Annotated in this window: 110 protein-coding genes, 7 tRNA genes and 1 pseudogene (2 of these 118 cut by a window edge); 78 read left to right on the forward strand and 40 right to left on the reverse strand. The window is 70.4% G+C overall.

Features of this window, described 5'->3' with window-relative positions; all coding sequences use genetic code 11:
* Positions 1-47, reverse strand: the 5' end (the start) of a protein-coding gene (locus tag AB0M63_RS32785) for a DUF1844 domain-containing protein (protein WP_355906649.1). The gene continues 325 nt to the left of window position 1, outside the view; only the first 47 of its 372 coding nucleotides appear in the window; it begins with the start codon at positions 45-47; its stop codon lies off the left edge, out of view.
* Between the two features lie 364 nt (positions 48-411).
* Here AB0M63_RS32785 and infC point away from each other — a divergent pair, with 364 nt between their 5' ends.
* From infC to AB0M63_RS32835, 10 genes are all read left to right on the forward strand, one after another.
* Complete coding sequence (gene infC / locus AB0M63_RS32790) at positions 412-1,101, forward strand: translation initiation factor IF-3 (protein WP_355906756.1); 690 nt, start codon at positions 412-414, stop codon at positions 1,099-1,101.
* Between the two features lie 108 nt (positions 1,102-1,209).
* Positions 1,210-1,404 (forward strand): 50S ribosomal protein L35, encoded by a 195-nt coding sequence (gene rpmI / locus AB0M63_RS32795; RefSeq protein ID WP_019065473.1) that lies wholly within the window; start codon positions 1,210-1,212, stop codon positions 1,402-1,404.
* Positions 1,405-1,506: 102 nt separating this feature from the next.
* A complete protein-coding gene (rplT, locus tag AB0M63_RS32800) occupies positions 1,507-1,890 on the forward strand; it encodes a 50S ribosomal protein L20 (RefSeq protein ID WP_019066261.1) in 384 nt (127 codons plus the stop codon).
* Positions 1,891-1,993: 103 nt separating this feature from the next.
* Positions 1,994-2,842: an RNA methyltransferase gene (locus tag AB0M63_RS32805; RefSeq protein ID WP_366021921.1), complete on the forward strand. Its 849-nt coding sequence runs from the start codon at positions 1,994-1,996 to the stop codon at positions 2,840-2,842.
* A gap of 56 nt (positions 2,843-2,898) precedes the next feature.
* On the forward strand, positions 2,899-4,035 hold the full coding sequence (locus AB0M63_RS32810; RefSeq protein WP_355906656.1) for an ATP-binding protein: 1,137 nt from the start codon (positions 2,899-2,901) through the stop codon (positions 4,033-4,035).
* A gap of 155 nt (positions 4,036-4,190) precedes the next feature.
* Positions 4,191-5,318: a phenylalanine--tRNA ligase subunit alpha gene (gene pheS / locus AB0M63_RS32815; protein WP_355906659.1), complete on the forward strand. Its 1,128-nt coding sequence runs from the start codon at positions 4,191-4,193 to the stop codon at positions 5,316-5,318.
* The gene (gene pheT, locus AB0M63_RS32820; protein ID WP_366021922.1) at positions 5,318-7,822 is read left to right on the forward strand and encodes a phenylalanine--tRNA ligase subunit beta; all 2,505 of its coding nucleotides are present in this window, start codon (positions 5,318-5,320) and stop codon (positions 7,820-7,822) included. The genes pheS and pheT overlap by 1 nt, the downstream gene beginning before the upstream one ends.
* A 184-nt stretch (positions 7,823-8,006) precedes the next feature.
* Positions 8,007-9,122 carry a PP2C family protein-serine/threonine phosphatase gene (locus AB0M63_RS32825; protein WP_366021923.1) on the forward strand — a complete coding sequence of 372 codons (1,116 nt, stop codon included), beginning with the start codon at positions 8,007-8,009 and terminating at the stop codon, positions 9,120-9,122.
* Positions 9,123-9,356: 234 nt separating this feature from the next.
* The gene (locus AB0M63_RS32830; protein WP_355906668.1) at positions 9,357-10,697 is read left to right on the forward strand and encodes a transcriptional regulator; all 1,341 of its coding nucleotides are present in this window, start codon (positions 9,357-9,359) and stop codon (positions 10,695-10,697) included.
* A gap of 76 nt (positions 10,698-10,773) precedes the next feature.
* Positions 10,774-11,346 (forward strand): NUDIX hydrolase, encoded by a 573-nt coding sequence (locus AB0M63_RS32835; protein ID WP_355906671.1) that lies wholly within the window; start codon positions 10,774-10,776, stop codon positions 11,344-11,346.
* Here the strand turns inward: AB0M63_RS32835 and AB0M63_RS32840 are convergent.
* Together AB0M63_RS32840 and AB0M63_RS32845 are read right to left on the reverse strand one after the other, a co-directional pair.
* On the reverse strand, positions 11,343-11,600 hold the full coding sequence (locus AB0M63_RS32840; protein ID WP_355906674.1) for a hypothetical protein: 258 nt from the start codon (positions 11,598-11,600) through the stop codon (positions 11,343-11,345). The genes AB0M63_RS32835 and AB0M63_RS32840 overlap by 4 nt on opposite strands.
* Positions 11,601-11,804: 204 nt before the next feature.
* Entirely contained in the window at positions 11,805-12,665 is an 861-nt protein-coding gene (locus AB0M63_RS32845) for a 3-hydroxybutyryl-CoA dehydrogenase (RefSeq protein ID WP_355906677.1), read from the reverse strand.
* A 197-nt stretch (positions 12,666-12,862) separates the two neighbouring features.
* Between AB0M63_RS32845 and AB0M63_RS32850 the strand changes: the two genes are divergently transcribed.
* Entirely contained in the window at positions 12,863-14,056 is a 1,194-nt protein-coding gene (locus tag AB0M63_RS32850) for a family 10 glycosylhydrolase (protein ID WP_366021924.1), read from the forward strand.
* Between the two features lies 1 nt (position 14,057).
* On the opposite strand, the gene AB0M63_RS32855 is transcribed toward AB0M63_RS32850, so the two are convergent.
* Positions 14,058-14,252, reverse strand: coding sequence for a DUF1918 domain-containing protein (locus tag AB0M63_RS32855; protein WP_355906683.1), 195 nt, complete (start codon positions 14,250-14,252; stop codon positions 14,058-14,060).
* Positions 14,253-14,346: 94 nt separating this feature from the next.
* On the reverse strand, positions 14,347-15,276 hold the full coding sequence (locus tag AB0M63_RS32860; RefSeq protein ID WP_366021925.1) for a DMT family transporter: 930 nt from the start codon (positions 15,274-15,276) through the stop codon (positions 14,347-14,349).
* Here AB0M63_RS32860 and AB0M63_RS32865 point away from each other — a divergent pair.
* Positions 15,275-16,708, forward strand: coding sequence for a PLP-dependent aminotransferase family protein (locus AB0M63_RS32865; RefSeq protein ID WP_366021926.1), 1,434 nt, complete (start codon positions 15,275-15,277; stop codon positions 16,706-16,708). The two genes, AB0M63_RS32860 and AB0M63_RS32865, sit on opposite strands and share 2 nt — an antisense overlap.
* On the opposite strand, the gene AB0M63_RS32870 is transcribed toward AB0M63_RS32865, so the two are convergent.
* The gene (locus AB0M63_RS32870; RefSeq protein ID WP_355906692.1) at positions 16,705-17,325 is read right to left on the reverse strand and encodes a DUF6461 domain-containing protein; all 621 of its coding nucleotides are present in this window, start codon (positions 17,323-17,325) and stop codon (positions 16,705-16,707) included. The genes AB0M63_RS32865 and AB0M63_RS32870 overlap by 4 nt on opposite strands.
* A gap of 91 nt (positions 17,326-17,416) precedes the next feature.
* On the opposite strand from AB0M63_RS32870, the gene AB0M63_RS32875 reads away from it, so the two are divergent.
* Both AB0M63_RS32875 and AB0M63_RS32880 read left to right on the forward strand, forming a co-directional pair.
* On the forward strand, positions 17,417-17,854 hold the full coding sequence (locus tag AB0M63_RS32875) for a GNAT family N-acetyltransferase (protein WP_355906695.1): 438 nt from the start codon (positions 17,417-17,419) through the stop codon (positions 17,852-17,854).
* Positions 17,855-17,958: 104 nt separating this feature from the next.
* Complete coding sequence (locus tag AB0M63_RS32880) at positions 17,959-18,552, forward strand: histidine phosphatase family protein (RefSeq protein ID WP_355906698.1); 594 nt, start codon at positions 17,959-17,961, stop codon at positions 18,550-18,552.
* Positions 18,553-18,582: 30 nt separating this feature from the next.
* Here the strand turns inward: AB0M63_RS32880 and AB0M63_RS32885 are convergent, their stop codons facing one another.
* On the reverse strand, positions 18,583-19,026 hold the full coding sequence (locus tag AB0M63_RS32885; protein ID WP_366021927.1) for a DUF6314 family protein: 444 nt from the start codon (positions 19,024-19,026) through the stop codon (positions 18,583-18,585).
* Positions 19,027-19,028: 2 nt separating this feature from the next.
* Complete coding sequence (locus AB0M63_RS32890; RefSeq protein ID WP_366021928.1) at positions 19,029-19,280, reverse strand: hypothetical protein; 252 nt, start codon at positions 19,278-19,280, stop codon at positions 19,029-19,031.
* Positions 19,281-19,444: 164 nt separating this feature from the next.
* Between AB0M63_RS32890 and AB0M63_RS32895 the strand changes: the two genes are divergently transcribed.
* Entirely contained in the window at positions 19,445-21,931 is a 2,487-nt protein-coding gene (locus AB0M63_RS32895; protein WP_366021929.1) for an alpha-L-arabinofuranosidase C-terminal domain-containing protein, read from the forward strand.
* Here the strand turns inward: AB0M63_RS32895 and AB0M63_RS32900 are convergent.
* Positions 21,918-22,361: a carboxymuconolactone decarboxylase family protein gene (locus tag AB0M63_RS32900; protein WP_355906710.1), complete on the reverse strand. Its 444-nt coding sequence runs from the start codon at positions 22,359-22,361 to the stop codon at positions 21,918-21,920. The two genes, AB0M63_RS32895 and AB0M63_RS32900, sit on opposite strands and share 14 nt — an antisense overlap.
* A complete protein-coding gene (locus AB0M63_RS32905) occupies positions 22,358-22,792 on the reverse strand; it encodes a MerR family transcriptional regulator (protein ID WP_355906713.1) in 435 nt (144 codons plus the stop codon). The genes AB0M63_RS32900 and AB0M63_RS32905 overlap by 4 nt, the downstream gene beginning before the upstream one ends.
* Before the next feature lie 152 nt (positions 22,793-22,944).
* Here AB0M63_RS32905 and AB0M63_RS32910 point away from each other — a divergent pair, with 152 nt between their 5' ends.
* Complete coding sequence (locus AB0M63_RS32910; RefSeq protein WP_366021930.1) at positions 22,945-23,763, forward strand: hypothetical protein; 819 nt, start codon at positions 22,945-22,947, stop codon at positions 23,761-23,763.
* 102 nt (positions 23,764-23,865) lie between these two features.
* Here AB0M63_RS32910 and AB0M63_RS32915 read toward each other — a convergent pair whose 3' ends face one another.
* Positions 23,866-24,606, reverse strand: coding sequence for a VOC family protein (locus tag AB0M63_RS32915; RefSeq protein WP_366021931.1), 741 nt, complete (start codon positions 24,604-24,606; stop codon positions 23,866-23,868).
* Between the two features lie 90 nt (positions 24,607-24,696).
* Positions 24,697-25,215 carry a hypothetical protein gene (locus tag AB0M63_RS32920; RefSeq protein WP_366021932.1) on the reverse strand — a complete coding sequence of 173 codons (519 nt, stop codon included), beginning with the start codon at positions 25,213-25,215 and terminating at the stop codon, positions 24,697-24,699.
* Positions 25,216-25,360: 145 nt separating this feature from the next.
* Here AB0M63_RS32920 and argC point away from each other — a divergent pair, with 145 nt between their 5' ends.
* From argC to AB0M63_RS32945, 5 genes are read left to right on the forward strand one after another with little or no spacing between them, the layout of a single operon-like run.
* On the forward strand, positions 25,361-26,389 hold the full coding sequence (argC, locus tag AB0M63_RS32925) for an N-acetyl-gamma-glutamyl-phosphate reductase (protein ID WP_355906725.1): 1,029 nt from the start codon (positions 25,361-25,363) through the stop codon (positions 26,387-26,389).
* A complete protein-coding gene (gene argJ / locus AB0M63_RS32930; RefSeq protein WP_366021933.1) occupies positions 26,386-27,537 on the forward strand; it encodes a bifunctional glutamate N-acetyltransferase/amino-acid acetyltransferase ArgJ in 1,152 nt (383 codons plus the stop codon). The genes argC and argJ overlap by 4 nt, the downstream gene beginning before the upstream one ends.
* A 23-nt stretch (positions 27,538-27,560) precedes the next feature.
* Complete coding sequence (gene argB, locus AB0M63_RS32935; protein WP_366021993.1) at positions 27,561-28,523, forward strand: acetylglutamate kinase; 963 nt, start codon at positions 27,561-27,563, stop codon at positions 28,521-28,523.
* Positions 28,520-29,707 carry an acetylornithine transaminase gene (locus tag AB0M63_RS32940; RefSeq protein ID WP_355906731.1) on the forward strand — a complete coding sequence of 396 codons (1,188 nt, stop codon included), beginning with the start codon at positions 28,520-28,522 and terminating at the stop codon, positions 29,705-29,707. The genes argB and AB0M63_RS32940 overlap by 4 nt, the downstream gene beginning before the upstream one ends.
* Positions 29,708-29,726: 19 nt before the next feature.
* Positions 29,727-30,266, forward strand: coding sequence for an arginine repressor (locus AB0M63_RS32945; RefSeq protein ID WP_355906734.1), 540 nt, complete (start codon positions 29,727-29,729; stop codon positions 30,264-30,266).
* Positions 30,267-30,341: 75 nt separating this feature from the next.
* Here the strand turns inward: AB0M63_RS32945 and AB0M63_RS32950 are convergent, their stop codons facing one another.
* From AB0M63_RS32950 to AB0M63_RS32970, 5 genes are all read right to left on the reverse strand, one after another.
* Entirely contained in the window at positions 30,342-31,145 is an 804-nt protein-coding gene (locus AB0M63_RS32950) for an FAD:protein FMN transferase (RefSeq protein ID WP_355919244.1), read from the reverse strand.
* Positions 31,138-31,917 (reverse strand): FMN-binding protein, encoded by a 780-nt coding sequence (locus tag AB0M63_RS32955; RefSeq protein WP_366021934.1) that lies wholly within the window; start codon positions 31,915-31,917, stop codon positions 31,138-31,140. Before AB0M63_RS32955 ends, AB0M63_RS32950 begins: the two co-directional genes overlap by 8 nt.
* Positions 31,918-31,936: 19 nt before the next feature.
* On the reverse strand, positions 31,937-33,319 hold the full coding sequence (locus tag AB0M63_RS32960; protein ID WP_355919237.1) for a ferredoxin reductase family protein: 1,383 nt from the start codon (positions 33,317-33,319) through the stop codon (positions 31,937-31,939).
* A gap of 77 nt (positions 33,320-33,396) precedes the next feature.
* The gene (locus AB0M63_RS32965) at positions 33,397-33,885 is read right to left on the reverse strand and encodes an FMN-binding protein (protein ID WP_355919234.1); all 489 of its coding nucleotides are present in this window, start codon (positions 33,883-33,885) and stop codon (positions 33,397-33,399) included.
* A gap of 7 nt (positions 33,886-33,892) precedes the next feature.
* Positions 33,893-35,245, reverse strand: coding sequence for a ferric reductase-like transmembrane domain-containing protein (locus AB0M63_RS32970; protein ID WP_366021935.1), 1,353 nt, complete (start codon positions 35,243-35,245; stop codon positions 33,893-33,895).
* 150 nt (positions 35,246-35,395) lie between these two features.
* Here AB0M63_RS32970 and AB0M63_RS32975 point away from each other — a divergent pair, with 150 nt between their 5' ends.
* Together AB0M63_RS32975 and AB0M63_RS32980 are read left to right on the forward strand one after the other, a co-directional pair.
* Entirely contained in the window at positions 35,396-36,136 is a 741-nt protein-coding gene (locus tag AB0M63_RS32975) for a response regulator transcription factor (protein WP_355919228.1), read from the forward strand.
* 13 nt (positions 36,137-36,149) lie between these two features.
* A complete protein-coding gene (locus AB0M63_RS32980; RefSeq protein WP_366021936.1) occupies positions 36,150-37,718 on the forward strand; it encodes a HAMP domain-containing sensor histidine kinase in 1,569 nt (522 codons plus the stop codon).
* Here AB0M63_RS32980 and AB0M63_RS32985 read toward each other — a convergent pair.
* Together AB0M63_RS32985 and AB0M63_RS32990 are read right to left on the reverse strand one after the other, a co-directional pair.
* Positions 37,705-38,409 (reverse strand): L,D-transpeptidase family protein, encoded by a 705-nt coding sequence (locus AB0M63_RS32985; protein ID WP_366021937.1) that lies wholly within the window; start codon positions 38,407-38,409, stop codon positions 37,705-37,707. The two genes, AB0M63_RS32980 and AB0M63_RS32985, sit on opposite strands and share 14 nt — an antisense overlap.
* 158 nt (positions 38,410-38,567) lie before the next feature.
* Positions 38,568-39,425, reverse strand: coding sequence for a hypothetical protein (locus AB0M63_RS32990; protein WP_366021938.1), 858 nt, complete (start codon positions 39,423-39,425; stop codon positions 38,568-38,570).
* A gap of 252 nt (positions 39,426-39,677) precedes the next feature.
* On the opposite strand from AB0M63_RS32990, the gene argH reads away from it, so the two are divergent.
* From argH to AB0M63_RS33015, 5 genes are all read left to right on the forward strand, one after another.
* Positions 39,678-41,105 (forward strand): argininosuccinate lyase, encoded by a 1,428-nt coding sequence (gene argH / locus AB0M63_RS32995; protein ID WP_366021939.1) that lies wholly within the window; start codon positions 39,678-39,680, stop codon positions 41,103-41,105.
* Between the two features lie 37 nt (positions 41,106-41,142).
* Positions 41,143-42,117: a pyridoxal-phosphate dependent enzyme gene (locus tag AB0M63_RS33000; RefSeq protein WP_366021940.1), complete on the forward strand. Its 975-nt coding sequence runs from the start codon at positions 41,143-41,145 to the stop codon at positions 42,115-42,117.
* Positions 42,118-42,195: 78 nt separating this feature from the next.
* Complete coding sequence (locus AB0M63_RS33005) at positions 42,196-43,167, forward strand: aldo/keto reductase (protein ID WP_355919211.1); 972 nt, start codon at positions 42,196-42,198, stop codon at positions 43,165-43,167.
* A gap of 83 nt (positions 43,168-43,250) precedes the next feature.
* Positions 43,251-43,817 (forward strand): helix-turn-helix domain-containing protein, encoded by a 567-nt coding sequence (locus AB0M63_RS33010; RefSeq protein ID WP_355919208.1) that lies wholly within the window; start codon positions 43,251-43,253, stop codon positions 43,815-43,817.
* A complete protein-coding gene (locus tag AB0M63_RS33015; RefSeq protein ID WP_366021941.1) occupies positions 43,814-45,337 on the forward strand; it encodes an MFS transporter in 1,524 nt (507 codons plus the stop codon). The genes AB0M63_RS33010 and AB0M63_RS33015 overlap by 4 nt, the downstream gene beginning before the upstream one ends.
* Positions 45,338-45,346: 9 nt before the next feature.
* On the opposite strand, the gene AB0M63_RS33020 is transcribed toward AB0M63_RS33015, so the two are convergent.
* Positions 45,347-46,036 (reverse strand): lysophospholipid acyltransferase family protein, encoded by a 690-nt coding sequence (locus AB0M63_RS33020; RefSeq protein WP_355919201.1) that lies wholly within the window; start codon positions 46,034-46,036, stop codon positions 45,347-45,349.
* A gap of 302 nt (positions 46,037-46,338) precedes the next feature.
* On the opposite strand from AB0M63_RS33020, the gene AB0M63_RS33025 reads away from it, so the two are divergent.
* From AB0M63_RS33025 to AB0M63_RS33035, 3 genes are all read left to right on the forward strand, one after another.
* The gene (locus tag AB0M63_RS33025; RefSeq protein ID WP_366021942.1) at positions 46,339-47,523 is read left to right on the forward strand and encodes a glycerophosphodiester phosphodiesterase; all 1,185 of its coding nucleotides are present in this window, start codon (positions 46,339-46,341) and stop codon (positions 47,521-47,523) included.
* Positions 47,524-47,596: 73 nt separating this feature from the next.
* Complete coding sequence (locus AB0M63_RS33030; RefSeq protein WP_355919195.1) at positions 47,597-48,103, forward strand: sigma-70 family RNA polymerase sigma factor; 507 nt, start codon at positions 47,597-47,599, stop codon at positions 48,101-48,103.
* A gap of 46 nt (positions 48,104-48,149) precedes the next feature.
* Entirely contained in the window at positions 48,150-48,647 is a 498-nt protein-coding gene (locus AB0M63_RS33035; protein ID WP_356057671.1) for a GNAT family N-acetyltransferase, read from the forward strand.
* On the opposite strand, the gene AB0M63_RS33040 is transcribed toward AB0M63_RS33035, so the two are convergent.
* Positions 48,637-49,071, reverse strand: a complete 435-nt coding sequence (locus tag AB0M63_RS33040) for a hypothetical protein (RefSeq protein WP_355919189.1) — start codon at positions 49,069-49,071, stop codon at positions 48,637-48,639. The genes AB0M63_RS33035 and AB0M63_RS33040 overlap by 11 nt on opposite strands.
* 1 nt (position 49,072) lies before the next feature.
* Positions 49,073-49,432 carry a hypothetical protein gene (locus AB0M63_RS33045; protein WP_355919186.1) on the reverse strand — a complete coding sequence of 120 codons (360 nt, stop codon included), beginning with the start codon at positions 49,430-49,432 and terminating at the stop codon, positions 49,073-49,075.
* A 50-nt stretch (positions 49,433-49,482) separates the two neighbouring features.
* On the opposite strand from AB0M63_RS33045, the gene AB0M63_RS33050 reads away from it, so the two are divergent.
* The 10 genes from AB0M63_RS33050 (at position 49,483) to AB0M63_RS33095 (ending at position 62,530) form a co-directional block, all read left to right on the forward strand.
* Positions 49,483-50,133: an HAD family hydrolase gene (locus AB0M63_RS33050; RefSeq protein ID WP_366021943.1), complete on the forward strand. Its 651-nt coding sequence runs from the start codon at positions 49,483-49,485 to the stop codon at positions 50,131-50,133.
* 313 nt (positions 50,134-50,446) lie between these two features.
* Positions 50,447-51,481 (forward strand): ATP-binding cassette domain-containing protein, encoded by a 1,035-nt coding sequence (locus AB0M63_RS33055; RefSeq protein WP_366021944.1) that lies wholly within the window; start codon positions 50,447-50,449, stop codon positions 51,479-51,481.
* Positions 51,478-52,182: a methionine ABC transporter permease gene (locus tag AB0M63_RS33060; protein ID WP_366021945.1), complete on the forward strand. Its 705-nt coding sequence runs from the start codon at positions 51,478-51,480 to the stop codon at positions 52,180-52,182. Before AB0M63_RS33055 ends, AB0M63_RS33060 begins: the two co-directional genes overlap by 4 nt.
* Before the next feature lie 83 nt (positions 52,183-52,265).
* Positions 52,266-53,099, forward strand: coding sequence for a MetQ/NlpA family ABC transporter substrate-binding protein (locus tag AB0M63_RS33065; protein WP_355919172.1), 834 nt, complete (start codon positions 52,266-52,268; stop codon positions 53,097-53,099).
* A 90-nt stretch (positions 53,100-53,189) separates the two neighbouring features.
* Positions 53,190-53,828, forward strand: a complete 639-nt coding sequence (locus tag AB0M63_RS33070) for a GNAT family N-acetyltransferase (RefSeq protein ID WP_355919169.1) — start codon at positions 53,190-53,192, stop codon at positions 53,826-53,828.
* A gap of 115 nt (positions 53,829-53,943) precedes the next feature.
* Positions 53,944-55,167 (forward strand): precorrin-6y C5,15-methyltransferase (decarboxylating) subunit CbiE, encoded by a 1,224-nt coding sequence (gene cbiE / locus AB0M63_RS33075; RefSeq protein ID WP_355919166.1) that lies wholly within the window; start codon positions 53,944-53,946, stop codon positions 55,165-55,167.
* Between the two features lie 383 nt (positions 55,168-55,550).
* Positions 55,551-58,778: a nicotinate-nucleotide--dimethylbenzimidazole phosphoribosyltransferase gene (cobT, locus tag AB0M63_RS33080; protein WP_366021946.1), complete on the forward strand. Its 3,228-nt coding sequence runs from the start codon at positions 55,551-55,553 to the stop codon at positions 58,776-58,778.
* A gap of 118 nt (positions 58,779-58,896) precedes the next feature.
* The gene (gene cobA / locus AB0M63_RS33085) at positions 58,897-60,129 is read left to right on the forward strand and encodes a uroporphyrinogen-III C-methyltransferase (RefSeq protein WP_366021947.1); all 1,233 of its coding nucleotides are present in this window, start codon (positions 58,897-58,899) and stop codon (positions 60,127-60,129) included.
* 64 nt (positions 60,130-60,193) lie between these two features.
* A complete protein-coding gene (locus AB0M63_RS33090) occupies positions 60,194-61,090 on the forward strand; it encodes an RNA methyltransferase (protein WP_355919157.1) in 897 nt (298 codons plus the stop codon).
* Between the two features lie 624 nt (positions 61,091-61,714).
* Positions 61,715-62,530 (forward strand): BTAD domain-containing putative transcriptional regulator, encoded by an 816-nt coding sequence (locus AB0M63_RS33095; protein WP_355919154.1) that lies wholly within the window; start codon positions 61,715-61,717, stop codon positions 62,528-62,530.
* A 103-nt stretch (positions 62,531-62,633) separates the two neighbouring features.
* Here the strand turns inward: AB0M63_RS33095 and AB0M63_RS33100 are convergent, their stop codons facing one another.
* From AB0M63_RS33100 to AB0M63_RS33115, 4 genes are all read right to left on the reverse strand, one after another.
* Positions 62,634-63,707, reverse strand: a complete 1,074-nt coding sequence (locus AB0M63_RS33100; protein WP_366021948.1) for an MsnO8 family LLM class oxidoreductase — start codon at positions 63,705-63,707, stop codon at positions 62,634-62,636.
* Positions 63,704-65,005: an MFS transporter gene (locus AB0M63_RS33105; RefSeq protein WP_366021949.1), complete on the reverse strand. Its 1,302-nt coding sequence runs from the start codon at positions 65,003-65,005 to the stop codon at positions 63,704-63,706. Before AB0M63_RS33105 ends, AB0M63_RS33100 begins: the two co-directional genes overlap by 4 nt.
* Complete coding sequence (gene lanKC / locus AB0M63_RS33110; protein WP_366021950.1) at positions 65,002-67,737, reverse strand: class III lanthionine synthetase LanKC; 2,736 nt, start codon at positions 67,735-67,737, stop codon at positions 65,002-65,004. Before lanKC ends, AB0M63_RS33105 begins: the two co-directional genes overlap by 4 nt.
* A 169-nt stretch (positions 67,738-67,906) precedes the next feature.
* Positions 67,907-68,035, reverse strand: a complete 129-nt coding sequence (locus tag AB0M63_RS33115) for a hypothetical protein (RefSeq protein ID WP_355919142.1) — start codon at positions 68,033-68,035, stop codon at positions 67,907-67,909.
* Positions 68,036-68,275: 240 nt separating this feature from the next.
* On the opposite strand from AB0M63_RS33115, the pseudogene AB0M63_RS33120 reads away from it, so the two are divergent.
* Together AB0M63_RS33120 and AB0M63_RS33125 are read left to right on the forward strand one after the other, a co-directional pair.
* Positions 68,276-68,695 (forward strand): annotated as a pseudogene (locus AB0M63_RS33120) (RNA methyltransferase); the annotation flags it as partial.
* A gap of 8 nt (positions 68,696-68,703) precedes the next feature.
* Positions 68,704-69,099: an NUDIX domain-containing protein gene (locus AB0M63_RS33125; RefSeq protein ID WP_355919139.1), complete on the forward strand. Its 396-nt coding sequence runs from the start codon at positions 68,704-68,706 to the stop codon at positions 69,097-69,099.
* Between the two features lie 151 nt (positions 69,100-69,250).
* On the opposite strand, the gene AB0M63_RS33130 is transcribed toward AB0M63_RS33125, so the two are convergent.
* Positions 69,251-70,609, reverse strand: coding sequence for a protein kinase (locus tag AB0M63_RS33130; protein ID WP_366021951.1), 1,359 nt, complete (start codon positions 70,607-70,609; stop codon positions 69,251-69,253).
* 196 nt (positions 70,610-70,805) lie between these two features.
* Between AB0M63_RS33130 and AB0M63_RS33135 the strand changes: the two genes are divergently transcribed.
* The 4 genes from AB0M63_RS33135 (at position 70,806) to AB0M63_RS33150 (ending at position 73,033) form a co-directional block, all read left to right on the forward strand.
* On the forward strand, positions 70,806-71,081 hold the full coding sequence (locus tag AB0M63_RS33135) for a hypothetical protein (protein ID WP_026150855.1): 276 nt from the start codon (positions 70,806-70,808) through the stop codon (positions 71,079-71,081).
* 212 nt (positions 71,082-71,293) lie between these two features.
* On the forward strand, positions 71,294-71,503 hold the full coding sequence (locus AB0M63_RS33140; RefSeq protein WP_355919133.1) for a hypothetical protein: 210 nt from the start codon (positions 71,294-71,296) through the stop codon (positions 71,501-71,503).
* A gap of 220 nt (positions 71,504-71,723) precedes the next feature.
* Complete coding sequence (locus AB0M63_RS33145; protein ID WP_366021952.1) at positions 71,724-72,665, forward strand: aminoglycoside phosphotransferase family protein; 942 nt, start codon at positions 71,724-71,726, stop codon at positions 72,663-72,665.
* Between the two features lie 80 nt (positions 72,666-72,745).
* Positions 72,746-73,033: a zf-TFIIB domain-containing protein gene (locus AB0M63_RS33150; RefSeq protein ID WP_366021953.1), complete on the forward strand. Its 288-nt coding sequence runs from the start codon at positions 72,746-72,748 to the stop codon at positions 73,031-73,033.
* Positions 73,034-73,086: 53 nt separating this feature from the next.
* On the opposite strand, the gene AB0M63_RS33155 is transcribed toward AB0M63_RS33150, so the two are convergent.
* From AB0M63_RS33155 to AB0M63_RS33175, 5 genes are all read right to left on the reverse strand, one after another.
* Positions 73,087-73,158: transfer RNA gene (locus AB0M63_RS33155), tRNA-Val, on the reverse strand.
* A gap of 34 nt (positions 73,159-73,192) precedes the next feature.
* Positions 73,193-73,264, reverse strand: a tRNA-Val gene (locus AB0M63_RS33160).
* A 19-nt stretch (positions 73,265-73,283) separates the two neighbouring features.
* A tRNA-Val gene (locus AB0M63_RS33165) sits at positions 73,284-73,355 on the reverse strand.
* A 1-nt stretch (position 73,356) separates the two neighbouring features.
* A tRNA-Cys gene (locus AB0M63_RS33170) sits at positions 73,357-73,430 on the reverse strand.
* A 39-nt stretch (positions 73,431-73,469) separates the two neighbouring features.
* Positions 73,470-73,542 (reverse strand) — tRNA-Gly (locus AB0M63_RS33175).
* Between the two features lie 179 nt (positions 73,543-73,721).
* On the opposite strand from AB0M63_RS33175, the gene AB0M63_RS33180 reads away from it, so the two are divergent.
* Genes AB0M63_RS33180 through AB0M63_RS33190 form a run of 3 tightly spaced genes read left to right on the forward strand, consistent with a single transcriptional unit; the run spans position 73,722 to position 76,461 of the window.
* Positions 73,722-74,765: a chorismate-binding protein gene (locus AB0M63_RS33180; RefSeq protein ID WP_366021954.1), complete on the forward strand. Its 1,044-nt coding sequence runs from the start codon at positions 73,722-73,724 to the stop codon at positions 74,763-74,765.
* Positions 74,762-75,583, forward strand: coding sequence for an aminodeoxychorismate lyase (locus tag AB0M63_RS33185; RefSeq protein WP_355919124.1), 822 nt, complete (start codon positions 74,762-74,764; stop codon positions 75,581-75,583). The genes AB0M63_RS33180 and AB0M63_RS33185 overlap by 4 nt, the downstream gene beginning before the upstream one ends.
* A 53-nt stretch (positions 75,584-75,636) precedes the next feature.
* Positions 75,637-76,461: a GNAT family N-acetyltransferase gene (locus AB0M63_RS33190; protein WP_366021955.1), complete on the forward strand. Its 825-nt coding sequence runs from the start codon at positions 75,637-75,639 to the stop codon at positions 76,459-76,461.
* A gap of 15 nt (positions 76,462-76,476) precedes the next feature.
* On the opposite strand, the gene AB0M63_RS33195 is transcribed toward AB0M63_RS33190, so the two are convergent.
* Positions 76,477-76,992: a DsbA family protein gene (locus tag AB0M63_RS33195; protein WP_366021956.1), complete on the reverse strand. Its 516-nt coding sequence runs from the start codon at positions 76,990-76,992 to the stop codon at positions 76,477-76,479.
* A gap of 256 nt (positions 76,993-77,248) precedes the next feature.
* Here AB0M63_RS33195 and AB0M63_RS33200 point away from each other — a divergent pair, with 256 nt between their 5' ends.
* Positions 77,249-77,692: a hypothetical protein gene (locus AB0M63_RS33200; RefSeq protein WP_366021957.1), complete on the forward strand. Its 444-nt coding sequence runs from the start codon at positions 77,249-77,251 to the stop codon at positions 77,690-77,692.
* A gap of 169 nt (positions 77,693-77,861) precedes the next feature.
* The gene (locus AB0M63_RS33205; protein WP_019059824.1) at positions 77,862-78,014 is read left to right on the forward strand and encodes a hypothetical protein; all 153 of its coding nucleotides are present in this window, start codon (positions 77,862-77,864) and stop codon (positions 78,012-78,014) included.
* 84 nt (positions 78,015-78,098) lie between these two features.
* Here the strand turns inward: AB0M63_RS33205 and AB0M63_RS33210 are convergent, their stop codons facing one another.
* Together AB0M63_RS33210 and AB0M63_RS33215 are read right to left on the reverse strand one after the other, a co-directional pair.
* Positions 78,099-78,659 (reverse strand): CGNR zinc finger domain-containing protein, encoded by a 561-nt coding sequence (locus tag AB0M63_RS33210; protein ID WP_355919111.1) that lies wholly within the window; start codon positions 78,657-78,659, stop codon positions 78,099-78,101.
* Between the two features lie 303 nt (positions 78,660-78,962).
* Entirely contained in the window at positions 78,963-79,376 is a 414-nt protein-coding gene (locus AB0M63_RS33215; RefSeq protein ID WP_004002642.1) for an SsgA family sporulation/cell division regulator, read from the reverse strand.
* 191 nt (positions 79,377-79,567) lie between these two features.
* On the opposite strand from AB0M63_RS33215, the gene AB0M63_RS33220 reads away from it, so the two are divergent.
* The 7 genes from AB0M63_RS33220 (at position 79,568) to AB0M63_RS33250 (ending at position 87,159) form a co-directional block, all read left to right on the forward strand.
* The gene (locus AB0M63_RS33220) at positions 79,568-80,044 is read left to right on the forward strand and encodes a TIGR02611 family protein (RefSeq protein WP_366021958.1); all 477 of its coding nucleotides are present in this window, start codon (positions 79,568-79,570) and stop codon (positions 80,042-80,044) included.
* A 93-nt stretch (positions 80,045-80,137) separates the two neighbouring features.
* A tRNA-Val gene (locus AB0M63_RS33225) sits at positions 80,138-80,209 on the forward strand.
* A 345-nt stretch (positions 80,210-80,554) separates the two neighbouring features.
* On the forward strand, positions 80,555-81,841 hold the full coding sequence (locus AB0M63_RS33230; protein WP_355919105.1) for an extracellular solute-binding protein: 1,287 nt from the start codon (positions 80,555-80,557) through the stop codon (positions 81,839-81,841).
* The gene (locus tag AB0M63_RS33235) at positions 81,841-82,809 is read left to right on the forward strand and encodes a sugar ABC transporter permease (protein ID WP_355919102.1); all 969 of its coding nucleotides are present in this window, start codon (positions 81,841-81,843) and stop codon (positions 82,807-82,809) included. Before AB0M63_RS33230 ends, AB0M63_RS33235 begins: the two co-directional genes overlap by 1 nt.
* A gap of 8 nt (positions 82,810-82,817) precedes the next feature.
* A complete protein-coding gene (locus AB0M63_RS33240; protein WP_366021994.1) occupies positions 82,818-83,693 on the forward strand; it encodes a carbohydrate ABC transporter permease in 876 nt (291 codons plus the stop codon).
* Between the two features lie 4 nt (positions 83,694-83,697).
* Positions 83,698-84,288, forward strand: coding sequence for a hypothetical protein (locus tag AB0M63_RS33245; RefSeq protein ID WP_366021959.1), 591 nt, complete (start codon positions 83,698-83,700; stop codon positions 84,286-84,288).
* Between the two features lie 135 nt (positions 84,289-84,423).
* Positions 84,424-87,159, forward strand: a complete 2,736-nt coding sequence (locus tag AB0M63_RS33250) for a Tat pathway signal sequence domain protein (protein ID WP_366021960.1) — start codon at positions 84,424-84,426, stop codon at positions 87,157-87,159.
* Positions 87,160-87,166: 7 nt separating this feature from the next.
* Here the strand turns inward: AB0M63_RS33250 and AB0M63_RS33255 are convergent, their stop codons facing one another.
* Positions 87,167-89,578 carry a hypothetical protein gene (locus AB0M63_RS33255; protein ID WP_366021961.1) on the reverse strand — a complete coding sequence of 804 codons (2,412 nt, stop codon included), beginning with the start codon at positions 89,576-89,578 and terminating at the stop codon, positions 87,167-87,169.
* Positions 89,579-89,643: 65 nt separating this feature from the next.
* Between AB0M63_RS33255 and AB0M63_RS33260 the strand changes: the two genes are divergently transcribed.
* Positions 89,644-90,090: an SRPBCC family protein gene (locus tag AB0M63_RS33260; protein WP_366021962.1), complete on the forward strand. Its 447-nt coding sequence runs from the start codon at positions 89,644-89,646 to the stop codon at positions 90,088-90,090.
* A 39-nt stretch (positions 90,091-90,129) separates the two neighbouring features.
* Positions 90,130-90,201 (forward strand) — tRNA-Val (locus tag AB0M63_RS33265).
* Between the two features lie 59 nt (positions 90,202-90,260).
* On the opposite strand, the gene AB0M63_RS33270 is transcribed toward AB0M63_RS33265, so the two are convergent.
* A complete protein-coding gene (locus AB0M63_RS33270) occupies positions 90,261-90,989 on the reverse strand; it encodes a 3'-5' exonuclease (protein ID WP_366021963.1) in 729 nt (242 codons plus the stop codon).
* 169 nt (positions 90,990-91,158) lie between these two features.
* Between AB0M63_RS33270 and AB0M63_RS33275 the strand changes: the two genes are divergently transcribed.
* From AB0M63_RS33275 to thrS, 3 genes are all read left to right on the forward strand, one after another.
* A complete protein-coding gene (locus AB0M63_RS33275; protein WP_355919084.1) occupies positions 91,159-91,725 on the forward strand; it encodes a DUF4365 domain-containing protein in 567 nt (188 codons plus the stop codon).
* Entirely contained in the window at positions 91,722-92,945 is a 1,224-nt protein-coding gene (locus tag AB0M63_RS33280) for a hypothetical protein (RefSeq protein WP_366021964.1), read from the forward strand. Before AB0M63_RS33275 ends, AB0M63_RS33280 begins: the two co-directional genes overlap by 4 nt.
* Before the next feature lie 115 nt (positions 92,946-93,060).
* The gene (gene thrS / locus AB0M63_RS33285) at positions 93,061-95,037 is read left to right on the forward strand and encodes a threonine--tRNA ligase (RefSeq protein WP_366021965.1); all 1,977 of its coding nucleotides are present in this window, start codon (positions 93,061-93,063) and stop codon (positions 95,035-95,037) included.
* Positions 95,038-95,068: 31 nt separating this feature from the next.
* On the opposite strand, the gene AB0M63_RS33290 is transcribed toward thrS, so the two are convergent.
* The gene (locus AB0M63_RS33290) at positions 95,069-95,725 is read right to left on the reverse strand and encodes a potassium channel family protein (protein ID WP_355919076.1); all 657 of its coding nucleotides are present in this window, start codon (positions 95,723-95,725) and stop codon (positions 95,069-95,071) included.
* A gap of 67 nt (positions 95,726-95,792) precedes the next feature.
* Between AB0M63_RS33290 and AB0M63_RS33295 the strand changes: the two genes are divergently transcribed.
* Entirely contained in the window at positions 95,793-96,353 is a 561-nt protein-coding gene (locus AB0M63_RS33295) for an HIT domain-containing protein (protein ID WP_355919073.1), read from the forward strand.
* A gap of 19 nt (positions 96,354-96,372) precedes the next feature.
* Here AB0M63_RS33295 and AB0M63_RS33300 read toward each other — a convergent pair whose 3' ends face one another.
* Positions 96,373-98,040 carry a hypothetical protein gene (locus AB0M63_RS33300; RefSeq protein ID WP_355919070.1) on the reverse strand — a complete coding sequence of 556 codons (1,668 nt, stop codon included), beginning with the start codon at positions 98,038-98,040 and terminating at the stop codon, positions 96,373-96,375.
* Positions 98,041-98,203: 163 nt separating this feature from the next.
* Positions 98,204-100,402 carry an elongation factor G-like protein EF-G2 gene (locus AB0M63_RS33305; protein WP_366021966.1) on the reverse strand — a complete coding sequence of 733 codons (2,199 nt, stop codon included), beginning with the start codon at positions 100,400-100,402 and terminating at the stop codon, positions 98,204-98,206.
* Positions 100,403-100,635: 233 nt separating this feature from the next.
* On the opposite strand from AB0M63_RS33305, the gene pgsA reads away from it, so the two are divergent.
* The 13 genes from pgsA to secD all read left to right on the forward strand — a co-directional run.
* Positions 100,636-101,370: a phosphatidylinositol phosphate synthase gene (gene pgsA / locus AB0M63_RS33310; RefSeq protein WP_355919253.1), complete on the forward strand. Its 735-nt coding sequence runs from the start codon at positions 100,636-100,638 to the stop codon at positions 101,368-101,370.
* A complete protein-coding gene (locus AB0M63_RS33315; RefSeq protein WP_355919064.1) occupies positions 101,367-102,278 on the forward strand; it encodes a phosphatidylinositol mannoside acyltransferase in 912 nt (303 codons plus the stop codon). Before pgsA ends, AB0M63_RS33315 begins: the two co-directional genes overlap by 4 nt.
* On the forward strand, positions 102,275-103,435 hold the full coding sequence (locus AB0M63_RS33320) for a glycosyltransferase family 4 protein (RefSeq protein WP_355919061.1): 1,161 nt from the start codon (positions 102,275-102,277) through the stop codon (positions 103,433-103,435). Before AB0M63_RS33315 ends, AB0M63_RS33320 begins: the two co-directional genes overlap by 4 nt.
* A gap of 11 nt (positions 103,436-103,446) precedes the next feature.
* Positions 103,447-104,355 (forward strand): formylglycine-generating enzyme family protein, encoded by a 909-nt coding sequence (locus tag AB0M63_RS33325; RefSeq protein ID WP_366021967.1) that lies wholly within the window; start codon positions 103,447-103,449, stop codon positions 104,353-104,355.
* Positions 104,356-104,371: 16 nt separating this feature from the next.
* On the forward strand, positions 104,372-104,923 hold the full coding sequence (locus tag AB0M63_RS33330; RefSeq protein ID WP_355919055.1) for a hypothetical protein: 552 nt from the start codon (positions 104,372-104,374) through the stop codon (positions 104,921-104,923).
* 1,103 nt (positions 104,924-106,026) lie between these two features.
* Complete coding sequence (gene pdxS, locus AB0M63_RS33335) at positions 106,027-106,938, forward strand: pyridoxal 5'-phosphate synthase lyase subunit PdxS (RefSeq protein ID WP_200686525.1); 912 nt, start codon at positions 106,027-106,029, stop codon at positions 106,936-106,938.
* Positions 106,939-106,944: 6 nt separating this feature from the next.
* The gene (gene pdxT / locus AB0M63_RS33340; protein ID WP_366021968.1) at positions 106,945-107,547 is read left to right on the forward strand and encodes a pyridoxal 5'-phosphate synthase glutaminase subunit PdxT; all 603 of its coding nucleotides are present in this window, start codon (positions 106,945-106,947) and stop codon (positions 107,545-107,547) included.
* A 51-nt stretch (positions 107,548-107,598) separates the two neighbouring features.
* Entirely contained in the window at positions 107,599-108,351 is a 753-nt protein-coding gene (locus AB0M63_RS33345; RefSeq protein ID WP_352180401.1) for a YebC/PmpR family DNA-binding transcriptional regulator, read from the forward strand.
* Positions 108,352-108,471: 120 nt separating this feature from the next.
* A complete protein-coding gene (gene ruvC / locus AB0M63_RS33350) occupies positions 108,472-109,056 on the forward strand; it encodes a crossover junction endodeoxyribonuclease RuvC (protein WP_366021969.1) in 585 nt (194 codons plus the stop codon).
* Positions 109,053-109,661 (forward strand): Holliday junction branch migration protein RuvA, encoded by a 609-nt coding sequence (gene ruvA, locus AB0M63_RS33355; RefSeq protein ID WP_355919044.1) that lies wholly within the window; start codon positions 109,053-109,055, stop codon positions 109,659-109,661. Before ruvC ends, ruvA begins: the two co-directional genes overlap by 4 nt.
* 10 nt (positions 109,662-109,671) lie before the next feature.
* Positions 109,672-110,742 carry a Holliday junction branch migration DNA helicase RuvB gene (ruvB, locus tag AB0M63_RS33360; protein ID WP_366021970.1) on the forward strand — a complete coding sequence of 357 codons (1,071 nt, stop codon included), beginning with the start codon at positions 109,672-109,674 and terminating at the stop codon, positions 110,740-110,742.
* Between the two features lie 165 nt (positions 110,743-110,907).
* A complete protein-coding gene (yajC, locus tag AB0M63_RS33365) occupies positions 110,908-111,414 on the forward strand; it encodes a preprotein translocase subunit YajC (protein ID WP_355919038.1) in 507 nt (168 codons plus the stop codon).
* A 143-nt stretch (positions 111,415-111,557) separates the two neighbouring features.
* A protein-coding gene (secD, locus tag AB0M63_RS33370) for a protein translocase subunit SecD (RefSeq protein WP_355919035.1) crosses the window boundary here: on the forward strand, positions 111,558-112,222 show its start. Its footprint extends 1,093 nt past the window's final position; the window shows 665 of its 1,758 coding nt (coding positions 1-665); its start codon is at positions 111,558-111,560; its stop codon lies off the right edge, out of view.

Consider the following 112,222-nt stretch of genomic DNA (forward strand, 5'->3'; position numbering starts at 1 on the left):
AAGTCGGGGGAGTCGGTGTTCGGGGACTCGGGGGGCGTGTCACTCATGCCCCACACGATAGGGCCCGGTGTACGGCGGTTAGCACCACCCCCGGGGAGCTGCTAACCTTGTGTGATGACCGGCCAGGCACTGGTGTGCCCGGCCAACAAGTGGAGGCTCCGATCTCCCACCTGACCGTCCTCACGGACGGCGGGTCACCCCGGTCAGGCGGTCGCCATCGTTCCGTACGGACGATGGAGTCGCCCGAAAGCGCGCCCCGCGATCATCGCGGCGGTGCTCCGGCAGTGTTTTGGAGCCCCGTCTTGTGATCGTCCGGGGCATTTTTCATGTTCCGGCGCGGTTGGGTCTGTCTAACAGAGACAAACGCGGCCGTCCGCCAGATGGCCGTGTGGTGCTAACCGAGGAGGATCCATCAGCACCGAGCCCCGTATCAACGACCGGATTCGCGTTCCCGAAGTGCGACTTGTCGGTCCGAGCGGCGAGCAGGTCGGGATTGTTCCGCTTGCCAAGGCCCTGGAGCTTGCGCAGGAGTACGACCTCGACCTGGTCGAGGTGGCGGCGAACGCTCGCCCGCCGGTCTGCAAGCTCATGGACTACGGGAAGTTCAAGTACGAGTCGGCCATGAAGGCCCGTGAGGCGCGCAAGAACCAGGCGCACACGGTCATCAAGGAAATGAAGCTCCGGCCGAAGATCGACCCGCACGACTACGACACCAAAAAGGGTCACGTCGTCCGGTTCCTCAAGCAGGGCGACAAGGTCAAGATCACGATCATGTTCCGTGGTCGCGAGCAGTCCCGGCCCGAGCTGGGCTACCGACTGCTGCAGCGGCTCGCCTCGGACGTCGAGGACCTCGGGTTCATCGAGTCGAACCCGAAGCAGGACGGCCGAAACATGATCATGGTTCTCGGTCCGCACAAGAAGAAGACCGAGGCGATGGCCGAGGCCCGTGAGGCCCAGGCGGCCCGCAAGGCGGAAGCGAAGGCCAACCCGGGCAAGTCGCAGAACGCCGCGGAGTCCGAGTTCGACGACGAGAACGCTGTCGACGAGGGCGCCGAGGTCGAGACCGCCGAGGCCCCGGCCGAGGCTTCGGCCGACGCCTGATCCCCGGACGCCAGTCCGGGGACGTAACCGAAACAAGAGCGACGCTCCACCTGTGCCCGGTTTCACGACCGGGCACCGGAGCGCCACCGACGAGGAGATAACGGCGCTATGCCGAAGAACAAGTCGCACAGCGGTGCCAGCAAGCGCTTCAAGATCACGGGCTCCGGCAAGGTGCTCCGCGAGCGCGCCGGCAAGCGCCACCTGCTTGAGCACAAGTCGTCCCGTGTGACGCGTCGCCTCACCGGCAACGCCGAGATGGCCCCGGGCGACGCCAAGAAGATCAAGAAGCTTCTCGGCAAGTGACGTACGCGGCGCTCGACCTGAGCGCCGTACGTCTGGACCGGGACCCCATCGACACCGGGCCGTGTGAGTCCCACCACGGCCCCGCTACAAGGAGTTAAACAAGTGGCACGCGTCAAGCGGGCAGTCAACGCCCACAAGAAGCGCCGGGCGATCCTCGAAGCCGCCTCCGGCTACCGCGGTCAGCGTTCGCGCCTGTACCGCAAGGCCAAGGAGCAGGTCACCCACTCGCTGGTCTACAACTACAACGACCGCAAGAAGCGCAAGGGCGACTTCCGTCGGCTGTGGATCCAGCGCATCAACGCCGCTGCCCGCGCCAACGGCATCACCTACAACCGCTTCATCCAGGGTCTGAACGCGGCCAACATCGAGGTCGACCGCAAGATCCTCGCGGAGCTGGCCGTCAACGACGCCGGTGCGTTCGCCGCGCTGGTCGAGGTCGCCCAGAAGGCGCTGCCGAGCGACGTCAACGCGCCGAAGGCGGCGTGACGCTGCGCTGGCTGTGAAGCCGACGTGACTTGAGGACCCGCAGGCTTTCGGGCTTGCGGGTCCTGCTGTGTCTCCGGTGTCCCTGTTAACGAAGGTGAGTTGCATGCCCCCGGTCACCCCCGACCTCATCTCCCCCCGTTCCCCCCGCGTCTTGGCCGCCCGGCGGCTCGCGCGGCGGAACTTTCGGGGCAAGGAGCGGCTGTTCCTGGCCGAGGGGCCGCAGGCCGTGCGGGAGGCGGCGGGGTACGGGGACACGCTCGTCGAGCTGTTCGCCACGGTCGAGGCCGCGGAGCGGTACGCCGACATCGTGGGGGAGGCCCGCGACGCCGGTGCCCGGGTGCATCTCGCCGACGAGCAGGTGATCGCCGACATCTCGACCACCGTCACCCCGCAGGGGCTGGTCGGGGTCTGCCGGTTCCTCGACACCCCCTTCGAGGAGATCCTCAGGGCCCGGCCCAAGCTCGTGGCCGTCCTGGCGAACGTCCGCGACCCCGGCAACGCCGGCACCGTCCTGCGCTGCGCCGACGCCGCCGGTGCCGAGGCCGTCGTACTGACCGACGCGTCTGTCGATCTGTACAACCCCAAGGCGGTAAGGGCGTCCGTGGGCTCGCTCTTCCATCTGCCGGTCGCCGTCGGAGTGCCCGTCGAGCAGGCCGTGGCCGGGCTCAAGGACATCGGCGTGCGCATCCTCGCCGCCGACGGGGCCGGCACCGACGACCTCGACGACGAGCTGGACCAGGGCACCATGGGCGGCCCCACCGCCTGGGTGTTCGGCAACGAGGCATGGGGGCTCCCGGAGGAGACCCGCGCACTCGCGGACGCCGTCGTGCGGGTTCCGATCCACGGGAAGGCCGAGAGTCTGAACCTGGCCACCGCCGCCGCCGTATGTCTCTATGCGTCAGCCCGTGCACAGCGCGCCTCCGGAGGGTGCCGCTCCGTCACCGACAGCTAGTAGGGTGACCAGCTCGGGGGCCACCTGCGCCGTATGAGAAGAGGTGGGGTACGGGGATGACTGTCGGCACCAGCAGCGCGCCGGGAGCACGGGGTGTGCCCCATCCGTCCGGGCCCCCGCACGGCGAGCTCGCGGACCTCGGCATCGACCCCGACGAACTGCCCGACGGCCTGGTGATCGCCGACGAGCACGGCCATGTCATCTGCTTCAACGCCGCCGCCGAGCGCATCACCGCGACCGCCGCCTCCGACGCCCTCGGACAGCGACTGGAGAAGGCCCTCCCGTTAGAGGACCTGGAGGGCCGGCGCTGGTGGCAACTGACCGATCCCTACGGCGGATTGGCGATCCGGGTCCGGCAGCCCGAGCGCAACCTGCTGCTGCCGGGCGGCCACGAGGTCCTCGTCACGGCACGCTACGTCCGCGCGGAACCCCTCGGCCCGGTCCGCCGCGTCGTCGTCTCCCTGCGGGACACCGAGGCCCGCCGCCGCACCGAGCGCAGCCACGCCGAGCTGATCGCCACCGTCGCCCACGAACTGCGCTCGCCGCTCACCTCCGTCAAGGGCTTCACCGCCACCCTGCTCGCCAAGTGGGAACGCTTCACCGACGACCAGAAGCGGCTGATGCTGGAGACCGTCGACGCCGACGCCAACCGCGTCACCCGGCTCATCGCCGAGCTGCTCGACATCTCCCGCATCGACTCGGGGCGGCTGGAGCTGCGCCGCCAGCCCGTCGACATGGGCGCGGCCGTCGGCCGCCACATCCAGGCGTACGTCGCCGCGGGCCAGACCGCCGACCGGTTCCTGCTCCGCGTCGAACAGCCGCTGCCCGATCTGTGGGCCGACCCCGACAAGGTCGACCAGGTGCTCAGCAACCTGCTGGAAAATGCGGTGCGCCACGGCGAGGGAACCGTCACTATCGACGTCACGGCCTCGGCGTCCCCCCGCGAGGGGGAGGAAACCGGCACATCGGTGACGGTGAGCGACGAGGGCCCAGGTATCCCGGAGGAGTCCATGAACCGCGTCTTCACCCGCTTCTGGCGGGGCAGCAAGCGCGGCGGCACCGGACTTGGCCTGTACATCGTCAAGGGCATCGTCGAGGCCCACGGCGGCACCATCACGGTCGGCCGCGCCCCCGGCGGCGGCGCCGAGTTCCGATTTATGTTGCCCGTGGGCACCCCGGCGTATCTCCAGTAGCCGCCGACGAGGCCCCACGGGCGCGGTCACCTGTCTCACCCCCGTTAGACTCGGCCTTTGGCACCTTTGCGTCCCCGTTTCAGGGACGACGACGCGTCCCCCGAGTCGAGTCGGGACGGGGACCATCCGCCAGCCAACCGGAAGCACGGGAAGAGATGTCGGCACCGAATAAGTCGTACGACCCTGTAGAGGTCGAGGCCTTGAAACCGGAAGAGATCGAGCGCATGCGGGACGAGGCGCTCGCCGCCTTCGCGGCCGCCGGCGATCTCGACGCGCTCCAGGAGGCCAAGGTCGCCCACACCGGCGGCACCTCCCCGCTCGCCCTCGCCAACCGCGAGATCGGCGCCCTGCCCCCGCAGGCCAAGGCGGCCGCGGGCAAGCTCGTCGGCCAGGCCAGGGGCGCGGTCAACAAGGCCCTCGCCGCCCGCCAGGCCGAGCTGGAGGCCGACCGCGACGCCCGCGTCCTGGTCGAGGAGGCGGTGGACGTCACGCTGCCGTACGACCGCGTCCCGGCCGGCGCCCGGCACCCGCTGACCACGTTCATGGAGCGGGTCGCGGACGTCTTCGTGTCCATGGGATACGAGATCGCCGAGGGCCCCGAGGTCGAGGCGGAGTGGTTCAACTTCGACGCCCTGAACTTCACCCCGGACCACCCGGCCCGGCAGATGCAGGACACCTTCTTCGTCCAGGGCCCGGCGGGGACGGAAGGTGACGAGTCGGGTGTCGTCCTGCGGACGCACACCTCGCCCGTGCAGGCCCGCGCCATGCTCGACCGCGAGCCGCCGGTCTACATCGTGTGCCCCGGCCGCGTGTACCGCACCGACGAACTGGACGCCACGCACACCCCGGTCTTCCACCAGATCGAGCTCCTCGCCATCGACGAGGGCCTGACCATGGCCGACCTCAAGGGCACCCTGGACCACATGGTGCAGTCGCTCTTCGGCGCGGAGATGAAGACCCGGCTGCGGCCGAACTACTTCCCCTTCACCGAGCCGTCCGCCGAGATGGACATGCTCTGCTACGTCTGCAAGGGCGAGTCCGTCGGCAACCCCGACCGCCCCTGCCGTACCTGCTCCTCCGAGGGCTGGATCGAGCTGGGCGGCTGCGGCATGGTCAACCCCCGTGTCCTCGTGGCCTGCGGGGTGGACCCGGAGAAGTACAGCGGATTCGCCTTCGGGTTCGGCATCGAGCGGATGCTGATGTTCCGCCACAACGTCGAAGACATGCGAGACATGGTCGAGGGTGACGTCCGGTTCACCCGGCCGTTCGGGATGGAGATCTGATGCGGGTCCCGCTTTCTTGGCTGCGGGAGTACGTCGACCTGCCGGCGACCCAGACCGGCCGCGACGTCCAGGCCAAGCTCATTTCGGTCGGCCTGGAGGTCGAGACCGTCGAGCAGCTCGGCGACGGCCTCAAGGGCCCGCTCGTCGTCGGCAAGGTCCTCACCATCGAGGAGCTGGAGGGTTTCAAGAAGCCCATCCGCTTCTGCACGGTCGACGTCGGCCAGGCCAACGGCACCGGTGAGCCCCAGGAGATCGTCTGCGGCGCCCGCAATTTCGCGGTCGGCGACAAGGTCGTCGTGGTCCTGCCCGGCGCCGAACTGCCCGGCGGCTTCGCGATCGCCGCGCGCAAGACCTACGGCAAGACCTCGCACGGCATGATCTGCTCCGGCGACGAGCTGGGCATGGGCGACGACGGCTCCCACGGCATCATCGTCCTGCCGCCGGAGCACGAGGTCGGCACCGACGCGATCGAGCTGCTCCAGCTCGTCGACGAGGTCCTCGACATCGCCGTCACGCCCGACCGCGGCTACGCGCTGTCGATCCGCGGCGTCGCCCGCGAGACCGCCATCGCCTACGGCCTCCCGCTGCGCGACCCCGCGCTGCTGGACGTGCCCCAGCCGAACGCCTTCGGCTACCCGGTCCAGGTCGCCGACCCGATGGGCTGCGACCGCTTCACCGCCCGCACGGTGACCGGCCTCGACCCCGAGGCCCGCTCCCCGCTGTGGCTGACCCGCCGCCTCCAGAAGGCGGGCATGCGCCCGATCTCGCTCGCCGTCGACATCACCAACTACGTGATGCTGGAGCTGGGCCAGCCCCTGCACGCCTACGACCGCTCCCGCGTCCAGGGCGCGATCGGCGTGCGCCGGGCCGAGCAGGGCGAGAAGCTCACCACCCTCGACGGTGTCACGCGCACGCTGGACGCCCAGGACCTGGTGATCACCGACGACCGCGGCCCCATCGGCCTCGCGGGCGTGATGGGTGGCGCCAACACCGAGATCGACGACACCGAGGGCACCACCACCGAGGTCGTCGTCGAGGCCGCCCACTTCGACGCGCTCTCCATCTCGCGCACGGCCCGCCGCCACAAGCTGGCCTCCGAGGCCTCCAAGCGCTTCGAGCGCGGTGTCGACCCGCAGGCCGCGTCGGCCGCCGCGCAGCGCACGGTCGACCTCCTGGTCCTCCTCGCCGGCGGCACGGCGGACGCCGGCGTCACCGAGGTCATCGCGCCCTCGGCCCCGCACACCATCACCATCCCGGCCGACCACCCCGACAAGGTGGCGGGCGTCGACTACGGCCGCGAGACCGTCGTACGACGACTCCAGCAGGTCGGCTGCGACGTGTACGGGCAGGACGAGCTGATCGTCACCGTCCCGTCCTGGCGCCCGGACCTCACCGACCCGAACGACTTGGCGGAGGAGGTCATCCGGCTCGAGGGCTACGAGAACCTGCCCTCCACGCTGCCCAAGCCCCCCGCGGGCCGGGGCCTGACCGACCGCCAGCGGCTGCACCGCCGGGTCGGCCGTGCGCTGGCCGGTGCCGGTTACGTGGAGGCGCCGAACTACCCGTTCGTCGGCGAGCACGTCTTCGACCAGTTCGGCCTGGCCGCCGACGACCCGAACCGCAAGGTCGTCAAGCTGGTCAACCCGCTCTCCGACGAGGAGCCCGCGCTCCGTACGACGCTGCTGCCGGGCCTGCTCGGCGCGCTGCGCCGCAACGACGGCCGGGGCAGCCACGACCTCGCGCTCTTCGAGACAGGGCTGGTCTTCCACCCGCGCGAAGAGCTGAAGATCGCCGTACGGCTGCCCGTCGACCGGCGTCCGACCGACGAGGAGATCGCCTCCCTCACCGAGGCACTTCCCCTTCAGCCCCGGCACGCGGCCGTCGTCCTCACGGGCGCCCGTGAGCAGGCCGGCTGGTGGGGCAAGGGCCGCCCGTCCGACTGGGCCGACGCCGTCGAGTCGGCGCGTGTCCTCGCCCGCGAGGCCGGCACCGAACTCCTCGTCCGCAAGGGCCAGTACGGCCCCTGGCACCCCGGCCGCTGCGCCGAACTCGCCGTCGTCGTCGAGGGTGTCGAGCAAGTCATCGGCTACGCCGGTGAGTTGCACCCCGGTGTCCTGAAGACCCTGGGTCTGCCCGCGCGCACCAGCGCGATGGAACTGGACCTGGACGTCCTGGAGTCGGCGTCGGCGGGTGTCCCCAAGGGCCCGAAGATCTCCACGTTCCCGGTCGCCACGCAGGACGTCGCCCTGGTCGTCGACACAGCGGTCCCGCACGCGGACGTCGAGGCGGCGCTGCGCGAGGGCGCCGGTGAACTGCTGGAGTCCATCCGCCTGTTCGACGTGTACGACAACGCCGCGCAGCTCGGCGAGGGCAAGAAGTCCCTCGCCTACGCGCTGCGGTTCCGCGCTGCGGACCGGACGCTGACCGTCGACGAGGCGTCGGCGGCCCGCGACGCGGCGGTGGCGTTGGCGGCGGAGCGGACGGGAGCCGTACTGAGGGCCTGACTCCGCATCGGAGCTGTCCCTACCTGCGTAAATGCATAAATGCATCTACCTCATGTCACCTCACTCGTTCGGGTGAGAAGTTCGGGCGATCTGGCCCGATCGGGGCATGCGGTCGACAGAATCGGACCGGCCTTTCGGGGTCGGTCCGATTGCGCTGTCGGGGCCTATTTGGGGGGCCACAGGCATGATCCGCATCAAGGCTGGGGTTCCCCGCAGGCCACGTCCGAGGCCGCGCACCCGCCGTCCACTGCGCCGGGCGCTCGCTCTCGGGCTGCCCACGGTCTGGGGCGCCATAGCGATCACCTACAAACTCGCCTGCCCGCTCGCCCAGCAGAACAGCCTGGGCGCACGCATCGTCACCAGTGCCGTGTTCTTCGCGGTCGGCACCGGTCTCATCGTCCAGGTCCGTCGCTCCCTGCTGCGTGAACTCCGGCAGATCCGCCAGATCGCCGGCGCCGCCCAGAGCGCGCTGCTGCGCCCGCTGCCGCCCCGCCTCGACGGCCTGAACATCGCCGCCGCGCAACTCTCCGCCGAGCGCGGCGCGGTGGTGGGCGGCGACCTGTACGAGGTGATCGCCACCGAGCACGGCGTCCGGGTCGTGATGGGCGACGTACGCGGTCACGGCATCGCCGCGATCGGCACGGTCGCCGCCGTCCTCGGCAGCTTCCGCGAGGCCGCCCACGACGAACCCGACCTGGCGGGCGTCCTGCACCGCCTCGACCGCGCCCTCGCCCGCCACCTCCGCGAACGCGCCCGCGCGGAACACCCCGCGTCGGGATCCCTGGACCCCGACAGCCCGGTGGCCGAGGAGTTCGTCACGGTCCTGCTCCTGGAGATCGGCAGAGACGGCGAGATCCGCGCCCTCAACTGCGGCCATCCATGGCCGTATCTGCTCAGCGAGGGAGGCGTGCGGCCTGTGGCTTGCGCGGATCCGCTCCCGCCCCTCGGCCCGTTCCCACTTCCGACCGAGCTACCGTCGGTCCGCTGCGGCCAACTCGTCCCGGGAGAGGCGCTGTTCCTCTACACGGACGGTGCGGAGGACGCGAGGGACGGGCGGGGCCGATTCTTCCCGTTGGCGGAGGTCCTGGCAGAGACGGCGGCCCAACACCCGCTCCCCGTACCCCAGTCGGTCCTGGGCTCGGTCTTCACGGCGTTACTACGCCACACGGGCGGCACACCCACGGACGACGTCGCGTTACTCGTCCTACGCAACGACCGCAGGCCGGCACCCACACCCTCAGGGGCGCGGGGAACTGCGCACCCAGCGACAACCCGCCCGCAGCCAACAACCCACCTGTAAGTAACCCCGCTGTAGTCACCCCGCGTAAGCCAGCGAAGCGAACCGCAAAACCGGGCCGCCGCACTTACGAGGGGGAGCCGGCGGCCCGGCCGGCCTCTTGCGAGGCAATCCAGTCAACCGGTACGAAACTCTCCGCGACAGTGCGCACACACCGCGGATTCGCGCACTCCGTTCACACCCGGTGTGAACCGAACCGCACTACTCTGTCCGCACCGAGTCACCGGGGGGCCATCCATGCAGCCCAACACACTCCTCGACGCCATCCTCGACGAGGCGGGCATCTCGCACGCGGGACTGGCCGCACATGTGAACCAGGCCGGCCGCGCCCGGGGACTCGCGCTCCGGTACGAACACACCGCCGTAGCGCGGTGGTTGAAGGGCCAGCGGCCGCGGGGCCAGGTGCCCGACCTGATCTGCGAGGTGCTCGCGAGCCGACTGCACCGGCCCGTCACGCTCGACGACATCGGTCTCGGGGTGCCCGGCGAACCCGCCACCCCGCACGGCACCTCCCTCTCCGGCTTCGTCGAGCGGGCCACCGCCCTGTGGCGCTCCGACGAGCAGCAGCGCCCGCACATCCTGGGCGCGCCCGCGGTCACCGGAACGCCCGCGGTCATGCCGGTGTGGGAGTGGGAGAACCCGCCGGACGACGTCGACGTCTCGCGCGGCGGCCGGCACCGGGTGAGCATGGCCGACATCGAGATGCTGCGCGCGGCCCGCGCCCACTACGAGCAGATGTACCGCAAGGCCGGTGGGGTGGCGACCCGCACCCGTATCGTCGGCTTCCTCAACTCCGAGACCGCCCCGCTGCTGCGCGGCAGCTACACCGACGCCACCGGTCGCCAACTGCACCGGGCCACCGGCGGGTTGGTGGCGATCGCGGGCATCTGCGCCTACGACTCCGACGCGCACGGGCTCGCGCAGCGCTACTTCCACCAGGCGCTGAGGCTGGCAAAGGCCAGCAATGACAGGGGACTTGGGGCGTATGTCATCGCGCTGCTCGTCAACCAGTCGCTGTTCATGCGGGAGTTCCGCCAGGCCGTCGCCTTCGCGGAGGCCGCGCTGAGGGCCGCGGGACGGCAGATCACTCCGGCGCTCGCCTCCGACCTGTATGCGATGCAGGCGAAGGCGTACGCGCACCTCGGTGACGGCACGAGCGCGCTGTCCTGCATCCGGCGGGCCGAGCAGGCCGCCGAACGCATCCGGCGCGGATACGAACCCGACGAGACCGGCTATGTCCAGCCGGGACTGGTCAACGTCCAGGTGGCGGAGGCACTGCTCAGCCTCGGTGATCTGACGGCGGCGGGGGAGCACGCCACGGCGGCCGTGGACACTCCGGCGCACGACCGGGGCCGGGTGCACCGGCTCGCCATGCTGAGCCAGATCGAACTCCGCCAGGGAAACGCGGACAAAGCGGTGGCCACGGCGGTGCAGATGGCCGAGCAGGCCCGGGGGATGGAGTCCCAGCGACTGCGCGACAGACTCCGCGCGGTACGCGAGTACCTGGTGCGCAGCGACTGCGCGGGTACGGCCGAGGTGGCCGAACTCATCGACGGGGCACTGCGCGTACCGCTGTAGACCCACGACTCGTAGACGTACACGACACAGTCCCTGCTGCGATATTGCCACTTACTCGACGGAAGGTGGCAGAACCGTGCAGTGGACGAAACAGAACGAACAAACTGTGTACTCAAACCGCTGGTTCAGCGTCAATCTCGCGGATGTCGAACTACCCGACGGCCGGCACCTCGACCACTTCCTCATCCGGCTGCGGCCGGTGGCCGTGGCGACGGTGGTCAACGAGGCCAACGAGGTGCTCCTCCTGTGGCGGCACCGCTTCATCACCGACAGCTGGGGGTGGGAACTCGCGGCGGGGGTCGTGGAGGACGGCGAGGACATCGCGCGCGCGGCCGCCAGGGAACTGGAGGAAGAGACCGGCTGGCGGCCAGGGCCCCTGCGCCACCTGATGAGCGTGGAACCGTCCAACGGGCTCACGGACGCCCGGCACCACATCTACTGGGCCGACGAGGGCGAGTACACCGGACACCCCGTGGACGACTTCGAGTCGGACCGCCGGGAGTGGGTTCCGCTCAAACTCGTACCCGACATGGTCGCCCGCGGGGAGGTCCCGGCCGCCAACATGGCGGCCGCGTTACTGCTGTTGCACCATCTCAGGCTCGGGCAGGACGCTGTGCCCCGATCCCCCCACCGGCGTCCGGGTAGTTAACGTCCGAGTGCCTGCCAGACCGTGACGACGAGGGCGCCCACGGCGGTCAGTGCGGCGATCGCGGGCAGCGGCCAACGGGTGTGCTCCAGTGCGACGATACGTGCGCTCAGGTCGTCCAGTTCCTTGTCCGTCTCCTCGGTGCGATGGCTGAGCAGGGCCAGCCCGCCCTCGACGCGCGCGTAGGCGACATCGAGGCGGCGGCGTAACTCTGCGAGTTCTCCATGGACCACGGGATGCTCGGGGTCGGCGGTCACGGGTCCGCTCCTTTCCGTAGTCGGAACATCCCTTGCATGCGCATGAAGAGTCAACTCGCCTGGTGGGCGCGGGGGGAGAGTGTGCGAGCGGCATATGCGGGCCCGGCGCGCACACGGTGTGTGAATGCCGCGGGCCCGGCACTCCGAAGAGTGCCGGGCCCGTAACGACCTGAGTACTACGGTGAGTTGCCGCGCGGCGGGCGCTCAGCCGTAGGTGTAGAACCCCGAGCCGGACTTCCGGCCCAGGCGTCCCGCGTCCACCATGCGCTGGAGCAGCGGCGGAGCGGCGTACAGCGGCTCCTTGTACTCCTCATACATGCTGAACGCGACCGAGGCGACCGTGTCCAGGCCGATCAGGTCGGACAGCTTCAGCGGGCCCATCGGGTGGGCGCAGCCCAGCTCCATGCCGTTGTCGATGTCCTCGCGGCTGGCGATGCCCGACTCGAACATCCGGATCGCGGACAGGAGATAGGGGATCAGCAGCGCGTTGACCACGAAGCCGGAGCGGTCCTGGGCGCGGATCGCGTGCTTGCCGAGCACCTTCTCGGCGAACAGCTGGGCGCGGCCGAGGGTGCCCTCGGAGGTGGTCAGCGCCGGGATCAGCTCGACGAGCTTCTGCACCGGGGCCGGGTTGAAGAAGTGGATGCCGACCACCTGGTCGGGGCGCGAGGTGGCGACCGCGAGCCGCACCAGCGGGATCGAGGAGGTGTTGGAGGCGAGGATCGCGTCGGGGCGGGTCACGACCTGGTCGAGCACCTGGAAGATCTCGGTCTTCACCTGCTCGTTCTCGACGACGGCCTCGATCACGAGGTCGCGGTCGGCGAACTCGCCGAGATCGGTGGTGAAGCTGAGCCGCGCCTGGGTCTCCGCGAGTTCCTCGGCGGAGATCTTGCCGCGTTCGGCGGCCTTGGTCAGCGAGTTGAACAGCCGGGTGCGGCCGATCTCCAGGGCCTCGCCGGTGGTCTCGGCGACCTTCACGTCCAGGCCTGCGCGGGCGCACACCTCGGCGATACCGGCGCCCATCTGGCCGCAGCCGACCACTCCGACGCGCTCGATGTCGGTCACATCGTCCCCTTCGCTGAGATCTACGGGTGGCAGACCCCGTCGTCCGGCGTCTGCTCCGATCGTGCACGTTACCCGCAAGTATCGATGATCGATCGCCGGGGTCGGGCATTCTGGGGCGCGGAGACGATCCGTGACGGCACGGATCCACAGCGTGTGGGGGTGTGCAGATGGGGCGATTGTCACGTCGGGCGTTCGCGATGGCAGCGCTGTCGACGCTGGCGACCACAGGCAGCGCGTCGGCCGGGCCGAGGCGTCCGCGCGCGGTCACCGAGATGCGGGGCGTGTGGCTGTCGACGGTGGCCAACCGCGACTGGCCCTCCCGCCCGGGCCTCACGGCGGAGCGGCAGCGCACCGAACTGATCGCCCACCTCGACACGGCGGTCCGCAACCGGCTCAACACGGTGATCTTCCAAGTCCGGCCCACCGCCGACGCGTTGTGGCCCTCGCCGTACGAGCCCTGGTCGCAGTACCTGACCGGCATCCAGGGCGTGGCCCCCGGCTGGGACCCGCTGAAGACGGCCGTGGAGGAAGCGCATGTGCGGGGCCTGCAACTGCACGCCTGGTTCAACCCGTACCGCATCGCCAACAACACCGACCCGACGAAGCTCGTCGCCTCGCACCCCGCGCGCAAACACCCCGACTGGGTCGTGACGTACGGCGGGAAGCTCTACTACAACCCCGGGCTGCCCCAGGTCCGCGCCTTCGTCGAGAACGCGATCCTCGACGCGGTGCGCAAGTACCCCGTGGACGCGGTCCACTTCGACGACTACTTCTATCCGTACCCGGTCGCCGGCCAGACCTTCGACGACGACGCGGCCTACGACCGGTACGGCGGCGCCTTCTCCGACCGGGCCGCCTGGCGCCGAGACAACATCGACCGGCTGATCCGTGAGACGGCCGCCCGCATCAAGCAGATCCGCCCGGGCACCCGCTTCGGGATCAGCCCCTTCGGCGTGTGGCGCAACGCGGCGACCGACCCGCGCGGCTCGGACACGCGGGCGGGGGTGCAGACTTACGACGATCTCTGCGCGGACACCCGCAAGTGGGTGCGCGAGGGCTGGATCGACTACATCGTCCCGCAGCTGTACTGGAACATCGGCTTCGCCGCCGCCGACTACGCCAAGCTGCTGCCCTGGTGGGCGGAGGTCGCGCGGGGCTCGCGCACGCGGTTGTACGCGGGTGAGGCGCTGTACAAGGCGGGCGACCCGGCGCAGCCCGCGGCCTGGCAGGACCCGGCCGAACTGTCGCGGCACCTCACGCTGGCCGACCGCTACCCACAGGTCGGCGGGCATGTCTTCTTCGCCGCCCGGGAAGTGGCGGTGGACCCGATCGGGGCGATGGCGCGCGTGGTCGCCGACCACTACCAGCAGCCGGCGAAGCCTCCGCGCTGATCTACCGTTCCGTGTCCTGGTGCTTGACTTCGCAGTCGGGGCCGGGTGACATCACGGCCTCGTGCCCGTCGGGGAAGCGGACGCGATAGGGCGGGTTGCCCTCCGTGCCCATCACTTCGACGACCTCCGAGACCTGGTCGTGCAGGCCGACCACCCTGCCGTGCTGAACGAGCCTGTCGCCCACGGTCGCACGCATCTGCACGCGCCTCCTCACCGAGTCCGGGAGCAGCGGTTCATGCCCTTCGAGTCTACGGCGGCACGCCCGGCCGGGACCGTGACGTGCGTGCCTCTCAACTCCGGGCCCGCTGCGTGACGGCGATGCACACCAGCACGGCCGCCGCGGTCAGCGGAGCCGCCACGGTCAGATGCTCGCCGAGCAGCAGCACCGACCACACCAGTGTGAGCAGGGGCTGGGCCAACTGCAACTGGCTGGCCTTCGGGACCCCGATGGCGGCCATGCCCCGGTACCAGACGACCAGGCCGACGAACTGCGAGCCCGCCGCGACCCACAGCACCCCGGCCACGCTGTGCGCGGTGAGCTGCGGGGTGTCGTACGACAGCGCGACCGCGGCGGCCGGCACGCTCAGCGGCAGGCACAGGACCAGTGCCCAGGCGATGACCTGCCAGCCGGGCATGATCCGGGCCAGCCGGCCGCCCTCGGTGTAACCGGCCGCGCAGACCAGCAGCGCGGCGAGGAGAAACAGGTCGGCGCTGGTCACGGCGCCGCCGCTCTGCTGGACCGTGAAGGCGAGGACCGCGCCGGCCCCCGCGAGCGCGGCCGTCCAGAACGTGCGCGACGGGCGGATGCCGGTGCGCAGCGCGGACAGGGCCGCGGTCGTCAGCGGCAGCAGGCCGACCACGACCGCCGCGTGCGCGGTGGTCGACGTCTCCAGGGCGAGCGTGGTGAGCAGCGGGAAACCGACCACCACTCCGCCCGCCACGACAGCCAGCCCCGCCCAGTGCCGACGGTCGGGCACGGGCACGCGCAGCACCAGCAGACAGCCGCCCGCGAGGATCGCGGCGAGGACACTGCGCACGGCCACCAGCGACCAGGGGCCGAAGCCTTCGAGGCCCCACGCGGTGGCGGGGAAGGTGAGGGAGAAGGCGATCACACCGAGCGCGGCGAGGACCGTACCGGCGGGGGTCCTGACGGCATCTGTGGTGGGGGAGGCGCTGACCGCTATCGGTCTGGCGGCAGTAGCGCTATCGTGTGCTCTCATGCAAGAGCGTAGCAGTGTCGGTGAACTGGCCAGTCGTCTACGGCAGGAACTCAACCGCTACTCTCCAGGTGGAAAGCTGCCGTCGAGCCGAGCGCTCGTCGAGCGGTTCCGGGTGAGCCCCGTGACCGTCTCCCGCGCCCTCGCGCAGCTTGCCGCCGAGGGACTGGTGGTCACCCGGCCCGGCGCCGGCGCGTTCCGGGCCACCCCTCGATCCGCCACCACCGTCGCGGGAGACACGTCCTGGCAGGAGGTCGCCCTCAGCGCGGACGGCACCGCCGACCTCGTGCCCCGCACGGTGGACGCGTCCGGCGTCCTGGCCACGCTCGCCGTCCCGCCGCCCGGCGTGATCGAGTTCAACGGCGGCTATCTGCACCCGTCCCTGCAGCCGGAGCGGGCGATGGCCGCGGCCCTGTCCCGGGCCGGCCGGCGCCCCGGCGCGTGGGGCCGGCCGCCGATGGAAGGTCTGCCGGAGCTGCGTGAGTGGTTCGCGCGCGGCATCGGTGGAGCCGTCACCGCGGCCGACGTCCTGGTCAGCGCGGGCGGCCAGACCGCGCTGACGACGGCACTGCGCGCACTGGCGCCCCCCGGCGCACCCGTTCTGGTCGAATCCCCCACCTATCCCGGCATGTTGGCGATCGCGAGGGCGACCGGCATGCGGCCGGTCCCCGTGCCGGTCGACGCGGACGGTGTCCGCCCGTCCCTGCTCGCCGACGCGTTCCGCGCGACCGGCGCCCGGGTGTTCGTCTGCCAGCCCCTGTTCCAGAACCCGACCGGCGCCGTCCTGGCCCCCGCCCGCCGCCCGGAGGTCCTGCGCATCGCCCGTGACGCGGGCGCGTTCGTCGTCGAGGACGACTTCGCGCGACGGATGGTGCACGATGACTCGGGCCCGCTGCCGCGCCCGCTGGCCGCCGACGACCCCGACGGAGTCGTCGTCCATGTCGGCTCCCTCACCAAGGCGACCTCGCCCAGCTTCCGGGTGAGCGCGCTCACCGCGCACGGCCCGGTGCTGGAACGCCTGCGCGCCATCCAGGTCGTCGACACCTTCTTCGTCCCCCGCCCGCTCCAGGAAGCGGCCCTCGAACTCGTCGGCTCACCGGCCTGGCCCCGTCATCTCCGCGCCATCTCAACCGAGTTGAAGACCCGCCGGGACGCGATGACGACCGCGCTGAGCCTCGAACTCCCCGCCTTCTCCCTCCCGCACATCCCCTCCGGCGGCTACCACCTCTGGCTCCGCCTCCCCGCCGGCGCGGAGGAACAGCCCCTGGCGAACGCGGCCCTGCGCCGAGGCGTCACCATCACCCCCGGCCGCCCCTACTTCAGCGCCGAACCCCCGGCCGCCCACGTCCGGTTGAGCTTCGCGGCGGTCGCGGGGACGGGTGAGATCGAGGAGGGGATACGCCGACTCCGGGCGGCCTGCGACGAAGTCCTCTAACGCGGAGGCAGCGGCACCAGTCCGCCGGTGAACTCCAGCGACGCGAACAGCTCGGGCGTCAGGCGGACCCCGGTGAGGCGATGGGCGAGGGCGAAGGCGGCTTCGGTGTGCCGCTGGTAGTCGCGGTCGTCGTCCGCGCTCAGGTCGAAGCCCGACTCCCGCATTTCCGTGAGGAGTTCGTCCTCGTGACTGCCGTCCCGCTCGTAGGCGAAGAGCGGCTCGAAGTGCAGCCGTATGTGCCCGTCCTCGAACCAGTAGAAGTGGTCCACCGCGTTGATGTTGCGGAAGTGGGAGACCACCGTGCGCCCGCGCGAGACCGGCAGCATGGTCTCGGCGGTGATGCCCACATAGCCGTTGTGCTCGACCATCAGCGACCATGTGCCGACGGCGGCGGCCCCGACGAACAGCGGATCCCCGTTGTGCTCCGTCCACGCCTCGTACGTCGGCGCGTAGAGATCCGCGACGCCCTTGACCCGTAGGCCCGGCTCCGCCCCCAACTCCTTGAGCAGTTCCTCCGGTGTGATCCCCCGGACCAGCGTGACGCAGTACGCCTCCATCAGCGAGGCGTACTGCTCCTCGAGCCACGTGTAGTCGTCGGCAGTCGTCATCCGTGTCATGGCGCAAAGCCTGCCAGCCGCCACTGACAACGCCCGCGCCGCAGGGGAAAACCGCTCGACGCCCCCGCACCCGGCCTGCGATTCTCCCGCCATGACCGACATCCCGAGCCTCCCCGACGGCTACGAGTTCTCCGCCGACACCGCCCGCGTCGACCTCGACCGCGTCCACCAGTGGCTGTCCACCGACGCGTACTGGGCCAAGGACCGGCCCCGGGAGCAGCACGAGCGGGCGGTCGCGTCCTCGCTCAACTACGGGGTGTACGACAGCACTTCGGGGGAGCAGGTGGCGTACGCGCGCGTGGTGACCGACGAGGCGTTGTTCGCGTGGCTGTGCGATGTGTACGTCGACCCGTCGGTGCGCGGCAAGGGCATCGGTACCGCGTTCGTCGGCGCCGTACGCGAGGAGCTGCGGCCGCTCGGACTGCGGCGGATCCTGCTCGCCACGCTCGATGCCCACGGGGTGTACGAGAAGCTCGGGTTCGAGCCGCTGAAGCGGCCCGACCAGTGGATGGCCCTGTATTTCGAGTGAGTTGTCCGCCTGGTCCCGACCTCGAAGTGAGGTTTCGCCCACCCTGGGTAACTCTCATCCGGCACCCCTTGACCTGCGTACTTCGGCGGGATCACCATCGCCGCATGCAACTTCGGGTCACGTTCGTCGCCGCCGCGCGCAGCTCCCCGCTGCTCGCGGAACGCTTCGAGGACGACCGCCCGCTGGACCAGGCGGGATGGGACGAGGTGCAGCGCGCCGCCCCGTTTCTGCTGCCGCTGGCGGCGGCGGAGCTGCGCTACTGTTCGCCGACCCCGCGCAGCCGGACCACCGGCGACGGTCTCGGTTACACCCCGCTGGTGCAACTCGGCTTGCGGGACTGCGACATGGGCCGCTGGCGCGGACTGACGCTCGGCGAGGCGATGGCCCGCGAACCTGAGCTGGTGGACGCCTGGCTCGCCGACCCGCGCTCCACCCCGCACGGCGGGGAGTCGCTGCTGTCCTTCATCGCCAGGGTGGGCGGCTGGCTGGACACCCGCCCCATCGAGGACGGCGGCTGGATCGTCGCCGTCGCCGAACCCTCCGTGATCCGGGCCGCCCTGGTCTACGCCCTCAAGGCCCCGCCCTCGACCTACTGGAACATCGACGTACGCCCCCTGTCGACGACCACGGTCACCGGCCACGCGGGCCGTTGGAACCTGCGCTTCGACGGGGCGTCGGTCCAGCGGACGCGCGCGTAGGCGCGTAGCCCACCCGTCGGCAACAACGGCTCAGCCCACCCGCCGGTAATCGGTACGGAGCACCAGGTCCTTGGCGGGCCCGCCCACCCGCCACACCGTCCGCCACCGATCCGCGCCCAGCACCGTGAACTCGCCCCGGTACAGGTCCGCCGAGCAGGGATGGTCGGCCACCCACCGCCCCGAGGTCAGATCCAGATCGTGGAAAGGCCGCCCGTCACCGAAGCGCACCTCGGCCCTCGCGGGCGTCGGACCCGGCAGGAACCGTAGCGTCCGCTCGGCGGGCCGGGCCACGCCCTGCCACGTGAACATGCCCGACTCGGCGTGCAGCAGGCCCCCTTCGGGCAGCGCGCCGAAGACGGTCGTACCGGAGAAGTCGCCCTCGTCGCCGCTCGCCAGATCCCGCACCGACCTCCGCACCCGCCAACTCCCGGACAGATACGCCAGCACATCGGGTACCGGCCAGAAGTCGTCCACCGTCACACCTTCCCGCGCCGCCGACGCCGGCCGTCCGGCGAGTCGGTGGGCGCCTTGCGCTCGCCCTGCGCCCTGATCTCGTAGTGCGAGGCGTGACTTGTCGCCCGGAAGGCCTCCTCGTACGCGGCCAGGGCGCCGCTCATGCCGCCCCCGGCGGTGCCGCGACGGCGGATCCGCCGGGCGAGCCAGGTGAAGAAGCCGAGCACGACGGCCAGGAAACCGAGCAGGGCGAGATAGGGCAACAGCGCATGCATGCCCTCGACCCTACGACCCCACCCTTGCCGGTCCCATTGACGTGCTCACGACCCTTGCCTATCTTGCCGTTCGAAGTGCTGACCGACGTCCGATATGTCGAACCATATACATGAGCCCCACGTTCGAGCATCGCGCACGATCCGACAAGAGCCGCGGAGTATCCATGTCACGCACCAGCCGCACCCGCCTGAGACTTGCCCTGGGGGCAAGCGCTTTCCTGCTGGCGACGGCCGTCGTCCCCGTCCCCGCCCACGCCGAGGACGTCACCGACTACGCGATCAGCGTCGATCCGGGCACGCAGGGCGCCAAGATCGACAAGACGATGTACGGCGTCTTCTTCGAGGACATCAACCGCGCGGCCGACGGCGGCCTGTACGCCGAGCTGGTGCAGAACCGGTCCTTCGAGTACTCCACCGCCGACAACGCGTCGTACACCCCGCTGACCGGCTGGACCGTCGCCGGTACGGCCCAGGTGGTGAACGACGCCGGCCGCCTCAACGAGACGAACCGCAACTACCTCTCCCTGGCGGCCGGTTCGTCCGTGACCGACGCCGGCTACAACACCGGTATCGCCGTCGAGGACGGCAAGAAGTACGACTTCTCGGTGTGGGCCCGCGCCGACAGCGGCACCACGCTCACCGTGAGCCTCCAGGACACCGGCGGCACCCTGGCGACCGCCCACCAGGTCGCCGTACGCAAGAGCGGCTGGGCCCAGTACAAGGCCACCTTCACCGCGACCCGCACCAGCACCACCGGCCGCCTCACGGTCGCGTCCTCCGCCGCGACCGCCCTCGACATGGTGTCCCTCTTCCCCCGCGACACCTACAAGCACGAGTCCAACGGCCTCCGCAAGGATCTCGCCGAGAAGATCGCCGCCCTGCATCCGGGCTTCGTGCGCTTCCCCGGCGGCTGCCTGGTCAACACCGGCTCCATGGAGGACTACAGCGCGGCCTCCGGCTACCAGCGCAAGCGCTCGTACCAGTGGAAGGACACCATCGGCCCGGTCGAGACACGCGCGACGAACGCCAACTTCTGGGGTTACAACCAGAGTTACGGTCTCGGCTACTACGAGTACTTCCGCCTCGCCGAGGACATCGGCGCGATGCCGCTGCCCGTCGTCCCGGCCCTGGTGACCGGCTGCGGCCAGAACAAGGCGGTGGACGACCCCGCGCTGCTCAAGCGGCACATCCAGGACACCCTCGACCTCATCGAGTTCGCCAACGGCCCGGTCACCAGCGAGTGGGGGAAGAAGCGGGCGCAGATGGGCCACCCCAAGCCCTTCCACCTCACCCACATCGAGGTCGGCAACGAGGAGAACCTCCCCACCGAGTTCTTCGCCCGCTTCACCCAGTTCCGCGCCGCCATCCAGGCCAAGTACCCGTACATGACCGTGATCTCCAACGCGGGCCCGGACGACAGCGGTTCGACCTTCGACACGGCCTGGCAGCTCAACAAGGACGCCAAGGTCGACATGGTCGACGAGCACTACTACAACAGCCCGCAGTGGTTCCTCCAGAACAACGACCGCTACGACTCCTACGACCGCACCGGCCCGAAGGTCTTCCTCGGCGAATACGCCTCCGGCGGCAACGCGTTCAAGAACGGCCTCGCCGAAGCGGCGTACATGACCGGCCTGGAACGCAACGCCGACGTCGTCAAACTCGCCTCCTACGCCCCGCTGTTCGCCAACGAGGACTACGTCCAGTGGAGTCCGGACATGGTGTGGTTCAACAACCACGCCTCCTGGGGCTCCGCCGACTACGAGGTCCAGAAGCTGTTCATGAACAACGTCGGTACCCGCGTGGTGCCTTCGACGGCCACCGGCACACCCTCACTCCTCGCCCCGATCACCGGCGCGGTCGGTCTGTCGACCTGGGCGACGAGCGCGGCGTACGACGATGTGAAGGTGACGGCGGCCGACGGTACGGCGCTGCTCTCCGACGACTTCTCCGGTGACGCCTCCGGGTGGACCCATACGGGAGGCGGGAGTTGGAGCCTCCAGGACGGGCAGTACGTCCAGACCGACACCGCCGCCGAGAACACCATGGTCTCGGCGGGCGACCCGGCCTGGCACGACTACGACCTGCATGTGAAGGCCACCAAGAAGGCCGGCAAGGAAGGCTTCCTCGTCGCGTTCGGCGTCAAGGACACCGGCAACTACTACTGGTGGAACCTGGGCGGCTGGAACAACACCCAGTCCGCCGTCGAACAGGCCGTGGACGGCGGCAAGTCGACGCTGATCGCCAAGCCGGGAACCATCGAGACGGACCGTGCCTACGACGTCGACATCAAGGTGAGGGGCCGTCAGGTCACCCTGTACCTCGACGGACAGGAGTGGGGAAGCTTCACCGACGACAAGCCGGCCGAGCCGTTCCGTCAGGTCGTCACCAAGGACGCGAAGACCGGTGACCTGATCGTCAAGGTCGTCAACGCCCAGTCCTCGGCGGCCCGTACGGCGATCGACCTGGGCGGCGCCGAGGTCGCCTCCAAGGCGAAGGTGACCACGCTCGCCGCCGCGCCCGACGCGGTGAACAGTGAGTCGGCCACCGCGGTCGCGCCGGTCGTGTCCACCTTCAAGGGGGTCGCCGACAAGTTCAGTTACACCTTCCCGGCGAACTCCGTCACGTTCCTGAGGATCAGGCAGAGGTAGCGGTCGTCGCCTCTTCGGTGGGCTGCTGTCCCAGCGGCAGCAGCCCACGCTCGGCGAAGACCTTCTTCGCGGCGAAGGTGGCGTTCAGTGCCTTGGGGATGCCGCAGTACACCGCGGAGTGGGTGAGTGCCTCGACGATCTCCTCGGGCGTGAGGCCCACGTTCAGCGCCGCGTTCACATGCACGTCGAGCTGTGCCTCGCAGCCGCCGAGCGCGGTGAGCATGCCCAGGGTCACCAACTGGCGGTCGCGCGGGGCGAGTCCGGGACGGTCGTAGATCTCGCCGAAGGCCCAGGCGACGACCTGGTGGCCCAGTTCGGGGTTGATGTCGGCGAGCGAGTCGACGACCCGCTGCCCGGCCTCGCCGTCGACCCGCTTCAGGACCTCCAGGCCGTGGGTGAAACGCTCTTCACGGGTGGTGCTCGCGCTCATGTCAGCTCTTCCGATCCCGGCCGCTCGTCGTGGAGCAGCCCTTCGTAGTGGTCGATCTTGTTGTCCAGCACGGCCGCGTTGCGGCGCAACGCCCGGATACGGTCCGCCAGTTCGGCGCGGTGCTCACGGAGCATCGCCAGCCGGTCGGCGACCGTGACGTTCCCCGCCGCCCGCAGTCGCGCGAAACGCTGCATGTCGGCGATCGACATCCCCGTCTCACGCAGCCGCAGCAGGAACTCCAGCCAGACCAAGTCCGCTGCCTGGTACCGCCGTTGGTTGCCGGTGCTCCGGCCGACCCGCTCGATCAGGCCGGCCTTCTCGTAGTAGCGCAGCGTGTCGTGCGAGAGTCCAGTGCGCTCGGCGACCTGGGCGATGGTCAGGGTGGGTTCCCGGCCCTGCGAGAGGGGCCCGAGGGGCTGTCCGCTGGTCATGTGGACAACCGTAGAACCTGGAGCGCGCTCCAGGTCAAGCCCTGTCGGGATCACCGTGGAACGGCGAGCGACGGATCGGGTTTGACCTGCGAATTCCCCAGGCTGCACACTTGCCCGACCCTCAGGGGAGGGGCACTGAGGGGGGATCCCATATGAGCCGTACGACCACGATCGACATGTATCAGGACCGCTGCGAGCAACTGTTCCTGGCCGGGGGAAACGCGGCCGTGCGGCGCGCCGCGCAGGAGGGGCTGGAGGAGCTCGGGCCGCAGGCCGATCTCTACTGCTGGCTGGCCCTCGGGCATGCCGCCGAGGACGAGGACGACCACGACGATCGCGCGGAGGAGGCGTTCCGGGCGGGACTCGCGCTCGACGGCGACCACCTCGGGCTGCTCGCCGGTTATGCCGAACTGTGCCTGCGCGCCGACGCGTTCGACTATCCCGGCCGTGCCGCGCGCGCCCCCGTCCTCTCCCGGCGCCTGAAGGAACTGGCACCGGAGTCCGCCGAGGCCGAACAGCTCGCCGCCGCCGAGCGCTGGGCCCGTCGCGGCTACTGGGAGGACATCAGGATGAGAGCGGTGGCCGCGTCGCTCGCCGGCCGTGACACCGAGACCCAGGCCCGCGCGCTCGCCGAGGACCTCGCGCACGGGGGCGGCGCGCCGGCGCAGGACGCCGTCGACCGCGACGCCACCGTGCGAGCCGCGACCCTGGAGGCGCTGTCCGGCCCGTGGAACGCGCCGGTACGCTTCCTCGGCCGGCACCGGACCGCCGCGTGGACGGTCGCCGCGATCCTGGCCTTCGTCACCAACACGACCCTGCGCCGGACAGGGGTCGTGGACTCCTTCAGCCTCTGGGGCTACCTGTGGGTGCTGCCCGTGCTGATCGTCGACCGCCGCTTCAGCGCTGTCCGCAAAGAGGCGGAGGCCCGCCACCTGGCCCGCCTGGAAGCGGTGCTCGCCGAGCGGCGCTGATCGGCGTGTGGTGATCCGCCGGTGGTGAGGGCGCGTGAAGGGGGGTGTCGTTCTTGCCGGGGCCCGTCACCTCGCCCGTCGCGAAGCCGTACGCGCTCCGCGTCAGGGTGCCGCGAGGACGCAGAACTCGTGTCCCTCCGGGTCGTTCAGGCAGGTCCACGGAACGTCGCCCTGGCCGACGTCCAGGTCGGTGGCGCCGAGGGTGCGCAGGCGGGCCACCTCCGCCGCCTGGTCGTCGCCGGGGTGCGGGAGCAGGTCGAGATGGACGCGGTCCGGGGTGGTCTTCGTGTCGGGGGTGCGGAGGAACTCGTAGTACGGGCCGGTGCCCTTGGGGGAGCGGAACGTCGCCTGGTCGTCGGTCAGTTCGTGGCGGGTCCAGTCCGTGGCCTCGCCCCAGAAGCGGGCCATGGCCGGCGGATCCACGCAGTCGATCACCACCGCGGCGATCGGCCCGGTGTCCCGGTAGATCTCCCGGGGCTCCAGCACACAGAACTCGTTGCCCTCCGGGTCCCTGAGGACCGTCCACGGCACCGCGCCCTGGCCCACGTCGGCCGGTGTCGCGCCGAGGGACAGGAGACGCGCCACCAGCTCCGCCCGATGAGCCTCGGAGGTGGTCGCGAGGTCGAGATGCAGACGGTTCTTCGTGGCCGTCTTGGGCTCCGGGACGGGAACGATGTCGATACCGACGGCAACCGGGTCCGGCCAGACGAGGTCGGTAGAAGGGCCGACATAGGTGGTCACACCCGGCTGGAAGAGATTCCAGCCGAGCGCCTCTGCCCAGAACCTGCCGACCGCCGGCCCGTCGACGGCCTTGATGTTCACCTGCACGGCTCGCAGCGTCATGACCGGGATCCTAAGCGCCTGTGACTGAGCGCCTTGGTCGGCCCGTCCGGCCATGTACGCGGTCAACCGGAGGAGACGCGGCCCCTCCTCCTAGCGGCCGACCGTGCTCCAGTCGGCCGGGGTCGGCGGCACCGTGCGTCCGGCGACGTGTTCGTGGAGCCGCCGGGTCAGTTCCGGCAGGTCGGAGGCCGGGAAGCTCACCTGGAGGAGCCGGAGGCCGAACCGCGACGGAAGATCGTCCTGGAACATCGCCGCGTCCATCGGCTTGATCTTCACATCCCAGGCGTCGGGAGCTGCCCAGTGCGTCATCCGCACGTAGAACGCATCCCTCGGGCCGGCATTCGCAACGGCCGAGAGGAACGCGAGTCCGCTGTCGACCGGGAAGTCGATGAGCATCCAGCCACGCCGGGACTCGACCCACTCCGCCATGTGCGGCAGCTTCTCCGGCCAGGCGGCATTGCTCTCCGCGAGGTCCTGGCAGGAGGTGAAGGTGTCGAACCCGCACTCCCAGACTGCCTGGATCGTGGGCGCGAGCTGTTCGTCGATCTGAGCGTGGCGACTGCCCGACCGGACGAGAACGGTGGGGTGCGTACCTTCGTAGGACGTCATCGCAGGAGCATAAGAGTGAGCTCTGACACCGAGGCATCGGCGTTCCCGGGCCACCTGGGGCGCGTCAGGCGAGGCCCATCCACAGCACTAGATTGCATAAACGTGCAACGAAACGTATAGTCATGCCATCGATGAGGAGGGTTCCATGGCGGTACGTGCGGCAGTGGCCGGAGCGAGTGGATACGCGGGCGGTGAACTGCTGCGTCTGCTCCTGGCCCACCCCGAGGTCGAGATCGGCGCCCTGACCGGCAACTCCAACGCCGGCCAGCGACTCGGCGCGCTCCAACCGCATCTGCTGCCGCTGGCCGACCGGGTCCTTGAGGAAACTACCCCCGACGTGCTCGCCGGACACGAGGTCGTCTTTCTCGCCCTGCCGCACGGCCAGTCCGCGGCCGTCGCCGAGCAGCTCGGCCCGGACGTCCTCGTCGTCGACATGGGTGCCGACTTCCGGCTGAAGGACGCGGCCGACTGGGAGAAGTTCTACGGCTCCGCGCACGCCGGCACCTGGCCCTACGGCCTTCCCGAACTGCCGGGCGCCCGCGCCGCGTTGGAGGGGTCCAAGCGCATCGCGGTGCCCGGTTGCTATCCCACGGCCGCCTCCCTCGCGCTCTTCCCGGCGTACGCCGCCGGGCTCGCCGAGAACGAGGCCGTGATCGTCGCCGCCTCCGGCACCTCGGGCGCGGGCAAGGCACCCAAGGCGCATCTGCTCGGCAGCGAGGTCATGGGCTCCATGTCGCCGTACGGCGTCGGCGGCGGGCACCGGCACACCCCCGAGATCGTCCAGAACCTGGGTGCGGCGGCCGGCGAGCCCGTCACCGTCTCCTTCACGCCCACCCTCGCGCCCATGCCCCGCGGCATCCTCGCCACCTGCAGCGCCAAGGCCAGGCCCGGCACAACGGCCGAATCCGTGCGCGCCGCCTACCAGAAGGCCTTCGCCGACGAGCCCTTCGTGTATCTGCTCCCCGAGGGACAGTGGCCGGCGACGGCGTCCGTCTACGGTTCCAACGCCGTTCAGGTGCAGGTCGCGTACGACGAGGCCGCGGGCCGCATCATCGCGATCAGCGCCATCGACAACCTGACCAAGGGCACCGCGGGCGGTGCCGTCCAGAGCATGAACCTCGCCCTCGGGCTCGACGAGACCACCGGGCTCTCTACGATCGGAGTCGCGCCGTGAGTGTGACGGCAGCACAGGGATTCACGGCCGCGGGCATCGCCGCCGGGATCAAGGAGAACGGCAACCCGGACCTGGCCCTCGTGGTCAACACCGGGCCCCGCCTCGCCGCCGCGGGCGTCTTCACCTCCAACCGTGTCAAAGCCGCGCCGGTGCTGTGGTCCGAGCAGGTGCTGAAGGGCGGCCAGGTCTCCGCCGTGATCCTCAACTCCGGTGGCGCCAACGCCTGTACGGGGCCGAAGGGCTTCCAGGACACCCACGCCACGGCGGAGAAGGTCGCGGACACGCTCGGGCTGAACGCCGCCGAGGTCGCCGTCGCCTCCACCGGACTCATCGGGCTGCTGCTCCCGATGGACAAGCTGCTGGCGGGAGTTGACACCGCCGCCGCTCAACTCTCCCCGCACGGGGGCGAGAAGGCCGCCATCGCCATCAAGACGACCGACAGCGTGCACAAGACCGCCGTGGTGACGAAGGCGGGCTGGACCGTCGGGGGCATGGCCAAGGGCGCCGGCATGCTCGCACCTGGCCTCGCCACCATGCTGGTCGTGCTCACCACGGACGCGGATGTCCCGAGTGACGTACTGGACACGGCACTTCGGGCCGCCACCCGCACCACCTTCGACCGCGTCGACTCCGACGGCTGCATGTCCACCAACGACACCGTGCTGCTGCTCGCCTCCGGTGCCTCCCAAGTCACCCCGGACCACGCCGAGTTCGCCGAGGCCGTCCGCGAGGTCTGCGACGACCTCGGGCAGCAGCTGATCCGCGACGCCGAGGGCGCCAGCAAGGACATCAAGGTGGAAGTGGTCAATGCCGCCTCCGAGGACGAGGCCGTCGAGGTGGGCCGTTCCATCGCCCGCAACAACCTCCTCAAGTGCGCGATCCACGGCGAAGACCCCAACTGGGGGCGGGTGTTGTCCGCGATCGGCACCACGAAGGCCGCCTTCGAGCCGGATCGGCTCAATGTCGCCATCAACGGCGTGTGGGTGTGCAAGAACGGCGGAGTCGGCGAGGACCGCGACAAGGTCGACATGCGCTACCGCGAGGTGCACATCGTCGCCGACCTGGCCGCCGGGTCGGAGACCGCGACGATCTGGACCAACGACCTGACCGCCGACTACGTCCACGAGAACAGCGCGTACTCCTCATGAGCGACACGAGCAATACGAGCGACATGAACAACGTGACCCGCAAACACACCGCGCTGCCCAAGGCGCAGATCCTCATCGAGGCGCTGCCCTGGCTGACCCGGCACAACGGCAAGACCGTCGTCATCAAGTTCGGCGGCAACGCCATGATCGACGAGGACCTGAAGGCCGCGTTCGCCCAGGACGTCGTCTTCCTGCACCACGCCGGCCTCAAGCCCGTCGTCGTGCACGGCGGCGGCCCGCAGATCAGCGCCGCCCTCGACCGGCACGGCATCGTCAGCGAGTTCAAGGCCGGCCTGCGCGTCACCACCGAGGACGCCATGGACGTCGTACGGATGGTGCTCGCCGGACAGGTCCAGCGCGAACTGGTCGGGCTGCTCAACCAACACGGGCCGCTCGCCGTCGGGTTGACCGGCGAGGACGCGCACACCATTACCGCCGTCAAGCACCAGCCCGAGATCGACGGGGAGTTGGTCGACATCGGGCGGGTGGGCGAGATCACCGCGATCGACACGGGCGCGATCGAGGCACTGCTCGCCGACGGCCGTATCCCGGTCGTCTCGTCGATCGCCCGGAGCCAGGACGACGGACATGTCTACAACGTCAATGCTGATACGGCGGCTGCGGCACTCGCTGCCGCGCTGGGGGCCGAGACCCTCATGGTCCTCACGGACGTCGAGGGTCTCTATGAGGACTGGCCGAACAGCGACGAGGTGATCAGCCGCCTCACCGCCTCCCAACTGGAGAAACTGCTCCCGGAGTTGAGCGCCGGGATGGTGCCGAAGATGGAGGGCTGTCTGCACGCCGTGCGCAACGGCGTGACCACCGCCCGGGTCATCGACGGCCGGGTCCAGCACTCGATCCTGCTGGAGATCTTCACCGACGAAGGCATCGGCACGATGGTCGTGCCCGACGAGCTGCCCGAGACGAAGCCCGCCAAGAAGAAGTCCGCCAAGAAGTCCGGCAAGAAGCAGGGGGATGCCGTATGACCGCGAACGACGACCTGACCCAGCGGTGGCAGGGCGCGCTCATGAACAACTACGGCACCCCGAAGATCCCCCTCGTCCGCGGCGCGGGCGCCAGGCTCTGGGACGCCGACGGCAACGAGTACACCGACTTCGTCGGCGGTATCGCGGTCAACGCGCTCGGCCACGCCCACCCGGCGATCGTCGAGGCGGTCAGCAGCCAGATCGCCCAACTCGGCCATGTCTCCAACCTGTTCATCGCCGAGCCGCCCATCGCCCTCGCCGAACGGCTGCTGGAGCTCTTCGGCCGGGACGGCAAGGTGTTCTTCTGCAACTCCGGCGCCGAGGCCAACGAAGGCGCCTTCAAGATCGGCCGGTTGACGGGCCGTCAGCACATGGTCGCCACCGAGGGCGGCTTCCACGGCCGGACGATGGGCTCCCTCGCCCTCACCGGCCAGCCCGCCAAGCAGGAGCCGTTCCTGCCGCTGCCCGGGGATGTCACGCACGTCCCGTACGGCGACGCGCAGGCCCTCGCCGCCGCCGTCACCGACGAGACCGCGCTGGTGATCATCGAGCCGATCCAGGGCGAGAACGGGGTCGTCGTACCGCCCGCCGGATATCTCAAGGCGGCCCGCGCGATCACCGCGGCCCATGGGGCGCTGCTGGTCCTGGACGAGGTGCAGACCGGGGTCGGCCGTACCGGACACTGGTTCGAGTACCAGGCCCACGAAGGGGTTCTGCCCGATGTCGTGACCCTCGCGAAGGGACTCGGCGGCGGGCTGCCGCTCGGCGCCACCGTCGCCTTCGGGCGCGCGGCCGACCTGCTCCAGCCGGGCCAGCACGGCACGACCTTCGGCGGCAACCCGGTCGCCTGCGCCGCCGGACTCGCCGTACTGGACACCATCGCGAACGAGGGACTGCTGGAGAACGTCAAGCGGCAGAGCGAGAAGCTGCGCGACGGAATCGAGTCGCTGGGCCATCCGTTGATCGATTATGTCCGGGGTGCGGGCCTTCTCCTGGGTATCGTGCTCACCGAGCCGCTCGCGCCCCAGGCGCAACAGGCGGCCCAGGACGCCGGTTTCCTGGTCAACGCGCCCGCCCCCGATGTCGTACGGCTGATGCCACCGCTGAATCTCGGCGACGACGAGACGGACGCGTTCCTCCGGGCGCTGCCCGGTGTCCTGGACGTGGCCAAGGGGGACGGATGATCCGGAGAATGAGTCGACGATGAGTCAGGCGCAGGAGCACGAGCAATCCGCGGGGCCGGCCGTGCCGCAGACCCGCACCGCCCGCCACCGCCGGATCGTGGACATCCTCAACCGGCAACCGGTGCGCTCCCAGAGCCAGTTGGCGAAGCTGCTGTCCGACGACGGGCTGAGCGTCACCCAGGCGACGCTCTCCCGGGACCTGGACGAGCTGAACGCGGTGAAGATCCGCAACAACGACGGCGACCTCATCTACGCGGTACCGAGCGAGGGCGGATTCCGTACCCCGCGGGTGCCACTGGGGGAGTCGGCGAAGGAGGAGCGGATGCGGCGGCTCTCGGCTGAGCTGCTGATCTCCGCGGAAGCCTCCGCCAACCTCGTGGTCCTGCGTACCCCGCCGGGCGCCGCCCAGTTCCTCGCCTCGGCGATCGACCAGGCGGAACTCCAGGACATCCTCGGCACCATCGCCGGCGACGACACGCTCCTCCTGATCAGCCGGGACCCGTCGGGCGGGCAGGCCCTCGCGGACCATCTGCTGCGGCTGGCGCAGAACGACCACTGACACACCCGTACGGGCAACGGGTCGGGGGGTGCACCGGAATTATCCGGTGCACCCCCCGACCCGCATGGGGGATCCCTATCCCAGCCGCGCCGCCAGGCCGTCCGTGCAGCGCACCTCGTCGCCCGCCGTGATGAGCAGCGCCTCCACGTCCGGCAGCGACTCCAGCCAGGCCAGTCCCTCCCGGGAGCCCATCGCGAACGCGGCCGTGGCCCAGCAGTCGGCCCAGGTGAGGCGGGGTGCGACGACGGTGACGGCGACCAGGTCGGTCACCGCGGACTTGCCGGTGCTCGGGTCCACGATGTGCGCCCCGCGCTCGGCCGTACCGGAGGTGGCCACGGCCAGTTCGTCGGCGCCCGCCGCGGAGATCACGGCCGCGAGACCGCCCGGGCGGAGCGGATCGGAGACGCCGACCCGCCAGGGCCGGTGCGGATCCGGCATGCCGAACATCTGGACGTCACCGCCGCCGTTCACACTGACCCCGCTCACCCCGGCCGCCGCCGCGATCAGCCCGGCCGCCCGCTCGGCGGCCCAGCCCTTCACGATGCCGGTCGGGTCGAGCCGTCCCTCGTACCTCGTGCTGAACCAGCCGGCGCTCACCCGCTCCGCCTCGGCGCCCAGCTCCAGCACCTCGGCGACCTCGGCGTCGCACTCGGCGACGGTCAGCTCGCCGCGGGCCAGCCGCGAGAGCTGGCTGTCGTCGCGGTAGGTGCTGAACACCTCGTCGACCCGGTGGAGTTGGGCCACCGCCTGCTCCAGCGCGGTACGGACGGCCTCGGGCTCCCCGCCGCGGATGTCGAAGGAGAAGACCGTCCCCATGACCTCCTCGGCGTGCCGCAGCGCGGCGGGAGCCTCCGCGGGATCGGTCACCGTGTCAGCCACCGGCCTTGTCCAGCGCCGACTGAAGGGACTGCTTGTAACCGCCGCTCGTGTACGTGGCACCCGACACGGAGTCTATCTTCGCACTCCCGGCGACCACCGCCTCCTGGTTGAGCTTGGGGACCGCCAGCGCGGTCTTCTGGTCGCTGGTCCCGCCGCTCGGCGCCTGCACGGCCTCGGCCTTGGTGATCTTGCCGCCCGCCACCGTGATCCGGACCTGGACGGGCCCGTACTCGGTCGTCGCGACCTCACCCGTGACGGTCTTGGCCTGAGCGGCCTGACCCGCGCCCTGCGAGGGAGTCGTCGAACCGGTAGCGGCGCTCGCCTTCATCTTGTCGATGGCCGACTGGAGGGACTGCTTGTAGCCGCCGCTGGTGTACGTCGCCCCGGTCACGGACGTGATGTCCGCGCTCTGGGTGGCGACGGCCTCCTGGTTGAGTTTGGGCACGGCCAGCGCGGTCTTCTGGTCGCTGGTCCCGCCGTGCGGGGCCTGGACGGCCTCGGACTTGGTGATCTTCCCGTTGGCCACGGTCAGGCGCACCTGGACGACCCCGTACTGGGTCTGGGTGGCAGCGCCGGTGACGGTCGAGGTCCCGGCCGCCGCGGCACCGCCCTGGGGCGACTCCTGCGCGGCGGCGGCCCCCGGGGCCGCCGCACCCTGTGCGGACGCCGATGCTGGATCCGACGCCGGCTTCAGGGAGAGCAGCAGCACGATCCCGGACACGGTGGCGGCGCTCGCGAGCAGAACACGCCGGATGGGGTGGCTCTTCTTCATCGCTCCTGACTCCCGTCGCTCACATCTCGAACGACTCGTGATGGATGCGGCGGGCGGGAACCCCCGCGCCGCGCAGTGCTTCGTAGACGGACTGCGCGAAGCCGGGCGGCCCGCACATGAAGACGTCATGGTCGTTGATGTCGGGCATCTTCCGCCGCAGGGACTCCGCCGAGATGTCGGGGCGCTCCCCGTCGGGGCTGTTCACCGCGTACATCAGCCGGGCGCCGCGCTCGTCGGCGATCTTCGCCAACTCGTCCCACAGCGCCAGGTCCTGGGTGGTGTTGGCCCGGTACAGCAGGGTGATGTCACCGGCGGCTCCGGGCAGCGTCTCGAACAGCGCCCGCATCGGGGTGATGCCGACGCCGCCGGCGACCAGCAGCACCTTGCCGCGGGTGCGCCGCTGCGAGGTCATCGCGCCGTACGGACCCTCGGCCCACACCTTGGTGCCGGGCCGCAGCTCGCGCAGCCGGGCACTGTGGTCGCCGATCGCCTTGACCGTGATCCGGAGCATGTTCGGGCGGGGCGCCGCCGACAGCGAGTACGGGTGCGAGCTGAACCGCATCCCCGGCGCCAGGAACCGCCACCGGAAGAACTGCCCCGCCTCCGCGCCCATCCGGTGCAACTTCCGCCCGCTGATCAGTACGGACACGATGCCGGGCGTCTCTTCGACGACCGCTTCGACCCGCATCCGGTGCCGCATGTTGAGGCGGATCGGGGCGAGGATCCGGTACCAGACCACCAGCGCGGTGACCGAGCCGTAGAGCCCGTACCAGACGGTCTTGGCGAGCGGGGTCAGGGCGAAGTCGTTGCCGGTGGTGATCTGGTGCCAGAAGGTCAGGAACACCGCCGCGTACGTGAGGAGATGTACGTGGTACCAGGTGTCGTACGGCAGTCTGCGGCGGATGCCGCCGATCGAGGACAGGCCGATGAGCAGGAACAGGCCGGTGCCGATGGCGGCCTTGCCCATGTCGGGCAGCTGGTTCACGGAGTCGATGGTCTGCTGGACGATGTCGCTCAGCGTCTTGCCCGCCTGGAGGGCGTAGCCCCACATGATGAGGAAGACGTGCGCGAAGACCAGGCAGAGGGTGTAGCGGCCGCTCATCGCGTGCCAGCGGGCGACCCGGTCGGAGCCGACCCGCCGCTCCAGGGCGGGCACCCGGGCCATCTGGAGCACGACGAGTGCCATCAGATATCCGGCCAACAGGCCTGTGATACGGCCCGCGTTGAGGATCTTGCCGTTCTGGTCGGCGATGGACGGCGTGTTGTGCCACCACATCCACAGCACCCCGACCGCGCCCGCCCAGACGGCGAGCAGCAGCAGGGTCGCTGGGGAGCGGCGCGGGCGGATGCGGCGCATCGTCTGTCGGCGGGCGGCACGTCCGCCTGCGAGCGTGGTGGTCACGGTTCCTCCGTGGACGGGGCACAAGGGGGGTGGCGTGGTCCCTTGGCCCTGAAGTACGTGCCGCGGAGGCCGTGTGTTCAGAGGCCTGCCGAGTCCAGTGCGGACTGGAGTGACTGGCGGTAACCGTCACTTGTGTACGTCGCGCCGGACACGGTGTCGATGCTCGCGCTCTGCGCGGCGAGGGCCTCGCTCTTCAACTGCGGCAGGGCATAGGAGTTGATCTCCTGGTCGCGCGGATTGTCCGAGGGGTACTGGACCGCCGTGACATCGGTGACCTTGCCGTTCGTCACGGTGATCTTCACCTGGACGGGGCCCCAACGGGTCTGAACGGTGTCCCCGGTGACGGTCTTGGTGCCGGTTGAACTGCCCGAGCTGCCCGAGGAACTGCCCGAACTGCCCGTACCGGCCGAGCTGCTTGAGCTGCTCGACGGCGCCGTCACGGGCGCCACCGCGATCTCCGGAGCGGTGTGCGGCTTCAGTGCGAGCAGCATGACCAGACCGGACGCGGTGACCGCGCTCGCCAGCACGATGCGGCGCAGCGGACGGTTCTGCTTCAACGGATGCATGAGGGCCTCACAGCTCGAACGACTCGTGGTGGATACGGCGGTCCGGCACACCGGCGGCGCGCAGCGCCCCGTACAGATCCTGGGCGAACGCGTGCGGACCGCAGATGTACACGTCGTGCCCGGCGAGATCGGGCACCGCCTCGCGCAGGGCAGCCGGGGTGAGCGAAGGGCGTTGCCCCTGCGGCCCGTTGAGCGCGTACAGCACCTTCGCCCCGCGCCACCGCGCTATCGACTCCAACTCCCCGCCCAGCGCCAGGTCTTCGGCCGTACGCGCCCGGTACAGCAGCGTCACCTCGCCGGGCAGCGTCTCGAACAGCGCCCGCAGCGGGGTGATGCCGACACCGGCCCCGATCAGCAGCGACTTGTGGGAGGTGCGCCGGTCGGCGGTCAGCGAGCCGTACGGCCCCTCCACCCACACCCGGGCACCCGGCCGCAGCAGCGGCACGGCCGCGCTGTGGTCGCCGAGCGCCTTGACCGTGATCCGCAGCATGTCCCGGCGGGGCGGCGCCGACAGCGAGTACGGCGTCGACGTCCAGCCCATGCCCTCGCCGAAGAACCGCCAGCGGAAGAACTGCCCGGCCTCCGCGCCCATGTCGTCGACATGCCGCCCGCGGACGACGACGGAGTACACGCCCGGCGCCTCCCGGTGCACCGACTCGACCCGCAGCCGGTGCCGCAGGTTGAGCCGCACCGGGGCGAGCACCCGGAACCACAACACCAGTGCCGCGACGCCCAGATACAGGGCGTACCAGGCGGCCGTGGCACCGGCGTGGCCGTTGAACTCGTTGCCCAGGGTCAGTTGGTGGAAGAAGGCGAGGAACACGGCGACGTACGTGAGGAGATGGACGTAGTACCAGAACTCGTAGCTGAGCCTGCGGCGTGCCGCACGGGCCGAGGTGATGCCGACCGCGAAGAGGATCAGCGCACCGAACGTGCCTTTCAGCATGTCCGGGTAGTCCAGGACGACCGTCACCGTCTCGTGCACGACCGAGGCGCGGTCCTGGGCCGCGTACCCGAGCAGGATCAGCACGATGTGCGCGACCAGCAGACAGACCGTGTAGCGGCCGGCCATCGCGTGCCAGCGTGCCACCCGGTCCGAGCCGATCCGCCGCTCCAGCAGCGGCACCCGCGCCATCAGGCCCACCAGCACCGCGCAGGCGTACCCGCACAGCAGCCCGGCGATCCGGCCGCCGCCGGTCAGCCAGCCCGCGGCCCCGACGACCGAGCCGGTGTCCGCCCACCACAGGGCGACGACGGCCGCCGCGCCCGCCCACAGCAGGGCGAGCACCGGGACCGCCGGTGAACGCCGGGCGACGGGTGGCACGGGCGGCGCCTTCCGCTGCTCGTACACGGTGGTCATGTGTGTGTCCTTTCACGTTTCCTGCACGCCACTGTGCGGGCCGAACCTCTGAGGGATCTCTGAGCGGGCGCCTTTCTCAGAGGACTCAGAGGAAACTCAGAGGGGCTCACGGCGGCCGGGGGCTGTGCGAGGGGTGATGCTGGTAGTGCCATGAACACGACTCGCTCAGGCCGACCGGCCCTCACCCGCCCCGACGGCACTCCCGTGCGCGTCCTCGTCGTCGACGACGACCCCGACCTGGCCGAGGTGCTCTCCGGCGCCTTGCGCTACGAGGGCTGGGAGGTCCGCACGGCCGGTGACGGGGCCTCCGCCGTCGCCGGGGCGCGCGAGCTGCGGCCCGACGCCGTCGTCCTCGACGTGATGCTCCCCGACACCGACGGCTTCGCAGTGCTGCGCACCCTGCACGAGGTGAAGCCCGACGTCTGTGTGCTCTTCCTCACCGCACGGGACACGGTCGAGGACCGCATCGCCGGCATCACCGCGGGCGGCGACGACTACGTGACGAAACCCTTCAGCCTGGAGGAGGTGGTCGCCCGGCTGCGCGGACTGCTGCGCCGCGCGGGCATGGCCCGCCAGCAGGAGGAGGGCCCCCGCATCACCGTCGGGGACCTGGTCATGGACGAGGAGGCCCGCGAGGTCAGCCGCGACGGCAAGCTCATCGAACTGTCGCCGACCGAGTTCGAACTGCTCCGCTTCCTCATGCGCAACCCGCGCCGCGTCCTCAGCAAGGCCCAGATCCTCGACCGCGTCTGGTCCTACGACTTCGGCGGCCAGGCCCATGTCGTGGAGCTGTACATCTCCTACCTGCGCAAGAAGGTGGACCAGGGCCGGACGCCCATGATCCACACCGTGCGCGGGGCCGGGTACGTGCTCAAGCCGGTCGTCCGATGAGCGCGGTCGTCCGATGAGCCGGGCGTCACGGGTGAGCAGGGCGCCGCGGGCCGTCGGGCGGTGGCTGCGGCGACTGCCCCGGCCGCACACTCTGCGGGCGCGCCTGACGGCGGGCCTGGTGGTGCTGCTCGCGGTCAGTTGCGCCGCCGTCGGGGTGGCCGCGGTGATCGAGCTGGACGGCTTTCTCACCGGCCGGCTCGACCAGCAGTTGGTGGAGGTCGGGACACAGTTCCCGGCCAGCCTGGAACACAAGGGCACGACGCCGACCGACCACGACGCCGACGACAGGGAACGCGGCGACACCCGTCGGCAGGCGCCGGGTACCTTCGGTGCCCGTCTGGTCGACGGCACCGTCACCAACGCGGCGGTCGTGCCCACCGACAAGGGGGGCGCCACGACCGACCTGAAGGTCGCCCTGACCGCGCGGGACCGGAGGGAACTCGCCGCGATCCCGGTCGACGGCAGGGCCCACACCATCTACCTCTCGTCCCTCGACAGATACCGCGTCCTCGCCTCCAAGGGCCGGGACGGAGACGTGATGATCACCGGGCTCCCGCTGGAGTCGGTGGAGGCCACCGTCCACCGGCTGGAAGCGGTCGAGGCGATCGTCTTCGGCGCGGCCCTGCTGGCCGCCGGGTTCGCGGGCGCCCTCTGGGTGCGCTGGTCGCTGCGGCCGCTCAGCCGGGTCGCCGCCACGGCCACGCTGGTCAGCGAACTCCCGCTGGCCAGCGGCGAGGTGGCCCTGCCGCCCCGGGCGCCCGAGTCGGATCCGCGCAGTGAGGTGGGCCGGGTCGCCGGTGCCTTCAACCGCATGCTCGGCCATGTCGAGGACGCGCTCACCCACCGGCACGCCAGCGAGGAACGCCTGCGCAGCTTCGCGGCCGACGCGAGCCATGAGCTGCGGACCCCGGTGGCGTCGATCCGGGGTCACGCCGAACTCGCGCTGCTGCACCCGGACCCCGTCCCGCCCAAGGTGACCCGCGCGCTGGAGCGCATCGCGTCCGAGTCCGCCCGGATGGGCGTGATGGTCGACGAGATGCTCCTCCTCGCCCGCCTCGACGCGGGCCGCCCCCTGGAACGCCGCCCCGTCGACCTCACCCGCCTGGTCCTCGACGCGGTCGCCGACGCGCGGGCCGCGGGCCCCGATCACCGCTGGGCCCTGGAACTCCCCGAGGAACCGGTCACCGTCACGGGCGACGCCCACCGCCTCCAACAGGTGTTGGCCAACTTGTTGGCCAACGCACGTTTGCACACGCCTGTTGGTACGAAGGTGACCGTGGCACTGGAGGCGGAGACGGAGACGGCGGAAGCCGGGGCTGGGCTCGGCACGATCTGCCTGCTGGTCCACGACGACGGCCCGGGAGTCCCGGAGGAGGTCCAGCCCGGAGTCTTCGAACGCTTCACCCGGGCGGACCGTCGACGGACGGAGGGCGGGGGAGCGGCAACCGGAGGAGGAGCCGGGCTGGGCCTGTCGATCGTGGTGGCGGTGGCGGAGGCACACGGGGGAAGCGTGACGCTGGAGAGCCGTCCGGGAGCGACCACGTTCACGGTTCGGCTTCCGGTGGCGGTCAGTACCGACTGATCGCCGTAGCCCCGCCGGCGGTCCCGATCGCGATGTGCGGCCGCCGCCCGGGATCGACCCAGGCGAGAATCCTCCGCATCGCGTCCACCGGCACGGACACACAACCAGCCGTGGCCCCACGCCCGTTGACATGCAGAAAGATCCCGGCACCCCGCCCCTTCACGGGCTTGGCGTAGTTGAACCCGATGACGAACCCGTACGCGTACTGCGTCGGGTACGAGATCATCCGCTCGGACTCGGACGCCCGGCAGTCGCCGGCCAGCGGCTCACTCCACCGGTTGTAGACCCGCGACCGGGTGTCCTCGCACCACCATGAACTCCCGTTCACCCGCCGGTACTTCGCCCGGGTCCGACCCGGAGCGGCCTTGATCCCGAAGGCGTACGGCAGGTCGTACAACCCGGTGGGAGTCGTAAAGGACCCCTGCTTGCGCGCCCCGCCCTCGACCAGCCCCTTCGCCCCGAACCGGGCGGCGGCCGAACCGGCCTTGACCCATCTCCCACCCCGCCGCTCCCACCAACTGAGCGTTCCCGCTGTGGAGTTCGCACGCGGCGCCCGGGCGAGGACCAGTTGACCGCCGCCCCCGGTGTCCGCGAGCGACAGGGGCAGCGGGGGCTCCGCGGAATGCGCGGGCACCGCACCGAGCACGAGGAGAAGTGACGCGGACGCGAGGGCGACGACACCGGGACGCATGGCTCAGACGGTAGAGGGCGTACACGGTGACGGCACCTCAGGTGAGCCGAACAGGCAAGGCGTCCAGACAATGCCTACAGGCGAAGGGACCCTGGTCCGGACATCACCGTGGCCGCCCCGGCCGGCGTTCATCGGGGCGGCCACGGCTGCCTGTCACGTCACTGGGTGAGCGTGCAGGCGGCCAGGGAGTCCAGACCGGTCGGCTTGGTGCCCTGACGCCCGATGGAGATGGCGATGCGGTCGATGGTGGAGACGCGCTTGTCCTTCAGCGGGCCGAGGATGGCGTTCTGGACGAAGTTGGGTCCGCCCTGTCCGACGGTGTCGACGAGTCGCTTGTTGGCCTCGGCGATCTGGGTGTCCAGGAGGGCGAGGTTGCGGTCGACCTCGGCCTGCGCGGATGCCGGGACGGCGGGGAGCTGCGACTTCACGTCCGGGCAGGTGATGGTGCCGACCGCACTCGAAGTGGCGGCGGTGTCGTCCGTCTCCCCGGCCGCCTGGGTGGCGGCCGCCGTGGCGCTCGGGGTCGCGGTCGCCGTGTCCGTCGCACCGGTCGAACCGCTCGTGCCGGCCGCGTCGAGGGTGCACTCGGCGAGCGCGTCGAGGCCCGTCGGCTTGGTGCCCTGACGCCCGATGGAGATGGCGATGCGGTCGATGGTGGAGACGCGCTTGTCCTTCAGCGGGCCGAGGATGGCGTTCTGGACGAAGTTCGCCCCGCCCTGTCCGACGGTGTCGACGAGTCGCTTGTTGGCCTCGGCGATCTGGGTGTCCAGGAGGGCGAGGTTGCGGTCCACCTCGGCCTGCGCGGACGCCGGGACGGCGGGGAGCTGCGACTTCACGTCCGGGCAGGTGATCGTCCCGGGGTCGGACAGCGTCCGGGCGCTCTGCGTGGTGCTGCTCTTGTCGGGCGTACCGGCAAGAGCGGAACCGGCGATGACCGCGCCGGACAACACCACGGCGGCGGCACCGCCGATGAACACGACGCGACGCTTGTTGTACTTGGGGAGAGCCCTGGACATGCGAATGCCTCACTCGGGTCAGGGGTGAACGGGGAGTGACTCGTGGGGGAAACGCGGCGCCTGCGTTCGGCGAGAGGTACGGGAAAGCGGTTGCTGGTGTTCAAGGGCCGCTAAAATTGACGAATCATGCGTGGCTCTGCATAATCATGCATGCGACATGATGCAGGGATACCGCGGATACCGCGGGACGCGATGCGGGGACACTGCAAGCGTGACGACCGACCCATCCACAGCCTTTGAGGAGCAGCGCAAGTGAGCAGCAACAGCGGTGACGTACGGCTCTGGGGCGGTCGTTTCGCCGACGGTCCCGCCGAGGCCCTGGCGAAGCTGTCCGCGTCCGTCCACTTCGACTGGCGGCTCGCGCCCTACGACATCGCCGGTTCCCGCGCCCACGCGCGCGTGCTGCACAAGGCGGGCCTCCTCGACGACGACGAGCTGACCCGGATGCTCGCGGGCCTCGACCAGCTCGAAGCGGACGTCGCCGACGGCTCCTTCGTCGGCACGATCGCCGACGAGGACGTCCATACGGCCCTGGAGCGCGGCCTGTTGGAGCGCCTCGGCCCCGACCTCGGCGGCAAACTGCGGGCCGGCCGGTCCCGCAACGACCAGGTCGCGACGCTGTTCCGGATGTGCCTGCGCGACCACGCCCGCTCCATCGGCGGTCTGATCGCGGACCTCCAGGACGCGCTGGTCGGTCTCGCGGAGGCGCACCCGGACGTCGCGATGCCCGGCCGCACCCATCTCCAGCACGCCCAGCCGGTGCTCTTCGCCCACCATGTCCTGGCCCACGTCCAGTCCCTGTCCCGGGACGCGGAACGCCTGCGGCAGTGGGACGAGCGCACGGCCGTCTCGCCGTACGGCTCGGGAGCCCTCGCGGGTTCCTCCCTCGGTCTGGACCCGGAGGCGGTGGCGAAGGACCTCGGCTTCGAGCACGGCTCGGTCGCCAACTCGATCGACGGCACGGCCTCGCGTGACTTCGTCGCCGAGTTCGCCTTCATCACCGCGATGATCGGGGTGAACCTCTCCCGGATCGCCGAGGAGGTCATCATCTGGAACACGAAGGAGTTCTCCTTCGTGACCCTGCACGACGCGTTCTCCACGGGCTCGTCGATCATGCCGCAGAAGAAGAACCCGGACATCGCGGAGCTGGCGCGCGGCAAGTCGGGCCGCCTGATCGGCAACCTGACCGGCCTCATGGCCACGCTCAAGGCGCTCCCCCTCGCCTACAACCGCGACCTCCAGGAGGACAAGGAGCCGGTCTTCGACTCCATCGACCAACTGGAGGTCCTGCTCCCGGCGTTCACCGGCATGATGGCCACCCTGACCATCCACCGCGAGCGCATGGAGGAACTGGCCCCGGCCGGCTTCTCCCTCGCCACCGACATCGCCGAGTGGCTGGTCAGGCAGGGTGTCCCGTTCCGGGTCGCGCACGAGGTCGCCGGCGAGTGCGTCAAGGTCGCGGAGTCCGAGGGCATCGAACTCGACGGCCTCACCGACGAACAGTTCGCGAAGATCTCCGCCCACCTCACCCCCGAGGTCCGCACGGTCCTCAACGTCCCCGGCGCCCTGGCGTCCCGCAACGGCCGCGGCGGCACGGCCCCGAGCGCGGTGGCCGTCCAACTGGCCGAGGTGAAGCAGGACTTGGCGGTTCAGCACGCTTGGGCCACGGCGAAGAGCTGAGGGGTTTTCGGGGGCGGGGGGCTGGATCCTGATGCTGATGGGGCACACACGTCTCGACACCGCCAGGATCCGGGCCGCCCGCCAGGTGATCGACCCGGTCTTTCTCGACACTCCGCTGTACCGGTGCGAGGCGCTGGAGCCCGCCCTCGGATGTGCGGTGAGCGTCAAGCTCGAAACGGCGAACCCGGTCCGCAGCTTCAAGGGCCGGGGCACCGAGGTGATCGCGAGCCGACTCGCCGGCGACGGCTCGCGCGCCGCGGTGTGCGCGAGTGCGGGCAACCTGGGCCAGGCACTCGCGTGGTCCGGTCGCGGCCGGGGTCTCGACATCACCGTCGTGGCCTCCCGCTTCGCGACCCGGACCAAGCTCGATCGCATCCGCGCACTGGGCGCCGGGCTGGAACTGGTGGACGGCGACCACGAGTTGGCGCGCGAGCGGGCGGCGGCCATCGCACGCCACGACGGCATCCGGCTGGTCGAGGACAGCCTGGACATCGAGACCTGCGAGGGCGCGGCGACCATCGGTCTGGAACTGGTGGACACCGCGCCGCAGTTCGACACCGTGCTGATCGCTCTCGGCGGCGGAGCGCTCGCCACCGGAGTGGGCCATGTGCTGAAGGAACTCGCGCCCGACGTCGAGGTGATCTGTGTACAGCCGCTGGGCGCACCGGCGTTGACTCTCTCCTGGCGCGCGCGACGGGTCGTCACCACCGACTCGACCGACACCATCGCCGACGGCGTCGCCGGCCGGTATCCCATCCCGGCCGTCCTGGACGACCTCCTCCTGGTCGCCGACGACGCCGTCCTCGTCCAAGAGGCGTCGGTCATCGCCGGTATGAGGCTGCTCCTCGACCACGCCGGCCTCGTCGTCGAACCCTCGGCCGCGCTCGGCATCGCCGCGATCCTCGAAGACCGCGACCGCTTCGCCGGCCGGCATGTCGTCACCATCGTGTGCGGCAGCAACGTGGACGTGGACGCCCACCGCCGCTGGACGACTCCCGCTCCCGGCCCCTGACGCCAAGGTCATCGCGGGTTACGTTGGTCGCAGCCCCACCGGAACCGCCCCACCGGAACCGACCGAACGGAGCCCGCGATGCCCTTCGCCCGACTGGCCGCAGCGACCACCCCCACCAGCCACCTCGGACTGGGCCTCGCCGCCGTCGGCCGCCCCGGCTACATCAACCTCGGCCGCGACCAGGACCTCGGCGAGGACCGCAGCGCGGAGTCCCTGCGCGCCCGCACCCACGAACTGCTCGACGCCGCCTACGCGCAGGGCGTCCGCTACTTCGACGCGGCCCGCTCCTACGGCCGCTCCGAGGAGTTCCTCGCCGACTGGCTGGCCGCCCGCCCCGACCTCGACGACATCGTGGTCGGCAGCAAATGGGGCTACACCTACACCGCCGACTGGTCCACCGACGCCGAGAAGCACGAGGTCAAGGACCACAGCGTCCAGACCTACGAGCGCCAGCGCGCCGAGACCGCCGCCCTGCTCGGCGACCGCCTCGACCTCTACCAGATCCACTCGGTGACCCCCGACAGCCCGGCCCTCACCGACAAGGAACTCCACGCGAGGCTGGCCGAGGCCGCCGCCGGGGGAGTCACCATCGGCTTCTCGACCAGCGGTCCGGCCCAGGCCGACGCCATCCGCGCCGCGCTCGCCGTGACGGTCGACGGCGAGCCCCTCTTCCGGACCGTCCAGTCGACGTACAACGCCCTGGAGACCTCGGCCGGCCCCGCCCTCGCCGAGGCCCACGACGCCGGACTCACGGTGATCGTCAAGGAGGGCATGGCCAACGGGCGGCTGGCTCAGCCGTACGCGCCGGACGCCCTGAAGGCCGTAGCCGAAGAGACGTCCCTCGGTACCGACGCGATCGCGCTGGCCCTGATCCTGCGCGAGCCGTGGGCCGGCGTGGCCCTGTCCGGCGCGGCGACGGTGGGGCAGCTCGCCTCCAATCTGCACGCGGCGGTCGTGGACCTGGACGACGACCAGCTCGCCCGTCTCGACGCGCTGGCGGAGGAACCGCACACGTACTGGGAGCGGCGCGGACAGCTGCCCTGGCACTGACGGGACACCTGTTGAACCCCGGGCCATGAGTCACACATGCCCGCGGTGAGACATTAATGTCTCATGTGGGTTATGGTTGTCTCATGGCCGTCGACCGTGACCACGTACTGCGCAGCGCAGCCGCCCTGCTCACCCGGAAATCCACGTCCACCATGGACGAGGTCGCCAAGGCGGCCGGAATCAGCCGGGCCACCCTGCACCGCCAGTTCGCCGGGCGTGACGCCCTGGTCCGCGCGCTGGAGGCGCTCGGCATCGCCGAGTGCGAGGCGGCCCTGGACGCGGCCCGCCTGGCCGAGGGGCCCGCGAGCGACGCCGTACGACGGCTGGTGCGCGCGCTGGAGCCCGCGGCCGGTCTGCTCGCGTTCCTCTACACCGAGAACCAGCTCTTCGAGGGCGAGGGACAGAACGAGGGCTGGACCCGCATCGACGACCGGATCGCCGCGCTCTTCCGGCGCGGCCAGTCGAGCGGCGAGTTCCGCATCGACCTCACCCCGGCCTGGCTCACCGAGGCCCTGTACGGCCTGATGGCCTCCGGCGCCTGGGCCGTCCAGGAGGGCCGGGTCGCCGCCAACGACTTCACGCACATGATCGTCGAGCTGCTGCTCGGCGGAGCACTCAGAAGAGATGAAACACGGAGAGAGGAATCATGACCAGCACCCTGCGGCCGGCTGTCGCGACGGAGACGGAGAAGCGCCCGGGCCGGTGGCTCGCGCTCTCCGTCCTCGTGCTCGCCGTGCTGCTGGTGGCCGTGGACGCGACCGTCCTGGGCCTCGCAACCCCTTACATCAGCGAGGACTTGAAGCCCTCGGGCACCCAACTCCTGTGGATCGGCGACGTCTACTCCTTCGTCATCGCCGGCCTGCTGGTGTCGATGGGCAGCCTCGGCGACCGAATAGGCCGCAAGCGCATCCTGCTCGTCGGCGCCACCGCCTTCGGCGCGATCTCGGTCCTCAACGCCTATGCCACGACACCGGAGTTGATGATCCTGGCCCGGGCGCTGCTCGGCGTCGCGGGCGCGACCCTGATGCCCGCCACCCTCGCCCTGATCCGCAACCTCTTCCACGACCCGCGCGAACGCAGCCTCGCCGTCGGCGTCTGGGGCGCAACCGCCTCCGCCGGTACGGCAGTCGGCCCCGTCGCGGGCGGCTTCCTGCTCGAACACTTCTGGTGGGGCTCGGTGTTCCTCATCAACCTGCCCGTCATGGCGGTCCTCGTCCTGGTCGGCGTCAAGACGCTCCCCGAGTCGAAGAACCCGAACCCCGGGCCGTGGGACCTGCTCAGCGTCATCCTGTCCCTGGTCGGCATGATCGCCACGGTGTACGCGGTCAAGGAGGCGGCGACCCACGGCTTCACCGCTACGACGGCCACCGCGGGCCTGCTCGGCGTGGCCGCGCTGTACGGCTTCGTCCGGCGCCAACTCACCATGCCCGTACCGCTGTTGGACATGCGCCTGTTCCGCAACCGGGGCTTCGGTGGCGCGGTCCTCGCCGACCTGCTGACCATCCTCGGCCTGTCCGGGCTGGTCTTCTTCCTCTCCCAGTACCTGCAACTCGTCCAGGGCCGCAGCCCGTTCGAGGCGGGCCTCGCCGAAATCCCCGCAGCCGTGGGCGCGGTGGCGGCCGGTCTGATCGCGGGTCGGGCGGCCCGCCGCTTCTCGGTCCGCGCGATCGTCGCCGGCGGTCTCGCGGCGGTGGGCCTGGCCCTCGCGGTCCTGACGTCCGTGGACCGGTCGACCGGCTACCCGCTCCTCGGCGCCGCACTGCTGGTGGTCGGCGTCGGCGCCGGCTTCTCCTTCACGGTGACCGCCGACGTCATCCTCTCCTCCGTACCAAAGGAACAGGCGGGCGCGGCCTCGGCGGTCTCGGAGACGGCGTACGAACTCGGCGCGGCCCTCGGCATCGCCGTACTCGGCTCGATCGTGACGGGCGTGTACCGGGACTTCGCGGCACCGGCGGGCACCCCCAGCGGGGCGCACGAGTCACTGGGCGGCGCGGTGGAGGCGGCGGCGGGGATGCCGACGGACGCGGCTCAGCAGATGCTGTCGTCGGCCCGCGCGGCCTTCGTGGACGGCCTGTCCATCGCGGTGGGCGCGGGCGCGATCGTCCTGCTGGCAACGGCAGTCGCGGCATGGTTCATGCTGCGGGACCAACGGCTGGACAGCACACCTTAGAGGTGCTCCCTAGGCCGCCTTCGCCTTCGTGGCGTACATGTCCACGTACTCCTGCCCCGACAACCGCATGACCTCGGTCATCACGGAGTCGGTCACCGCCCGCAGCACATAGCGGTCCCGGTCCATCCCCTCGTACCGGGAGAACTCCATCGCCTCACCGAACCGAACGGTGACCCGACCGGGACGGGGAATCCCCTTGCCCCCCGGCTGCAGCTTGTCCGTGCCGATCATCGCGAAGGGGACCACCGGCGCGCCCGTCATCATCGTGAGGCGGGCGATGCCGGTGCGGCCCCGGTACAGGCGCCCGTCGGGGGACCGCGTGCCCTCGGGGTAGATGCCGAAGACCTTGCCCTCCTCCAGGACGCGGCGTCCGGTCATCAGCGCGGCGACACCGCCGTTCGCGCCGTCCCGGTCCACCGGGATCATGCCGACGCCGGTGAAGAACCAGGCCATGAGGCGGCCCTTGAAGCCCTTGCCGGTGACGTACTCGTCCTTGCCGATGAAGAACACCTGGCGGTCGCAGACCAGCGGAAGGATCATCGAGTCGATGAACGTGAGGTGGTTCCCGGCCAGGATCACCGGCCCGTCGCCCGGGATGTGCTCCACACCCTCCACCCGTGGGCGGAACATCAGGCGCATGATCGGTCCGAGCACTGCCTTGATGAGCGCGAAGCGGGACAACGGGCCCTCCGGTGTCAAGGGGTTCGATATAAGTCTGTGCAGGTGAGGACGATACTCGCGGCGCCCGGGGTATTGCACATCGGGTTCACCCAGGTCTTACGCGGTGTTGACGCATGTTTACCTGCGGTGGCGTGCCGGAGCCGTCCCGTAACCGGGCCGCCATGTTGTGACGCATCTCGCGTTCCTTGCTGATGGAGGGTCAAACCTCGCCTTCCCTACGACATCCAGCGTCACCGCCGTGTTCCGGCCGAGGTCTCCCGTTGGTCATGTACGCGCACCTACGATCGGCGCGCAGCGACGGGGCGACGCCAGGAGGATTCATGGACACGCAGGGATCGCAGGGGCCGAACGAGCGAGTGAACGGCACCGGACGGCGGGCGCTGCTCGGCGCGGCCGTGCTCGGCGCGGGAGTGGCCGCACTGGGACCGGCCGGCAGCGCGAGAGCCGCCGAGGCGACCGGGAAGAGCGGGCACGGCGGCGGGCTGAAGAGCCTGCCCGTGCCGACGATCATCGGCCACCGGGGAACCAGCGGCTACCGCCCCGAGCACACCTTCGGCTCGTACAACCTGGCCCTCGACCTGGGCGCCGACATCGTCGAGGCCGGTGACCTCGTCCCCACCAAGGACGGCCACCTGGTCTGCCGGCACGAGCCGGAGATCGGCGGTACCACCAACGTCGCCGACCACCCCGAGTTCGCCTCCCGCAAGACCACCAAGCTGCTCGACGGCGTCTCCACCACCGGCTGGTTCACCGAGGACTTCACGCTCGCCGAGCTGAAGACCCTGCGCGCCATCGAGCGCATCCCGGCCAACCGCCCGCACAACACGCTCTACAACGGCCGCTGGGAGATCCCCACCTTCGAGGAAGTCCTCAAGTGGCAGGACGAGCAGACCCGTAAGCGCGGCAAGCAGGTCTGGATCTACCCCGAGATGAAGCACCCCACCTACTTCCGCAAGCGCGGGTTCGAGATGGACAAGCTGCTCGCGAAGGCCCTGCGCAAGCACGGCAAGGACCGCAGGAACTCGCCGGTCCTCATCCAGTGCTTTGAACCGACCGGCATCCAGAGGATCAGCAAGCTGGTCGACAACAACCTGGCGGTGCTGCTGTCCGGCACGGGCACCCAGCCCTTCGACTTCATCGACCTGGGCGACCCGCGCACGGTCGACGACCTGGTCACCCCCAAGGGCCTCGCCGAGATCGCGACGTACGCCCAGGGCATCGGCCCGACCCTCGACCTGATCATCACGAAGAACGCCGACGGCAGCCTGAACAAGGAGACCACCCTGGTCGCCGACGCGCACAAGGCGGGCCTGATCCTGCACCCCTACACCATGCGCAACGAGAACCCCTTCCTGCCGCTGGAGTACCGCAAGGGCACGGCCGTGGACGCCTACGGCGACGCCTTCGGCGCCTTCCAGCAGTACTTCGCCACCGGCGTCGACGGTGTCTTCACCGACAACGCCGACACCGGCCTGCTCGCCCGCGCGGACTTCGTCAACGGCTGAGCCCCGCGCCCCGTTGGGGTGACAGACGGCCGCCCCGGCAACCTTCTGCCGGGGCGGCCGCGTCGTGCCGCATATGACACACCAACTCGTCGCCACCCTGCGCCCGCTGCTCGCCGCCGAGGCCTCCGCCGAGGCATATGCCTCCGGAACCGAGCCGGGCGACCTCGAACAGGCCGTCTGGCTCCGCCTCCTGGAACGCCTCGACGCCTCCGGTCCACCGGTCGACCCGCAGGGCTGGCTGCGCCGCGCGGTCCGCTCCGAGGCCCGCCGCACCCGCCGCACGGCTCGCCTCGAACAGTCGTACGGCGATGATCCCGTCGAGGACAGCGACCGCGGCCCCGAGCAGACCGCCCTCGCGGCGGCGAGGCATCGCGCGCTGCACGACGCGGTGCGCCGGCTGCCCGGCCGTTGCCCGCGGCTGATGGAGGCGTTGCTGTCGCCCAAGGACCTCACCTACCGCGAGATCGCGGGGGAGTTGGGTATCTCACAGGGCAGTCTCGGCCCGGAACGTTCCAGATGTCTGGGATGTCTTCGGCGATTGCTGACGCCGGAGGTTGCGGCCCTCGAAGCACGGGGATAGGAGTGAGAAACCAAAAGGCGATCAGGTGAGCGGGAGGCGTGCGCACATGGGCATGAGCGTGACCATCTCGGTGGCGACCGAGCAGGACGCAGAGCAGATCTTCAGGCTGCAGTACCTGTGCTTCCAGAGCGAGGCGGCGCTGTACGGCAACTACCGCATCGACCCGCTCGTCCAGAGTCTCGACTCCGTCCGTGCCGAGGTCGGCTCGGACTGCGTCTTCGTCGCGCGGCTCGGAGAGGAGGTGGTCGGCTCGGTCCGCGGCACGGTGACGGAGGACGGAGCGGCGGCCATCGGCAAACTCTGCGTCCACCCGCGCCTCCAGGGCCACGGCATCGGCGCCCGCCTCCTCCGCGCGGCCGAAGCCGCTCTCGCCGGAGAACGCGGCGCCAAGAAGTTCCGCCTCCACACCGGCCACCGCAGCGAGGGCAACCTCCGCCTCTACCGGCGCGTCGGCTACGAGACCGTCGGCACCTCCCAGGGCGACGACGGCGTACCGATGATCGTCCTGGAGAAGCCGGTCGAGGCGTACGTGGCTACTGCGTGACGGTGTCGGCTCGGTTCTTCCGGAGCCAGTACAGCGCGGACAGTGGCAGCAGCACGGGGATGAAGATGTACCCCGCGCCGTAGTACGACCAGACCGTCGCGTCCGGGAAGGCCGAGCTGTCGATCACGGTCAGCGTGCCCACGATCAGGACACCCGCGAGTTCGGCGGCGCAGCACGCCTGTGCCGCCCTGCGGGCCCGCTCGCCGCCGCGGATCAGGGAGTACGTGATGAAGCCGTACACCACACCCGCGACGGCCGACAGCGAGTAGGCGAGCGGGGCCCGGTCGAAGTCGGTGGCGATCTGGTAGACGGAGCGCGACACCGCGCCGACGACCATCACGCCGTAGAACCAGACGAGCAGCATGCCGGGCCCGCCGATGAGCCGCTTCGGCTTCTCTTCCACGGTGTCTTCCACGGCGGTCATCTCAGCTTCCCCAGATGTCGTAGAGCCGGACTTCGAGCACGGCGAGGACCACGGCGCCGGCCGCTACCGTCGCCGAACCCCAGCGGGTGCGCTCGGCCAGCGACATGAAACCGGCCGCAGGGACGGCCGCGAACGCGCCCAGGAGATACGCCACGAAGATCGCAGTGCCCTGCTCGGCCTTCTCGCCGCGCGCCAACTGCACGATGCCGATGACCAGTTGGACGGTGGCCAGCAGGGTGACCACGGCCATCCCGATGAAGTGCCAGTCCTTGGTCGACTGATCGCGGTAGGCCGCCCACCCGGTCCAGGCGGCGAGCAGCAGCGCGGCGACACCGGTCACCAGCGTCAGGGCATCAAGCATGCAGTGACCCTATTACGGGCCAAAAGGCAGGTGACCGTAGGGTCGGGAACATGAAGATCCACGCTGAGGCCCTCCTGTTCGACAACGACGGCACACTCGTCTCCTCCCTCGAATCCGTGCGCCGGTGCTGGACCCGGTGGGCGGCGGAGTTCGGGATCACCGCCGAGGACTTCGCGCGGGTCGAGCTGCACGGACGGACCGCCGTGGCGATAGCCGCCGACCTGCTGCCCGCCGATATCGTCCCGGCGGCGGTCGCGCGGATCGAGGCGCTGGAGGTGGAGGACGTGCCCAACGGCGGTGCGACCCTGCTGCCCGGCACCAGGGACTTCCTCGACTCGCTGCCCGCAGACCGCTGGGCCGTGGTCACCTCCGCCACCCGCAGGCTGGCCGAGGCCCGGCTCGCCCACGCGGGCATCCTCCCCAAGACCCTCGTGGTCGCCGAGGACGTGAGCCGGGGCAAGCCCGACCCCGAGCCCTATCTCCTCGCCGCCCGCCAACTGGGCGTCGACCCGGCCCGCTGTGTCGTCTTCGAGGACGCCCCGGCTGGACTCCAGGCGGGCCGCGCGGCCGGAATGATCACCGTGGCATTGGCCACAACCCACCAGGCCCACGAGCTGGACGCCGACCTCGTCGTCGAGAACCTGTCGGCCCTGTCCGCGCTGGTCAGCGACGGGGGAGTGGAGATCTCCGAGCGCCGCTGACGGCCGTCCGCCGCTGTCCGGCATGCGGACAGCGGCCCTTTGTCAGGACCGTACGTCTGGTTTACTGATTCCATGACCACGACGAGCAGCCGCACCCTTGCGACCGAGGCGACCCTGACGCCCGGTGCTCGTTGTATGTGTCGAATGTGCGCCTTCTAGAGGGCCCCCGCACCACCCCCGCCTCGCGCCCCGAAGCGAGCCGTCGTGGCATGTCCCCGCGCCGAACGCCGTAGGTGACTCCTGCCCCGCGCACATTTTCCCTTCCGTACCAGGGCACACCCACGCCCGCGTACTCGACAGTCATGGAATCCCAGTGATCACCACAACGGGCCTGACCAAGGTCTACCGCTCGCGAGGCCGTGAGGTCACCGCCCTCGACGGCGTCGATCTCCACGTCCGCGAAGGCGAGGTGTACGGCGTCATCGGCCAGTCCGGCGCCGGCAAGTCCTCGCTCATCCGCTGCGTCAACCTGCTGGAGAAGCCCACCGCCGGCACGGTCACCGTCGCCGGACAGGACCTCACCGCCCTCGCCGGGCGCGGACCCCGGGCCGGACGCGAACTCCGGCAGGCGCGCAGCCGTATCGGCATGGTCTTCCAGCACTTCAACCTGCTCTCCTCGCGGACCGTGCAGGACAACGTCGAGCTGCCGCTCGAAATCCTCGGCACATCGGGGAAGGAGCGCTCGCGCAAGGCACTCGAACTGCTCGACCTGGTCGGCCTCGCCGACCAGGCCAAGGCCTACCCGGCCCAGCTCTCCGGCGGTCAGAAGCAGCGCGTCGGCATCGCCCGCGCCCTGGCCGGCGACCCCAAGGTGCTGCTCTCCGACGAGGCCACCAGCGCCCTCGACCCGGAGACCACCCGCTCGATCCTCCAACTGCTGCGCGACCTGAACCGGCAGTTGGGCCTGACCGTCCTGCTCATCACCCACGAGATGGACGTGGTGAAGTCGATCTGCGACTCGGCCGCGCTCATGGAGAACGGGCGCATCGTCGAGGCGGGCACCGTGAGCGAACTGCTCGCGACCCCGGGCTCCGAGCTGGCCTCCGCGCTGTTCCCGGTCAGCGGCGAGGCGCACGGCGAGGACCGGACCGTCGTCGACGTCACCTTCCACGGCGAGGCCGCCACCCAGCCCGTCATCTCCCAGCTCTCGCGCACCTACAACATCGACATCTCGATCCTCGGCGCCGCCATCGACACCGTCGGCGGACTCCAGGTCGGCCGTATGCGCATCGAACTGCCCGGCCGCTACGAGGACAACGTCGTGCCGATCGGCTTCCTGCGCGAACAGGGCCTGCAGATCGACGTGTTGGGCCAGGAGCCCGTACTGCTGAAGGAGGGTGCCAAGTGAGCTGGTCCGAGATGCAGCCCCTGCTGTCCCAGGCCTGTTGGGACACGCTCTACATGGTCGGCTGGTCCACGGTCATCGCCGTCGTCGGCGGACTCCCGCTCGGCGTCCTGCTCGTGCTGACCGACCGCGGCGGACTGCTCCAGAACGTCGCCGCCAACAAGGTCATCGGGCAGATCGTGAACGTGGCCCGCTCGCTGCCGTTCATCATCCTCATGGTCGCGCTGATGAACTTCACCCGGACCATCACCGGCACGACCATCGGCCGCGAGGCCGCCATCGTGCCGCTCGCGATCGGGGCGATTCCGTTCTTCGCGCGCCTGGTCGAGACGGCTGTCCGGGAAGTGGACGGCGGGCTCGTCGAGGCCGTGCAGTCGATGGGCGGCAACACCTGGACGATCGTGCGCAAGGTCCTCGTACCGGAGTCGCTGCCCTCGCTGATCTCCAGCACCACCACCACGATCGTCGCGCTCATCGGCTATTCCGCCATGGCCGGCACGGTCGGCGCCGGCGGCCTCGGCGACATCGCCATCCGCTACGGCTACCAGCGCTTCGAGACCCAGCTGATGTGGATCACCGTGGCGATCCTCGCGGTCGTCATCTCCCTCATCCAGTTCGCCGGCGACTACGCGGCCCGCTCGCTGCACCGGCGCGGCGGACGGTCCGGTCCCGCGCCGAGGCTCCGGCTGCTGAAGGCCGCGTAGGCGCCCCGGTACCCCGATATCCCCACAGACTCCCCGCACCACCCACCGCGGGGCCGCAACACCCCTCAGGAAAGGCACTTTTCGTGCGTAACACCGCCAAGATCACCACCGCCGTCCTCGCCGCCGGAGCCCTCACCTTCGCGCTCTCGGCCTGCGGCTCGGGCAAGGGCTCCTCCTCGGCATCCGACTACAGCGGACCGCTGGTCGTCGCCGCGAGCCCCACCCCGCACGCCGAGATCCTCGACTACGTCAAGGACCACCTGGCGAAGAAGGCCGGACTCGACCTGGAGGTCAAGGAGTTCACCGACTACGTCACGCCGAACACGGCGACCGAGGACGGGTCCGTGGGCGCCAACTACTTCCAGAACCAGCCGTACCTGGACGACTTCAACAAGAAGAACGGCACCCACATCGTGCCCGTCGTCACGGTCCACCTGGAGCCGCTCGGCCTCTACTCCCACAAGGTCAAGAGCGCCGACGCCCTCAAGAGCGGCGCGACGATCGCCGTCCCGAACGACAGCGTCAACGAGGCCCGCGCCCTCAAGCTCCTCGCGGCCAACAAGCTGATCACCCTCAAGGCCGGTGTCGGCAACGAGGCGACCCCCGCCGACATCACCAAGAACCCCAAGAACCTCAAGTTCAAGGAGCTGGAGGCGGCCCAGACCCCGCGCTCCCTGGACGACGTCGACGCGGCCGTCATCAACGGCAACTACGCCATCTCCACGGGCCTCAAGCCCGCCAAGGACGCCATCGTCCTGGAGTCCGCGACGAACAACCCCTACGGCAACTTCCTCGCCGTGAAGAAGGGCAACGAGAAGGACCCGCGGGTCAAGAAGCTCGCGAAGCTCCTCACCTCCCCCGAGGTCAAGAAGTTCATCGAGGACAAGTACGACGGCTCGGTCATCCCGTCCTTCTGAGTCCTGTCGTGGTGCGGGCGGGTGCTTTCATGCTGCATGCTGGGCAGTTCAGGGGGCCCTGAACATTTCCCAACGGTTACGGAGCGGCGCATGACTAGCACCTTCCCCAACATCTCCATCAGCACGGAGCGGTTGGTGCTGCGGCCCCTCGACGAGGACGACATCTCGGCCCTGACCGAGATGATGAACGACGAACAGGTCGCCTCCTGGACCGACGTTCCCCAGCCGTTCACCGAGGACCGGGCCCGCCGCTGGATCACCGAGTACGCGCCCACCGAACGGACTTCGGGCCGCGGCCTCGACCTCGCCGTCACCGAGTTCCTCACCCAGCGCCTGGTCGGCGTCGTCCAACTCGCCAAGACCAACTGGCACGTTCGCTCCACCGAGCTGTCGTACGTCATCGCCCCCTGGGCCCGCGGCGAGGGCTACGCCTCCGAAGCGGCCCTCGCCACCGCTCAATGGCTGTTCGGGGACCAGAAGTTGGAACGCATCGAGCTGCGCACCGCCGCCGACAACACCGCCTCCCAGCAGGTGGCCCAGAAGATCGGCTGCATCAGCGAGGGCGTCCTGCGGGGCGCGTGCATAGCGCACGTCCGCGCCGACGACGGCACCTGGTCGGACGTCCGCACCGACTTCATCGTGTGGAGCCTCCTCCCGGAGGACCTGGAGGGCACGGCCGAACAGCTCGCCGACGCCGACGGTTTCACGTCACTCGCCGACTGGAACTGAATCCGGCGGGTACGACCCCGGGAGCACGGCCCAGCCGCACCAGGTACCCTCACGGTGCCCGCGTACGGGCCGCTTTCCCCGACGACCTGCGAAGAACCCCTGGAGACTGACGACGATGGCCGACCGCGTCACGGTGATCGGCTGGGACGGCTCTCCGCTGACCGCCGCGGCACGCTCCGCACTCGCCGCCGCCAGCCTGGTGGCCGGCGCGCCCCACCATCTCGCCCTCCCCGAGGTGCCGCAGCGCGCCGAGCGCATCCGCCTCGGCAGCGTCGCCCTCGCCGCCCGCCGGATCGCCGGACACCGCGGCACCGCGGTTGTGTTCGCCGACGGCGACCCGGGCTTCTTCGGTGTCGTACGCGCCCTGCGCGCCCCCGAGTTCGGCCTGGAGGTCGAGGTCGTCCCGGCCGTCTCCTCCGTGGCCGCCGCCTTCGCCCGCGCCGGTATGCCCTGGGACGACGCACAGGTGGTCGTCGCACACCGGCGCACCCTGCGACGCGCGGTGAACGTATGCCGGGCTCACGCAAAAGTCGCCGTTCTCACCTCACCGGGCGCCGGTCCCGCCGAACTCGGCCTGTTGATGGAGGGCGTCCACCGCACCTTCGTCATCTGCGAGGAACTGGGCACCGACCGCGAGCAGGTCACCGTCCTCACCTCCGACAAGGCCGCCGACCGTACCTGGCGCGATCCCAACGTCGTCATCGTCATCGGCGGCCCGGCCGGTCCCGCCGTCACGACCGCCGCGGGCGAGGGCTGGATCGCCGGCCGCGACCCGGCCGCCGTCGCCCGTGGCTGGACACTTCCCGCCGAGGCCTACGGTGGCCAACTGGGCGAGGGCGAGACGGATCTGCTCCGGGCCGCCCAACTCGCCCGCCTCGGCCCGCGTGTCGGAGACCTCGTGTGGGACATCGGCTGCGGCAGCGGCGCCTTCGCCATCGAGGCGGCCCGCGCCGGGGCCGCCGTCATCGCCGTCGACCGCGACACCCAGGCCTGCACCCGCACCGACTCCGCGGCCCGCAGCTTCGGCGTGCACCTCCAGATCGTCCAGGGCGACGCCCCGCACATCCTGGAGAACCTCCCCGAACCCGACGTGGTACGCGTCGGCGGCGGGGGAGTGGCCGTCGTCTCCGCGGTCGCCGACCGGCGCCCGCAGCGCATCGTGGCGCACGCCTCCACGCGCGACGAGGCCGAACTCGTCGGCCGCGACCTCACGGAGCACGGCTACCACGTCGAGTGCGCCCTCCTCCAGTCCGTCCAACTCGACACCAGGGCCTGGACGGAGACGGAGCGGAGCGTCGCGTTCCTGCTCAGCGGCCTCCTGCCGGAGCGCGTTTCCTGACCCCTCGTACCGTCCCCGTGATCCTGTTGTCGTACTGCGCGCGGTAGGCTGGCCGACTGTTGTACCGCATCGGGTGACCCGGCACTTCGTTCGTCAATGTCCGGAAAACCCGCCCGTTTTGGGGCGAGTGTGGTACGGCGGAACCGGGGGACGCGCAACGTGGCGCAGTCCACAGCGGGCTGTCGCGGGTCAAGCTGTCGCGACGGCCGAACGGCCGCGACAATGCCAGGCAATGGCTTTGTCGTCTAAATTGCTTTGTCGCTTTTTGGCGTCGGGTCGTTCGTGCCGCTGGACAGGCACGCTCGTTCTCCATCAGGGGCGGTCGGTGCGCCGTTCCCGGTGAGCGGGTCGTAGAAGCACTAACCGATGGGCGAGGGGTACGCATGACCGACACCGGCCAGGTCCCGGCCGAGGGGCTGCCGGAGAACGCAGGCATGGTGGAACAGCCGAGCGTTCCCGCACACGGCGCGTACGCCTACCTCTCCGAGAGCACCGCCGAGGACGAAGACCTGTTGCTGCTGCCGGGCGCCCAGGGCGCCTGGGGCAACGAGGTCCCGCCCCCGGCCCCCGAGCCCGTCGTCGAGGCCGTCCACGAGCCCGGCCCGCACGAGACGGCCGGCCGTGACAGCGGCTCCGTCGACCTCAGCGGCGTCCGGCTCGCCGAAGCGCAGCCCGCGCCGGTCACCCCGCGCCGCCCGCTGCATCTCGGCCCGCCCCTCCCGGACACCTCCGCGAGCCCGGTCCGCTCCCTCGCCGACCGGGGCCCCGCGGGCGCGCCGGTACGGCAGCCCGGCCCCGAGTACTTCGACGCACCCCAGCTCCGCGATCTGCCTCCGCAGGGCGCGGCTCCCTGGGGCGTCCCGACTCCGGTGGACGCGGAGGCGCAGCCGGCGGAAACGGTTGTTCCCGTAAGCGAACCGACCGTGGAGCCCGCCGCCGTGGCACCGGCCGAGGAGATGCTCGGCGGGAGCGTCGCCACGGCCGTGGACGCGGGGATCGTCGTGCCCGAGCCGGCTCCGGTCCCTGTTCCGGTCACGGACGAGGGCATCGCACAGGCTCCCGACGCCGGAGAGGCGTGGCAGGGGCACGGGCAGTTGTACGCGGTGGAGGTCGCGGCGGCTTCCGTATCAGCGCCGGAGCCCGTTGCTGTGGCGGCAGTTGAAGAGGTCTACGACGCCGGGTTCGCCGCCGGGAACGAGCAGGATGTCGCTCCTGAAGCCGTAGCCATTCCGGAGCCGGAGCCGGAGCCGGAGCCGGAGCCGGAGCCGGAACTGACTCCGGCCGCCCCGGCGGCAGTTGAGGTGCCGCTCGTTCCCGAGGACGCGGCACACCTCGACATCGTGGCCGCTCCCGTCGAAGAAGCCGAGGCCGTAGTCGAGCCCGAACCCGCACCCGAGCCCGAAGTCGTACAGGCCCCCCAGCCCGTCGTATTCGAAGACCACGGAACGGAAGCTGCGGAGGTCACGGAGGTCACGGAGGTCGTCGAACCCCCCCTCCTTGCCCAACCCCCCGCCCCGGAACCGGAACCGGAGCTCGCCCCGGAGCCCGAGCAGGAACCGGAGCCCCTGCCCCAACCGGACGACTCGCTCGGCCACTTCGTGCCGGTGGAAGGCTCCGTGCCGACCACCCCGCACCTCGCGCCGACCCCGCCGCACCCCCTCACGCTCCCCGCGGAGGTCTTCCCCGCACCGGAGGCACCGGAGGCACCGGAGCAGCAGAGTGTCGCCGAGGAACCCTTCGTCGCCGTCCCCGGCCCTCGTGAGGCCGATCCGGACCCCGAGCCCGAACTCGTACAGCACGCGGACGACCTGGACACCCGGGCCGCCGACCAGGAAGAAGAGAGCACGGCCGTAGTGGAAGAAGTGCGAGAGTCCACCGGCCCGGCCGCCCCTGGTTACGACGACGTCGAGCGCGAGGCCGTGCTGAAGGTGATGCGCGAGCGTCGGGACATCCGCAACGGCTTCCGGGGTGACCCGATCCCGCACGACGTACTGCTGCGGGTGCTTGAGGCGGCGCACACCGCGCCGTCCGTCGGCCACTCCCAGCCGTGGGACTTCGTGGTCATCCGTTCCGCCGACACCCGCCGGAACATGCACGAACTGGCCCAGAGCCAGCGCGAGGCGTACGCCAAGTCGCTGCCGAAGGGCCGGGCCAAGCAGTTCAAGGAACTGAAGATCGAGGCCATCCTCGACACCCCGGTGAACATCGTCGTCACCGCCGACCCGACCCGCGGCGGCCGGCACACCCTGGGCCGCCACACACAGCCGCAGATGGCGCCGTACTCCGCCGCCCTCGCCGTCGAGAACCTCTGGCTCGCGGCCCGTGCCGAGGGCCTCGGTGTCGGCTGGGTCAGCTTCTTCGACGAGCGCGAGATGGTCCGCGCGCTCGGTCTGCCGGAGCACCTGGAGGTCATCGCGTACCTCTGCGTCGGTTACGTCGACGAGTTCCCGGAAGAGCCCGAGCTGATGCAGGCCGGCTGGTCCAAGCGCCGCCCGCTGTCGTGGGTCGTGCACGAGGAGACCTACGGCCGTCGGGCGCTGCCCGGCGAGGACCCGCACGACCTGCTCGCCGAGACCGTCGCCGGGATCCGCCCGCTGGACGCCAAGGCGCTCGGCGAGGCGTGGGAACGGCAGAAGCGGATGACCAAGCCGCCGGGCTCGCTCGGCATGCTGGAGATCATCTCCGCGCAGCTCTCCGGCCTGTCCCGGCAGTGCCCGCCGCCGATTCCGGAGCCCGCGGCCGTCGCGATCTTCGCGGGCGACCACGGCGTGCACGCGCAGGGCGTCACGCCCTGGCCGCAGGAGGTGACGGCCCAGATGGTGGCCAACTTCCTCGGCGGCGGCGCCGTTTGCAATGCCTTCGCGGGCCAGGTTGGCGCCGAGGTGTGCGTCGTGGACGTGGGCGTGGCGTCCGAACTCCCGGCCACCCCCGGCCTGTTGCCCCGCAAGGTCCGCGCCGGTACGTCCGACATGACGACCGGCACCGCGATGACCCGCGAGGAGGCCAAGCAGGCCATCGAGGTGGGCATCGAGACCGCCCGCGACCTGGTGGCGGCCGGCAACAAGGCCCTGCTCACCGGCGAGATGGGCATCGCGAACACCACCGCGTCGGCCGCGCTCATCTCGGTCTTCACGGGCGTCGACCCCGCCGAGGTCACCGGCCGGGGCACCGGCATCAACGACGAGACCCTGGCCCGCAAGACGGAGGTCGTGCGCCGCGCGATCGAACTCCACCAGCCGGACCCGGCCGACCCCATCGGCGTACTCGCCGCGGTCGGCGGTTTCGAGCACGCGGCCATGGTCGGTCTGCTGCTCGGCGGCGCCTCCCTGCGTACGCCGGTGATCCTGGACGGCGTCAGCGCGGGCGCCGCGGCTCTGGTGGCCCGGGCGATCGCGCCCGAGGTCCTCGCGGCCTGCATCGCGGGCCACCGCAGCGCCGAACCCGGCCATGTGGCCGCGCTCAACAAGCTCGGCCTGCGCCCCCTGGTCGACCTCGACCTCCGCCTCGGCGAGGGCACCGGCGCGCTGCTGGCCCTGCCGCTGGTGCAGAGCACGGCGCGGGCGATGCACGAGGTGGCGACGTTCGACTCCGCAGGGGTGACGGAAAAGTAGCCGCCCGCAGCAGACGACGGCGGCTCAGCCAGTGGACCGGCTGGGCCGCCGTAGCGTCCTGCCCGTAAAATCTGCACGTCAGGGCCACCGCACGCCGTAAAAGAGGAGCAGCACCCTCATGGCCGAAAACCCCGCCTACCCCGTAGGCCTCCGCCTCACCGGCCGCAGGGTCGTCGTCCTCGGCGGCGGCCAGGTCGCCCAGCGCCGTCTGCCCGCGCTCATCGCGGCCGGCGCGGACATCCTGCTCGTGTCCCCCGAGGCGACTCCGTCCGTCGAGGCGATGGCCGACGCGGGCGAGATCGCCTGGGAGCGCCGCCCGTACGCTGACGGCGACCTCGCGAACTGCTGGTACGCCCTGATCGCGACCAGCGACACCGCCGCCAACACCGCTGCCTCCGCCGAGGCGGAGGCGCACCGCGTCTGGTGCGTCCGCTCCGACGACGCCGACCAGGCCACCGCCTGGACCCCGGCGACCGGCCACAGCGAGGGCGTCACCGTCGCCGTACTCACCACGGACGCGCGCGGCCGGGACCCCCGCCACACCGCCGCCATCCGCGACGCGGTCGTCGAGGGCCTGCGTGACGGCACCCTCGTCGCCCCGCACCACCGCACCCGCACCGCGGGCGTCGCCCTCGTCGGCGGCGGCCCCGGCGACCCGGACCTGATCACGGTCCGCGGCCGCCGCCTCCTCGCCGAGGCCGACGTCGTCATCGCCGACCGCCTCGGCCCCCGCGACCTCCTGGCCGAACTCCCGCCGCACGTCGAGGTGATCGACGCGGCCAAGATCCCCTACGGCCGCTACATGGCCCAGGAGGCCATCAACAACGCGCTCATCGAACACGCCAAGCAGGGCAAGTCGGTGGTCCGGCTGAAGGGCGGCGACCCGTTCGTCTACGGCCGCGGGATGGAGGAGGTCCAGGCGCTGGCCGAGGCCGGTATCCGGTGCACCGTGGTCCCCGGCATCTCCAGTTCGATCTCGGTGCCGGGCGCGGCCGGTATCCCGGTCACCCATCGTGGGGTCGCACACGAGTTCACGGTGGTCAGCGGCCATGTCGCCCCCGACGACGAGCGCTCCCTGGTCGACTGGCCGTCCCTCGCGAAGCTCACCGGCACGCTGGTGGTCCTCATGGGCGTCGACAAGATCGGGAAGATCGCCGAGACCCTGATCGCGCACGGGAAGCCGGCCGACACCCCGGTCGCCCTGGTCCAGGAGGGCACGACGGCCGCCCAGCGCCGGGTGGACGCGACCCTCGCCACGGTCGGCGAGACGGCACGCGCCGAGGACGTGAAGCCGCCGGCGGTGATCGTCATCGGGGCGGTCGTCACCGTAGGCCCGAAGGCACTTGGGTAACCCCGGGTAACACAACTCGTTCCCAGCCGTTGGCACCACACCCAGGACAAGGCAGTATCACCCTGTGGCCGATCTCATCACCGTTGAGGATCCCGACGACCCGCGCCTGCGTGACTACACGGGCCTGACCGACGTAGAGCTGCGCCGCAAGCGCGAACCGGCCGAGGGCCTGTTCATCGCCGAGGGCGAGAAGGTCATCAGAAGGGCCAAGGACGCCGGCTACGAGATGCGGTCGATGCTGCTGTCCGCGAAGTGGGTCGACGTCATGCGGGACGTCATCGACGAACTCCCGGCCCCCGTCTACGCGGTGAGCCCGGAACTCGCCGAACGCGTCACCGGTTATCACGTCCACCGGGGCGCGCTCGCCTCCATGCAGCGCAAACCGCTCCCGACCGCGCTCGACCTCCTCCAGACCACCCGCAGGGTCGTGGTGATGGAGTCGGTCAACGACCACACCAACATCGGCGCGATCTTCGCTTCAGGTCCGCAGGATGACGCAGGTCAGCGGGTCGCGATCTTCGAGGGGTTCGTTGATCACGCCAATCTCGGGGCTGCCTTCCGTAGCGCCGCCGCTCTGGGTATCAAGGGGATCCTGCTGTCGCCGGATTGCGCTGATCCTCTGTACCGCCGTGCGATCAAGGTGTCGATGGGTGCCGTCTTCTCGGTCCCCTACGCCCGGTTCGACGCATGGCCGGCGGGGCTCGACGCCGTGCGTGACGCCGGGTACGACATCCTTGCCATGACCCCGGACGAGAAGGCGACCCCGCTCGACAAGATGGACCCGGGGCGCTTCGAGAGGTGCGCCGTCATGCTGGGGTCGGAGGGGCATGGACTGTCCACGTACGCTCTTCGGGCAGCGGATGAATGGGTGCGCATTCCCATGTTTGCCGGGATCGACTCGCTCAACGTGGCGGCTGCTTCTGCGGTGGCGTTCTACGCGACTCGGCCAAGGCCCGCCTGAGCGGGGAATCGCGGGTCGTTCGTGTGCGCACACGACCACACCCAGATCAAGTTAGACAGGGCCACCTGCCTGGCCTGCCCCGTCCGCCCGCAGCGCACCGACGCGGTCAGCGGTCCGCGCCGGCATCGAAGCCGCCCTCTCCCAGAACGTCCGCGCCCGCGGCCTGCGCCGCACTCGCTACCGAGCCCTGCCAAAGCGCACGGCCGGCATGCCCTGACCGGACTGGCCTGCGACGTCGCCCGCATCGCCGACTGGATCGCGTTCCGACCCGCCCCCGGCGGGCACCCAGCGCGGCGTGAGCAGACTGTTCAGGGGTGAGACTGTGCCGCCGGCTCTACTGAGCGGCGGTTGACCGTCGCCGATGTCCGGCCGGGGGCGTCCCGTCGTCCACATCGTGCGGCTCCACGGGGCCGACGAAATCGCCCCGGGACACTCTCTGACGGCGCTCTCGGGCTCGACCGGCATTCGTTGCCCGCACCGGTGCCGCTGAGCGGAACGGGGCGCGACAGGAGGAGTCCGCAGGATCACTCTTTCTACCAGCAGTCCGACAGGGGGCCCGCGGTCATGTCCGGGCAAACGAGTTCCGTTGACGAACCAGGCACTGGAGGACAGGTGGATCACGGGTTGGCCGACCTGCGGCCCAGCAGCATTCGGTTCGCGGTGTTGGGCCCGCTTTCCGTCGCCGGTGAGGGTGAGCACGGGCCGGTCCCCCTCGGACCTCTCAAGCAACGCATGCTTCTCGCCGTGCTGCTGTGTCGTCCCAATGCCTTGGTCTCCGTCGAACTGCTGATGGATGCGCTGTGGGACGGCGGACCGCCCAAGACCGCGCGGAAGAACGTGCAGGTGTACGTTTCGGCGCTGCGCAAGCTTCTGGAAGCCGTTGGAGCGGGCGGACGACTGGTCCACCGGGCAGGCGGCTACCTTCTGCTGGTCGGCGACGAGGAGTTGGACTCACTGAGGTTCCGCAGCCTCGCCCATGCCGGAAGAGAGGCATCGAGCCGCGGCGCGCTCGCCGCTGCGGCCAGGCTGCTGAAGGAGGCGCTGAAACTGTGGAGAGGGCCGTCGCTGCCGGAGCTGCGCGGTTCGCAGACGATATCCGCCGAGGCGGACCGCCTCGGCAGCCGTTGTCTGCAGGTGTACGAGGACTGGGCGGAGGTCGAGCTGCGGCTGGGCAACGCCAGGGAGGTCTCCGAGACCATCGGTGACCTGCTGGAGCTGCATCCACAGCGCGAGCGCTTGCGGGCTGCCCATATGAATGCTCTGTTCCAATTGGGGCGGCAGACCGAGGCGTTCGCCGTGTACGAGGAGTACCGGCAGTTCCTGGCATCCGAGTTCGGCCTGGGCCCCAGCCCGGTACTCGAAGCCCGGTATCGCACCATGCTGGCCGGAGGCCGGTCCCGGTCGGACGTATCAGGCGTCGGGGCGATCATCGGCGCATGACGTGGGCACCGGACGGTGTCCGCGCACCGGCCGTGGCCGGCGTCGTGGTTCGCGTTCGGATGTATGCGCGCGGAGTGCCGTGTGCGCATGCCGCTCCGATGTGTCAGGGCGTCGCCGCGACCGCCAGGGTCGGCGCCTGACGTCCCGTGAGCATGCGCAGTGTCCGACTGCGCCCGGTGCCGCCGAGGTCGAAGGGGACAAGCATGATCTCGTCGGCGTCCAGAGCGCTCGCGATCCGCTCGATGCCCCCGATCACCGTTGACCGGCTGCCGTGGACCACCTGCTGGTCCTCCAGGAGCTTGCGGGCAAGGAACTCCTCCCGGGCCTGAGCCAAGGACCCGTCGGGTGCAGTCCCCACGCGGTGCCGCACGGCATGGCACGCGGTGTGCAGTGCCAGCTGCTCGGCCTCATCGTCGCTCCCTGCGCACAGTACTTTCAGCGAGGCGATGAGGTAGGGCCGGGCGCCGCGCGGGCCGGGGACGAAGGCCGCACGGTAGCGATCCACCGCCGCCGGGCGGCACTTGGACCGGCCCAGATGGAGTCCGTAGACGAACGGCAGAGACCGCTCGGCCGCCGTCCGCGCACCGTTCTCGGTGGTCCCCAGAACGTACACCTCGGCCGGTACGGCGGGCCGCGGGGACAGGTGCAGGACCGGGTGCTCCGGCTCGATCGGCGTCTGAGCCCGGGTGGGCGGGTCCAGGAAGCCCATCAGCTCGTCGATCAGGGCGGGGAACTCGAGCGCCGCCCTGGCGTCACGCCTGAGCGCCGCCTCGAGCAACTCGCTGTGGTCCCCGGTGCCGCCCGTGGAGCGGCCTACGCCCAGATCGATTCGGCCGGGGTGCAGAGCGCCCAGCGTGGCGAACTGCTCGGCCACAGCGTAGGGAGCGTAGTTGGGCAGCATCACCCCACCTGAACCCACCCGGATGCGCTGGGTGCGGGCGGCGACGTGCGCGATGAGTACCGCCGGCGCACTGCTGACGGTGTCGTGCGAGGCGTGGTGTTCGGCGACCCAGAAGCGGTGGAACCCGCATTCCTCAGCGGTCCGGGCGACGCCAACCATCTCCTGGACAGCCTGCTCGGCAGGCATCTGCCTGTCCGTTGCGCCCAGTTCGAGCACGGACTGCAAGGCGGCGGGACGGGCGCTACCGGTGCCAACGGGCATCCTTGGCGTGATCACGAGGGGCTCCTGACCGATGCTGGTGTGCTTGTCTGCGGCGGTTTGGGCAGGGCGACGGGGACGGCTGCCAGCAGGGCGAACGCCATCGCGAAGGCGGCGGCCGTCGTCGGCAGTGACAGACGGGCCAGCAGCAGCCCGGCAACCAACGGCCCGCAGGGCTGGACGATCTGAGCGACCAAGCCGCTCGCGGTGATGACCCGGCCGTAGATCTCCTCCGGCACGGCGACCGCCATGATCGTGCCGAACGTCGCCGAAATCACCGGGATGAGCAGGCACAGGGCGCAGAACCCGGCGACGAACGCGATGATGCTCCCGCTGGTCCAAGCGGCTGCCAGCAGCACGGCCCCGGTGGCGGGACCCGCGACAAGGGTCACTTTCAGGGAAACGTGTCGCTGGACGTACGGGGTGAGCAGGGAGCCGGCCAGCCCGGCCACCGCTGCCGCGCTCATGGCAGTTCCCACCGCGACCGCGCCATGGGGTCTGCTGCCCACGCCGAGGATCAGGGCGAACGTGAGGGCGGAGAAAGCCAGGTTCAGGCCGGCGCCGTACAGCACGCACCAGCGCATGAACCGGTCTCCCGCCAGATACCGCCACCCTGCGGTGAACCCCGTCAGGAACCGCTCAGCGACCGGCTGCGCACCCGCTGCTTCCGCGTCCCCGCCGCCGGGCGCCCCGTCGGGGCCCCGGCCATGGCGCGTCGTGCGGACCGCCACGGCCACGCACAGTGCGGAGACGCCGAAGGTCAGCGCGTCCACCGCGAGCGGTACGGAGGGTTCGAGCGCCAGCAACAGCCCGGCTGCCGCCGGCGCGGCGATGTCCGCGCCGTAGGCCCGCGCCTGGTTCAACGACAGCGCCGCGCCCAGCTGCTCGGTCGGCACGATCCGTCGGATCACCTTGCTCTGGGCCGGGCGGAACACCTCCAGCGCCGCGACCGACACGACCACCGTCACCAGGGCCAGCGTGATCGGCACAGGCCGTAGGAGCACGCACACGGCCACCGACCCGACGGCGACCAGCCGGACCAGGTCGGACCCGAGCATCAGCGGACGCTGGTCGTATCGGTCGCTCAGGTAGCCGGCCGGCAGCCGTGCCACCAGCCCGACGGCCAGGGAGACCGTGCCGACGGTCGCGGCGACCGTGGTGGAGTTGCCCGCCGCAAGCAGCACCAGCGGCAGCACGATGTACGTCATCGAGGAACCGAAGTCCGACAACGCCTGGCCGATCCACAGCAGTTGGAAGTCCCGGTTACGGCTGAGCCGTGGCGCGGTGGCTGTGGTCCGGGGGACGGCGGCGGTCATCCACGGCTCCCGGAAGCCGTCGGCAACTCCTTCAGCAGGTCGTCCAGCAGGAAGTTCCTGTTGGTGCGCGCCGCGGGGCGCGCCCTGCGCAACCGGTCCAGGAAGAGCGCGACACCGGCCGAGCCGCTGGCCAGGTCGCAGCACTCCCGCACCGACTGCTCGCCGGGGAACACCACACCCTCCGGCCGCTGCACCGCGCTGCACAGCACTGCCTCGCCTGCCCGCTGCGCGTCGCCCAGGAGCTCCGGGTCACCCAGGAACTCGTAAGCGTCCAACAGGGTGTTGCCGATACCGCTGATCCCGTGGAACAGCTGGGGAAACGTCGTGTACTTGCGGCGTACGTCCGGCAGCAGTTCATCGACGCGCTTACGCAGGCTCCCGTCCCCGGTCACGTGGTGGTAACGCAGCAGGGTGGTCAAGATGCCTGCGGTGCCCTCGTCCCAATACTGGCGCAGTACCGGGGACGGCCTGTCGTCGGTGCGTGCGACGGCGGGGAAGGACAGCCGTCCGTTGGGCGTGTACTCGCCGCAGGCCAGATCGAACTCCAGCCCCGCGCGGCCCAGTTCGAGGACGTGCACGTCACCGGTGGCCGCGTGAAGGGCCAGCAGGAACATCGCCACGCCGGACGCGCCCTCGCCGTAGCCGACGGCGACGTGTTTGCCGGAGCCGGTCCAGTGGGCCCGGCCACCCTCATGCCGCGCGCTCCGCGCGAAGTGCTCGCCGATCTCGCGGGCGCGGTCCAGGAACTCCGTGCGGCCGGTGTCGCGCCACAGCCGCAGGCAGGCCATGCCGTGTCCGGCCGCCCCGGTCAGCACGCCCGGCTCGGCGTACAGCAGCCGATGGCCCTCGGCGTCGCGCAGCACCCGGGCAGCCACCTCGCGATGGCCCATCGCCGACAGCACCCAGGCGACACCGGCCGAACCGTAGTAGAGGCCCGGTGGCAGCGACTCATGACCGGACGGTTTGCGCAGCGCCCAGGTGAGAAAGGTGTCCGGCACCTCGCCACCCACGGTGTGGAGCGCGTAGAGGCAGCCGTAAGCACCGTGTGCGACGGACAGCGGATTGGTTTCGAAGACCAGCGGGTCCGCCGGGAAGAGCCGGTCCTCCCGCTGCAGATCGGCGGTGCCGTGCAGGAACCTCACCACGCCGTCCAGCGTGGCCTCGATCCGCCGCCTCAGGGCGGCCGAGGACTCCGGTCGGGGTGACACCGGGTGTGCCAGGGGCGGGGGCTGCTGCCAGGCGGTGGTGAAGGGCAGGTCGGTGAGACGCCTGCGCAGCGCCACCGGGTCGGGCAGCGGCGCGTTCTCGTCGTACAGGTCCCGGATCAGCGCGACCAGTTCACCCGGCAGAGCCAGATCGGCCGCCACCTCGTCGAGGAGCCGCAGCGGGATGTCGTGGTCGACCAGGTCGTTCGAGTGGCAGGCCAGGACGCAGCACAGCAGCAGTCCGCCCAGCGCGTAGTAGTCGGTGCGACGGTCGCCGCGTCCGGCGGCCATCGCCCGCCGGGTGACCATGCCCGGGGTGCTGAGCCCCGCGCCGCCGTCGGTCCCTTCGCGGAAGGCGGATTCCAGGTCGATCACGCGGATCCGGTCGTCCGCGGTGACCATGATGTTGGTCAGCGACAGGTCACCCAGCACGATGCCGCGCTCATGGCAGGCTGCGATCGCGTCGGCCACTTGCACCCACAGCAGACGGAACCGGTCGTAGTAGTCGGCCAGCCGGGCCGGGGTCAGGTCCAAGCCGTACAGGGGGTTGTGGGCGATGCTCAGATGGCCCAGATGGCTGCCGTCGATGTAGTCCTCGGCGATGAACGCGTGCTCCCACTGTTCGAAGAACGCGATGGGCCGCACGAAAAGACCGGTGTCGGCCAGTTCGGTCAGCAGCTGGTACTCATGGCGCAGCAGGTCCACCGCGTCGATGCCTCTGGGGCCCACCTCGACATGCGGCCGGGCCTCGCGCAGCACCACGTCCGCACCGGTCTCGGTGTCCACGCCCCGGTAGATGCCGCCGCGGTTGCTGAACGCCAGCGCACTTCCGACTTTGAACCGGCCGCCCAGCAACCCCTTGCCCGCGCTCTCACGCGCGCCCGTGGCTCCGTCCTTGTCCGGTCCTGCTCCCCGGTCCTCACTCGCGTACGGATCCTGCGCCCAGTCCGGAACGAGCCAGTAGGGGGTGCGCACATCCGGTACCAGCGAGCCGTCGGGGGCTTGGATCATCAGATCCCGCAGGCCCAGCGGCTTGAGTTCGAAGCGGCTGACGAACCCGCCGTAGCGGTAGGACACCACCTGCGATCCCGGACAACGCCGGTCGGTGAGGACATAGGGTCCGTCCAGCCCCGCGAGTGCCTGCGTCAGCGCTGCCGCGACGGCGCGGAACTGCGTGTCGTCGTCCGGGTAGACGGTGATGAACTTCCCGCTCGATGCGCGGGGGAACGACTTTCCGTTGGCCTCACCCACTGCCGAGGGGTCCATCAGGAACTTGAAGCGCACCCCCGCGTCCCGCATCACCGGCAATGACCGCCGTAAGGTCTCGCTGCTGTTGCGCGAGGTCGACGAGACGTGCAGCTTCCAGCCCTGGTCGGCCACGGGCGCACCCGGCGGTTCGGCGATGATCCAGTAGCCCCGACGCCAGGTGTGCCAGTCGTCCGGCAGCACCGCCCGGAATTCGCGCATGTGCTCGCTGCTCGGCGCGCGCCGGCTGAAGTTCTCGAACCACCGCGGATGGTGACTCATGTAGGACAGCATTGTTTCCCATGGCCGCTGCATATCAGCCCGCCCCTTTTCGCGCTCGTGGTGGTGGTCCGGAACCTTTTGGCCCAAGGATCTGGTGCTGCGAGCGGTCCCGGACGGGACGACGGAGATTTTTCCGATGCAGTCCGGGACCGCGAGCGCTAAGCCGCTGTCAGCAGCTGAGGAGGTAGCAGGAGCTGCAGCTGTCGACGATGACGCTGGTCTGGCTGTCGTCCTCGAGGTCGAGGCTCTGCAGCGACAGCACGAAATCCGCGTCGGTGAATCCGGTGTTCTCAGACATGGGGTCTCCAGTTTCGATCGAAAGTGAATTTCCTCGCCACAAAAGATGCCCGGTCAATGCCTTGGCGGTTTCGGACACTCCAATAGGCGAAATCAGCGGGATCTGCTGACATTCCAATACTGGGCAGGCCCGGTTCAAGAACGGTATATCGACGGTATGGATCTGGTATTTCCCGAGGCTGAGAGTGGCCAGGATCCTCCTGCTCGGTTTCCGTCGCAGACCAAAAGACGGACGACGGGCGGCGCGATCTTCCGCTCGGCGGCGACGCTGGGCGTGGACGCGGTCCTGTCGTCCCCGGACTGCGCGGACCCCCTTTACCGCCGCAGCGTGAAGGTCTCGATGGGCGCGGTCTTCTCGGTCCCCTACGCCCGCTTCGACAGCTGGCCCAAAGGCCTGGAGTCGGTCCGCGAGGCCGGGTTCACCCTCCTCGCGCTCACCCCCGACGAGAAGGCGAAGAGCCTCGACGAGGCCGCCCCGCACCGCATGGACCGGGTCGCCCTGATGCTCGGCGCCGAGGGCGACGGCCTGTCCACCCAGGCCCTGGTCGCCGCCGACGAATGGGTCCGCATCCCGATGGCCCACGGCGTCGACTCCCCCAACGTGGGCGCCGCGGCTGCCGTAGCCTTCTACGCGGTGGCCACCGGCCGCCCCGAACTCTAGGAGCCCGCTTGGTCCCGCGCGAGGCGATCGTCGCCGTACTCCGGCGCGCGGACCGCGTCCTGGTCATCCGCCGCGGCCCCGGCTCCGCCCGCTCCGGCTACTGGGCCCCGCTCAGCGGCAAGCTCGAACCCGGGGAGACCCAGGAGGAGGCCCTGGTCAGAGAGGTCCACGAGGAGGTCGGCCTCGCGGTCTCGCCCCTGACCAAGGTCTGGGAATCCCAGACGGACGACGGCCACTTCCGCCTCCACTGGTGGACCGCCACCGAAACAGGCAACGGCACCATCGTCCCCGACCCGTCCGAGGTCTCCGAGTTCCGCTGGGTCACCCCGGCCGAGTTCCTCACCCTCACCCCACTCTTCGACGCGGACCGGGAGTTCTTCGAGCGGGTGCTGCCGGGGTTGTAGGCGGGGGTGGGGGAGCGGGGCTCCGATGCAGATCCTCAGCTCCAGGTCGCCAACTCCCGCTCCGACGCCCGGTGGTGGGCCTGTACGAGGCTCGCGTGCCGCGCGGCCGTAGACGCCCAGCTCATCGTGGCGCTCAGCGCCCGTCCGCCGGCTACTCGCCGACGGCACCCACCGCCCCGTACCGCCGTCCCGCCACAAGCGTCCCGTCCACCACCACGCCATCCGCGCCCACGACCCGCTCCTGCCGCACCCCGCCCCCGGGCCGGCCGAGGCCGTGTGCCGGGCCCGAGCAGCCCTGGGCCACCGCGATTCCGAGTGCGACCAGCAGGGTCACCACGACGAACACGAACAGCCGTTGCCGTAGCAGGCGGGGGTTGGCGGGCCGTCGCCCGGTGCCTGTGGTGCGCGGGCCAGGGCGGCCGGTGCCGTTGCGTGGGGTGGGGCGGCTGCCGCTGCCGGAGCGGGTGGTGTTGCGTCCGGCCGGAGTGGGCCGGGCCGAGTTCGGTCGGGAAGGGGCGCCGCCGCCCCGGGACGGCGGTGCCGCACCGCGCGGAGCCGGTGTGCCCTGCGGACGCCGTCCGCTCTGTGTGCGCTGCTGCTCGGGGTAGCTCTCGGTGAGCCGGCCGGTGGGCCGGTCCGCCTCCCCGGCGCGCGGCGCGGGCGGTCGTACGTCGGACAGACCCTGGGCCTCGCGGGCGGCGATCTCCTTGAGGCGCAAGGACAGTTGGAGGGTGCTGGGCCGTTCCTCGGGGTCCTTCGCCAGACAGGCGCGGACGAGAGGGGCCAGCGCGTCCGGCACGCCGTGGAGTTGCGCCTCCTCGTGCACCACGCGGTACAGCATCACCTCTGAACTGCCGTGCCCGAAGGGCGAGTCGGACGTCGAGGCGTACGCGAGCGTGGCACCGAGCGAGAACACGTCCGTGGCCGGCGTGACCATCGCCCCCCGCACCTGCTCGGGCGCGAGGAAGCCGGGCGAACCGACCGCCGTACCGACGTGCGTGAGCGTCGAGGCACCGGTCGCCCAGGCGATACCGAAGTCGATGATCCGCGGGCCCTTGGGGGAGAGGAGGATGTTCGACGGCTTGAGATCCCGGTGGACCACCCCGGCCTCGTGGACGGCGACGAGCCCCTCCGACAGAGCGGCTCCGATCGCGGCGACCTCGGCCGCGCCCAGCGCACCCTCGTCGGCGACCTTGTCGTGCAGGGAGGGCCCGGGCACGTACTGCGTGGCGAACCACGGCCGGTCCGCCTCAAGATCGGCCGCGACCAGCCGGGCCGTGCACCCACCGCGGATCCGCCGGGCGGCCGAGACCTCGCGCGCGAAGCGCGAACGGAACTCCTGGTCCTCCGCCAGATCCGGCCGGATGACCTTCAGCGCGACCCGCTGGCCCTTGCGGTCGGAGCCCAGATAGACGACACCCATTCCGCCCGCGCCGAGCCGTCTGTGAAGCCTGAACGAGCCGACGACGCGCGGGTCCTCGCGCCTCAGGCGCATCATCGCCATGTTCATCCCCGCTGCCCGGTCCGTGTGACGAGCGACAGCTTACGTTTCCACGGGCGCCCGCGCGCAAAGGCCGCGCCCTCTCGGACCGACGGATTGTCAGTGCCGGGTGGGAAACTTGAAGAGTGGTCAGAGGCCGTGCGAACAGCAGGACTTCGTATTGCCCCCGATCCCAACCAACCATCACAGAAGGGGGATTGAGCGCGTGAAGGGTGATCGCGTCGAGATAGTGGTGGACGCCGGCGACACAACACGTACATATGAGGTGGTGGCGAGCAGGGCGGGCCGTCGGGTGGAGACGGCGGTGCGCCGAGGTGTGGTGGAAGTGAGCGAAGTCACCCGCAACGGCTCCGTGGTGCGCACCGCCCGCTTCATGGCGACCAGGGTCCTGGCTCTGGTCGAGCAGCCGGTCCCGCGCGAGGACAGCTCAGAGAAAGCGGGGCACACCGGACTCCCCCTCAGGGAAGACCCCGAGACGTAGGGCGCCATCTCCACCCAGGGGAGTACTTCGCAGGTCATTGCTCATCCTCCGGGAGGCCCGCCAATCGGTACGAGGGCATGACGACCCGCACCCGCCGTACGCCTAGATTTGAGGTCAAGCGGCGGGTGCAGCACTCGTCCCCCGAGGTCAGACACCCGCCGCTGCCAACGACAACTGAGTTCGGTCAACGGAGCACGGTCAGGAGAGGGACCATGGCCCACACGGCACCGCGGGCATTGATCCGCACAGAGGGACGCAAGGCGTACAACGCGGCGTTCCACACCCGCCGCACGGGCCGTCGCCACCCGCTGGTGGCGACCTTGATGGCACTTCCCCTGGCGGTCCTGCTCCTCGTCGTCTTCGACGGCTGGGAGACCGTGGCCACACAGGCGTCGTCCGTGGGAGTGATGCTGGGGCGCTGAGCGGCGACCCCAGGCCCGGAAGAGCGGTCCGGGCGGGGACATCCACCCATGAAACCCCGTGGGGACGGGGGTGCGGCGGACGGCAAGAAAAGCCGGCGTAGCTGGGGAGCTACGCCGGCTTTGCTGTGCCCGCCCGCCTTTCGACCACGCAGGCAGCCCGACCCGCCGTACCGCCGTAGGCTCACGACGAGACCGACACTGCCCGCTCCCAGGAAGCTCCGTGACCGCCACCCCCCTCCTCTCCCAGCTCACCCACCGAGCCAGGACCACGGCACACGCACACGCGGCGACCTGCCCCTGCGAACCCGGCGGAGCCACCCTCACCGACCGCCCCGACGGCACAGTCGTCCGCCACGCCGACACCGTCGCCAAGGCCCACGCCCCGCACACCGACCCCACCGAACTGACCGCCCGCCTCACCACGGCCGCACACCTCCCCGGCATCCTCCTGTCCCCGCTCGACCCCACCGCCCTGCACCTGCACGACCGCCTGGTGACGCTCTGGCCGTACGGCACCCCCGTGGACCCGGAGGACCCGGACGCGGCCCCCTGGGAAGCCGCGGCCACTCTCCTCGCCCGTCTCCACCGCACACCCGTCCCGGTCCCACTGCCCCCGATGCGCGGTCCCCGCAAGGCGCTCCGCGCGATCACCCGCCTCCGCGCGGCCGGCCCCCACCCCGCGGCGATCCCCGTCCTGCGCGCCTGGAACCTCCTCCCCGCCTGGGCCCGCGCGGAGGCACCCCAGCCCGACACGACCACCCTCTGCCACGGCGACCTGCACCTCGGCCAGCTCGTCCGGTACCCGGCCCCCGACGGCCCCTGGATGCTGATCGACGTCGACGACCTGGGCACAGGTGTTCCGGGGTGGGACCTGGCGCGGCCCGCCGCCTGGTACGCCTGCGGGCTGCTCCCGGCCGACGAGTGGGTCCGTTTCCTGGCCACCTACCGCGCGGCGGGCGGCCCGGCCGTGCCCGCAGACGGCGACCCCTGGCCCGCCCTGGACGTCCCGGCCCGCGCCCTCACCGTGCAGACCGCGGCCCTGGCGATCGTCAAGGCGGTCACGGCGGGCCGACCGCTGGACGAGGTCGAACAGGCCGTGGTGGACGCCTGCGAGCGAATGGGTTCCGTCCCGCCCGAGTTGGCGCCCGGAATCGCGAAGTAGGCTGCAACCGACCGGGGCCGGACGGAGTCTGTCCTGGGGAAACACCAAGATGTACCGACGGGCGAGGAGTTGAGCCGAGCATGCAGTGTCCGAAGTGCCATGCGCCGATGCACACGTACAACCGCAACGGCGTCCAGATCGAACAGTGCAGCAACTGCCGCGGGATCTTTCTCGACTACGGCGAGCTCGAAGCGCTGACGCGCGTGGAGTCCCAGTGGCAGCAGCCCGCCCCGCCGCCCCCGGGCCCGCAGGCCTACCCGGCTCCGCCCGCGCCCGCCTGGGGCGCCCCGCACGGCGGTGGCCACTACGGCGGTCACGGCGGCCACCACCGCCACAAGAGCTTCGGCCACATGCTGTTCTCCAGCTGACCGGCACACGGAAGAACCCCCGGCCGTACGAGACGGCCGGGGGCTTCGATGTGTGGACGATACTGGGATTGAACCAGTGACCTCTTCCGTGTCAGGGAAGCGCTCTCCCGCTGAGCTAATCGTCCTCGGGACCACGATCCGGGGATCATGGGCGGTGCGTGCGCGATACTGGGATTGAACCAGTGACCTCTTCCGTGTCAGGGAAGCGCTCTCCCGCTGAGCTAATCGCGCGGGGATCCTTGCGGACCAGTGGACGATACTGGGATTGAACCAGTGACCTCTTCCGTGTCAGGGAAGCGCTCTCCCGCTGAGCTAATCGTCCTTGGAGGTGGAGACGGGATTTGAACCCGTGTAGACGGCTTTGCAGGCCGTTGCCTCGCCTCTCGGCCACTCCACCAGGAGCGTAGGGGTTCGGGAAGAGCCCCCACTTCCTGCGAGCGGACGACCAGGTTCGAACTGGCGACCTCAACCTTGGCAAGGTTGCGCTCTACCAACTGAGCTACGTCCGCTTGTCGTTTCCGCTCGGCTTGCGCGTCGCGGCGACGAGTTGAACTCTAGCGGATTCCGGGGCCAGCACAAAAACGCGTTTGTGCAGCGTGCTGGCCTGCGTCTACGGGAACGCATGGTCAGGGCACCCATGGGGACATGGCCGGGCAACCTGGGAGACGCCCGCCATAGACTCGACGACGTGCTCGACCTCGTTCCCCTCGCCCGTTTCGGCGGCCGCGTCGCCACCGGTCTCCTCGATGTCACCAGCGATCCCGCGGCCCTGGACTCCACCGGTTTCTGGGCGGTCGCGGCCGACTTCGAGGGCCGTCTGACCTGCGCCCGCTTCCGGGACGTACGACCCGAACCGGTCCCGGCACCCGTCCCCGGCGCCTGGCACGGCCCCGCGTCCGACGCCTGGACCTCGTCCCTCGACCGCGCCGCCTACACCGCAGGCGTCCGCCGCATCCGGGAGCACATCGCGGCCGGCGAGGTCTATCAGGCCAACCTGTGCCGGGTCCTGTCGGCGCCCGTCGCGCCCGACGCGGACGTCGACGCTCTCACCGCCCTGCTCGCCCGGGGCAACCCGGCGCCGTACGCAGGAACGATTCGGCTGCCGGGTCACGGCGTCGAGACGGCCACCGCTTCCCCGGAACTCTTCCTGCGGCGCACCGGCCGGGTCGTCGAGTCCGGTCCCATCAAGGGCACCGGACGCACCGAGGCGGACCTGCTGGAGAAGGACTACGCCGAGAACGTGATGATCGTGGACCTGGTCCGCAACGACCTCGGCCGCGTCTGCGCCACGGGGACCGTCACCGTGCCGGACCTGTGCGTCCTGGAAAAGCACCCCGGCCTGGTCCACCTCGTGTCGACGGTCCGGGGCGAACTGTCCGAGGGCGCCGGCTGGCCGGAGCTGCTGGCCGCCGCCTTCCCGCCCGGGAGTGTCACCGGCGCCCCCAAGTCCAGTGCCCTGCGCGTCATCGACGCCCTGGAGACCGCGCCCAGAGGCCCTTACTGCGGCGGCATCGGCTGGGTCGACGCCGACCGGGGCACCGGCGAGCTGGCCGTCGGCATCCGCACCTTCTGGATCGACCGCGCCGACGGCGTGCTCCGCTTCGGCACCGGCGCGGGCATCACCTGGGGCTCGGACCCCGAGGGGGAGTGGCGGGAGACCGAGCTGAAGGCGTCACGGCTGCTCGCGGTAGCGTCGGGTGCGTACGAGGTGAGTGGAGGGGCTCTTTCATGAAGATCTGGCTCGACGGCGGGCTGCAGGACACCGAGTCCGCCCGTGTCTCCGTCTTCGACCACGGACTGACCGTGGGCGACGGCGTTTTCGAGACGGTGAAGGCGACGGACGGCAAGACGTTCGCGCTGACCCGCCACCTCGACCGGCTGACCCGCTCCGCACGCGGCCTCGGGCTGCCCGACCCCGACCTCGACGAGGTACGCCGCGGCTGCGCGGCCGTCCTCGACGCCAACCCGATGCCGTTCGGCAGGTTGCGCATCACCTACACCGGCGGCCACGGACCCCTCGGCTCCGACCGCGGCGAACACGGCCCGACCCTGGTGATCGCCCTCGGCGAGGCGAACCGCCGTCCCGACTCCACGGCCGTCGTCACGGTCCCGTGGACCCGCAACGAACGCGGCGCCCTCACCGGCCTCAAGACCACCTCGTACGCCGAGAACGTCGTCGCCCTCGCCCGCGCCCACCAACTCGGCGCCTCCGAGGCGCTGTTCGCCAACACGGTCGGCCAACTCTGCGAAGGCACCGGGTCGAACGTCTTCGTCGTCCTGGAAGGCGAGATCCACACCCCGCCGGTCACCTCTGGCTGTCTCGCCGGCATCACCCGCGCCCTGACCGTCGAATGGACCGGCGCCAAGGAGATCGACCTGCCGCTGGACGTCCTGGAGCGCGCCGACGAGGTCTTCCTGACGTCGTCGCTGCGGGACGTACAGGCCGTGCACCTGGTGGACGAGCGTCAACTCCCGGGCGTGGCGGGCCCGGTGACCAGCAAGGCCATGCGCGTGTTCGCCGAGCGGTCGGGCGACGACCTCGATCCATAAAAGCCTCGTTTACTCGGCTGACCTGGTGCTCCCGGTCGGGTAGAACTCCTCTGATGACCACGACCCTGCGGCCGACCGAGCCGTTTCAGCACGAGGCCGACGGAACGCGTTCGCGCCGCTACCAGGTGTGTGTGAACAGCCGTCCCGTCGGCGCGATACATCTCGCCACGAGTCCGTTCTTCGGCGACTCGGTGGCCCAGATCCTGGACCTGCGCATCGACGAGCAGGACCGTCGGCGCGGCCGTGGCACGGTGGCCGCGCTCGCCGCCGAGGAGGTGGTGCGCGGCTGGGGCTGCGAGCGGATCGAGGCGTCCGTGCCCGCGGAGGCCGAGGCGGCGCTGAAGGTGGCGACCGCTCTCGGCTACGTCCTGCGCAACCGCCACATGGAGAAGCCGCTCGGCGACACCCCGCCCGAACTGCCCGCGGGAAGCCGGGGGCGGCCCATGACCCGGGAGGAGTTCGGCCCCTGGCAGGACCTCGGAACGGAGAGCTTCATACAGAGCTGGACCGAGCGCGGTGTACCCGAGGACCAGGCCCGAACCCGGGCCCTGGAGGGCAACGCCACCCTGCTGCCCGACGGAGCGGACACGCCGGGCATGGTCTTCAGCGTCCTGGAACACGAGGGGACCGCGGTGGGCACGCTCTGGACGGGCCCCCGCGACGGCAAGGCCTTCGTCTACGACGTGGAGGCCGACGCCGCCCATCGAGGCAGGGGTCACGGCCGCAGTCTGATGCTCCTGGCCGAGGCGCAGGGCATCGCGAACGGGCTGCCCACCATCCGGCTGAACGTCTTCGCGGGCAACACCCCGGCCGAGCGCCTCTATGAATCGCTCGGCTACGAGACGGTCACCCACCACCTGTACAAGAGCCTGCTCTGAGGCGTGCCGCGCGGGTCACTCGCCCCCGGAGAGCAGCCGGTCGGCGATCTCTTCGATCCGGGCGCGGAGCCCGTCCTGGCTCTTACCGCCGTCGAGAAGCTCGCCGTCGATGACGTACGTCGGGGTGCCGGTCACGCCGATGGCCTTGCCCTCGGCCTGGTCGGCGTCGACGATCAGGATGTGCCGGCCGTCGATCAGCGCGGTGTCGAACTCCTCGGCGTCCAGACCGAGTTCACCGGCGACCTCGACCAGGAAGGGTTCTCCCTTGCGGTCCAGCTCCGTGACCCGGCCGAGCACGGCCTCGACGTAGTCCCAGCCCCGCCCCTGTTCCAGGGCCTCCTCGGCGGCCTGCGCGGCGGCGAAGGCGTGCTTGTGCTTCTCCAGCGGGAAGTGCCGCAGCCGCAGCTCCAGCCGGTCGCCGTAGCGGGCCCGCAGGGCGCGTACGTCGTCCAGGGCGCTGTGGCAGTCCGGGCACTGGAGCTCGCACCAGACGTCGAGGACGGGGGTGCGCGCGGCGGAGAGGTCACTCATGGCACCAGTCTCCCAGCCCCGGATCCCTGGCCCCAACCGGGACCACCGGCCGCACGCGTACGACGCCGACCGGCACCTGGGGAGGATGCGACCCGGAGATGTCCCTGATGTCGCACCGGGGCATGGCCTCCCGGGGACCGGACGGTGCAGGATGGAAAGGACGAAGTGCACACTGCCGGACCCGAACGGAATCGAGCGGGCCCGGACCGACCATGACCGACCGAGACCCGCCCGACGGACCTGCCTGGAGGACCGGATGATTGCCGAGACCGTCTGTTCCGCCGTCTCCGCGGCCGGCCTGGGCATCGCGGCGGTCACGGCGTACCGCAAGCGATTTCTCTCCGCCGCCCGGATCGCCGCCTATTCGCTGGTGCCGGTCGGCCTGGTGATGACCGGGATCGTCGGCTGGGTGGCCGACACCGCGTTCAGCCCCACGGCCTGGGCGGGCTTCGTCGTGCTGGGCGGTGCCTGGCTGATGTTCACGGGCACCCGTGCCGTGGAGCGCCGCCGCGGCGGCACCCGCAAGGAGCGCAGGGCGGCCCGGGGCTCCACCCAGTCGGACGCGGTGGCCCCGGCGGCCTCCGCCCCCTCGCTGGGTCCGGCCAAGCGTCCGGCGACCCGACCCGCCGCGGCGACCCGGGCACAGAGCGGGGACGACTTCAGTGACATCGAGGCGATCCTGAAGAAGCACGGCATATGACGGCCGGACCGGACCGCGACTGAAACGACACAGAGTGGGCCCGGTCCGTCGGTAACCGTTCAGGACCCGACGCGACCCGAAACGGACATCACGGAATTCAGCGAACTCCCTCTCTTATCGGGCGTGTTGATCGCGTCAGGGGTCTCCGCTGCGTCATCATCGCGGCGAGATGCTGGACACGACACAGAGCGATGCCGCGCCACCGAAGGACGAGCCGCGCGGCTGCCTTTTCGCCCTTTCCCAGCCACCGCTGATGATCTTCCTAGCGGTGATCGGGTGTCTGCTGCTCATGGCCTCGCTGCACGACCTGCTGATGCTGTGAGCCGTACTCGTGGTCCCCGACGTCACCCGCCGGGGGCCACGACCTCATCGACCTCGTCGACCTCGTCGAGATGGGCCGCGGACGTCAGCCCGCCGCCTCCTTGCGCCGGGCCCGGTACGCGGCCACGTGCAGCCGGTTCCCGCAGGTGCGGCTGTCGCAGTACCTGCGGGAGCGGTTCCGGGAGAGGTCGACGAAGGCGCGCCGGCAGTCGGGGGCCTCGCAGCGGCGCAGCCGCTCCTGCTCGCCGGCCACCACGAAGAACGCGAGTGCCATCCCGCAGTCGGCGGCGAGATGGTCGGCGACCGAGGCGCCGGGCGCGAAGTAGTGCACATGCCAGTCGTAGCCGTCGTGGTCCGTGAGCCGGGGGGTGGTGCCGGCGGCGGCGACCAGATCGTTGATCACTCCGGCGGCGGCCCGGGGGTCCGGGGCCGAGAAGACCGAGGCGAACCGGCCGCGGATCCGGCGCACGGCGGACAGGTCGAACTCCGACAGCACCCCGACATCGCTGATCTCGTGGTTCCGGACGAAATCCGCGAGCAGCGCGACATCCTGCAGTCCGTCCGGCGCCGCGGCGTCCTCCGGTGCGGTGTTCACCAGATCGACCACGGTGTCGAGGGCGCACCGGGTGTCGTGGGTGATCAGCACGTTTCGCTCCCTGGCCTGGGGGTCGGGCGGGCGCCCGCCGATGCTGGCCGATGGTAGTGGCTTCCCGGAGGGCGGCCCTATGCCTCTATGAACGGCACCAAGCCCCTGGTGGTTCCCCGGACCACGGAGAGCCGCGCGCGCGGTGGAGCCCGGGGGAGTCGCGCGGCTGGCGGCCACGCGCACCGGCGCCGCCCCCGCGACGAATCGCGGCGACGGCGCCGGTGTCTGCCCTATGCGGTTGTCTGGGCCCGAGCCGTCTCCCCGAGTTCGGACGGCGCCGGGCGGCTTGGTCGGGACCTCGCGCTAGCTCTCCGCCAGGATGTGCGACAGCTCCTGATCCAGGTCGAAGTGCCGGTGTTCCGTGCCGGGTGGCACGGCCGCGTCCGTCCGCTTGAGGAAGGACTCCAGGGCCCGCGCTGGGGCCTCCAGCAGGGCCTCGCCCTCCGGAGAGCTCAGTGCGATGCAGACGACGCCCTGACCGTGACTACGGGATGGCCAGACTCGGACGTCGCCGGTGCCGGTGGGCCGGTGGAGGCCCTCCGCGAGAAGGTCGCGGGCGAACACCCACTCGACGGTCTCCTCGGCTCCGGTGTGGAAGGTGGCGTGCACGGCGTAGGGGTCGGCCGTGTCGTACCTCAGGCCTGCGGGGACAGGCAGGGATGACTCGCTCGACACAACGAGGCGCAGGTGCAGCTCGCAGCTGACCGTGGTGTTCATAAGCGCCAGGGCCTTTCGCTCAGTGTGCGCTCGGGGATTCGCACGTCGGCGAAATCGACATGCCACCTACGGTGCCGTTGTAAACCCCTCTGAGTGTTTTGCGTGCCTTTACGTAACTCTTCCGGCCGAGAGCTCGATCGCTCCGTGCGGCCATTCCGGTGACTGGTTTCCCTCGGGTAGGGTTTGTCCGTATGAATACGGGGAGTGACGAGCCGGGTGAGGTTGCCGTGGCGCCTGACGGGGCGGCCGGTGAAACGCCGGACGAGACGAGAGCGGACGCGGCGCGGGACGAGCAGGGGCTCGGTTCCAAGGCGCCGGAATTCATCAAGGCGCGCCGTGCGCTCCATGTGAGCTGGCAGGTCGGCGTCTTCGTCGTCGGCCTCGCGGTCGTCGGCGCCGGCATCGTCATGCTGCCGCTGCCGGGACCCGGCTGGGTGGTGATCTTCGGCGGCATGGCGATCTGGGCGACCGAGTTCGTCTGGGCCCAACTGGTGCTCCGCTGGACCAAACGCAAGGTCACCGAGGCGGCACAGCGTGCGCTCGACCCCGCGGTGCGCCGCCGCAACATCGTCCTGACCTCGATCGGCCTGGTGATCGTGGTCGCGCTGGTCGGCGTCTATGTCTGGAAGTTCGGCGTCGTGATGCCCTGGAAGATCAAGGATCAGTGACCCGGTGGCGTTGTCGGGGTGCCTCCCGCGCTGGTCGGAGGCACCGCTGACATGGGGTAATGTTCTCCGTGCGCCCGGTTCGCCGCGCGCCCGGGGCGATTAGCTCAGTGGGAGAGCGCTTCGTTCACACCGAAGAGGTCACTGGTTCGAACCCAGTATCGCCCACCCCGGAACGACGGCCCGACTGCGATCACGCGGTCGGGCCGTCGTCGTTCGCTCGCCGGGCCGTGTGGTCAACTCCCCACCGTCCAGGCGTTTTTCGGCCGGTCGGGAGCTGAGCGCGGCAGGCCGCTTTCTGTTCGGCCGACCGATCGCGGGCGTCTCACCTGCGGTGTCCCTCCCGCCGTCCGCCCGGTGGGCTCGTCGGCGTCGTCGTAGCGCTCAGCCGGTCCACAAGAAAATTCTGTCCGAATCATTGACGCACTCCGAGGGCCTCCGTACCTTGTGCCAGCAAGCGCTTACTTGAAACGATTCATGCAGGTGGCAACGACGCTACGGGGAGGGCCCGTCATGGGAACCGGCACGAATATGGAGAGGCGTACGGTCTTGAAGGCCGCCGGAGTCTCGGCGGTCACGCTCGGCCTGGCCGCGACGGGATGCGGTGGCAACGACGGCACGTCCGCGGACGGGTCGGTGACGATCCGTTACTCGTGGTGGGGTGCCGAGGAGCGGGCGAAAAAGATCAATCAGTCCATCGCGCTCTTCGAGAAGAAGTATCCGAAGATCAAGGTGAAGACGGACTTCCAGGACTATCCCTCTTTCTGGGAGAAGTTCCAGACGCAGGCCGCTGGTGGAAATCCGCCGGACGTATTCCAGAACGCCGTCGGATTTCTTCGGAAGTACGACAAGAGAGGCGTCCTGCTCGATCTCAAGTCACAGATCGACGCAGGCAATCTGAGCCTGGATCACTTCCGCGCGGGCGTCACCAAGGTGGGCGAGGTCGACGGAAAGCAGCTCGGCATTCCGGTCGGTTCGAACACCATGGCGCTGGTCATCGACAAGAAGGTCTTCGAGCGGGCGGGCGTCGACGCCACGGCCGGCTGGACCTGGGACGAGTACTTCAAGGCCCTCAAGACGATCCACGACAAGACCAAAGTCCCCGGGGACACGGGCTACTTCGGCATCATGTACCTGTACGACCTCTACCTCCGGCAGAACGGCAAGGCGTTCTTCACCAAGGACGGGCTCGGTTTCCAGGAGTCGGATCTGACGGAGTGGTGGACGGACGGGTACGGCCGGGTGAAGGCCGGCATCGTCACCTCCCCGAAGGTCGTCGCCCAGGACACACCGAAGTCCTCGCTCTCGGCCGGCCATGGCGCCTCGGAATTCACCTGGGACAACTTCGCCGTCCGCTACTCGGCGGAGGGCAGCAGCACCTACGGCCTCGCGCCGATCCCCACCACCGACGGCAAGGACACCGGCCAGTACCTCGCCTCCCTGATGCTCAGCGGCTCCGCTCGCACCAAGCACCCGAAAGAGGTCGCCCAGTTCATCGACTTCATGGTCCACGACCCCTCGGTCGGCAAGATCATGGGCTACGACCGGGGCATCCTCGCGACCACCGAACAGTACGACGCCTTCAAGCCGACCGACACGGTCCAGAAGGAGATCGCCCAGTACGAGGTCGACACCGCCAAGGCCGGGGTCCTCGGGACGATCACCCCGCACCCGTCCGGCGCCGACACCGCCGAGTCCGCCTTCCTCCGGATCGGCGGGGACATGGCCCTGGGCAAGACCAAGGTCGCCGACGCGGTGAAGCAGTTCTTCTCCGAGGCGCAGGCCGCCTTCTCCGCCTGATGGGAACCGCCGTGACGCTCGTCAAGGACGCTCCGCCGCACGCCCGGCAGACCCGTTCCGCAGCCCCCGCCGAATGGAAGCGGCGGGGGCGCCGCGAGAACCTCGCCGGCTATCTCTTCATGTCCCCGTGGATCGCCGGCTTCCTGCTGCTCACCGCCGGCCCCATGGTCGCCTCGCTCTACTTCGCGTTCACCGACTACAACCTCTTCAACAGCCCGAAGTGGATCGGCTTCGACAACTTCACCCGGATGTTCGACGACCCCCGGTGGCAGAAGTCGGTCGAGGTGACGGCGAAATACGTCGTCATCGGCACCCCGTTGAAACTCCTGCTCGCCCTCGGCGTCGCCATGCTGCTCGCCCAGAGCCGCCGCGGCCAGGCCCTCTACCGGGCCGCCTTCTACGCCCCCTCGCTCATCGGCGCGAGCGTCTCGATCGGCTTCGTCTGGCGGTCGCTGTTCTCCGACGGCGCCGTCGTGGACCGTACGCAGTCCTTGTTCGGTGCGCATGTAGGCGGCTGGGTCGGTGACCCCGACTGGATCCTCTACTCCCTGGTCGCGCTCACCGTGTGGCAGTTCGGCGCGCCCATGGTCATCTTCCTCGCCGGGCTCAAACAGGTACCGAAGGAGCTGTACGAGGCGGCCGCGATGGACGGGGCAGGCCCCTTCCGCCGGTTCTGGAACATCACGCTGCCGATGATCTCCCCCGTGCTGTTCTTCAACGTGCTGCTGGAGACGATCCACTCCTTCCAGATCTTCGGCTCGGCGTACGTCATCTCGAACACCAACTGCGGACCGGCCGACGCCACCCTCGTCTACACCTGTTACCTCTACCAACAGGGCTTCAAGAACGCACAGATGGGCTTCGCCTCCGCGATGGCCTGGATGCTGCTGCTCGCCGTGGCTCTCGTGACGGCCGTTCTCTTCTGGTCGCAGAAGAAGTGGGTGCACTACGAGGAGGACGCCCGATGAGCCGCCCGATGAGTGTCACCACCATCACGAAGTCCCCGGGCCTGGGCCGCAGGCGCACCGGCTCGCTCGTCTGGCACGTCGGGGCGCTGGCCGTCCTCGCCGTCGTCCTCTACCCGGTGCTCTGGGTCATCGGCGCCTCGTTCAAGCCGAGCAAGGACGTCATCGGCAGCCTGCAACTCTTCCCCGGGCACCCGATCCTCGCCAACTTCAAGGGCCTGGCCAAGGGCATCGCGGACATCTCGATCTGGACCTTCTTCCAGAACTCCCTCTTCTACGCCCTCGGTTCGGTCCTCGGCATCCTCATCTCCTGCTCCCTGACGGCCTACGCCTTCGCCCGGATCAGGTTCGCCGGCCGCAACCTGCTGTTCTCCCTGATGATCGGCACGCTCCTGCTGCCGTACCACGTGCTGCTGATCCCGCAGTACGTGATGTTCCAGAAGCTCGAACTGGTCAACACCTACGTCCCGTTGCTCATCGGCAAGTACCTGGCGACGGAGGCCTTCTTCGTCTTCCTCATGGTGCAGTTCATGCGCAACCTGCCGAGGGAACTGGACGAGGCCGCCCGCCTCGACGGCTGCGGACATCTGCGTATCTACTGGTCGATCGTGCTGCCGCTGTGCCGGCCCGCGCTCATCACCAGCGCGATCTTCACCTTCATCAACGCCTGGAACGACTTCATGGGCCCGCTGATCTACCTCAACGAACCGGGCAAGTACACCGTCTCCCTGGGCCTGATGATGTTCCGCGACTCCGACGGTGTCGCGGCCAACTACGGCGGCATGATCGCCATGTCGCTGGTCGCGCTGCTGCCGGTGCTGCTGTTCTTCCTCGCCTTCCAGCGGTACCTGATCGACGGTATGGCGACCTCCGGACTGAAGGGCTGAGACGGTGGCCGAAGCACGGGTGAAGGCACGCGGGGGATCGGTTCTCGCCGAGCGGTTCGGGGTGTTCGCCGAATGTCTGCTCACCGGGGTGTGGATCGCCGTCGCGTCGGCGGGAGTTGTCACGTGTCCGGCCGCGTTCGCCGCCGGAGCACGGCACTTGAGGCGTCGTACGGCCCATGAGGGCGGTGGCTGGCGGGAGTTCGTGGCGGACTTCCGGGCGGCCGTGCGGGGCGGGTGGGTCGTCGGGGTCGCCGGGTGGGGTGCGGCGGGCGCCGTGTGGGTGGACGTCCAGGCCGTGCGCGCCGGGCTGCCCGGTGGGCCGCTCGTCGGTGCCGTCGGCGTCTTCGCGCTGCTCGGGATCGTCGTCGCCGGGATGCGCGCGGCGGCGGTCTGGTCGCCGGGGGAGACCTGGCGGGCGCTGCTCGCCGCCGCCGGTCGGCGTACGGTCCTCGACCCCGCCGGCTCCTTCCTGCTCGTCGGCGGGCTGGTCCTCGTCGGCTGTTCCGCCCTGCTCATCGCGCCGTTGGCGGTCCCCGTGCTGGGGGCTGTCGCCGCGGCGGCCGTCGCCGTGGAGGAGCGCTACCGGCACCGCTGACGAGCGGTGCCCTCGCACCAGGTCGGCGCGCGTCCGGCGTCGTACCTCTCTCTGTCATGCCCCTGACTAGACGGACCCGAAGAAAGCGTCGCGCACGGATTCCCGCACCGATTTCCCGCACGGAAAGGAAAGGCCATGTCTCCCATTCCCCGCAGGTCCCTTCTCAAGGCGGCGGCCGTCGCCGGAGCCGCCGCGCAGTTCAGTTGGGTGCTGGGCGCGAAGGACGCCCAGGCCGCGCCGAGAACCGCGGCGGCCGACGGCGACCCGGTCACCCTCGACTGGCTGGAGGACGGCGGACTCGGTGCCGCGCCCGGGTCCACGGTCGGCGTGCCGTGGCCGATGGGCACCTACCAGGAGGACCAGACCTTCGCGCTGACGGACGCCGGGGGTGCGGCGGTTCCCGTGCAGTCCTGGCCGCTCGCCTACTGGCCCGACGGCTCGCTCAAGTGGACGGCCCACGCGGTGAGTTCGGGCTCCGGGAAGCTCACCCTCGCCGCCGGGGACACGGCTGCCCCCGACCAGAAGGTCACCGTCGACAAGCACGGCGGCACCATCGACGTGTCGACCGGGGTCATCACCGCGAAGATCGGCAAGAACGGCTCCACCCTCATCAAGTCGGTCACCCGGGGCGGCACGGAGATCGCCAAGAACGGCCGGCTCGTCCTCATCCGCCAGCCGGAGATCGAGGACGAGGAGCAGGGCTCGGTGAAGACCGAGCGCTTCGACGGAGTGATCGGAGACGTCACCGTCGAACAGGACGGCCCGGTAAGGGCGGTGGTCCGCATCGACGGCAAGCACCGCAAGGGTGCCCGGAGTTGGCTGCCGTTCTCGATCCGTCTCTACTTCTACGCGGGCGCCGACTCCTTCCGCATGGTGCACACGATCACCTTCGACGGCACGGTCGAACCGGGCAAGGCCAGCGGCGACTTCATCCGAGGCCTCGGCGTCCGCTTCACCGTGCCGATGCGGGACCAGGCCTACGACCGCCACATCCGCATCGGCGGCGAGGGAACAGGCCTGCTGCGTGAGGCGGTTCAGGGCATCACCGGCCTTCGCCGCGACCCGGGCGCGACCGTCCAGGCCGCCCAGTACGCGGGCCAGAAGCTGGCCGACCCGTCCACCTGGGACCAGCGGGTCACCACCCGCCTCCAGTACATCCCCAAGTGGGGCGACTACACCCTCTCCCAGCTCTCCGCCGACGGCTTCACCCTGCGCAAGCGCACCACCAAGGGCCATGGCTGGATCGCCGCCGGTGGTGGCGGACACGCCTCCGGGTTCGGGTACGTCGGCGGGGCGAGCGGCGGATTCTCCTTCGGGCTGCGGGACTTCTGGGAGAAGTTCCCCGCTCAGCTCGACATCCGCGACGCCCACACCGACGAGGCCGAGGTCACCCTCTGGCTCTGGTCACCCGAGGCCCAGCCGATGGACCTGCGCTTCTACCACGACGGCATGGGCCAGGACACCTACGCCAAGCAGCTCGAAGGCCTCGAAATCACCTATGAGGACTACGAGCCCGAGTTCGGCACCCCGTACGGCATCGCCCGCACTTCCGAACTCCTCTTCTGGGCCAACGAGTCGACGCCCGCAGCGGAAGCCCTGGCCCAACAGGTGGAAGCCGTACGGGTGTTGCCTCAACTCGCCGCCCCACCCGCCCAGTTGATCAAGTCCAAGGTCTTCGGCCCCGGCCTCTACTCCGAGCCCGACCGCTCCACCGCCGCCAAGGCGAAGATCGAGGACCACCTCGACTTCCTCTTCACCTACTACAAGGACCAGGTGGCGCAACGCCGTTGGTACGGCTTCTGGGACTACGGCGACTTCATGCACTCCTACGACACCGTGCGCCACCAGTGGCGGTACGACGTCGGCGGCTACGCCTGGGACAACTCCGAGCTGTCGCCGGACATCTGGCTCTGGTTCGCGTACATCCGCTCGGGCCGCTCGGACATCTTCCGCTTCGCCGAGGCACTCACCCGGCACACCGGCGAGGTCGACGTCTACCACCTGGGCGAGTGGGCCGGCTTGGGCACCCGGCACGGCGTCCAGCACTACGCCGACAGCGCCAAGCAGCAGCGCATCGCCAACACCACCTACCGGCGCTACTACTACTTCCTCACCGCCGACGAACGCGTCGGCGACCTCATGGCCGCCAACGTCGACTCCGACGAGACGTTCCTCGTCCTCGACCCGATCCGCAAGATCCGCACCGAGCCGTACACCCCCGACCGGCACGCCTTGTCGATCGGCTTCGGTACGGACTGGAGCGGTCTCGTCTCGGCCTGGCTGACCGAGTGGGAGCGCAAGGGCCCCAAGTGGGAGAAGGCCAAGGCGCGTGTCCTGTCGACGATGGAGACAATCGCCGCTCAGCCCAACGGATTTGTGCAGGGCAGCGGGCTGTACGACCTCGACACGGGCAAGTTCGCCGTTGCCACCGCGCCGGTGGTCTCCGTCTCGCACCTCTCCGCCGTCTTCGGCCTCAACGAGCTGTGCGCGGAGCTGATCTACCTGGTCGACATGCCCAAGTTCAAGGAGGTGTACATGGATTACTGCCGCTACTTCAACGCCTCCAAGACGGAACAGGCGGCACGCTACGGCTCCAACTTCGGCACCCTGCTGCTCTTCCAGGGCCATTCACGCCTCGACGCCTACGCCGCCGTACAACTCGGCGACGAGACGCTCGCCAAGCGCGCGTGGACCAAGTTCTACAGCTCGGACGGCTACATGGAGTCCTCGCCGTGGAAGACGGAGGCGCTGAACGGCCCCGTCACCCTCGTCCCGGGCAGCGAGGCCGCTTGGGTGTCCTCGAACGACACCGCGCTGTACGGCCTCGCCGCCATCGAGAACCTGGCCCTGCTCGGCGACAAGATGCCCTAGCGGTGGGCTAGTTCATCTTTCCCAGCACCTCCCGCACCCGCCGGGCGTCCCTGATCCGCTGCTCGTACGTGGCACCGAGTGCGAGCAGCAGGAGCCCGGCGAGGGCGGGCGGTGCCCAGCGGGGCAGGGCGCCGACCACCTGGGCGAGATACGGGGCGAGTTCGTGCAGCGCGTCCAGGACGAGGGTGCCGCCGCCGAGGACGAGCGGCGCCTGGAGGCGGTGCCTCGCCCCGATCAACGTGACGACCAGCGCGGCCGTGCCCAGCAGCAGCGGGCGTGTCCAGTGCGCGTCCGCCCAGGCCGCGAGGAGGCTCGGGGCGAGCGTGGCGGCGAGGCCGGGACCGTACGCCGTCCAGGACGAGGCGCTCGGGTCGCGGCGCCTGCGCAGCGCGCCCACGAAGAGTGCCGGGACGGTCACCGGCAATGTGTACGCCTCGGGGCTGCCGACGTCCCACGCGGACAGCCGTACCCAGGCGGCGAGGACGAAGAGAGCGGCGGCCGCGTAGCCGACGTCCCTCCGCTCGGGCCGTACCGCCGTGCCGGCCGCGATCACTCCGCACAGGGCCAACACCAGTGCCAGCATGGGCAGTTCGCCCGCCGCGAGACCGATCGCGACCAAGCCCGCGACCGCGCCCGTGATCTCGACGGACATGGTGGTGGCCGGGTCGGCGATGCGCGCGGCGAGCAGTGCGGCGGCCGCCGGCACGACGAGTACCAGCAGCGCGATGTGCTGCGGCTGCCAGTCCAGGGCGGCCCCGACAGCGCAGGCGAGGGCTGTGGCGTACCCGAGGGAAGCGGCGGCGGAGGCCGGTGCGAGACGCCCGCGCCAGGCCGCCCCCGCGAACACGGCGGTCAGGGAGGTGAGTACGGCGAGCGTGGCCGGTTCCGTGGCCAGCGAGAGGGCGGCCAGGCTGAGCGAGGTGAGCAGGGCAAGGAGGAGGGCGGCTCGGTGCGTGACGGCGAGGAGGGCCACGATTGCGAGCCCCTGCACCAACAGGCCCACGCTGTACGGAAGTTGGAGCGTGGTCGGGATGGTGATCACCGTCGCCCACGCCAGGGTCAGTGCGGCGGTGCGCGCCTGTGGCCGCCATTCGGTGTTGCGGACGGTGAAGGTCAGGACCGCCCCAACCACCGCGAGAACCAGGGGAGTTGCGGCCGTGTGCGGCGGCCAGAAGGCACCCATGGCCGCCGCGTCACGGGCGTCGCCCGGCACGCCGGACCAGACGTCTGACACCCACGCGGCCGGACCCAGCAGCGTGACACCGACGACCGGCGCCGTCCACAGCACCGCGCCCGCCTGCACGATGCCGGAGGCCCAGCCGAGGCCGTGGCGTACGGGCTCGGGGAGACGGCCGCGCACGAGCGTCAACAGGGCGATGCCGCACGCCAGATAGCCCGGAACCGTCCAGTCGGCGGGCAGTGACGCGCGCAGCATTCCGCCGAGCGCGGCGACCACGAACAGGCCGCCCGCCGCGGCCGTACTCGTCCGCAGTCCCCGGCCGTCCGCGAGCCAGGCGGCGCCGAACGCGCCCGTCGCCGCGAGAGTGAAGAGCTCCGCCGCACGGGCGGCGGCGCCCGGACCGGCCGCGTCCAAGGAGATCAGGCCGGTCGCCAGCACGCCCCAGCCACCCATGCCGAACGCGCCGCCGGCGGCGACGAAGCGGACGGCCTTCGGGGAGACCCGGAGCGCGACAATCATGTCGATCACGGCGGTCAGCAGCACCGCGGCCGTGATCGTGTGCGGGCCCCCGCCGGCCGCGATCGCCCAGAGAACCAGGGGGAGTTGGGCGACCGCGAGCGCGGCGGGGAGGGGGAGGAGAAGGGTCGTCGGGGTGGGCCGCGCGGCCGGGGTCGGGAGTGCCGCGAGTCCGAGGCCGTACGCCGTCCAGAGCGCCGTCAGTACCGTCGCCGCCACCGCCGCGAAGGTCACGCCGTCGCCGTCCGGGAACGCCACCTCGTGCAGCGCGTAGGCGTCCAGCACCGTCAGGACGAGACCGAGGCCCGCGAGCGACTCGGCCGTGGAACGCAGCCCCCGCCGCAGCAGCGCCACCGGTGCGCCGAGCGTCGCCAGGGTCACCGCGCCGAGCACCAGGGTCCGGCCCGCGATGCCCAGGTTGCCCCAGCTCACCAGGGTGAACGCCATCGCCGCGAGGGTGAGCAGGATGCCGCCGAGCAGGAGCAGCACGTTCTGCACGCCCGGTGCGGAGGCCTCCGGGCGGGGCGATGCGCCGGGCGGCGGCAGCGCGGGCGCGGGCCGGACCGGCTGGAGCACGGTCAGCAGCCAGGCCCGGCGGTGCAGCAACTGGGCCCGGCGGGCGTCCAGTTGGCGCAGCTCGGCGTCCAGAAGCCCCAACTCCACGGCCGGGGGCGGAATGTGCGTCATGGTTCGGAGTGTGGTGCCCGTCACGTCGTACGACATGAGTACGCGTACTCAAACGGTTCTGGTTGCCGCGAGACGGGCCCGTGAGCGGGCAGACTCCCGCCATGGACTGGATCCACTACCGCTTCCACGCCCGCTGGGCGCTGCCCGCGCCGCCCGCCGTCGTCTACCCGGTCCTGGAGCGGGCCGAGGAGTATCCGCGCTGGTGGCCACAGGTGCGCGAGGTCAAGCGGCTCGACGACACCACCGGCGTCGTCCGCATCCGGGCGAGCCTGCCGTACACCCTGACCTTCACCGCGCGGGAGGTGCGACGCGATCCGGCCGCCGGGGTCCTGGAGATCTCGATGACCGGTGATCTGGCGGGCTGGGCACGCTGGACGCTCACGGCCGACGGCCCCGGCACGCTCGCCCGCTACGACCAGGAGGTCGACCTGAACCAGCCGCTGCTGAGGCGGTTCGCAGTACCCGGGAGGCCGGTGTTCCGCCTCAACCACGCGCTGATGATGCGGGCCGGACGGCGCGGGCTCCTCGCGTACCTGGAAGCGGTTTGAAGGAAACCGGCGGGGGCCTGTATTGTTCAGTCCGTTCCCGGGCGATTAGCTCAGTGGGAGAGCGCTTCGTTCACACCGAAGAGGTCACTGGTTCGAACCCAGTATCGCCCACCGGGAAAGGCCGGTCCGCATGGCGGACCGGCTTTTTTGTGTGCCGACGCGGCGACCGGCTAGGCGGCCTCCGCCGTCAGGTCCGGGCGCAGGGGCCATGACTGGTCCACCGCCTCCGGTGTGCCGCTGCGCGCGAACCACGCCTGGAGACCGCGTGCTTGGGCCGCGTGCCACGTCGACTGCAACGTGTGGAGTTCGGCGGGGGACAGGCGTTCCAGCCGGGTCGCGAAGCGGCGGCCCAGAGCGCGGACCACCTCCAGTGAGGCCAGCGCGTCCGCGCCCGCGTCGTGCGCGCCCTCCAGCGTGACGCCGTAGTGCGCGCACAGGTCGGTGAGGGTGCGGCGGCCCTTGCGGTAGCGGTCCAGGTGTTTGTCCAGGACCCGGGGGTCCAGCACCCGTAGCGCCGTCGTCTGGAACCAGTGGTCCAGATGGGACGCGCGATGGCGGCGCAGCTCGCGGTCCAGGAGGGTCAGATCGAAGGGCGCGTTCATCACCACCAACGGGCGTCCCATGGCGGCCTGTTCGGCCAGTTCGTCGGCTATCTCACGCATCACCGGCGCAGGCCAGCGGCCGTTGCGCTGCAGATGCTCGTCCGTCAGTCCGTGAATCGCCGTCGCCCCCGCGGGCACCGGCACCCCAGGGTTCACCAGCCACCGGGTCACCCGTGGCCGGGTACCGGGGGCGTCCTGGACGACGACCGCGGCCGACACGATCCGGTCGGCCTCCACATCGATGCCCGTGGTCTCCGTGTCGAACGCGGCCAACGGGCCCTCGTACCAGCACGTCATACGTACACAACTCCTCGTTCACCCACGGCAGGTGACGCACCGTCTTCTGCCTGTTTGGTGATACCCGGGCTGTTTGCGCCGTACGCCGGAAGGACACAACAGGAGTGCGGGTCTTTGCAGTTCAGCGGCTCGCCACGGGGAAACACTTGGCGTGGAAGGCGACTTGGTCATGGTGATAGCGCAGCCCGAGCGGGGCGGGCTGCTGCCCGAACGGACGGCACCCCATCGCGGATCGCTCGCCACCACCGCCTGCATGGAGACTCTGCAGGTGGGCTATCTGCACGCCGTCGCCGCCGCGGCCGGCTGCTCGCTGTCGCAGCCCTTCCCCGACAACGGCATCGACTGGCACGTCAGCCACGGCTCGCCCGGGCACACCGTCGACGACGAGGTCACCATCAAGGTGCAGCTCAAGTGCACCTACCAGCTCCCGCCGAACCCGCCGGGCCGCTCCTTCTCCTTCACGCTCGACAACGACCATCTGCGCAAGCTCGCCCGCACCCCGGTCTCGGTGCACAAGATCCTGGTCGTGATGCTCGTCCCGCGCTCCCAGGACGACTGGCTGCGCGCCAGCCACGACCGGCTCGATCTACGGCACTGCTGCTACTGGGTCAACCTCGCCGGCCACGCGATCACCGGCCGGACCCGGACCACCGTGCGCATACCGACCGCACGCATCTTCGACGACCGGGCGCTGTGCGAGATCATGACGCGGGTCGGGACGGGAGGCAGGCCATGAGGCACCGCTCGGTCGAGGAACACCTGCGGTCGGTACGACCGCATCCCGTGGACACCACCTCCTGGGAGCGGGCCCCCGAGCCCGACCAGGTCGATCCCGCCGTCCTCGGCGCACTGCTGCGGCGGCACGGCTGGCAGCGGCGCGGCGGAGCGCCCGGACGGTACGGCCGCTGGACCCCACCCGGGCCCGGCGGCTCGGGCACCAGCCTGCTGGTCCCCGAGAGCCGGGCCTTCCCCGACAGCGACGACCTGCTCGGCGAGGCGCTCGTCGCCCTCGCCCGCAGCAACACCCCCTCCGCCCGCGAGGTCCTCGTCGGCCTCGCCGTACCGAGCGACGAGATCCGCTGGTGGCGCGATGTCCCGACCGGACCGGCCGGCGCCGCGTCCTGGACCGTCGAGGACCAACTGCGCGCCGCCGCCCGCCAGATGCTGCTCGCCGCCGCACTCGCCACCCGCGCCCGGGCCGGCTACTACGGCGCCCGCCACCGCCGCCCGGCCGCCGCGTCCCTGGAGAACGTCCTCGTGGGTTCCGCGCCGGGAGGACGCCAACTGACCGCGTTCGTTCCTGTCGACACAGGGCGCGCCCTCGCCGTACGCCTCCACCAGGCCCTGTACGCCACCCGCGAGGCGATCGACTACGAGCGGGCCACCGGCGGCATGGACGCCTTCGACGGTGCTGTCGAGGCGGGCGTCAGCCGTGAGCTGACCGAGGCCGTGGTCGCCCTGGTGCGGGGTACCGAGGGTGCCCGGATCGCCGTCGAGTGGGCGCCGGCCGCAGGTGTGCCCGAGGGCTGTGCCGCTCCCGCCGAGGCCGTCGAGTTCTCGCCCGGCGACCTGCCCGTGCTGCGGGCGGCCGGGGCTCGCTATCTCCGCGAGGAACCGGCCATGCCCGTGCGTATCACCGGCTCGGTGGTGCGGATGCGCCGGTCGGGGCCGCGCGGCGAGGGCACCGTACGGATGCAGGTGATCGCGGGCGCCGAGGTCGGGCACGTCCGGATGACCCTGGACGAGGAGTCCTACCGGATAGCCGGTCACGCCCATCTCGTCGGCCTCCCGGTGCGGGTGCACGGGCGGCTGGAGAGCCGGGGCGGCTTCCGCAGGCTCACCGGCGCCTCCGGGGTCGTACCCGTGCAGGTGGACGAGGCGGAGCGGGACCGGCTGATGAAGTCCCTCCAGGAGAACCTCGACTTCTTCGAGGAGGCGTGCAGCGGGGAGGACTGAGCGAGGGGAGCCCGGGGGCGACCGTTTCGCGGTGGGCCCCGTAGGGTCGGTACGATCCCCTATTGCGCGCGCTCACGGTATGGCGCCGCATCCACCCTGCAGTCAGGAGAGACCGGTGTCAGACGTCCGTGTGATCATCCAACGCGATTCCGAGCGGGAAGAGCGCACGGTGACGACGGGCACCACGGCCGCGGAGCTCTTCGCCGGCGAGCGCTCGATCATCGCCGCGCGCGTGGCCGGAGAGCTCAAGGACCTCGCCTACGAGGTGCGGGACGGCGAGCAGGTCGAGCCGGTCGAGATCTCCTCCGCCGACGGTCTCAACATCCTGCGCCACTCCACCGCCCACGTCATGGCTCAGGCCGTGCAGGAACTGTTCCCCGAGGCCAAGCTCGGCATCGGCCCGCCGGTCAAGGACGGCTTCTACTACGACTTCGACGTCGAGCGGCCGTTCACGCCCGAGGATCTCAAGGCCATCGAGAAGAAGATGCAGGAGATCCAGAAGCGGGGACAGAGGTTCTCCCGCCGCGTGGTCACGGACGAGGCGGCTCGTGAGGAGCTGGCCTCCGAGCCGTACAAGCTCGAACTGATCGGCATCAAGGGCTCCGCCTCGACCGACGACGGCGCGGACGTCGAGGTCGGCGGCGGCGAGCTGACGATCTACGACAACCTCGACGCCAAGACCGGCGACCTGTGCTGGAAGGACCTCTGCCGCGGTCCCCACCTGCCGACCACCCGCAACATCCCGGCGTTCAAGCTGATGCGCAACGCCGCCGCGTACTGGCGCGGCAGCGAGAAGAACCCCATGCTCCAGCGGATCTACGGCACCGCGTGGCCCTCCAAGGAGGAGCTGAAGGCGCACCTCGACTTCCTGATCGAGGCCGAGAAGCGCGACCACCGCAAGCTGGGCAACGAGCTGGACCTGTTCTCCATCCCGGACCAGATCGGTTCCGGCCTCGCCGTCTTCCACCCCAAGGGCGGGGTCGTCCGCCGGGTCATGGAGGACTACTCGCGGCGCCGCCACGAGGAGGAGGGCTACGAGTTCGTCTACACCCCGCACGCGACGAAGGGGAAGCTCTTCGAGACGTCCGGGCACCTGGACTGGTACGCCGACGGCATGTACCCGCCCATGCAGCTCGACGAGGGCGTGGACTACTACCTCAAGCCCATGAACTGCCCGATGCACAACCTGATCTTCGACGCGCGTGGCCGCTCCTACCGTGAACTGCCGCTGCGCCTCTTCGAGTTCGGGACCGTGTACCGGTACGAGAAGTCGGGCGTCGTGCACGGGCTCACCCGCGCGCGGGGCTTCACGCAGGACGACGCGCACATCTACTGCACGCGCGAGCAGATGGCCGACGAGCTGGACAAGACGCTGACCTTCGTCCTCAACCTGCTGCGGGACTACGGTCTGACGGACTTCTACCTGGAGCTGTCGACCAAGGACCCGGAGAAGTTCGTCGGCTCGGACGAGGTCTGGGAAGAGGCCACCGAGACGCTGCGACAGGTGGCCGAGAAGCAGGGGCTGCCGCTCGTTCCCGACCCGGGTGGCGCCGCGTTCTACGGGCCGAAGATCTCCGTCCAGACGAAGGACGCGATCGGCCGGACCTGGCAGATGTCGACGGTCCAGCTCGACTTCAACCTGCCCGAGCGCTTCGACCTGGAGTACACCGGGCCGGACGGCTCCAAGCAGCGGCCGGTCATGATCCACCGTGCGCTGTTCGGTTCCATCGAGCGGTTCTTCGCGGTCCTGCTCGAGCACTACGCGGGGGCGTTCCCGGCGTGGCTGGCGCCGGTGCAGGCGGTCGGGATCCCGATCGGGGACGCGCACGTGGAGTACCTGGAGAAGTTCGCCGTGGCGGCCAAGAAGAAGGGGCTGCGCGTCGAGGTCGACTCGTCCTCGGACCGGATGCAGAAGAAGATCCGCAACGCGCAGAAGCAGAAGGTGCCGTTCATGGTCATCGTCGGCGACGAGGACATGAACGGCGGCACGGTGTCCTTCCGCTACCGCGACGGTTCGCAGGAGAACGGCATCGCGTTCGACGAGGCCATCGCCAAGATCGAGCAGATCGTGGCGGACCGCGTCCAGGTCTGATCCATCGCCGCTGCGGAGGCCCCCGGGGAGTTCAGCTCCCCGGGGGCCTCTCGTCGTCCTCCCGCGCGAAGACCTGGAGCAGCCAGGAGGCGAAGGTTCCGGTGACCGCGCCGAGGAGGGCCAGGCCGATGGCCATCATGCCGACCGCGATCAGGCGGCCGAGCGGGGTGATCGGGGTGACATCGCCGTAGCCGACGGTCGCGAAGGTGGCGCAGGTCCACCAGACGGCGTCGCCGAAGGTTTTGATCGTGGCGCCGGGGGCCGTGTGTTCCTCGTGATAGACGGAGAGGGCGCCCGCGAAGCCCAGCAGGGCGGTCGAGAGTCCGGCGTAGACGATCACGCGCGCGTGCAGTGCGAGCCGGGGCCGGCCGTGCCGGCGCTGGACGGCCTCGTAGACCTTGACGACGCGCAGGGGGCGCAGCAGGGGCAGGAGCAGCACCAAGGTGTCCAGCCAGTGCTTCCGGACGAAGCGCAGCCGCTGTCCGCTGAGCCGCCAGCGGACCGCGTAGTCGACGGCGAAGAGCGCCCAGGCGGCGAACAGTACGGCGAGGCAGAGATCCTGCCAGTCGGACGGCAGGCCGTCGGCGAGAATGCGGACCGCGTACGCGCCGAGGTAGACCATCGACGCCACGGCGAGCGGAACCTCGGTGCGCCGCTCCCACCGCTCCTTGCGACTGTCCTCGTCCATCGGTCCAGCTTGGCGGCGGACCCCCCTCGTGCAACCCCGGCGACACGCCGCGAACGAGCGAAGCCATATGCTGACTTGCATGACGAGTGAGCCGGAGCAGCAGATCGGAGTGGGGACGCCGGACGCGTTCCAGCGCCTGTGGACCCCGCACCGGATGGCCTACATCCAGGGTGAGAACAAGCCGACCGGCCCGGGGGCCGACGACGGTTGCCCCTTCTGCTCGATCCCGGCGAAATCGGACGAGGACGGGCTGATCGTCCGGCGCGGGGACCTGGTGTACGGAGTGCTCAATCTGTACCCGTACAACGGCGGCCATCTGATGGTGGTGCCCTACCGGCACGTCGCCGACTACACCGATCTGACCGACGCGGAGACCGTGGAACTGGCGGCTCTCACCAAGCAGGCGATGACGGCCCTGCGGACCGCGTCCGGTGCCCACGGCTTCAACATCGGCATGAACCAGGGGAGTGTGGCGGGCGCCGGCATCGCCGCCCACCTGCACCAGCACATCGTCCCGCGCTGGGGCGGCGACACCAACTTCATGCCGGTCGTGGGCCACACCAAGGTGCTGCCCCAACTCCTCGCGGACACACGGAAGATGCTGGCGGACGCGTGGCCCACGGTGTGAGCCACGAGCCGAGCTGGTCTCACGCGTCGTAGAGGTCGGCCTTGCGCGGTGACGCGTCCTGCACGTTCGTGCTGAGGAACGCCGAGCGGTTGCCGAACTTCTCCGTGTCCACGCCGTTCTCGTCCAGGACGCGGATCGCGGCGGCGTGGACCACCCGCAGGACCGGTGTCGCGGCGCGCAGCGCGTCGTCCGCCATGAAGCGGTGGCGCCAGGGCTGGTCGGCCCAGGCGTGCCGCAGGCCGAAGGGCTCGGGCAGGGATATGGATCCCCCGAGCCAGTTCAGCAGCGGCGGGTACCAGGTGAGCGGGGCGCGGACCGCGAGGCGTACCACCTCGTCGGTGGGGACGAGGGGGAGCTTGACCTTGCGGGTCTCCCACGGCTTGAGGGTCTTCTGGACGTCCTTCGTGGGAGCCTCGGGCTTGCCGGTGAACAGCGAGTTCACCGGTCCCAGGGCGTGCCCGGTGATCTCGATGCGCAGCGTCTTGTGCAGCACGGTCACGGTGATCATCATCGTGATGACCAACTGGCCTTCCCAGAGCGTCCATTGGACACCCAGGTAGTGCCGGTCGCCGGCGCCGAACTGCTGCTTGTTGCAGATGTCCTGGATGGCGTGCGACTTGACCTGGTACGCGTCGACGTCCGTGCCCTCGGGGCGGGACACCGCCTTGGCGCCCTCACCGATCGGTGTCACGACCCAGTGGCGTATGGACGCCTTCGGGAAGCCGCCGGTGTTGATCGTGTTCCGCTCCAGCATGCGGAGGTCGTCGTGGATGTTGCGGATGACGTCCCAACTGCGGAAGGGGTGGATCTCCCGGTCGGCGTCGCGCGCGATCAGGTCCTCGGCGAGCTGCCAGCTTCCCCAGCGGGTGCCCATGCCGAGGATGCCCTTGGGCCCGGCGTAGAAGACCGAGTTGGACTGCTGCTCGGCGCTGAGCTTGGCCAGGGCCTGGCGGAGCTGCTCGGCCTGGGTCTCGCCGGGGCTGGTCGGTACCGCCTCGGGGACCTTGGCGCCGACGCTGCTGCCGGAGAGCAGGCTGTCCCAGCGCCCGCGGAGGTCCTTCGCGGTGTTCTCACAGATCTGCTTGGCCCACAGCCAGCCGACGACGGGGAGGATGACGCACGCGCGTGCGTACCAGGCCCAGAAGCCGGTGAACGGCATCTTGATCAGGAAGATCACGGCGACGGCGCCCACCGCGACGAGCAGGGTGGTGGCGAGGGCGCCGGCCCGCTTGTTCTTCTGGGTGCTCTTGTCGATCAGGCTGCGCAACTGGAAGATCAGCAGCCAGATCACGAGCCCGGGCAGGAACAGCAGACCGCACAGCACCATGACCATGGACAGCCGGTTGTCGCGGGCCCGGCGGATGTTGTTGGCCGCCAAAGCGTGCTCGACGACGGCCTGCGGTTCGGTGCCGAACGACTGGATGAGGGGCTTGCGTCCGGGGCCCAGCAGGCGGGTCACCAGGGCTCCCGAGAACGCCTCGCCGAGGTTGGGGCGGAAGATCGTCGCCCACTTGCGGCCCGCGTTGACGGTCGTCTGGTGCCATTCGTTGTCGGCCTTCTTGATGTCCGCGACCGGGTTGTCCCGGTAGGCCGCCGAGGCCAGCGCGAACGTCGCCGTCTGGCCCTCGCCGCCCGTCAGCGGCACCTGTGGTCCGAAGATGTCCGCGTAACCGCTGTCAACGGTCATTCCCGCCCCCGATCGCCGCTGTTCCCGCTTCTGCGGCTTTCCCGACTTCCGTGCTCCGCACACCTGTTGATCAGGTCATCAGCGTATCCGCACCCACTGACATTCGTCGGCGGACAACCGAAGCCGCCCGCCGACACCTGGGGATCTTTGAAGCAGAGGGCAACTAGGGTGCGTCGCCCGCCTGTTCGCGGATCCTCTCGGCGACCTGCGGAGGCATCGGTTCGTGCCGGGCGTACGCGCGGTTGAAGCGGGCCGTGCCGTGCGAGAGGGAGCGGAGGTCGACGGCGTAGCGGCCGATCTCTATCTCGGGCACCTCGGCCCGGATCAGGGTGCGGCCGCCGGTCGTCTGCTCGGTGCCGAGCACCCGGCCCCGGCGCCCGGACAGATCGCTCATGACCGCGCCCACGTAGTCGTCGCCGACCAGCACGCTCACCTCGGCCACGGGTTCGAGGAGATGGATCCGCGCGTCGGCCGCCGCCTCCCGCAGGGCCAGCGCGCCGGCCGTCTGGAACGCGGCGTCCGAGGAGTCCACCGAGTGCGCCTTGCCGTCCAGCAGTGTGATGCGTACGTCGAGCAGCGGATGTCCGGCGGCAACTCCCCTGGCGGCCTGGGCCCTTACGCCCTTCTCGACCGAGGGGATGAACTGCCGCGGCACCGCGCCGCCGATGACCTTGTCCACGAACTCGATGCCGGTGCCGCCGGGCAGGGGCTCGACCTCGATCTCGCAGATCGCGAACTGCCCGTGCCCGCCGGACTGTTTGACGTGCCGGCCGCGCCCGTGCGCCTTGGCGGCGAACGTCTCCCGCAGGGAGACCTTGTGCGGGACGAGGTCGACCTGGACGCCGTAGCGGCTGCGCAGCCGTTCCAGGGCGACGTCCGCGTGGGCCTCGCCGAGGCACCACAGGACGACCTGGTGGGTGTCCTGGTTCTGTTCCAGGCGCATGGTCGGGTCCTCGGCGACGAGCCTGCTCAGGCCCTGCGAGAGCTTGTCCTCGTCCGCCTTGCTGTGCGCCTGGATGGCGAGCGGCAGCAGCGGGTCGGGCATCTCCCATGGCTCCATGAGCAGCGGGTCGTCCTTGGCGGAGAGGGTGTCCCCGGTCTCCGCGCGGCCCAGTTTCGCCACGCACGCGAGGTCGCCCGCGATGCAGTGCGTGAGGGCCCGCTGCTGCTTGCCGAAGGGCGCGGACAGGGCGCCGACGCGTTCGTCGATGTCGTGGTCCTCGTGCCCGCGGTCGGCGAGCCCGTGCCCGGAGACATGGATCGTCTCGTCGGGGCGCAGGGTGCCGGAGAAGACGCGGACCAGGGAGACCCGGCCGACGTAGGGGTCGGAGGCGGTCTTCACGACCTCGGCGACCAGCGGCCCGTTCGGGTCGCACGCCTTCAGCTCGCGCGCCCTGCCGTCGACCGTGGTGACACCGGGCGCCTCGCGCTCCAGCGGGGTCGGGAAACCGCCCGTGATCAGCTCAAGCAGCTCGACCGTGCCGAGGCCCTGGCGGGAGCCCTCGGCGGCGGGAGCGGCGGCCAGCACGGGGAAGAACACCCCGCGCGCCACGGCCCGCTCCAGGTCGCCGATCAGCGTCTTGACGTCGATCTCCTCGCCGCCGAGATAGCGGTCCATGAGGGTCTCGTCCTCGCTCTCCGAGATGATCCCCTCGATGAGCCGGTTGCGGGCCTCCTCGATCCCCGGCACCTGATCGGGGCCGGGCTCGGACTCCTTGCGCTCCCCGGACGCGTAGTCGAACACCTTCTGCGACAGCAGCCCGACCAGACCGGTCACGGGCGCGTGCCCGTCCGGACCCGGCGCGCCGCGCAGCGGCAGATACAGCGGGAGTACGGCGTCGGGGTCGTCCGCGCCGAACGCCTCCGCGCAGGTGCGGGTCATCGACTCGAAGTCCGCGCGCGCGGATTCCAGGTGCGTGATCACGATGGCGCGCGGCATGCCGACCGCCGCGCACTCCTCCCACACCATGCGGGTCGAGCCGTCCACGCCGTCGGAGGCCGAGACGACGAAGAGGGCCGCGTCCGCCGCACGCAGACCGGCCCTCAACTCCCCGACGAAATCGGCGTATCCGGGAGTGTCCAGCAGATTGACCTTGTACCCGTCCCACTCGACGGGCACCAGGGAGAGCTGCACCGAGCGCTGCTGCCGGTGCTCGATCTCGTCGTAGTCGGAGACGGTGCCGCCGTCCTCCACGCGGCCCGCCCGGTTCACCGCCCCCGCGGTCAGCGCGAGGGCCTCCACCAGAGTCGTCTTGCCCGATCCGGAGTGGCCGACCAGCACCACATTCCGTACGGACGCGGGGTGGTCGGCCGCCGTAGCCCTGCCGGCGGCTCCGGGGTGTGCGTTCGCCTTGTCGCCCATGGCCTTGCCTCCCGTACACGGTGAGGTCACTGTGGGCGCGGACACACGCAGCCGCGTGCGGTGGCGGCTCCGATGACGCCCGCGGTCCTTCGAGCTTTCCACTCCCGTCACGGTGCGTCCATACAGCGGACGCGATCCGGCCGCCGGCACCGATGGCATGGAGTCGTGCTGCAGCCATTCAAAACATGGGCGTACGGGTGCCCGGCCGTCACCCACGCGCGCGCGTGGCTACGATGGGCCAGCCGGTGGCCAGCAGGGGCCACGCGGCGACACCGACCCTCGGGAAGGCCATGCTGAACAAGTACGCGCGTGCATTCTTCACGCGTGTCCTCACGCCGTTCGCCGCGTTTCTGATCCGGCGGGGCGTCAGCCCCGACACGGTCACCCTCCTGGGCACCGCCGGAGTGGTCGCGGGCGCGCTGGTCTTCTACCCCATGGGCGAGTTCTTCTGGGGCACGGTCGTGATCACACTGTTCGTGTTCTCGGACCTCGTCGACGGCAACATGGCCCGCCAGCTCGGCCGCTCCAGCCGCTGGGGCGCCTTCCTGGACTCCACGCTCGACCGGGTCGCCGACAGCGCGGTCTTCGGCGGCCTCGCCCTCTGGTACGCGGGCGGCGGCGACAACATCGCCCTGTGCGCCGTCTCGATCTTCTGCCTGGCCAGCGGCCAGGTGGTGTCGTACACCAAGGCGCGCGGCGAGGCGATCGGCCTGCCGGTGGCCGTCAACGGTCTGGTCGAGCGGGCCGAGCGGCTGGTGATCTCCCTCGTCGCGTGCGGTCTCGCCGGGCTGCACAAGTTCGGTGTTCCGGGCATCCAGTGGCTGCTGCCGATCGCGCTGTGGATCGTCGCCGTGGGCAGCCTGGTCACGCTGATCCAGCGGGTCGTCACGGTCCGCCGGGAGTCCGCCGAGGCCGACGCCGCCGCGGCCCAGGAGGCCGCGCAGCACAGCAGCGGGGCGACCCCGTGAGCAAGGCCCGGGAGCGGCTGACGGACGCGCTCTACGGCGTCGGCTGGAGCACCGTCAAGAAGCTCCCCGAGCCCGTCGCCGTCCGGCTCGGCCGCACCGTCGCCGACATCGCCTGGAAGCGGCGCGGCAAGGGCGTACGGCGGCTGGAGAGCAACTACGCGCGCGTGGTGCCCGACGCGAGCCCCGAGCGGCTCGCGGAGCTGTCGCGCGCGGGCATGCGGTCGTACCTGCGCTACTGGATGGAGTCCTTCCGGCTCCCCGCCTGGAGCCCCGAGCGGATCAAGGCGGGCTTCACCCCCAAGGACGTGCATTACCTGACCGACGGCATCGCCTCCGACCGGGGCGTCATCCTCGCCCTGCCGCACCTGGCCAACTGGGACCTCGCCGGCGCCTGGGTCACCACCAAGCTGGAGACCCCGTTCACCACGGTCGCCGAACGCCTCAAGCCCGAGACGCTCTACGACCGGTTCGTCGCCTACCGCGAGGGCCTCGGCATGGAGGTCCTCCCGCACAGCGGCGGCACCGCCTTCGGCACGCTGGCCCGCCGGCTGCGGGACGGCGGCCTGGTCTGCCTGGTCGCCGAGCGCGATCTGTCCGCCTCCGGCGTCGAGGTGAAGTTCTTCGGGGAGGCCACCCGGATGCCCGCGGGACCGGCCCTCCTCGCCCAGCAGACGGGCGCGCTGCTGCTCCCGGTCACGCTCTGGTACGACGACTCACCGATCATGCAGGGTCGGGTCCATCCGCCCGTCGAGGTGCCCGAGTCAGGTGACCGGGCCGAGAAGACGTCTGTGATGACACAGGCGCTGGCAGACGCCTTCGCCACCGGCATCGCCGACCACCCGGAGGACTGGCACATGCTCCAGCGCTTGTGGCTCGCGGATCTCGATCCGACCAAGGGGCCCTCGTGAGGATCGGCATCGTCTGCCCCTACTCCTGGGACGTGCCGGGCGGCGTCCAGTTCCACATCAAGGACCTCGCCGAGTACTTCATCCGGCTCGGCCACGAGGTGTCCGTCCTCGCCCCCGCCGACGACGACACCCCGCTGCCGCCCTACGTCGTCTCGGCCGGCCGCGCGGTCCCGGTGCCCTACAACGGCTCGGTGGCCCGGCTCAACTTCGGCTTCCTGTCCGCCGCCCGGGTCCGACGCTGGCTGCACGACGGCGAGTTCGACGTCATCCACATCCACGAACCGACCTCTCCATCCCTGGGCCTGCTGACCTGCTGGGCCGCGCAGGGCCCGATCGTCGCCACCTTCCACACCTCCAACCCGCGCTCCCGGGCGATGATCGCCGCGTACGCGATCCTCCAGGCTGCGCTGGAGAAGATCAGCGCGCGGATCGCGGTGAGCGAGTACGCCCGCCGCACCCTCGTCGAACACCTCGGCGGCGACGCGGTCGTCATCCCGAACGGCGTCGACGTCGACTTCTTCGCCCGCGCCGAACCCAAGCCCGAGTGGCAGGGGGAGACCATCGGCTTCATGGGGCGCATCGACGAGCCCCGCAAGGGCCTCCCGGTGCTCATGCGTGCCCTGCCGAAGATCCTCGCCGCGCGCCCGAAGGCCAGGCTCCTGGTCGCCGGACGCGGCGACGAGGAGGAGGCCGTCGAATCGCTGCCCAAGGAGCTGCGTTCGCGCGTCGAGTTCCTCGGCATGGTCAGCGACGAGGACAAGGCCCGCTTCCTGCGCAGCATCGACCTCTACGTCGCCCCGAACACCGGTGGCGAGAGCTTCGGCATCATCCTCGTCGAGGCCATGTCGGCGGGCGCCCCGGTGCTCGCCTCCGACCTGCCCGCCTTCGCGCAGGTCCTCGACCAGGGCCAGGCGGGGGAGCTGTTCACCAACGAGGACGCGGACGCGCTCGCCGAGGCGGCCGTACGGCTCCTGGGGGACCCCGAGCGGCTGGCGGAGCTGCGCCGCAGCGGGAGCGCCCATGTGCGGCGGTTCGACTGGTCGACGGTCGGGGCCGACATCCTGTCCGTGTACGAGACGGTGACCGCCGGCGCGGCGGCCGTCGCCACCGACGAACGCACGGGACTGCGGGCGCGGTTCGGGCTGGCCCGGGACTGAGGATGCCGGGCATGCCTGGTGCCGACCACCAGGGGTCGTGCTGCGCTCCCGCGCGCGGGGAGGTCGGTTCGCTTTTCCAACTCGGGGTGCGCGGTGGGCGATTGGCCGACGACACCTGCGCGATCGCCCTCCCCGGCGGCGAGTTCCGGATGGGCGACGCGTTCGACGAGGGCTACCCGGAGGACGCCGAGGGACCCGTCCGTACGGTCACCGTGGAGCCGTTCCGCATCGACGCCACCGCCGTCACCAACGCGCGCTTCGCCCGCTTCGTCGAGGACACCGGATATGTCACCGAGGCGGAGCGGTACGGCAGTTCGTTCGTGTTCCACCTGCTGCTGCACCCCCGCGCGCGGGACGCCGTCTTCGGCCAGGTCGAGGCGGCGCGGTGGTGGCTCGGCGTGGAAGGCGCCTCCTGGAGGGCACCCGAGGGCCCCGGCTCGGACATCGCGGACCGCCCCGACCACCCCGCCGTACACCTCTCGTACCACGACGCGCTCGCCTACTGCGCCTGGGCGGGCGCCCGGCTGCCCACCGAGGCCGAGTGGGAGTACGCGGCCCGGGGCGGCCTCGCGGAAAAGCGCTACCCCTGGGGCGACGATTTCTCCCCCGAGCGACTGAACACCTGGCAGGGCGACTTCCCCCGGGTCAGCACCCGCACCGGCGGAGCCACGGGCACGGTCCCGGTCGACGCGTACGAGCCCAATGGCTTCGGCCTGTTCAACACCTCGGGCAATGTGTGGGAGTGGTGTGCCGACCGCTTCGTACCGGGCGGGGTGGAGCGGGTGATCCGCGGCGGCTCGTACCTCTGCCACGCCTCCTACTGCCACCGCTACCGGGTCGCCGCCCGCTCGAAGAACACCCCCGACTCGTCGACGGGGCACGGCGGTTTCCGGTGCGCGTGGGACCTGACGGGAGTGTGAGCGCGGGCGGGTAGCCTTGCCGCCCGTGACCGCAACCCTGATCTGGATCCTCGTCGCCGTCGTGGCGATCGGCCTGTACCTGAGCTGGACCGCGGGCCGGCTCGACCGGCTGCACGCCCGGATCGACGCGGCCCGCGCGGCCCTCGACGCCCAACTGCTGCGCCGCGCCTCGGTGACACAGGAGCTGGCCACCTCCGGAGTCCTCGACCCGGCCGCCTCGATCGTCCTGTACGAGGCCGCGCACGCCGCCCGGCAGGCCGAGGAGGAGCAACGAGAGGTCGCCGAGAGCGAGTTGAGCCAGGCCCTGCGTGCCGTCTTCGCCGAGGCCCAGCAGGTCGAGGGCGTCCGCGAGGCCCCCGGCGGCGAGGCTGCCGCCAACGAACTCGCGGAGGCCGTACGCCGCGTCCCGATGGCCCGGCGCTTCCACAACGACGCGGTGGGCGCGGCCCGACGCCTGCGCGAACACCGCAAGGTCCGCTGGTTCCGCCTGGCCGGACACGCCCCCTTCCCGATGGCCTTCGAAATGGACGACGAGCCACCGTCGGCGTTGGCCGACCGGCCCGCGTAGGGCCTGTCCGGTGGAGCGGGTGCGGCAGTCCGAGGGGGGCTCGGTCGGTGCCGGTGTCTGGTGAGTGGTGTGTGTGGCTGTGAGGTGGTGGAGGCTGTGGTGTCAGCCGTTGCTGCGGCGGTTGGTGTGATGCGGGAGTCGTCGGCGGCTTTGGTCGACTGGGCGGTGTAGGGCTTGTTCGGTGGAGCGGGTGCGGCAGTCCGAGGGGCCTCGGTCGATGCCGGTGACCGGTGAGTCATGCGCGTGGCTGCCAGGTGGTGGAGGCTGTGGCGTCAGCCGCTGTCCCGGCGGTTGGTGCGATGTGGGAGCCGTCGGCGGCCTTGGCTGACCGGGCGGCGTAGGTCTGTCCGCCGGAGCGGGGCTCGGGAGACCGACGGGCAGCGATCAGCGCCGGTGACCGGTGAACCGTGCGCGCGGCGGGGAGGTGGCGGAGGCCGTGGCTTCAGCCGCTGCCGCGTCGGGTGGTGCGATGCGGGAGCCGTTGTCGGCCTTGGTCGACGGGGCGGCGTAGGGCCTGTCCGGTGGGGCGGGGCGCGGCAGATCGAGGGGCATTGATCGGCATCGGTGTCCGGTGAGTGGTGTGTGCGGCTGGGATGTGGTGGAGGCTGTGGCCTCAGCCGTTGCCGCGGCGGGCGGTGCGATGCGGGAGCCACCGTCCGCCCTGGCCGACCGGGCTGCGTAGGGCCTGTCCGGCGGAGCGGAGTCGGGAAGCCGATGGGATCGACCGGCTCCGGCGGGCGGCTGCGAGGTGGAGGAGGGCCGACTTCGGGCGTTGCCCTGGATAGGTGGCGGCTGCCGGCAGCACCGCAAGTGAGCGCGTCCGGGCCCGCGTTCGCCTCATGGTCTGCTGGATGGCCTCCGTGCACTCACCGGCGCCGATGAAAGCAGCGCGTGCGGCTGCGAAGCCCTGCTGTCAGGAGCCGGCGACGGCACCGCAGGTCAGCGCCCAAGATCCCGGCCCTGGCATGACCCGCCGTCGAGCCCCAGATGGCACAGCGGTTCGAAAACGATCCACCGGCTGTTCATTGGCCCTTGCTGTGGCCTGCGCCTCTCGCGTTTCCTCGGTACTGCAGAAACCCTCTTTCACCGAGTGAGGTCACCCCGTGTCCAGCACCCCCAGCTCCGCCCAGACCCCCGAGACCGGCACCGCGCGCGTGAAGCGCGGCATGGCCGAGCAGCTCAAGGGCGGTGTGATCATGGACGTGGTCAACGCCGAGCAGGCGAAGATCGCCGAGGACGCCGGTGCCGTGGCCGTCATGGCCCTGGAGCGGGTCCCCGCCGACATCCGCAAGGACGGCGGCGTGGCCCGGATGTCCGACCCGACGATGATCGAGGAGATCATCGAGGCGGTCTCCATCCCGGTCATGGCCAAGTCCCGCATCGGTCACTTCGTCGAGGCCCAGGTCCTGCAGTCCCTCGGCGTCGACTACATCGACGAGTCCGAGGTCCTCACCCCGGCCGACGAGGTCAACCACTCCGACAAGTGGGCCTTCACGACCCCCTTCGTCTGCGGTGCCACCAACCTGGGCGAGGCCCTGCGCCGTATCGCCGAGGGCGCCGCGATGATCCGCTCCAAGGGCGAGGCCGGCACCGGCAACGTCGTCGAGGCGGTCCGTCACCTGCGCCAGATCAAGAACGAGATCGCCAAGCTGCGCGGCTTCGACAACAACGAGCTGTACGCCGCCGCCAAGGAGCTGCGCGCCCCGTACGAGATCGTCCGCGAGGTCGCCGAGCTGGGCAAGCTCCCCGTCGTGCTGTTCTCCGCGGGCGGTGTCGCCACCCCCGCCGACGCTGCGCTGATGCGCCAGCTCGGCGCCGAGGGCGTCTTCGTCGGCTCCGGCATCTTCAAGTCCGGCGACCCGGCCAAGCGCGCCGCCGCCATCGTGAAGGCCACCACCTTCTACGACGACCCGAAGATCATCGCGGACGCGTCCCGCAACCTCGGCGAGGCCATGGTCGGCATCAACTGCGACACCCTCCCCGAGACCGAGCGCTACGCCAACCGCGGCTGGTAGTCACCGATGACCAACCCTGTCGTAGGCGTCCTGGCCCTCCAGGGCGACGTACGGGAGCACCTGATCGCCCTGGCCGCGGCCGACGCCGTGGCCAGGCAGGTCAGGCGCCCCGAGGAACTCGCCGAGGTCGACGCCCTCGTCATCCCCGGCGGCGAGTCCACTACCATCTCCAAGCTGGCCGTCCTCTTCGGAGTGATGGACCCCCTGCGCGCACGCGTGCGTGCCGGTATGCCCGTCTACGGCACCTGCGCCGGCCTGATCATGCTCGCCGACAAGATCCTCGACCCGCGCTCGGGCCAGGAGACGATCGGCGGCATCGACATGATCGTGCGCCGCAACGCCTTCGGACGGCAGAACGAATCCTTCGAAGCGGCTGTCGACGTCCGGGGCATCGAGGGCGATCCTGTGGAGGGCGTCTTCATCCGCGCCCCCTGGGTCGAGTCCGTCGGTGCCGAGACCGAGGTCCTCGCCGAACACGAGGGCCACATCGTCGCGGTCCGCCAGGGCAACGCGGTCGCCACGTCGTTCCACCCGGAACTGACCGGCGACCACCGCGTGCACTCCCTGTTCGTCGACATGGTGCGCGCGAACCTGGCTCCGGGGTCCTAGTAGGATCTCTGGGGTTCGTAAAGAGTTGGGTTACGCGAAGGAGACAGGCAGATGTCCGGCCACTCTAAATGGGCTACGACGAAGCACAAGAAGGCCGTGATCGACGCCAAGCGCGGCAAGCTCTTCGCGAAGATGATCAAGAACATCGAGGTCGCGGCCCGTACCGGTGGTGCCGATGTGTCCGGCAACCCGACGCTGTTCGACGCCATCCAGAAGGCCAAGAAGAGCTCGGTCCCGAACAAGAACATCGACTCCGCCGTCAAGCGCGGCGCCGGTCTCGAAGCCGGTGGCGCCGACTACGAGACGATCATGTACGAGGGTTACGGCCCCAACGGTGTCGCGGTGCTCATCGAGTGCCTCACCGACAACCGCAACCGCGCCGCCTCGGACGTCCGCGTCGCCATGACCCGCAACGGCGGGAACATGGCCGACCCCGGGTCCGTCTCGTACCTCTTCAACCGCAAGGGCGTCGTCGTCGTCCCCAAGGGCGAGCTGTCCGAGGACGACGTCCTGGGTGCCGTGCTCGACGCGGGCGCCGAGGAGGTCAACGACCTCGGTGAGTCCTTCGAGGTCATCTCCGAGGCAACCGACCTGGTCGCGGTCCGCACCGCCCTCCAGGACGCCGGGATCGACTACGACTCCGCCGACGCCAACTTCGTCCCGACCATGCAGGTCGAGCTGGACGAGGACGGCGCCCGCAAGATCTTCAAGCTGATCGACGCCCTTGAGGACAGCGACGACGTGCAGAACGTCTTCGCCAACTTCGACGTCAGCGACGAGGTCATGGAGAAGGTCGACGCGTAACGCCCTCGCGGGCTGAGCGGTTTCGGCGGGCCGGTGGGACACGTTCCACCGGCCCGCCGCTGTTGTCGGTGGCAGCGGATAGCCTGGCGTGAAGTCAAAGATCACCGAAGGGGGAGGCGCGTGCGGGTACTCGGGGTGGACCCCGGACTGACCCGGTGCGGTGTCGGTGTCGTCGAAGGCGTCGCGGGCCGGCCGCTCACCATGGTCGGCGTCGGTGTCGTACGGACCCCGGCGGACGCCGAGTTGGGCCTGCGCCTGGTCGCCATCGAGCAGGGCATCGAGGCGTGGCTGGACGAACACCGGCCCGAATTCGTCGCCGTGGAGCGGGTGTTCAGCCAGCACAACGTACGGACGGTGATGGGCACCGCACAGGCCAGCGCCGTAGCGATGTTGTGTGCCGCCCGGCGGGGTATCCCGGTCGCCCTGCACACCCCCAGCGAGGTCAAGGCCGCCGTCACCGGCAGCGGACGCGCCGACAAGGCGCAGGTCGGCGCCATGGTGACCCGGCTGCTCCGGCTCGACGCGCCCCCCAAGCCCGCCGACGCGGCCGACGCCCTCGCGCTGGCGATCTGCCACATCTGGCGCGCCCCCGCGCAGAACCGTCTCCAACAGGCCGTTGCCCAGAACCGACTTCAGCAGGCCGTCGCCCTGCACGCGGCCAAGACCCCGCAACCACCGCAAGCACCGAAAGGCCGTACCGCATGATCGCCTTCGTCAGTGGCACGGTCGCCGCGCTCGCCCCCGACACCGCCGTGGTCGAGGTCGGCGGTGTCGGCATGGCCGTCCAGTGCACACCGAACACGCTGTCCACGCTCCGCCTCGGCAAGCCGGCCAAGCTCGCCACCTCCCTCGTCGTCCGCGAGGACTCGCTCACCCTGTACGGCTTCGTGGACGACGACGAACGCCAGATCTTCGAGCTGCTCCAGACCGCGACCGGCGTCGGCCCCCGGCTCGCACAGGCGATGCTGGCCGTGCACACCCCGGACGCGCTGCGCCGGGCGGTCGCCGCCGGTGACGAGAAGGCGCTGATGGCCGTCCCGGGCATCGGCAAGAAGGGCGCGCAGAAGCTGCTGCTGGAGTTCAAGGACCGGCTCGGCGCGCCGGTCGGGTCCGCCCCGGCGATCGGCGCCCCGGTCACCAGCGGCTGGCGCGATCAACTGCACGCCGCGCTGATCGGCCTCGGGTACGCGACCCGCGAGGCCGACGAGGCCGTGGCCGCCGTAACGCCGCAGGCCGAGGCCGCCGAAGGGGCGCCGCAGGTGGGGCAGTTGCTGAAGGCCGCCCTGCAGACCCTGAACCGCGCCCGCTAGGAGAACGTCAGTGAACTGGGACGACACCACCGACGAGACCGCCGCCGAGCGGCTGGTGGGCTCGGTCGCCGACCGCGAGGACCAGGCCGTCGAGGCCGCCCTGCGCCCCAAGGACCTCGGCGAGTTCATCGGCCAGGAGAAGGTCCGCGAACAGCTCGACCTGGTCCTGCGCGCCGCACGCGCGCGTGGCGCCACCGCCGACCACGTGCTGCTCTCCGGCGCCCCCGGCCTCGGCAAGACCACCCTCTCCATGATCATCGCGGCCGAGATGGGCGCCCCGATCCGCATCACCAGCGGCCCCGCCATCCAGCACGCCGGCGACCTCGCCGCGATCCTCTCCTCCCTCCAGGAGGGCGAGGTCCTCTTCCTCGACGAGATCCACCGCATGTCGAGGCCCGCCGAAGAGATGCTCTACATGGCGATGGAGGACTTCCGCGTCGACGTCATCGTCGGCAAGGGCCCCGGCGCCACCGCGATCCCGCTCGAACTGCCGCCGTTCACCCTGGTCGGCGCCACCACGCGCGCGGGACTGCTGCCGCCCCCGCTGCGCGACCGCTTCGGCTTCACCGCGCACATGGAGTTCTACGAACCCACCGAGCTGGAGCGCGTCATCCACCGCTCGGCGAACCTCCTCGACGTGGAGATCGACCCCGCCGGGGCCGCCGAGATCGCCGGCCGCTCCCGCGGCACGCCCCGTATCGCCAACCGGCTGCTGCGCCGCGTCCGGGACTACGCGCAGGTCAAGGCCGACGGATTCATCACCCGGGACATCGCCGGGGCGGCCCTCAAGGTGTACGAGGTCGACGGCCGCGGCCTCGACCGGCTCGACCGCGGTGTCCTCGAAGCGCTGCTCAAGCTGTTCGGCGGCGGCCCGGTCGGCCTGTCCACCCTCGCGGTCGCCGTGGGGGAGGAGCGCGAGACCGTCGAGGAGGTCGCCGAACCCTTCCTCGTACGGGAGGGACTGCTGGCCCGCACCCCGCGCGGACGCGTCGCCACCCCCGCAGCGTGGGCGCATCTCGGCCTCACCCCGCCCCGCTCGTCAACCGGGGGAAACGGACAAGGGGACCTGTTCGGGGCGTGACGGCGGGGGCGCTGGCCGGGTCAGGAACCCCGGTGCCATGCTGAGCGTTGTTCCATCAGCGTGGACTCGCTTAGACTCCGCCGATGCCGCCCTTGTGGGCGGCGCCGACCACCCCCATCCACCAGGCCGCTCACCGCCGCGGTCGTGCGAAGGAAATTCCGTCCCGTGAATATCGTGACCCTCCTCCCGTTCATCGTGCTCATCGGGGCCATGTTCCTGATGACCCGCTCTGCCAAGCGCAAGCAGCAGGCGGCCGCGTCGATGCGTAATGACATGCAGCCCGGCACCGGCGTCCGCACGATCGGGGGCGTGTACGCGACGGTCAAGGAGGTCAACGAAGAGACGGTCCTTCTCGACGCCGGCCCGGGCGTCGAGCTTCTCTTCGCGAAGAACGCGATCGGCGCCGTCCTCACCGACGACGAGTACAACCGCATCGTCCACGGCATCGAGCACGACCTGAAGGACGACGCCGACATCGTCCCGGACGACGCTTCCTCCCTCACCGAGACCGACGAGCCCGCCGCCGACTCTTCCGACGACAAGCCCATCGACCTCGGCAAGAAGGACGCGGCCGACGAGCCGGCCGACGCCACCGAGGAGCCGGCCGAAGCCGCAGAGGCCAAGTCGGACGAAGAGCCGAAGAAGACCGACGGCGACTCCGACGCGAAGTAGTTCACGTCCCGGGAGCGCGGCGCGACCCGCTCGCGCCCCGCGCACCCCGGGGACGTGCGTCGCTCGCACGGGATCCCGACACCATGTCATGGCCGCGGCCGCGCTGACCCGGCGCGGAGCGGCCCGAGAGGGAGTACGAGAAGGTGGCAGCACCTAAGAGGGGCCGTAGCGCGAGCGCCCAGAGCAAGCCAGGGCGCTCGCTGGCCCTCATCCTGATCGCCATCGTGGCGCTCACCGGTGGCATGTTCGCATCCGGGCACACCACTCCGCGTCTCGGCATCGACCTGGCCGGCGGTACGAGCATCACCCTCCGGGCCGTCCCGGAGAAGGGCCAGGAATCCGCGATCAACAAGACCAACATGGACACCGCGGTCGACATCATGAACCGCCGTGTCAATGGTCTTGGTGTATCGGAGGCCGAGGTCCAGACGCAGGGCACCAGGAACATCATCGTCAACATCCCCAAGGGCACGAACTCGGAGGAGGCCCGCCAGCAGGTCGGTACCACGGCCAAGCTGTACTTCCGCCCGGTCCTGGCCACCGAGGCCTCCGCCGGTGCCGCGACGGCGAGCCCGTCCCCGAGCGCGTCCAGCAGCGCCTCCAGCAGCTCGTCGAGTTCGGCCACCCCCAAGGCGACCGGCTCCTCGGCGACCCCGTCGGCCACCGCGACCTCCCAGGGCCGTGCCGCCAGCGACGCCCTGAAGGCCGGCTCCACCTCGTCCGCGAGCCCCAGCGCCACCGCCTCGGCCAGCGCCACCCCGTCGGCCACCAGCAGCAGCGCCGCCAGCGCGGCCGCCGCCAAGCTGGA

The sequence above is a fragment of the Streptomyces sp. NPDC051576 genome, from assembly GCF_040681835.1.
Classification (GTDB): domain Bacteria; phylum Actinomycetota; class Actinomycetes; order Streptomycetales; family Streptomycetaceae; genus Streptomyces.

Excerpts from the sequence above, each read along its gene's own strand:
- rpmI (WP_019065473.1), top strand. The coding sequence starts at position 1,210 with ATGCCGAAGAACAAGTCGCACAGCGGTGCCAGCAAGCGCTTCAAGATC.
- AB0M63_RS32805 (WP_366021921.1), top strand. The coding sequence starts at position 1,994 with ATGCCCCCGGTCACCCCCGACCTCATCTCCCCCCGTTCCCCCCGCGTC.
- AB0M63_RS32810 (WP_355906656.1), top strand. The coding sequence starts at position 2,899 with ATGACTGTCGGCACCAGCAGCGCGCCGGGAGCACGGGGTGTGCCCCAT.
- pheS (WP_355906659.1), top strand. The coding sequence starts at position 4,191 with ATGTCGGCACCGAATAAGTCGTACGACCCTGTAGAGGTCGAGGCCTTG.
- pheT (WP_366021922.1), top strand. The coding sequence starts at position 5,318 with ATGCGGGTCCCGCTTTCTTGGCTGCGGGAGTACGTCGACCTGCCGGCG.
- AB0M63_RS32825 (WP_366021923.1), top strand. The coding sequence starts at position 8,007 with ATGATCCGCATCAAGGCTGGGGTTCCCCGCAGGCCACGTCCGAGGCCG.
- AB0M63_RS32830 (WP_355906668.1), top strand. The coding sequence starts at position 9,357 with ATGCAGCCCAACACACTCCTCGACGCCATCCTCGACGAGGCGGGCATC.
- AB0M63_RS32850 (WP_366021924.1), top strand. The coding sequence starts at position 12,863 with ATGGCAGCGCTGTCGACGCTGGCGACCACAGGCAGCGCGTCGGCCGGG.
- AB0M63_RS32855 (WP_355906683.1), bottom strand. The coding sequence starts at position 14,252 with ATGCGTGCGACCGTGGGCGACAGGCTCGTTCAGCACGGCAGGGTGGTC.
- AB0M63_RS32865 (WP_366021926.1), top strand. The coding sequence starts at position 15,275 with ATGCAAGAGCGTAGCAGTGTCGGTGAACTGGCCAGTCGTCTACGGCAG.
- AB0M63_RS32860 (WP_366021925.1), bottom strand. The coding sequence starts at position 15,276 with ATGAGAGCACACGATAGCGCTACTGCCGCCAGACCGATAGCGGTCAGC.
- AB0M63_RS32870 (WP_355906692.1), bottom strand. The coding sequence starts at position 17,325 with ATGACACGGATGACGACTGCCGACGACTACACGTGGCTCGAGGAGCAG.
- AB0M63_RS32875 (WP_355906695.1), top strand. The coding sequence starts at position 17,417 with ATGACCGACATCCCGAGCCTCCCCGACGGCTACGAGTTCTCCGCCGAC.
- AB0M63_RS32880 (WP_355906698.1), top strand. The coding sequence starts at position 17,959 with ATGCAACTTCGGGTCACGTTCGTCGCCGCCGCGCGCAGCTCCCCGCTG.
- AB0M63_RS32890 (WP_366021928.1), bottom strand. The coding sequence starts at position 19,280 with ATGCATGCGCTGTTGCCCTATCTCGCCCTGCTCGGTTTCCTGGCCGTC.
- AB0M63_RS32895 (WP_366021929.1), top strand. The coding sequence starts at position 19,445 with ATGTCACGCACCAGCCGCACCCGCCTGAGACTTGCCCTGGGGGCAAGC.
- AB0M63_RS32900 (WP_355906710.1), bottom strand. The coding sequence starts at position 22,361 with ATGAGCGCGAGCACCACCCGTGAAGAGCGTTTCACCCACGGCCTGGAG.
- AB0M63_RS32905 (WP_355906713.1), bottom strand. The coding sequence starts at position 22,792 with ATGACCAGCGGACAGCCCCTCGGGCCCCTCTCGCAGGGCCGGGAACCC.
- AB0M63_RS32910 (WP_366021930.1), top strand. The coding sequence starts at position 22,945 with ATGAGCCGTACGACCACGATCGACATGTATCAGGACCGCTGCGAGCAA.
- AB0M63_RS32915 (WP_366021931.1), bottom strand. The coding sequence starts at position 24,606 with ATGACGCTGCGAGCCGTGCAGGTGAACATCAAGGCCGTCGACGGGCCG.
- AB0M63_RS32920 (WP_366021932.1), bottom strand. The coding sequence starts at position 25,215 with ATGACGTCCTACGAAGGTACGCACCCCACCGTTCTCGTCCGGTCGGGC.
- argC (WP_355906725.1), top strand. The coding sequence starts at position 25,361 with ATGGCGGTACGTGCGGCAGTGGCCGGAGCGAGTGGATACGCGGGCGGT.
- argB (WP_366021993.1), top strand. The coding sequence starts at position 27,561 with ATGAACAACGTGACCCGCAAACACACCGCGCTGCCCAAGGCGCAGATC.
- AB0M63_RS32940 (WP_355906731.1), top strand. The coding sequence starts at position 28,520 with ATGACCGCGAACGACGACCTGACCCAGCGGTGGCAGGGCGCGCTCATG.
- AB0M63_RS32945 (WP_355906734.1), top strand. The coding sequence starts at position 29,727 with ATGAGTCAGGCGCAGGAGCACGAGCAATCCGCGGGGCCGGCCGTGCCG.
- AB0M63_RS32955 (WP_366021934.1), bottom strand. The coding sequence starts at position 31,917 with ATGAAGAAGAGCCACCCCATCCGGCGTGTTCTGCTCGCGAGCGCCGCC.
- AB0M63_RS32965 (WP_355919234.1), bottom strand. The coding sequence starts at position 33,885 with ATGCATCCGTTGAAGCAGAACCGTCCGCTGCGCCGCATCGTGCTGGCG.
- AB0M63_RS32970 (WP_366021935.1), bottom strand. The coding sequence starts at position 35,245 with ATGACCACCGTGTACGAGCAGCGGAAGGCGCCGCCCGTGCCACCCGTC.
- AB0M63_RS32975 (WP_355919228.1), top strand. The coding sequence starts at position 35,396 with ATGAACACGACTCGCTCAGGCCGACCGGCCCTCACCCGCCCCGACGGC.
- AB0M63_RS32980 (WP_366021936.1), top strand. The coding sequence starts at position 36,150 with ATGAGCCGGGCGTCACGGGTGAGCAGGGCGCCGCGGGCCGTCGGGCGG.
- AB0M63_RS32985 (WP_366021937.1), bottom strand. The coding sequence starts at position 38,409 with ATGCGTCCCGGTGTCGTCGCCCTCGCGTCCGCGTCACTTCTCCTCGTG.
- AB0M63_RS32990 (WP_366021938.1), bottom strand. The coding sequence starts at position 39,425 with ATGTCCAGGGCTCTCCCCAAGTACAACAAGCGTCGCGTCGTGTTCATC.
- AB0M63_RS33000 (WP_366021940.1), top strand. The coding sequence starts at position 41,143 with ATGGGGCACACACGTCTCGACACCGCCAGGATCCGGGCCGCCCGCCAG.
- AB0M63_RS33005 (WP_355919211.1), top strand. The coding sequence starts at position 42,196 with ATGCCCTTCGCCCGACTGGCCGCAGCGACCACCCCCACCAGCCACCTC.
- AB0M63_RS33010 (WP_355919208.1), top strand. The coding sequence starts at position 43,251 with ATGGCCGTCGACCGTGACCACGTACTGCGCAGCGCAGCCGCCCTGCTC.
- AB0M63_RS33015 (WP_366021941.1), top strand. The coding sequence starts at position 43,814 with ATGACCAGCACCCTGCGGCCGGCTGTCGCGACGGAGACGGAGAAGCGC.
- AB0M63_RS33025 (WP_366021942.1), top strand. The coding sequence starts at position 46,339 with ATGGACACGCAGGGATCGCAGGGGCCGAACGAGCGAGTGAACGGCACC.
- AB0M63_RS33030 (WP_355919195.1), top strand. The coding sequence starts at position 47,597 with ATGACACACCAACTCGTCGCCACCCTGCGCCCGCTGCTCGCCGCCGAG.
- AB0M63_RS33035 (WP_356057671.1), top strand. The coding sequence starts at position 48,150 with ATGGGCATGAGCGTGACCATCTCGGTGGCGACCGAGCAGGACGCAGAG.
- AB0M63_RS33040 (WP_355919189.1), bottom strand. The coding sequence starts at position 49,071 with ATGACCGCCGTGGAAGACACCGTGGAAGAGAAGCCGAAGCGGCTCATC.
- AB0M63_RS33045 (WP_355919186.1), bottom strand. The coding sequence starts at position 49,432 with ATGCTTGATGCCCTGACGCTGGTGACCGGTGTCGCCGCGCTGCTGCTC.
- AB0M63_RS33050 (WP_366021943.1), top strand. The coding sequence starts at position 49,483 with ATGAAGATCCACGCTGAGGCCCTCCTGTTCGACAACGACGGCACACTC.
- AB0M63_RS33070 (WP_355919169.1), top strand. The coding sequence starts at position 53,190 with ATGACTAGCACCTTCCCCAACATCTCCATCAGCACGGAGCGGTTGGTG.
- cbiE (WP_355919166.1), top strand. The coding sequence starts at position 53,944 with ATGGCCGACCGCGTCACGGTGATCGGCTGGGACGGCTCTCCGCTGACC.
- cobT (WP_366021946.1), top strand. The coding sequence starts at position 55,551 with ATGACCGACACCGGCCAGGTCCCGGCCGAGGGGCTGCCGGAGAACGCA.
- cobA (WP_366021947.1), top strand. The coding sequence starts at position 58,897 with ATGGCCGAAAACCCCGCCTACCCCGTAGGCCTCCGCCTCACCGGCCGC.
- AB0M63_RS33105 (WP_366021949.1), bottom strand. The coding sequence starts at position 65,005 with ATGACCGCCGCCGTCCCCCGGACCACAGCCACCGCGCCACGGCTCAGC.
- lanKC (WP_366021950.1), bottom strand. The coding sequence starts at position 67,737 with ATGAGTCACCATCCGCGGTGGTTCGAGAACTTCAGCCGGCGCGCGCCG.
- AB0M63_RS33115 (WP_355919142.1), bottom strand. The coding sequence starts at position 68,035 with ATGTCTGAGAACACCGGATTCACCGACGCGGATTTCGTGCTGTCGCTG.
- AB0M63_RS33130 (WP_366021951.1), bottom strand. The coding sequence starts at position 70,609 with ATGAACATGGCGATGATGCGCCTGAGGCGCGAGGACCCGCGCGTCGTC.
- AB0M63_RS33140 (WP_355919133.1), top strand. The coding sequence starts at position 71,294 with ATGGCCCACACGGCACCGCGGGCATTGATCCGCACAGAGGGACGCAAG.
- AB0M63_RS33150 (WP_366021953.1), top strand. The coding sequence starts at position 72,746 with ATGCAGTGTCCGAAGTGCCATGCGCCGATGCACACGTACAACCGCAAC.
- AB0M63_RS33185 (WP_355919124.1), top strand. The coding sequence starts at position 74,762 with ATGAAGATCTGGCTCGACGGCGGGCTGCAGGACACCGAGTCCGCCCGT.
- AB0M63_RS33190 (WP_366021955.1), top strand. The coding sequence starts at position 75,637 with ATGACCACGACCCTGCGGCCGACCGAGCCGTTTCAGCACGAGGCCGAC.
- AB0M63_RS33195 (WP_366021956.1), bottom strand. The coding sequence starts at position 76,992 with ATGAGTGACCTCTCCGCCGCGCGCACCCCCGTCCTCGACGTCTGGTGC.
- AB0M63_RS33200 (WP_366021957.1), top strand. The coding sequence starts at position 77,249 with ATGATTGCCGAGACCGTCTGTTCCGCCGTCTCCGCGGCCGGCCTGGGC.
- AB0M63_RS33205 (WP_019059824.1), top strand. The coding sequence starts at position 77,862 with ATGCTGGACACGACACAGAGCGATGCCGCGCCACCGAAGGACGAGCCG.
- AB0M63_RS33215 (WP_004002642.1), bottom strand. The coding sequence starts at position 79,376 with ATGAACACCACGGTCAGCTGCGAGCTGCACCTGCGCCTCGTTGTGTCG.
- AB0M63_RS33220 (WP_366021958.1), top strand. The coding sequence starts at position 79,568 with ATGAATACGGGGAGTGACGAGCCGGGTGAGGTTGCCGTGGCGCCTGAC.
- AB0M63_RS33230 (WP_355919105.1), top strand. The coding sequence starts at position 80,555 with ATGGGAACCGGCACGAATATGGAGAGGCGTACGGTCTTGAAGGCCGCC.
- AB0M63_RS33235 (WP_355919102.1), top strand. The coding sequence starts at position 81,841 with ATGGGAACCGCCGTGACGCTCGTCAAGGACGCTCCGCCGCACGCCCGG.
- AB0M63_RS33240 (WP_366021994.1), top strand. The coding sequence starts at position 82,818 with ATGAGTGTCACCACCATCACGAAGTCCCCGGGCCTGGGCCGCAGGCGC.
- AB0M63_RS33250 (WP_366021960.1), top strand. The coding sequence starts at position 84,424 with ATGTCTCCCATTCCCCGCAGGTCCCTTCTCAAGGCGGCGGCCGTCGCC.
- AB0M63_RS33255 (WP_366021961.1), bottom strand. The coding sequence starts at position 89,578 with ATGTCGTACGACGTGACGGGCACCACACTCCGAACCATGACGCACATT.
- AB0M63_RS33260 (WP_366021962.1), top strand. The coding sequence starts at position 89,644 with ATGGACTGGATCCACTACCGCTTCCACGCCCGCTGGGCGCTGCCCGCG.
- AB0M63_RS33270 (WP_366021963.1), bottom strand. The coding sequence starts at position 90,989 with ATGACGTGCTGGTACGAGGGCCCGTTGGCCGCGTTCGACACGGAGACC.
- AB0M63_RS33275 (WP_355919084.1), top strand. The coding sequence starts at position 91,159 with ATGGTGATAGCGCAGCCCGAGCGGGGCGGGCTGCTGCCCGAACGGACG.
- AB0M63_RS33280 (WP_366021964.1), top strand. The coding sequence starts at position 91,722 with ATGAGGCACCGCTCGGTCGAGGAACACCTGCGGTCGGTACGACCGCAT.
- AB0M63_RS33290 (WP_355919076.1), bottom strand. The coding sequence starts at position 95,725 with ATGGACGAGGACAGTCGCAAGGAGCGGTGGGAGCGGCGCACCGAGGTT.
- AB0M63_RS33295 (WP_355919073.1), top strand. The coding sequence starts at position 95,793 with ATGCTGACTTGCATGACGAGTGAGCCGGAGCAGCAGATCGGAGTGGGG.
- AB0M63_RS33300 (WP_355919070.1), bottom strand. The coding sequence starts at position 98,040 with ATGACCGTTGACAGCGGTTACGCGGACATCTTCGGACCACAGGTGCCG.
- AB0M63_RS33305 (WP_366021966.1), bottom strand. The coding sequence starts at position 100,402 with ATGGGCGACAAGGCGAACGCACACCCCGGAGCCGCCGGCAGGGCTACG.
- pgsA (WP_355919253.1), top strand. The coding sequence starts at position 100,636 with ATGGGCCAGCCGGTGGCCAGCAGGGGCCACGCGGCGACACCGACCCTC.
- AB0M63_RS33325 (WP_366021967.1), top strand. The coding sequence starts at position 103,447 with ATGCCTGGTGCCGACCACCAGGGGTCGTGCTGCGCTCCCGCGCGCGGG.
- pdxT (WP_366021968.1), top strand. The coding sequence starts at position 106,945 with ATGACCAACCCTGTCGTAGGCGTCCTGGCCCTCCAGGGCGACGTACGG.
- AB0M63_RS33345 (WP_352180401.1), top strand. The coding sequence starts at position 107,599 with ATGTCCGGCCACTCTAAATGGGCTACGACGAAGCACAAGAAGGCCGTG.
- ruvA (WP_355919044.1), top strand. The coding sequence starts at position 109,053 with ATGATCGCCTTCGTCAGTGGCACGGTCGCCGCGCTCGCCCCCGACACC.